91 protein-coding genes, 1 tRNA gene, 1 pseudogene and 1 riboswitch are annotated in these 115343 nt (G+C 46.7%); of the genes and pseudogenes, 78 read left to right on the plus strand and 15 right to left on the minus strand.

Annotated elements, in window-relative coordinates:
• Positions 1-63 precede the first annotated feature (63 nt).
• From NLX73_RS00005 to yajC, 9 genes are all read left to right on the plus strand, one after another.
• Positions 64-137: transfer RNA gene (locus NLX73_RS00005), tRNA-Pro, on the plus strand.
• Positions 138-250: 113 nt separating this feature from the next.
• Positions 251-955: a BofC C-terminal domain-containing protein gene (locus tag NLX73_RS00010; RefSeq protein ID WP_254325029.1), complete on the plus strand. Its 705-nt coding sequence runs from the start codon at positions 251-253 to the stop codon at positions 953-955.
• A 228-nt stretch (positions 956-1183) separates the two neighbouring features.
• A complete protein-coding gene (gene ruvC, locus NLX73_RS00015; protein ID WP_013311580.1) occupies positions 1184-1687 on the plus strand; it encodes a crossover junction endodeoxyribonuclease RuvC in 504 nt (167 codons plus the stop codon).
• On the plus strand, positions 1684-2298 hold the full coding sequence (gene ruvA / locus NLX73_RS00020) for a Holliday junction branch migration protein RuvA (protein ID WP_061829382.1): 615 nt from the start codon (positions 1684-1686) through the stop codon (positions 2296-2298). The genes ruvC and ruvA overlap by 4 nt, the downstream gene beginning before the upstream one ends.
• Positions 2299-2348: 50 nt before the next feature.
• Positions 2349-3356 (plus strand): Holliday junction branch migration DNA helicase RuvB, encoded by a 1008-nt coding sequence (gene ruvB, locus NLX73_RS00025; protein ID WP_023989937.1) that lies wholly within the window; start codon positions 2349-2351, stop codon positions 3354-3356.
• Positions 3357-3583: 227 nt separating this feature from the next.
• A complete protein-coding gene (locus NLX73_RS00030) occupies positions 3584-5677 on the plus strand; it encodes a SpoIID/LytB domain-containing protein (RefSeq protein WP_254325030.1) in 2094 nt (697 codons plus the stop codon).
• Between the two features lie 7 nt (positions 5678-5684).
• Positions 5685-6713, plus strand: a complete 1029-nt coding sequence (gene queA / locus NLX73_RS00035) for a tRNA preQ1(34) S-adenosylmethionine ribosyltransferase-isomerase QueA (RefSeq protein ID WP_254325031.1) — start codon at positions 5685-5687, stop codon at positions 6711-6713.
• Between the two features lie 20 nt (positions 6714-6733).
• A complete protein-coding gene (gene tgt, locus NLX73_RS00040; protein ID WP_039275028.1) occupies positions 6734-7873 on the plus strand; it encodes a tRNA guanosine(34) transglycosylase Tgt in 1140 nt (379 codons plus the stop codon).
• A 34-nt stretch (positions 7874-7907) separates the two neighbouring features.
• Positions 7908-8243, plus strand: coding sequence for a preprotein translocase subunit YajC (gene yajC, locus NLX73_RS00045; protein ID WP_069290201.1), 336 nt, complete (start codon positions 7908-7910; stop codon positions 8241-8243).
• An 88-nt stretch (positions 8244-8331) separates the two neighbouring features.
• Here the strand turns inward: yajC and NLX73_RS00050 are convergent, their stop codons facing one another.
• A complete protein-coding gene (locus NLX73_RS00050; RefSeq protein WP_061829378.1) occupies positions 8332-8721 on the minus strand; it encodes a TIGR04086 family membrane protein in 390 nt (129 codons plus the stop codon).
• Between the two features lie 206 nt (positions 8722-8927).
• Here NLX73_RS00050 and NLX73_RS00055 point away from each other — a divergent pair, with 206 nt between their 5' ends.
• The gene (locus tag NLX73_RS00055; RefSeq protein ID WP_254325032.1) at positions 8928-9704 is read left to right on the plus strand and encodes a YetF domain-containing protein; all 777 of its coding nucleotides are present in this window, start codon (positions 8928-8930) and stop codon (positions 9702-9704) included.
• Positions 9705-9709: 5 nt separating this feature from the next.
• On the opposite strand, the gene spoVB is transcribed toward NLX73_RS00055, so the two are convergent.
• Positions 9710-11284 carry a stage V sporulation protein B gene (gene spoVB / locus NLX73_RS00060; RefSeq protein ID WP_254325033.1) on the minus strand — a complete coding sequence of 525 codons (1575 nt, stop codon included), beginning with the start codon at positions 11282-11284 and terminating at the stop codon, positions 9710-9712.
• Between the two features lie 306 nt (positions 11285-11590).
• Between spoVB and NLX73_RS00065 the strand changes: the two genes are divergently transcribed.
• The 6 genes from NLX73_RS00065 to NLX73_RS00090 all read left to right on the plus strand — a co-directional run bounded on the left by NLX73_RS00065 (position 11591) and on the right by NLX73_RS00090 (position 18271).
• The gene (locus NLX73_RS00065; protein ID WP_013311570.1) at positions 11591-11848 is read left to right on the plus strand and encodes a post-transcriptional regulator; all 258 of its coding nucleotides are present in this window, start codon (positions 11591-11593) and stop codon (positions 11846-11848) included.
• A 90-nt stretch (positions 11849-11938) separates the two neighbouring features.
• Positions 11939-13195, plus strand: a complete 1257-nt coding sequence (gene secD / locus NLX73_RS00070; RefSeq protein ID WP_069290197.1) for a protein translocase subunit SecD — start codon at positions 11939-11941, stop codon at positions 13193-13195.
• Positions 13185-14102, plus strand: coding sequence for a protein translocase subunit SecF (gene secF, locus NLX73_RS00075; protein WP_254325034.1), 918 nt, complete (start codon positions 13185-13187; stop codon positions 14100-14102). Before secD ends, secF begins: the two co-directional genes overlap by 11 nt.
• A gap of 201 nt (positions 14103-14303) precedes the next feature.
• Entirely contained in the window at positions 14304-15260 is a 957-nt protein-coding gene (locus NLX73_RS00080) for a cation diffusion facilitator family transporter (RefSeq protein ID WP_023989928.1), read from the plus strand.
• A gap of 33 nt (positions 15261-15293) precedes the next feature.
• Positions 15294-17690 (plus strand): single-stranded-DNA-specific exonuclease RecJ, encoded by a 2397-nt coding sequence (recJ, locus tag NLX73_RS00085; RefSeq protein ID WP_254325035.1) that lies wholly within the window; start codon positions 15294-15296, stop codon positions 17688-17690.
• A 68-nt stretch (positions 17691-17758) separates the two neighbouring features.
• The gene (locus NLX73_RS00090) at positions 17759-18271 is read left to right on the plus strand and encodes an adenine phosphoribosyltransferase (protein ID WP_029514814.1); all 513 of its coding nucleotides are present in this window, start codon (positions 17759-17761) and stop codon (positions 18269-18271) included.
• Between the two features lie 522 nt (positions 18272-18793).
• Here NLX73_RS00090 and uraA read toward each other — a convergent pair.
• On the minus strand, positions 18794-20104 hold the full coding sequence (gene uraA / locus NLX73_RS00095) for a uracil permease (protein WP_061829372.1): 1311 nt from the start codon (positions 20102-20104) through the stop codon (positions 18794-18796).
• A gap of 268 nt (positions 20105-20372) precedes the next feature.
• Here uraA and NLX73_RS00100 point away from each other — a divergent pair, with 268 nt between their 5' ends.
• From NLX73_RS00100 to crcB (NLX73_RS00165), 14 genes are all read left to right on the plus strand, one after another.
• The gene (locus NLX73_RS00100) at positions 20373-22550 is read left to right on the plus strand and encodes a RelA/SpoT family protein (protein ID WP_025720225.1); all 2178 of its coding nucleotides are present in this window, start codon (positions 20373-20375) and stop codon (positions 22548-22550) included.
• A 138-nt stretch (positions 22551-22688) separates the two neighbouring features.
• Positions 22689-23135: a D-aminoacyl-tRNA deacylase gene (dtd, locus tag NLX73_RS00105; RefSeq protein ID WP_023989923.1), complete on the plus strand. Its 447-nt coding sequence runs from the start codon at positions 22689-22691 to the stop codon at positions 23133-23135.
• A 118-nt stretch (positions 23136-23253) separates the two neighbouring features.
• A complete protein-coding gene (locus NLX73_RS00110) occupies positions 23254-23415 on the plus strand; it encodes a hypothetical protein (RefSeq protein WP_250260595.1) in 162 nt (53 codons plus the stop codon).
• Positions 23416-23647: 232 nt separating this feature from the next.
• Complete coding sequence (locus tag NLX73_RS00115) at positions 23648-24154, plus strand: type 1 glutamine amidotransferase domain-containing protein (protein ID WP_254325036.1); 507 nt, start codon at positions 23648-23650, stop codon at positions 24152-24154.
• A gap of 62 nt (positions 24155-24216) precedes the next feature.
• A complete protein-coding gene (locus NLX73_RS00120) occupies positions 24217-24687 on the plus strand; it encodes a hypothetical protein (protein ID WP_250260596.1) in 471 nt (156 codons plus the stop codon).
• 689 nt (positions 24688-25376) lie between these two features.
• Positions 25377-26621, plus strand: coding sequence for a histidine--tRNA ligase (gene hisS, locus NLX73_RS00125; protein WP_254325037.1), 1245 nt, complete (start codon positions 25377-25379; stop codon positions 26619-26621).
• 86 nt (positions 26622-26707) lie between these two features.
• Positions 26708-28486 carry an aspartate--tRNA ligase gene (gene aspS / locus NLX73_RS00130; protein ID WP_061829369.1) on the plus strand — a complete coding sequence of 593 codons (1779 nt, stop codon included), beginning with the start codon at positions 26708-26710 and terminating at the stop codon, positions 28484-28486.
• A gap of 152 nt (positions 28487-28638) precedes the next feature.
• A complete protein-coding gene (locus NLX73_RS00135; RefSeq protein ID WP_013311554.1) occupies positions 28639-29388 on the plus strand; it encodes a tRNA threonylcarbamoyladenosine dehydratase in 750 nt (249 codons plus the stop codon).
• A gap of 176 nt (positions 29389-29564) precedes the next feature.
• The gene (locus NLX73_RS00140) at positions 29565-30863 is read left to right on the plus strand and encodes an NCS2 family permease (protein ID WP_254325038.1); all 1299 of its coding nucleotides are present in this window, start codon (positions 29565-29567) and stop codon (positions 30861-30863) included.
• Between the two features lie 97 nt (positions 30864-30960).
• Entirely contained in the window at positions 30961-32778 is a 1818-nt protein-coding gene (locus NLX73_RS00145; RefSeq protein WP_254325039.1) for an ABC transporter ATP-binding protein, read from the plus strand.
• A gap of 219 nt (positions 32779-32997) precedes the next feature.
• The gene (locus NLX73_RS00150; RefSeq protein WP_254325040.1) at positions 32998-35139 is read left to right on the plus strand and encodes a HelD family protein; all 2142 of its coding nucleotides are present in this window, start codon (positions 32998-33000) and stop codon (positions 35137-35139) included.
• 362 nt (positions 35140-35501) lie between these two features.
• Complete coding sequence (locus NLX73_RS00155; protein WP_254325041.1) at positions 35502-36812, plus strand: replication-associated recombination protein A; 1311 nt, start codon at positions 35502-35504, stop codon at positions 36810-36812.
• A gap of 85 nt (positions 36813-36897) precedes the next feature.
• Positions 36898-37299, plus strand: coding sequence for a fluoride efflux transporter CrcB (gene crcB / locus NLX73_RS00160; protein WP_023989914.1), 402 nt, complete (start codon positions 36898-36900; stop codon positions 37297-37299).
• Positions 37296-37652, plus strand: a complete 357-nt coding sequence (crcB, locus tag NLX73_RS00165) for a fluoride efflux transporter CrcB (protein ID WP_254325042.1) — start codon at positions 37296-37298, stop codon at positions 37650-37652. The genes crcB (NLX73_RS00160) and crcB (NLX73_RS00165) overlap by 4 nt, the downstream gene beginning before the upstream one ends.
• 114 nt (positions 37653-37766) lie before the next feature.
• Here crcB (NLX73_RS00165) and NLX73_RS00170 read toward each other — a convergent pair whose 3' ends face one another.
• On the minus strand, positions 37767-38597 hold the full coding sequence (locus NLX73_RS00170; protein ID WP_254325043.1) for a PPK2 family polyphosphate kinase: 831 nt from the start codon (positions 38595-38597) through the stop codon (positions 37767-37769).
• A gap of 416 nt (positions 38598-39013) precedes the next feature.
• The gene (gene mnmA, locus NLX73_RS00175) at positions 39014-40135 is read right to left on the minus strand and encodes a tRNA 2-thiouridine(34) synthase MnmA (RefSeq protein WP_165178721.1); all 1122 of its coding nucleotides are present in this window, start codon (positions 40133-40135) and stop codon (positions 39014-39016) included.
• A 304-nt stretch (positions 40136-40439) separates the two neighbouring features.
• On the opposite strand from mnmA, the gene cymR reads away from it, so the two are divergent.
• The 4 genes from cymR to NLX73_RS00195 all read left to right on the plus strand — a co-directional run bounded on the left by cymR (position 40440) and on the right by NLX73_RS00195 (position 42903).
• Entirely contained in the window at positions 40440-40859 is a 420-nt protein-coding gene (cymR, locus tag NLX73_RS00180) for a cysteine metabolism transcriptional regulator CymR (protein WP_013311532.1), read from the plus strand.
• An 11-nt stretch (positions 40860-40870) separates the two neighbouring features.
• Entirely contained in the window at positions 40871-42022 is a 1152-nt protein-coding gene (locus tag NLX73_RS00185; RefSeq protein ID WP_250260667.1) for a cysteine desulfurase family protein, read from the plus strand.
• Positions 42023-42158: 136 nt separating this feature from the next.
• Positions 42159-42680, plus strand: coding sequence for a PRC-barrel domain-containing protein (locus NLX73_RS00190; protein WP_013311530.1), 522 nt, complete (start codon positions 42159-42161; stop codon positions 42678-42680).
• Positions 42681-42690: 10 nt separating this feature from the next.
• Positions 42691-42903, plus strand: a complete 213-nt coding sequence (locus NLX73_RS00195) for a hypothetical protein (RefSeq protein ID WP_013311529.1) — start codon at positions 42691-42693, stop codon at positions 42901-42903.
• 168 nt (positions 42904-43071) lie between these two features.
• Here NLX73_RS00195 and NLX73_RS00200 read toward each other — a convergent pair whose 3' ends face one another.
• A complete protein-coding gene (locus NLX73_RS00200) occupies positions 43072-45045 on the minus strand; it encodes a methyl-accepting chemotaxis protein (RefSeq protein ID WP_250260668.1) in 1974 nt (657 codons plus the stop codon).
• 211 nt (positions 45046-45256) lie between these two features.
• On the opposite strand from NLX73_RS00200, the gene NLX73_RS00205 reads away from it, so the two are divergent.
• The 11 genes from NLX73_RS00205 to NLX73_RS00255 all read left to right on the plus strand — a co-directional run bounded on the left by NLX73_RS00205 (position 45257) and on the right by NLX73_RS00255 (position 58743).
• Positions 45257-46324 (plus strand): AI-2E family transporter, encoded by a 1068-nt coding sequence (locus NLX73_RS00205; protein WP_250260669.1) that lies wholly within the window; start codon positions 45257-45259, stop codon positions 46322-46324.
• A 351-nt stretch (positions 46325-46675) separates the two neighbouring features.
• Complete coding sequence (alaS, locus tag NLX73_RS00210; RefSeq protein ID WP_250260670.1) at positions 46676-49309, plus strand: alanine--tRNA ligase; 2634 nt, start codon at positions 46676-46678, stop codon at positions 49307-49309.
• Between the two features lie 136 nt (positions 49310-49445).
• A complete protein-coding gene (locus tag NLX73_RS00215; RefSeq protein ID WP_007431624.1) occupies positions 49446-49706 on the plus strand; it encodes an IreB family regulatory phosphoprotein in 261 nt (86 codons plus the stop codon).
• Positions 49707-49715: 9 nt separating this feature from the next.
• Positions 49716-50132 (plus strand): Holliday junction resolvase RuvX, encoded by a 417-nt coding sequence (gene ruvX / locus NLX73_RS00220; protein WP_061829280.1) that lies wholly within the window; start codon positions 49716-49718, stop codon positions 50130-50132.
• A gap of 13 nt (positions 50133-50145) precedes the next feature.
• Entirely contained in the window at positions 50146-50448 is a 303-nt protein-coding gene (locus tag NLX73_RS00225; RefSeq protein ID WP_013311523.1) for a DUF1292 domain-containing protein, read from the plus strand.
• A complete protein-coding gene (locus NLX73_RS00230) occupies positions 50445-50750 on the plus strand; it encodes a DUF1292 domain-containing protein (protein ID WP_013311522.1) in 306 nt (101 codons plus the stop codon). The genes NLX73_RS00225 and NLX73_RS00230 overlap by 4 nt, the downstream gene beginning before the upstream one ends.
• Positions 50751-50844: 94 nt before the next feature.
• A complete protein-coding gene (gene mltG, locus NLX73_RS00235) occupies positions 50845-51873 on the plus strand; it encodes an endolytic transglycosylase MltG (protein ID WP_250262038.1) in 1029 nt (342 codons plus the stop codon).
• A gap of 11 nt (positions 51874-51884) precedes the next feature.
• A complete protein-coding gene (locus tag NLX73_RS00240; RefSeq protein WP_250260671.1) occupies positions 51885-52814 on the plus strand; it encodes a peptidase U32 family protein in 930 nt (309 codons plus the stop codon).
• A gap of 37 nt (positions 52815-52851) precedes the next feature.
• Complete coding sequence (locus NLX73_RS00245) at positions 52852-54183, plus strand: peptidase U32 family protein (RefSeq protein WP_250260672.1); 1332 nt, start codon at positions 52852-52854, stop codon at positions 54181-54183.
• Between the two features lie 224 nt (positions 54184-54407).
• Positions 54408-56657, plus strand: coding sequence for a methyl-accepting chemotaxis protein (locus tag NLX73_RS00250; protein ID WP_254325044.1), 2250 nt, complete (start codon positions 54408-54410; stop codon positions 56655-56657).
• Positions 56658-56967: 310 nt separating this feature from the next.
• Complete coding sequence (locus NLX73_RS00255) at positions 56968-58743, plus strand: peptidoglycan D,D-transpeptidase FtsI family protein (protein WP_254325045.1); 1776 nt, start codon at positions 56968-56970, stop codon at positions 58741-58743.
• On the opposite strand, the gene NLX73_RS00260 is transcribed toward NLX73_RS00255, so the two are convergent.
• A complete protein-coding gene (locus NLX73_RS00260) occupies positions 58731-59885 on the minus strand; it encodes an AI-2E family transporter (protein ID WP_254325046.1) in 1155 nt (384 codons plus the stop codon). The two genes, NLX73_RS00255 and NLX73_RS00260, sit on opposite strands and share 13 nt — an antisense overlap.
• A 179-nt stretch (positions 59886-60064) precedes the next feature.
• On the opposite strand from NLX73_RS00260, the gene NLX73_RS00265 reads away from it, so the two are divergent.
• Positions 60065-61513 carry a polysaccharide deacetylase family protein gene (locus tag NLX73_RS00265; RefSeq protein ID WP_254325047.1) on the plus strand — a complete coding sequence of 483 codons (1449 nt, stop codon included), beginning with the start codon at positions 60065-60067 and terminating at the stop codon, positions 61511-61513.
• Positions 61514-61594: 81 nt separating this feature from the next.
• Here the strand turns inward: NLX73_RS00265 and ilvD are convergent, their stop codons facing one another.
• From ilvD to NLX73_RS00280, 3 genes and pseudogenes are all read right to left on the minus strand, one after another.
• Complete coding sequence (gene ilvD, locus NLX73_RS00270; protein ID WP_023989895.1) at positions 61595-63283, minus strand: dihydroxy-acid dehydratase; 1689 nt, start codon at positions 63281-63283, stop codon at positions 61595-61597.
• A gap of 353 nt (positions 63284-63636) precedes the next feature.
• Positions 63637-63876: pseudogene (locus NLX73_RS00275) on the minus strand (KGG domain-containing protein); the annotation flags it as partial.
• 176 nt (positions 63877-64052) lie between these two features.
• On the minus strand, positions 64053-65087 hold the full coding sequence (locus NLX73_RS00280; RefSeq protein ID WP_165178708.1) for an acyltransferase family protein: 1035 nt from the start codon (positions 65085-65087) through the stop codon (positions 64053-64055).
• A 314-nt stretch (positions 65088-65401) separates the two neighbouring features.
• Between NLX73_RS00280 and NLX73_RS00285 the strand changes: the two genes are divergently transcribed.
• The 4 genes from NLX73_RS00285 to mgrA all read left to right on the plus strand — a co-directional run bounded on the left by NLX73_RS00285 (position 65402) and on the right by mgrA (position 68813).
• The gene (locus NLX73_RS00285) at positions 65402-66208 is read left to right on the plus strand and encodes an alpha/beta fold hydrolase (protein ID WP_254325048.1); all 807 of its coding nucleotides are present in this window, start codon (positions 65402-65404) and stop codon (positions 66206-66208) included.
• 14 nt (positions 66209-66222) lie between these two features.
• Positions 66223-66993, plus strand: coding sequence for an HAD family hydrolase (locus NLX73_RS00290; RefSeq protein WP_254325049.1), 771 nt, complete (start codon positions 66223-66225; stop codon positions 66991-66993).
• Positions 66990-67730, plus strand: a complete 741-nt coding sequence (locus NLX73_RS00295) for an NAD-dependent protein deacylase (RefSeq protein ID WP_103049331.1) — start codon at positions 66990-66992, stop codon at positions 67728-67730. The genes NLX73_RS00290 and NLX73_RS00295 overlap by 4 nt, the downstream gene beginning before the upstream one ends.
• Before the next feature lie 84 nt (positions 67731-67814).
• Positions 67815-68813 (plus strand): L-glyceraldehyde 3-phosphate reductase, encoded by a 999-nt coding sequence (gene mgrA, locus NLX73_RS00300; RefSeq protein ID WP_061829268.1) that lies wholly within the window; start codon positions 67815-67817, stop codon positions 68811-68813.
• A 124-nt stretch (positions 68814-68937) separates the two neighbouring features.
• Here mgrA and NLX73_RS00305 read toward each other — a convergent pair whose 3' ends face one another.
• Positions 68938-69804: an AraC family transcriptional regulator gene (locus tag NLX73_RS00305; protein ID WP_254325050.1), complete on the minus strand. Its 867-nt coding sequence runs from the start codon at positions 69802-69804 to the stop codon at positions 68938-68940.
• 220 nt (positions 69805-70024) lie between these two features.
• Here NLX73_RS00305 and NLX73_RS00310 point away from each other — a divergent pair, with 220 nt between their 5' ends.
• From NLX73_RS00310 to ptsP, 10 genes are all read left to right on the plus strand, one after another.
• Positions 70025-71203: a galactokinase gene (locus NLX73_RS00310; protein WP_254325051.1), complete on the plus strand. Its 1179-nt coding sequence runs from the start codon at positions 70025-70027 to the stop codon at positions 71201-71203.
• Position 71204: 1 nt separating this feature from the next.
• Positions 71205-72194, plus strand: a complete 990-nt coding sequence (gene galE / locus NLX73_RS00315; RefSeq protein WP_023989887.1) for a UDP-glucose 4-epimerase GalE — start codon at positions 71205-71207, stop codon at positions 72192-72194.
• 17 nt (positions 72195-72211) lie between these two features.
• Entirely contained in the window at positions 72212-73855 is a 1644-nt protein-coding gene (locus NLX73_RS00320; RefSeq protein WP_254325052.1) for a UDP-glucose--hexose-1-phosphate uridylyltransferase, read from the plus strand.
• Between the two features lie 184 nt (positions 73856-74039).
• A complete protein-coding gene (locus tag NLX73_RS00325) occupies positions 74040-75203 on the plus strand; it encodes an iron-containing alcohol dehydrogenase (protein ID WP_028542451.1) in 1164 nt (387 codons plus the stop codon).
• A gap of 174 nt (positions 75204-75377) precedes the next feature.
• The gene (locus NLX73_RS00330; protein ID WP_061829262.1) at positions 75378-75896 is read left to right on the plus strand and encodes an NfeD family membrane protein; all 519 of its coding nucleotides are present in this window, start codon (positions 75378-75380) and stop codon (positions 75894-75896) included.
• A gap of 48 nt (positions 75897-75944) precedes the next feature.
• Positions 75945-77480: a flotillin lipid rafts scaffold protein FloT gene (locus NLX73_RS00335; RefSeq protein WP_254325673.1), complete on the plus strand. Its 1536-nt coding sequence runs from the start codon at positions 75945-75947 to the stop codon at positions 77478-77480.
• A 190-nt stretch (positions 77481-77670) separates the two neighbouring features.
• Entirely contained in the window at positions 77671-78531 is an 861-nt protein-coding gene (glcT, locus tag NLX73_RS00340) for a glucose PTS transporter transcription antiterminator GlcT (RefSeq protein ID WP_023989882.1), read from the plus strand.
• A 252-nt stretch (positions 78532-78783) separates the two neighbouring features.
• The gene (gene ptsG / locus NLX73_RS00345) at positions 78784-80829 is read left to right on the plus strand and encodes a glucose-specific PTS transporter subunit IIBC (protein ID WP_061829260.1); all 2046 of its coding nucleotides are present in this window, start codon (positions 78784-78786) and stop codon (positions 80827-80829) included.
• Positions 80830-80939: 110 nt separating this feature from the next.
• Positions 80940-81215 (plus strand): HPr family phosphocarrier protein, encoded by a 276-nt coding sequence (locus NLX73_RS00350; protein ID WP_013372579.1) that lies wholly within the window; start codon positions 80940-80942, stop codon positions 81213-81215.
• Positions 81208-82920, plus strand: coding sequence for a phosphoenolpyruvate--protein phosphotransferase (gene ptsP, locus NLX73_RS00355; protein WP_103049341.1), 1713 nt, complete (start codon positions 81208-81210; stop codon positions 82918-82920). Before NLX73_RS00350 ends, ptsP begins: the two co-directional genes overlap by 8 nt.
• 120 nt (positions 82921-83040) lie before the next feature.
• On the opposite strand, the gene gcvPB is transcribed toward ptsP, so the two are convergent.
• From gcvPB to gcvT, 3 genes are all read right to left on the minus strand, one after another.
• On the minus strand, positions 83041-84537 hold the full coding sequence (gene gcvPB / locus NLX73_RS00360; protein ID WP_076294374.1) for an aminomethyl-transferring glycine dehydrogenase subunit GcvPB: 1497 nt from the start codon (positions 84535-84537) through the stop codon (positions 83041-83043).
• Positions 84534-85889 (minus strand): aminomethyl-transferring glycine dehydrogenase subunit GcvPA, encoded by a 1356-nt coding sequence (gene gcvPA / locus NLX73_RS00365; protein ID WP_254325053.1) that lies wholly within the window; start codon positions 85887-85889, stop codon positions 84534-84536. The genes gcvPB and gcvPA overlap by 4 nt, the downstream gene beginning before the upstream one ends.
• A gap of 124 nt (positions 85890-86013) precedes the next feature.
• Positions 86014-87114 carry a glycine cleavage system aminomethyltransferase GcvT gene (gene gcvT, locus NLX73_RS00370; protein WP_254325054.1) on the minus strand — a complete coding sequence of 367 codons (1101 nt, stop codon included), beginning with the start codon at positions 87112-87114 and terminating at the stop codon, positions 86014-86016.
• Positions 87115-87290: 176 nt separating this feature from the next.
• Positions 87291-87389, minus strand: a riboswitch (glycine riboswitch).
• A 395-nt stretch (positions 87390-87784) separates the two neighbouring features.
• On the opposite strand from gcvT, the gene gcvH reads away from it, so the two are divergent.
• The 14 genes from gcvH to NLX73_RS00440 all read left to right on the plus strand — a co-directional run bounded on the left by gcvH (position 87785) and on the right by NLX73_RS00440 (position 108684).
• Positions 87785-88183 carry a glycine cleavage system protein GcvH gene (gene gcvH / locus NLX73_RS00375; RefSeq protein WP_254325055.1) on the plus strand — a complete coding sequence of 133 codons (399 nt, stop codon included), beginning with the start codon at positions 87785-87787 and terminating at the stop codon, positions 88181-88183.
• 378 nt (positions 88184-88561) lie between these two features.
• Positions 88562-90040 carry a PTS mannitol transporter subunit IIBC gene (locus NLX73_RS00380; RefSeq protein WP_254325056.1) on the plus strand — a complete coding sequence of 493 codons (1479 nt, stop codon included), beginning with the start codon at positions 88562-88564 and terminating at the stop codon, positions 90038-90040.
• A gap of 84 nt (positions 90041-90124) precedes the next feature.
• Positions 90125-92203: a BglG family transcription antiterminator gene (locus NLX73_RS00385; protein ID WP_254325057.1), complete on the plus strand. Its 2079-nt coding sequence runs from the start codon at positions 90125-90127 to the stop codon at positions 92201-92203.
• Entirely contained in the window at positions 92200-92634 is a 435-nt protein-coding gene (locus NLX73_RS00390; RefSeq protein WP_235308869.1) for a PTS mannitol transporter subunit IIA, read from the plus strand. Before NLX73_RS00385 ends, NLX73_RS00390 begins: the two co-directional genes overlap by 4 nt.
• Complete coding sequence (locus NLX73_RS00395) at positions 92631-93776, plus strand: mannitol-1-phosphate 5-dehydrogenase (RefSeq protein WP_254325058.1); 1146 nt, start codon at positions 92631-92633, stop codon at positions 93774-93776. Before NLX73_RS00390 ends, NLX73_RS00395 begins: the two co-directional genes overlap by 4 nt.
• A gap of 214 nt (positions 93777-93990) precedes the next feature.
• Positions 93991-96156 (plus strand): DUF454 family protein, encoded by a 2166-nt coding sequence (locus NLX73_RS25035; RefSeq protein ID WP_254325059.1) that lies wholly within the window; start codon positions 93991-93993, stop codon positions 96154-96156.
• Complete coding sequence (locus NLX73_RS00405; RefSeq protein ID WP_254325060.1) at positions 96149-97804, plus strand: amino acid ABC transporter ATP-binding/permease protein; 1656 nt, start codon at positions 96149-96151, stop codon at positions 97802-97804. The genes NLX73_RS25035 and NLX73_RS00405 overlap by 8 nt, the downstream gene beginning before the upstream one ends.
• Positions 97805-98059: 255 nt before the next feature.
• Positions 98060-100594: a type I pullulanase gene (pulA, locus tag NLX73_RS00410; RefSeq protein WP_254325061.1), complete on the plus strand. Its 2535-nt coding sequence runs from the start codon at positions 98060-98062 to the stop codon at positions 100592-100594.
• Between the two features lie 231 nt (positions 100595-100825).
• On the plus strand, positions 100826-101467 hold the full coding sequence (locus NLX73_RS00415; protein WP_061828704.1) for a 50S ribosomal protein L25: 642 nt from the start codon (positions 100826-100828) through the stop codon (positions 101465-101467).
• Positions 101468-101751: 284 nt separating this feature from the next.
• Positions 101752-103248 (plus strand): methyl-accepting chemotaxis protein, encoded by a 1497-nt coding sequence (locus tag NLX73_RS00420; protein ID WP_254325062.1) that lies wholly within the window; start codon positions 101752-101754, stop codon positions 103246-103248.
• Between the two features lie 480 nt (positions 103249-103728).
• On the plus strand, positions 103729-105390 hold the full coding sequence (locus NLX73_RS00425; RefSeq protein WP_172828267.1) for a sensor histidine kinase: 1662 nt from the start codon (positions 103729-103731) through the stop codon (positions 105388-105390).
• Positions 105387-106151 (plus strand): LytR/AlgR family response regulator transcription factor, encoded by a 765-nt coding sequence (locus NLX73_RS00430; protein WP_013311480.1) that lies wholly within the window; start codon positions 105387-105389, stop codon positions 106149-106151. The genes NLX73_RS00425 and NLX73_RS00430 overlap by 4 nt, the downstream gene beginning before the upstream one ends.
• Before the next feature lie 190 nt (positions 106152-106341).
• Positions 106342-107595, plus strand: a complete 1254-nt coding sequence (locus NLX73_RS00435) for an L-lactate MFS transporter (RefSeq protein WP_254325063.1) — start codon at positions 106342-106344, stop codon at positions 107593-107595.
• A gap of 177 nt (positions 107596-107772) precedes the next feature.
• Positions 107773-108684, plus strand: coding sequence for a serine/threonine protein kinase (locus NLX73_RS00440; RefSeq protein ID WP_254325064.1), 912 nt, complete (start codon positions 107773-107775; stop codon positions 108682-108684).
• A 43-nt stretch (positions 108685-108727) separates the two neighbouring features.
• Here NLX73_RS00440 and NLX73_RS00445 read toward each other — a convergent pair whose 3' ends face one another.
• On the minus strand, positions 108728-110815 hold the full coding sequence (locus tag NLX73_RS00445) for a vWA domain-containing protein (RefSeq protein ID WP_254325065.1): 2088 nt from the start codon (positions 110813-110815) through the stop codon (positions 108728-108730).
• A gap of 638 nt (positions 110816-111453) precedes the next feature.
• On the opposite strand from NLX73_RS00445, the gene NLX73_RS00450 reads away from it, so the two are divergent.
• From NLX73_RS00450 to NLX73_RS00465, 4 genes are all read left to right on the plus strand, one after another.
• Positions 111454-113622: a hypothetical protein gene (locus NLX73_RS00450; RefSeq protein WP_023989860.1), complete on the plus strand. Its 2169-nt coding sequence runs from the start codon at positions 111454-111456 to the stop codon at positions 113620-113622.
• A gap of 119 nt (positions 113623-113741) precedes the next feature.
• The gene (locus tag NLX73_RS00455; RefSeq protein ID WP_025685506.1) at positions 113742-114167 is read left to right on the plus strand and encodes a hypothetical protein; all 426 of its coding nucleotides are present in this window, start codon (positions 113742-113744) and stop codon (positions 114165-114167) included.
• Between the two features lie 130 nt (positions 114168-114297).
• A complete protein-coding gene (locus NLX73_RS00460; protein WP_254325066.1) occupies positions 114298-114747 on the plus strand; it encodes a J domain-containing protein in 450 nt (149 codons plus the stop codon).
• 32 nt (positions 114748-114779) lie between these two features.
• Positions 114780-115328: an FHA domain-containing protein gene (locus NLX73_RS00465; RefSeq protein WP_254325067.1), complete on the plus strand. Its 549-nt coding sequence runs from the start codon at positions 114780-114782 to the stop codon at positions 115326-115328.
• Positions 115329-115343 lie beyond the last annotated feature (15 nt).

Below are 115343 nucleotides of genomic sequence, written 5' to 3' on the forward strand. Positions count from 1 at the left end.
GCGCGCGACTCAAAATCGTGAGGGAAACCGTGGAGGTTCGAGTCCTCTCACCGGCATCTATTTCGGGATGTAGCTCAGCTTGGTAGAGCACCTGGTTTGGGACCAGGGGGTCGCATGTTCAAATCGTGTCATCCCGATTCAAAAGGAAAGTCGCTGGAAGCAGCGGCTTTTTTTTATATTCATATCTTTTTGTATAAATCAGTAATTGTCAGGTCACACTAACACAAAAAGTGGGACGGAAGGGATTACTGTGAAGCGATCAAGTTGGAAAAAACAGATGAAACGGCGCTGGAAACAGTGGAGAAGAACAGTGTGGGCTTGTAGCATTTTTGGTGCGGCTTGTTTGCTGGCAGGGTTGGGTATTCTGTTTTCGAATTATTTGCAGGCTATGTTGTCACAGCCACTCGCTACTACCGTCATGGCAGATGAGAGCTCGGAGGAGGCTTCACATCTGAGTCCAACTGAAGATCATTCCTCACAGATGCAACTATTGCAAAGTATTCGTGCTTCCGGTATAAGCAGGAAGACCCGTCTGTTAACCACCTACGTGTGTGGTACGGAAACACTTTCCTTGGGAACGCTAAGTTCACAGCAGCTAGAGACCTTACTGAAGCAACATCCCGATTGGAAGGGACGACTTAATACCAAAGGAGAGGTGTGGCTGGAGCGCAGGGTGGAAGACTTGTCAGAGTCATGCAAAGAGCATGGATACATGGGGTTGAGCACTGACGGGCAGCTTACATTGTATGAAGGGCTACCTAAAAAGGAAAAAGTTATCCGCACTTTCTTTCAATTGGATGTGGGTTCCATGGAGACGGCCTTGCCAGAAGGGGTATATAAACAACTTCAGCAGGGAATACGTGTACAGGATATAAATGAGTATAACAGTGTAATCTCCACTTTTAGTGACTTTGCCCTGGAGCGAACACAAAGGGTATTAAAGCAGCACTATTGATTACAACTACGAGACGTTAGGCATTGCCCATGTGGTGAGGCTTGAAGCGTCTCTTTTTATGTTTTTACTCATGTTTAAATTTTTTCCTCTATTAGATACAAAGTTTTGTTATAATGAAAAGAACGACACATATGTTCGCTTTATATGGTATTTGACCATGATTATATTCAGGATAACGCTGGCTTTTGGTTGGGTACGCCATGTTTGAGCGATAGGGGAGAGATTTTTTTGCGTTTTTTAGGAATTGATCCGGGTATTGCCATTGTGGGCTTCGGGTTTGTAGACAAGATTGGCAGTAAAGTAGTTCCTGTGCAGTATGGCTGTATCCAGACGGAGGCTCATACACCGGAAGAAGAAAGGCTGCTTCATGTGTATGAAGGCATGTTGCAATTAATAGATAAATATAAGCCTGATGCGGTAGCACTGGAAAAGCTCTTTTTTAATCGCAACGTTACAACCGCTATGTCTGTAAGTCAGGCACGTGGGGTGCTGGTATTAGCTGCAAAACAACGTAATTTGCCTATAGGTGAATACACGCCGATGCAGGTAAAGCAGGCTATTGTAGGGTATGGTAAGGCTGAGAAGAAACAGGTACAAGAAATGGTTAGAATGTTCCTAAAGCTTCAAGTTGTGCCCAAACCGGACGATGTAGCGGATGCTTTGGCGGTGGCTATTTGTCATGCGCATTCCTATGGACTAAATTCAAAATTAAATGAGGTATTGCGAAAATGATAGATTTCTTGCGTGGTTCTGTGGCCCATTTGGAAAATGAATATGTTGTTTTAGATGTGCAGGGTGTAGGGTATAGGGTATTTTGTCCGAATCCTTACGCGTTCGCCAAAACTGAAGGTCCAGTGGTTATTTACATTCACCATCATGTAAGGGAAGATGCTATTTTACTGTTCGGTTTTGCGACCCGTGAGGAGCAGCAGCTTTTCCGTAAACTGATTGATGTATCGGGTATTGGACCGCGTGTTGCGCTTGGTATTTTAGGAGGCGGTACGCCTGCTCATGTGGTAACGGCGATTTATCAGGAGAATATCACATTTCTCACCAAGTTACCGGGGATCGGTAAAAAGACGGCACAACGTATGATTCTGGATTTGAAAGACAAGCTGGACGGTATTGGCTCGTTGGGGATGGCAACCGGATTGTTTGCTGAGCCTGTCGTAGAAGAAGGCGAAGGTTCATATTGGGGCGAGGCCCGTGAGGCGCTCAAGGCGCTCGGTTACACTGATGCTGAGTTGGATAAGGTATGGAGCAGAATGAAGAAAGATGCGAAACCTGATGAATCTGCCGATATTTTGATGAAGCGGGCTTTGCAACTGTTGTTTGCCGGATAGGACGATGATGTCCGCTAACAAATGTCTGGTGAAAAGAGGAGCGATGGAACATGGATGACCGGATTATTTCCGCCAATTTGATGATGGAAGACCAGACGGCGGAGCTAAGCCTTCGCCCCCGTTATCTAAATGAATATATCGGGCAAAATCAGGTTAAGGAAAATCTGAAAGTATATATTGAAGCGGCCAAAATGCGTAAAGAAGCGTTGGACCATGTACTGTTGTACGGACCGCCTGGGTTGGGTAAAACAACTCTTGCTAACATTATCGCCAATGAGTTGGGGGTTAATTTGCGTACGACTTCAGGTCCTGCAATTGAAAGACCGGGAGATTTGGCAGCATTGCTGACCAATCTTCAAGAGGGTGATGTTTTGTTCATTGATGAGATTCATCGCCTTCATCGTACGGTGGAAGAAGTCATGTATCCGGCGATGGAGGATTTTGCGCTGGACATTATGATTGGCAAAGGCCCGAGTGCACGTTCGGTCCGTCTGGATTTGCCACCCTTTACCCTTATAGGGGCCACTACGCGCGCTGGGCTGCTCTCTGCGCCATTGCGTGACCGGTTTGGTGTTATTAGTCGATTAGAGTTTTATACGACAGACGAGCTGGCTTACATCGTGTCCAGGAATGCGGATATTATGGAGATTGAGATTGTTGGGGATGCGGCGGAGGAAATCGCATTGCGTTCACGGGGGACCCCGCGTATTGCTAACCGACTGTTAAAAAGGGTGCGTGATTTTGCCCAGGTTGCCGGAGACGGTATTATTCATTCTGAGTTGGCTGCAGAGGCGCTAAAGAGACTTCAAATAGATCCACTCGGACTGGATGAAATTGATCATAAAATGCTTAAGGCCATGATTCATTCATTCCGGGGCGGGCCTGTAGGATTGGACACCATTGCTGCAACCATTGGTGAGGAGAGCCAGACAATTGAGGATGTGTACGAGCCCTATTTGTTACAAATTGGCCTTTTACAAAGAACACCTCGGGGACGAACAGTGACTCCGGCGGCATATGGCCACCTTGGAATCCCAATGCCAACGGATCCACGGTGAGTAGGAAACATGATGCACTTTTCAAAAAAATCATTGCATGGTTACACGCAAGCATGGTGAATACGATATCGGCTGACGGATGATTGAGGGAAGTGAGAGTGTAGTAAGATTCGAGCGGGTTCATATTTTGGTTTATTCCGCCGATGTATTTAAAGGGATAGACAAGGGTCGAGATCCTGATAATTACGCAATATAAGTGCTAGACAGCTAGATTGGGGGAGCCAGAAATGAGTGGAGAAGCATTTAACCGAAAAAGTATTTTCGGTGCATGGATGGGCCGGGCCAAACGAGCAGCAGCGATTATGGTATTAGCTACAGTGTGCATACCTTGGTCTTCGGGCGTTCACGCTGCTGCCGCCCAAGAGGATATTCGTGTAGTGATTTTTGCGGATCTAGGTAGCAAATATAAAGCGACAGTCCCCGCTGTAACCTTGAAATCATCAGGAGGTCTGAGTGTTGGACAGAACAGTGGGGGCAGTTTTCAAACTTGGATGGGACTGCCAGACAGTACGGCTCGTTTTAGTGTAGACAGCTATCGGGTGAAGGTACTTGAAGGCAATGAAGCAGCGGCAATAAAAGCGGCCAAAGCCCTGCAAAAGACTAATGATAAACCTACGGTTTTTATCGGTTCAAAAAACGGTAGCTCTGTCTATCAAGTGTACGCGGGAATATATGCTAGTGAACAGTCCGCACAGGCTGCTGTACAGCGGATTTCCTCCACAACCGGAGCGCAGGCCGAAGTTAAGGGAAACAAGCATTGGTCCACAGGAAGCTACGGAAGCGAGCAGGAAGCTAATCTCGTTCGAACGACAATTGCTGCGGCAGGCTTTGATGCTTTTACTGTGATTCAATCAAGAGGCCAGTATGCTGTATGGGTTGGAGAAGAAAGTAATGACAGCAAGCTGTCAGCTTTGAAAACAGAGCTGGAGAGCAAGCAGCCGAGACTCACGCTGTCCAAAGTTAATGCTACTCAAACCGGCCTCATTATAAGACAGGAAGCAGGAGTCACGACTGGCTCGCAGGTGATGTCTCATTACATGCTAAGTGGTTCTGATCATAGCAAGGTAATTGTCAACGGCGGTAATGATGGAATACAAGTGATGGAAAGATCACAGCGTACATATCGCGGCGAGATGGAGATTGGCATGACGTCAGGCCAGCTGGCGCTTGTGAATGAAGTTCCTTTGGAGCAGTATTTGTATTCCGTGGTAGGAGCAGAGGTCTATTCCTCATGGCCAGATGAAGCGCTCAAGGCTCAAGCGGTAGCGGCTCGTAGCTATGCGCTTGCCCAAGGCAATCGGTTTCAGATCGGCAATGTAGTAGATGGCACGTTAAGCCAGGCTTACAACGGTAAGAGCTCGGAACATGCCAATGTCAATGAGGCTGTAGATGCAACAGCTGGTGAAGTCATTAAAAGTGGCGGCAAAGTAGTCGAAGCTGTATTTTCATCTAATGCGGGCGGTGTGACAGCAGATGCCTCAGAGGTGTGGAACAGTGGTGGCGAAGCCTTTGCCAGCGTAGACAGCTCGGGAGATACTTCGGCGCAAAAAGGAGCACAGGAGTGGTATCATGTACTTCTCTCCAGTGGCAAGACAGGGTATATTCGTGAGGATAATGCTAAGGAACTGGAGGGTGTCACAGAAGCGGGGTTAGACAAAATCACCGTCACTGCGGAAAATACAAATGTGCGTCCTATTCCCCAAATTCAATCGACGGTTACACCAATAGCCAAGGCGCAGCCGGGCGAAGAGATAATTGTATTAGAAAAGGTGCCTCAGTCCGGAGACTATGCATGGGTGCGGGGGCCCTTTACGTCAGCTCAGCTTGCTAAATCCCTGCAAGGGAAAGTAACGGGCACAGTGCCTTCCTCTATTAATCACCTTGATGTCACCAAACGTGGTCCATCAGGGCGAGTGTTGGAGGTTGAAGCGAACGGAACCCCTTTGAAAGTGAAATATCCGGATATGTTTCGCTCAGCAATGGGCGGACTCCCGAGCACACTGTTTGATATTGCGAGTACCGGAAGTTATACTGTATTAGGCGCTGATGGGGCTACTTCTCATGTAAGTGGTACACAAGGCACTCAAATCCTGTCCGCATCTGGCAGCAGTACTTCAAGTGGTAACGGGGTGATCGTCATGAATGAAGATCGTCATGCACGAGTCATTGACAAAACACAAAGCTTTATTTTTACAGGTAAAGGAAATGGTCATGGTTTGGGCTTATCCCAATGGGGTGCCAACGGTTTGGCCGAGCAGGGGTATGATTACAAGAAAATTTTGCAACACTATTACAAAAATGTGGATATAGTTAAGGACTGACCAATATATGAATGTAAACGACTACGATTTTGAACTGCCTGAAACATTAATTGCACAGACACCTTTGCTTGATCGGAGCGCTTCCAGATTACTGACGTTAAACAAAAATAACGGTGAAGTGGGTCATCATACGTTTTCGGATATTGTGCAGTATCTCCAACCAGGGGATACGCTGGTATTAAACGATACGAGGGTGATTCCTGCACGCTTGTTTGGCATCAAGGAAGACACGGGAGCTAAGGCTGAGGTTTTGTTGCTTAAGCAACTGCAAGGGGACCGATGGGAAGCATTGGTGAAACCCGGTAAAAAGCTAAAAAAGGGTGCTGTTATTGTTTTCGGTGATGAGCTGAAAGCAGTAATTGAGGAAGAAGGAGATATGGGCGGAAGGGTGCTTTCATTTTCATATGACGGTATTTTTCAGGAGATCTTGGACCGTCTGGGGCAGATGCCGCTTCCGCCGTATATCAAGGAACAACTGGATGACCGCGAGCGTTATCAGACCGTTTATGCTCGACATGAAGGTTCGGCTGCGGCTCCAACGGCAGGGCTGCATTTTACAGAAGAATTGCTGGACCAGATTAAAAAGAAGGGCGTTACCGTTGCCTTTATCACACTTCATGTTGGCTTAGGGACGTTCAGACCGATGTCTGTGGATACGATTGAAGAGCATGTCATGCACGAAGAGTATTATTCATTATCACAGGAAACGGCAGATGTACTTAATGCAACCAAGGCGCGCGGTGGGAGAATCGTGGCAGTGGGAACAACCAGTTGTCGAACGCTGGAGACGGTGGGCAATACATTCGCAGATGGAGTGCTGCAGGCCAGCAGTGGCTGGACACAGATTTTTATTTATCCAGGCTACGAATTCCGTGTGGTGGATGCGATGATTACGAATTTCCATTTGCCTAAATCCACCTTGGTTATGCTGGTCAGCGCACTGGCGGGCAGGGAGAATATTATGCATGCTTACCATGAGGCGATTGACCGACAATATCGGTTTTTCAGCTTCGGGGACGCAATGTTCATTTATTAATTAAGGATGGTAGAGAAAATATGGCACCAGCAATAAGATACGAACATATTAAAACCTGCAAGCAATCGGGAGCTCGTCTCGGGCGTGTACACACACCTCACGGAGTTATTGAGACACCAACCTTTATGCCGGTGGGAACTCAAGCGACTGTTAAAACGATGAGTCCTGAGGAACTGAAAGCGATGGATGCTCAAATTATTTTGAGTAACACGTACCATTTGTTTCTTCGTCCCGGCCACGATATTATTCGTGAAGCGGGTGGACTGCACAAGTTTATGAATTGGGATCGCCCTATTTTAACGGACAGCGGCGGATTCCAGGTGTTTTCCTTAAGTGAAATGCGCAAGATTTCAGAGGAGGGTGTTCATTTTCGCTCTCATTTAAATGGAGATAAGAAGTTTCTTTCACCAGAAGTGGCGATGGAAATTCAGAACTCGCTTGGCTCAGATATTATGATGGCCTTCGATGAATGCCCGCCGTTTCCGGCTGAATATGAGTATGTGAAAAAGTCACTGGAACGCACCAGCCGTTGGGCTGAGCGTTGTCTAGAGGCACACGCGCGTCCTCATGATCAAGGTCTGTTTGCCATTGTTCAGGGAGGCATGCATGAAGATCTGCGCAAGCAAAGCGCTGCGGATTTGACTTCCATGGATTTCCCGGGGTATGCTATTGGTGGACTGAGCGTAGGTGAACCGAAACATTTGATGTATGAAGTGCTCGATTATACGGTTCCGCTGCTTCCCACCAACAAGCCACGTTATTTGATGGGCGTGGGTTCGCCTGATGCTTTGATTGAAGGCTCTATCCGTGGTGTGGATATGTTCGATTGTGTACTTCCAACCCGAATTGCTCGCAACGGGACAACAATGACCAGCCAAGGTCGCCTTGTCGTTCGCAATGCCCAATATGCAAGTGATTTTGGCCCGCTCGATCCTGCTTGTGATTGTTATACCTGTCGCAATTATTCACGTGCTTACTTGCGACATTTGATTAAAGCGGATGAAACCTTCGGGCTCCGACTGACAACGTATCATAACTTGCATTTCTTAATACAATTGATGCGTAATGTCAGACAAGCGATTATGGATGACAGGCTGCTTGATTTCCGAGATGAATTTTTTGAGCAGTACGGTCTTCATGATAATGATAAAGGCTTTTAAGTTTTAGGGAGAGTATACGAAAGGGGGATTTAACATGTTTCATTTTGCTACAGCCGCTACTGCACCCGGTGGAACTGGCGGACTTTTCCAAATGATCTGGCCACTGGCTCTGATGTTTGTAATCTTCTATTTCTTGCTGATTCGCCCGAATCAGAAAAAACAAAAGCAGCGTCAAACGATGCTTCAAGCTTTGAAAAAGGGAGATAAAGTAATTACAATCGGAGGTCTTCACGGTACAATTATGGAGATTACGGATGATGTAGTAGTTTTGCGTGTGAATGATGTCACGAAGCTGACCTTTGACCGCAGTGCAATCAGCAATGCGATTGCAAAAGACACGGCATCTGAGGAAGTTGTTTCCAAATCGTAAAATGCTGGTGACCGTTATGCAAAAACCGAGCCTTTGAGGAGGCTCGGTTTTTTTGTGTTGTTTTATTACATGGATACAAACATTTTGATTACTTGTTGAGATTAATGCCAAACATCCCACCACCTGCGCCTATGACAAACGCGAAACCTAAGTGTAACAGGTCCTTGCCGTTCATGCCCGCATCCAATGCCAGAAAACCGACCAGAAGAACGATTAGTCCATACAGGATGCCTGTAATACCGCCTTGATACCAGCCTTTGTTTGTGGATCTTTTACCGGCGACGAAGCCGCCAGATAGCATGGCGAATGCATGGACGATGTACGTATACAATGATAAGTCCTGTTCCTGCATCTGTGTCAGCCACAAGAGTAGTGAAAGAATCAATGCGCCAAGCAGCATCCATGCAAAAGCATAAAATAAGCCGGATAAAATGGGATGGGCCAGACGAAACGAACACCAGCGGCGAATGAGCTCCATTGATAATTCCTCCTGTACCAAGGTTTGAACTATTATCATTCTATGGCCAAGCCTCCCGGCTTAGTACCAAGTCGCAAGCAGTCTTTCTCTTTATTTCAATAATTTAGCCTTTTGTTTTTTGTATGAGCCAAGTGAGGAACGGTCAGAATACGTGTACAATGAACGACTCATGTCTTATTGCAAGTACAGGGGAGGAGGCGAACATATTGAGTCACGATATTTTTGCTCATATTTTTCGGACGCTGCTCATGTATTTTATTGTATATCTGGTGATGCGCTTGATGGGTAAAAGGGAGATCGGCAAATTGTCTGTTTTCGATCTCGTCATATCCATTATGATTGCAGAAATTGCTGTATTCAGCCTGGAGGATATAAAACGTCCACTTTATGAAGGGTTGATTCCTTTAGGAGTGCTGTTAATTTTGCAAATAGGTATTTCATTTTTCAGTCTGAAAAGTCGGCGACTGCGCTTACTATTTGATGGTAGGCCCAGTGTATTGTACTCTAATGGACAATTAAACAAGGATGAAATGGTAAAACAACGTTATAATTTAGATGACTTGCTGTTACAACTTCGCGAACAAAATATAGAAAGTCTGGACGAAGTTGAATATGTTATTTTAGAAACGACAGGTAAGCTAACGGTTATAGGTAAGGATGATAATGATGGAGTAGAACACGAAAAAATGAAGCAGGAATTAAACGGAATAGATTTGACAAACAAAGAGCAACAGGTGAATAAAGTCCATCCTTCTCCACAAATCGGTGGAAAGTTTAGATATGAGGGACTGCCTATTCCATTAATCATGGATGGCAAAGTGCTGGATAGAAATTTGGAACGGATGGATATGAACCGTTTTTGGCTTAAGAATCAAATTCAAGCGAAGGGACACAAAGATTTTAAGGATGTTTTTTTATGCTCGGTTAACCATAGAGGTGATGTGTACATTACACCACCAGCCTATGGAAAATCTTCAGATTAGGTTTCTTATGCTTTAAACCATCTTCTCAGGATTGGAATGCGTGTAAGGTTGTCCCAATCAATCATTTTGATCAAGGTCATTAGGAAAAGGTACAGTATAATTCCCAATCCTGCGGCAAAAATAAACTGAAGCCACATTTGATTGAACATCGTTAGATGTCTGTAGGTATATAATACTGCTGCTGCCATGATGATCATGCCTATCCCGGTCTTCCAGAAATCGAGCAAACGTACGCGGAAGCGAAGCAGTCTGCTGACACTGAAGCCGTGAAGGAGAGTAACAATGGCACTGTTAATACAAATGGCGATGACAGCTCCATAGATACCATACTGAGGTTGGGAAGCAAGCCAGACGATCAGTACAATTTTGATAACGGCTCCGATAAAGGTATTTAATAAGGCACTTCCAGGACGGTCTAATGCCTGAAGTGCTGCCTGAAGCGGGGCCTGAATGTACATAAAAAGAGCAAAAGGTGCCATGAGCTTAAGCATGCCTGAAATATCGCCATTATTGTAGAGTAGCAGACACAGAGGTTCTGCCAATACATACATGATAACGGCAAATGGGGCTCCTGCAACCAAAGCGAGCCGAAGCGATTGATGTAGACGTTTGTGAATGGCTGTAATATGCCCCTTAGCTGCTGCTTCGGATAACGAAGGAACGAGTGAAACTGCTAGCGAACTGGTTAGAACCCCAGGTAGTAATAACACAGGAATGACCATGCCCTGCATGGCTCCATATTGTGCGGTTGCCACGCCAGTTGCGATGCCTGCTACGGCAAGGCTGCGCATGCACAAGATAGATTCGAGCAAATAGGATAAGGAACCGACAAGCCTTCCAGCAGTAACGGGAACGGATATAGACATAAGACGTGACAAAACGGATGATTGCTCGGGATGAACTTCAGAGGAGGGGACAGGCGACTTTGGCTGAAGGATGCGATCTTTTCGCTGGTTACACACGTATTGCCATAGCAGTACAATCATGCCAATGAATTCGCCCGCCAGAGCACCGAGCATGGCACCTGCAGCAGCGTAGTCTACCCCATGGGGAAGTAACAAGTAAGCAAACCAAATGACGCAAAAAATGCGTATAACGGTCTCCGCAATGGAGGAGCTGGCGGAAGGGATCATATTTTGCTTTCCCTGAAAATAGCCCCTATAAGCTGAGGAAACAGCTACAATGACAATCATTGGGCTCATGCTCACGAATGTATAATACACGCGGCTGTCGGTCAGGAGATGGCTTGTGATCCAAGGCGCGAACACAAGACAGAGCACCATGGCGATTAGACTGAGTGTAATGGTGAAGCGCAGGCTGGTGTGCAAAATACGCCGCGACATTTCGGGTTGTCCCGCCGTTTCAGCTTCGGCTACAAGCTTGGCTACCGCAAGAGGGATACCCCCTGTAATAAGCGTCACCAGAACGATAAAAAAGGGATACCCCTGTTGGTACAAGCCAACTCCTTCGGGGCCGATGATACGCGGGAGTGCGATTCGGGGAATAAAACCTAGTATCCGGTTGATAATTCCTGCTGCCAATAAAATAATTGCTCCATGGATGAATGTCTGCTTTTTCAATCGCAACTCCCTCTTCCCAAAATGTAATTCTGCGTCTATACATTACTTTAGAAGATATGCTGGACCTGTCCATGTTCATGACAAGCTTTTTCGTTCAGAAACAAAGTGATTTAGACAACAAGAGGGAGAGTGGTGAATTCTGCTATTGACGAGCGAAATGAATGCATATATTGTTGATTTAAGGCTATTTTCAACGAAAAGAAGGGTTTTCCAGGATCAGGACAGAAATGTTCTACAAAGCAGTCAATAACCCCGCTAATTGCTGATCTGCGGAACCGGTAGTCGCTGGGAGGAGGAACGGCCATCGTGGGTATGGAAGAGCTGGATGAGCAGGATTGGGATGACGCAATTGAGATGCTCTGTCAAAGTAAGGCGGACGAGTTGATTCTCGTAGGCTATGAGCATGTCACAAGTAAGGACGTGTGGAATTGCGTCAGCCATAAATATGAAAAGGAGGGTATCCCTCCGCTGCACAAGCTCGTTAATGATATACTTTCCCTTAAAGCGACGAGCTTTATGAACTATTTGACGATGTCCGCATTACGGGGCTCCACTTTCGAATAGAAGGGGGTCTTTTTTTGCGTTCAAATTGACTGCTTTTTGAGGGGTAGCTATAATAGGAATATTGAGAATGAAAGGGGAACATGGGACGGAATGAAGAGAATTCTAAGTTTCATCGTGGTCGTGCTCATAACTACTGGTGTTATGATCGGGACAAGCCCGGGCCTACTGAACAGTTTAAAATTAGGCCTCGATTTAAAGGGAGGCTTTGAAATTTTATATGAAGCCCAGCCTTTGGAAGCCGGGCAGAGTGTAACCAGCCAGTCTCTTATACAAACAGCTCAAAGTCTGGAGAGACGGATAAACGCGCTTGGTACAACTGAGCCGGAAGTAACAACAGAGGGTACCAACCGTATTCGTGTGCGGCTTGCTGGTGTCTCTAATGAAGCAGAAGTCCGCTCTATGCTGAAAAAGCCTGCCGAGTTGACCTTCCGCAGTGCAACGGCAGCGGATGCTAAAAAGCCAGGCCAATACAGCAAAATTGAGCTCCGCGGTAATGATTTTGTGGAGAATGGCGCTGTTGTTGGCTATGACCAGCTGAACCAACCTGAGATTAGTATCAAAGTGAAGGACAAAGCTAAATTTGCAGAAATCACAAAGCGACTTCTGAATAAAGAATTAGCTATTTTCCTGGATCAGGAATTGCTGTCTGCACCTACAGTACGTGGGGAATTAACGGACGGTAGCGCGTCAATCACAGGTAGCTACACTCGTGATGAAGCGAATAAACTGGCGGATACGATTAATCTAGGTGCCCTTCCGCTCAAACTGACGGAAAAATATTCTCAGAGTGTAGGTGCTACGCTGGGTCAATTGTCACTGGATCAGACGATTCGTGCTGGATTGATTGGCTCGATCATTATTCTGGTATTTATGATTGCGATGTTCCGTGTACCGGGATTAGTCGCCAGTTTCTGTCTTATCGTTCATACCTGGGTGGTGCTTGCCATCTTTTATTTGGGTGGATTCGTGCTTACGCTTCCGGGTATTGCAGCCTTCGTGCTCGGGATCGGGATGGCGGTAGATGCCAATATCATTACGTATGAACGGATTAAAGAAGAAATCAAGTCAGGCAAAACGATTCGTTCTTCTGTCATTGCAGGTAGTAAGGCTTCGTTCCGTACCGTTATGGATGCCAATGTTACGACTATTATAGCGGCAGCGGTTATGTTTGGTCTGGGAACAGGCTCCGTTCGAGGATTCGCTTTGGTGCTCATCGTTGATATTGTCACCAGTATTTTGACGAATATCTTCTTCTCCCGCTTCTTACTCAATCTGCTGGTTAAAGCGGATGTTGTGAAGAAGGCCAAGTATTTTGGTGTGAAGGAGAGTGATATCAGTGCGCTTTAATTGGAACTTGAAATATATCAAGATGAGCAAGTGGTTTTACACGTTCTCGATTATTATCACACTGCTTGGTATTTTGAGCTTATCGATATTTGGCTTAAATTACGGGGTGGACTTTCGTTCCGGTTCGAATGTGGATGTCAATTTGACTAAAGTCGTTACACAGGAACAGATTCAAACTTTGCTGAACAAGCAGGGGATCGGCAAAGAGGTTGATTATACGCCGGGTAAAGAACGCTTCGGTATTCGCTTCTCGCAGGTTTTGACGGACCAGCAAGTGAATAACTTTAAGACTTCTTTTAATAAAGAACTGGATCCGAAGGCATCTTTTGAGGTTAATACAGTGGATACGGAAATGGCGCAAGAACTGGAGCGGAATGCAATATGGGCGATTTTGCTAGCATGTGTAGCTATCGCGGTCTATATTTCGATCCGGTTTGAATGGCGGTTTGCCATTGCAGCCATCGTTTCGTTGTTGCATGATGCCTTCCTCGTTATCAGCATTTTCTCGATTTTCCGGCTTGAGGTGGATTTGACCTTTATTACGGCAATTCTGACGATTGTCGGTTTCTCCATTAATGACACTGTCGTTATTTTTGATCGTATTCGGGAAAATCTACGATTTGCGAAGAAGAAGTCTAGGGACGACTTAGAGCAGGTAGTTGATCACAGTATTGCGCAGACAATGACTCGTTCACTTGCAACCGTGTTTACGGTGTTTATTGCCTCCTTATGTTTGTTCATATTTGGCGGCGAATCGATCCGTATGTTCTCACTTGCGATGGTCATTGGTTTGTTGTTTGGTGCTTATTCCTCCATTTTCATTGCCAGTCCGCTGTGGGTAGCTTTGAAAGGAAAACAAAAATCTCCGACAGCTGGCGGGGGCGCGGTCAAAACTGCAAAGTCTTAAGTTACGCAAATACCAGTAGTATAAATTAAAGAGAAAGCCGCGTCTGCTTGGGCGCGGTTTTCTAAGGTTTTGAGATTTACCTTGAGTAAGGCACAATAGTGGACACTTAAATGTGAATGGTTTTTTGTTTTGAGAAATTCGGTTATTTTAGAATGGAGCTTTATTGGAAAAGGGTTAGTTCAGGATTGAGGGGGAAACGTTGTGAATAGCGAACGCAGCCGATCATTGGAAACTGCGGCGTTGAGCGGGATTGTAGGCAATCTCGCGCTGGCTGTTCTAAAGGGAACCGTCGGTTATGCGGCAAACAGCAAGGCGTTGTTGGGGGATGCACTGCACACGGCTGCGGATAGTGCTTCCCGTTTGCAGGAGCTTCTGTTTTCCAAGGGTGCTACAGGGCACGGAATGCTGGCACGGTTGCGGAACGGTGAAAAAGTTCGGACGGTCATATCTGTGGTGCTGGCTATTTTAGTGCTGATGAGTGGTCTTCAGCTAGCTATCTCGGCGGTTCGTTCATTAAGCAGTTCGGAACCGCAGGCTCCCGGTCTGTATGCATTAATTACCGTATTTATTGCGTTGGTGTTGAGAGAGGCGTTATTTCAGTTTCAATATCGCTACTCGATTAAACATGGTCATAAAGCGGAAGCAGATCGGTACGCTAACCATGAACGTTACTCGCTGTATGCATCGTTGATTGCATTGATCGGCATGATCGGTGCAATGACTGGCGAAGCAATGGAATGGCCTGCATTATTATATCTTGATCCAACCGCAGCTTTGCTGGTAGCCTGTCTGGTGCTGCGCAAAGGATATTTGATGGTAATGAATACCGCTTACCAGGTTCCTGCACAGCCCTTGCAGGAGGAAGACTCCCGACGCTTTATGGAGACGATTCAACGGGTGTATGGTATTGTAACGGTTGAGCACTTACATGCCCAGGAAACAGGGCATTTCATAACAGTGGATGTAACGATAAGTGTGAACCCGCGGATTACGGTACAGGAAGCGCAGGAAATCGCCGATCGAGCCAAAAATCTACTGTTAGCCCGTTTTCCACAGGTGACCCATGTACAAATGCAGTTCATTTCTTATCAAGCCGGGTATCCTTACAAATCCAATCATGAACTGCCAGATAATGATGTGTCGTCGTTGCTTCAATAGAGTAGGACGACTATGAAAGAAAGGTGAACAGGATTGCTTCATTCGCAGTACAGATGGAAGACCCCAGAGGCTAACCTGGAAGCGGCTCAGCTGTTGACAGAAGAACTGGGGATTTCACCATTGTTGTCCCGGCTTTTAGTGAACCGGGGCGTCACTACCGCCGGGGAAGCAAACCGCTTTTTGTACGGAAGTGTGGACGATGTACACGACCCTTTTTTGCTTCTTGGTATGAAAGAGGCCGTACCGAGAATTCGCCAGGCTCTGGAACGTGGCGAGCATATATTAATCTATGGCGATTATGATGCGGACGGCGTGTCCAGTACATCATTGATGATTCAGCTCATGCGTTTTCTCAAGGCTTCTTATGATATTTATATTCCCCATCGTTCTAATGAGGGATATGGTCTGCATAACCATGCCCTTGATTGGGCTCATCAGCAGGGAGTTACGCTGGTCATTACGGTAGATACGGGAATTAGTGCAGTCGAGCAAATTGCTTATGCAACTTCCTTGGGGATAGATGTTATTGTGACGGATCATCATGAGCCGCCTGCTGTACTTCCCGAGGCATATACTTTGATTAATCCAAAGCTACCCGGTTGCCCATACCCATTTAAAGGTCTTGCAGGTGTTGGTGTTGCCCTGAAGCTCGCTCAGGCGCTGTTGGGTGAGGTGCCAGAGGAATGGTTTGAAATCGCTGCTATCGGCACGGTAGCCGATCTGATGCCACTACATGGTGAAAATCGGACGATGGTACGCAGAGGGGTTCAATCCATGAGAAACTCTGCATTTCCGGGTATCCGTGCGTTGCTCCATGTAGCGGGCGTGGATATATCTACAGTGACTTCAGTCAACATCGCATTTGCATTGGCTCCGCGGATTAATGCCAGCGGGCGCCTGGATCATGCGGGACGAGCAGTTTCTCTGCTGACGACAGAAAAAGAGGAAGAAGCAGACCAACTTGCGCATGCGCTGGACCTGCTCAATCGTGAGCGTCAACAGGTGGTCGAACGTATTGTGGAGCAAGCCGAGCAACAATTAGCATCCAAACTGAATGGAGGCAAGTTACCGTCAGTTATTGTGTTGGCTGGTGAAGGCTGGAATGTCGGCGTTGTCGGAATTGTGGCATCCAAGCTATTGGATCGCTATTATCGACCGACCATTATTCTTGGTATAGATGCTGAGACAGGCACGTGCAAAGGTTCTGCCCGGTCTATTCCTGCATTGGATATTTACAGTGCTCTTACGGACGCCCATGAGCTTATGGAGCATTTTGGTGGTCATCCTTCGGCTGCGGGTATGACGCTTTCCCGTGAGAATCTGAAATTGTTTGAAGAGCAGCTGAACAGCTATGCGGGTTCCATTCTGACACCAGAAGATCTCATTCCTGTAGCTGAAGCTGATATGGTCTGTCGTTTGGACGAGGTATCTTTGCAAGTGGTTGAAGAACTGGAATTGCTTCAGCCTTTTGGTATGGGGAATCCTTCTCCACGATTCGTATTACAGGGTCTGCAATTGCGCGAGGCTCGTAAAATGGGACGTGAGAAAAATCATGTGAAGCTCCTTCTGGAGCAGAACGGTATATCGCTGGACGCGATTGCCTTCCGTCGTGGCGATTTGGCTGATTTTTTACAGCAACAAACGGAGATAGATCTGCTGGGTGAATTGTCAATTAACGAATGGAACGGTAAACGGTCTCTTCAGCTAATGATGCAGGACATTCGAGTGCAGGCGCCACAAATTTTTGATTATCGTGGAGTGTCGGACCCTTTTGCCGAATTAGAGCGGGGACTGAAGATTTTTCATCCACGTATTGAGGAAAGAAAGAAAGACGTTGCGGTGTTGATTCATCCGTCATCCAGGCTTCGTCCATCGAGCTCCGTGGACGCTGAATCCTTATGGTTATACGATAAAGATGGCAGCGTTATTCCCAGTGATGGTCAAAGAGATGCACAGCACTCTGTAAAGTCGCTGTTCGTACTGGAGCCGCCGGATACACCGGATCAGTTTCAGGCATTATGGTCTACCTTTGAGAATGTAGAGAACGTATTTCTCCTTCATTCGGTCAGTGAGCGTGGCGGTCGACTCGTAAGCCCCGACAGAGAACTGTTCAAGCGCATTTACGTTGTGCTTTCCCGAATGGGAACACAGCCTATTGATGAAAAGGCAATGCTGCCTGCTCTTAGCCGACAGTGTTCCTGTTCAGTACGCATGTTATCCAAAGTATTGGACATCTTCGAAGAGCTTGAGTTTATGACGCGTACAGATGGTCAATTCCGTTTTGTATCCAATCCGCCTAAGCGGGATTTAACCGCTTCTCCACGCTATCAGGAATTGTATAATATGGCTGAAATGGAGAAGTATTTGCTGGATGCGGACACTACCCAGATGACGAGCTGGATTATGTCGCTTATGAAGGGTGCGTCTTGAGATACTATTTCGCAATTTATGTTGTAAAATGTATATACTAATTTGAAGTTACAGTAGGAGGAACTAAGTTGGACTACAAAGAATATATTCGGGTGATTTCCGATTTTCCACAACCAGGGATTAGTTTTAAGGACATTACGACCCTGATGAAAAATGGTGAACTGTACCGCAAGGCTATCAACGATATGAAGGAACTGGTATCGGATTTGAAAATTGATTTGATTGCAGGGCCAGAAGCACGTGGGTTCGTTATTGGTGCTCCTTTGGCTTATGCGCTTGGTGTTGGTTTTATTCCCATCCGTAAAAGTGGCAAGCTCCCTGGGGAAACCATTGAGGAAGCATACGGTTTGGAGTATGGTAAAGATACACTGGCGATGCATAAGGATGCTATTGAGCCGGGTCAAAATGTTCTGATTGCTGATGACCTGCTGGCTACAGGTGGAACTATTGCTACATCCGTGAACTTGGTACGCCAGCTTGGTGGAAATGTGGCAGGGGCTGCTTTTCTTATCGAGCTGTCTGATCTAAACGGTCGGGCGAAACTTCCTGATGTAGATGTATTCACTCTGATTACGTATTAAGTATTTCGAAACCTGGGTTTCCCGGGAAATAATTATGAACGGATCGCCTAAATAGTCCGATGGAACATCTCTTTATCTAAAGAGTTGCTCCATCGGACTATTTTGTTTAGCAGTGTTTTAAGTTTGAGCTTTGTTTGATTGGTACAAACCACCAACCACTTTGTTGGGGATATTTGAATTTTTTTAAGAAATTGTCGATGAAGAAAAAGAGCAGAGGTGGTCATAAGGAGCATAGAGGTCATGCTGATTTCAATCAGTTTTTGTCCTTATTTTTTTGCTAAGCAGAAGCTAGATAAGGAAATAAGTCAAAAATGCTGCTCGTTGCTTATCGAGGGTTAAAGCGGATATTGCAACTAACTTGGATGGGTGCTCTAGAGAAGGATGAAGGATTATCTATTTTAAAAAACGCCGAGCATAAAAAACGCCGAATCCATGGGAGACGGATCAATACGCTTATCTTAACAGCTCAAGCGTATTGATCCGTGACCTCATGGAGCGGCGTTCTAAGTTTAAGAACAGATATCAATCGGGTGTTTTCTCAGTTAAAGGTTCCTGCGATTTATCGTTGGACCAGCCGAGCACGTCAATCAGCTTAAAGAACAAGCTGAGGATGATGCCGATGATTGTAGCCAATGCCATACCTTTCAAGGTTACAGCGCCCCAAGTGAGCGTAGTACCACTGATTCCGACAACAAGCACGATGGTCGCAAGCAGCATGTTGGTTGGCTTGGCGAAATCAACCTTTTGCTCAACGAAGATTCTTAGACCGGAGGCAGCGATGACACCGAATAATAGTAAGGATACGCCACCCATAACTGGAGCTGGAATATTAGAAACAATCGCTGAGAACGTGCCTGAGAAGGACAATAGGATGGCAATGACAGCCGCTCCGCCAATGACCCATACAGAGTACACTTTAGTTAATGCCATGACACCAATATTTTCACCATAAGTCGTATTAGGTGTAGAACCAACAAAACCGGAAATGACGGTGGAAATACCGTTACCTAGCAGAGAGCGATGGAGACCAGGATCTTTGGACAGCTCGCGCCCGACAATGTTGCTAGTCACAAGCAAGTGACCAATATGCTCTACGATGACGACCAGAGCAACAGGAAGAATCGTCAGCATAGCAGAGGTATTAAAAACTGGAGTGGTAATTGCAGGATGTCCGAAAAAAGGAGCGTCTGCAATGGCTTGTGTATTGACCATGCCCATAAAATAAGCAAGTACATAGCCCACTACGATACCAATCAGAATATGAATGATTTTGGCAAACCCGCGAAACAATACCGCACCCAGAACCGTGACCCCGAGTGTAACGAGCGAAAGAGTAATCGTTTTGGGATCTGGAGTCCAGGCTTTAGTAGGATCGGCATTGATAATGCCTGCCATGCCTGCTGCAACCGGAACCAGTTCCAGACCGATTAAGGCTACGATGGAGCCCATAACAGCTGGAGGGAAAACGACGTCCAGCCAACGGGTTCCGGCATATTTGATTACCAGTGCGACGAGGCAGAAAATAATACCTGTAACGATGAAAGCACCGAGGGCCATAGCATAGCCGTTGCCGCCGGGATTGTTTTTAAGCACAAGACTGACGGGAGCGATAAAAGCGAAGCTGGAGCCGAGATAGGCGGGAATTTTGCCGCGGCAGATCCATATGTACAACAATGTGCCAATACCGTTCATTAGCAAAATCATGCCGGGATCGACGCCGAAAATATTCGGCACCAGCACAGTGCTGCCAAACATGGCAAACAAATGCTGTACGCTGAGCAGGAACCCAGGTCCTGCCGGAAGCTTTTCATTAACTTGAATTTCGCGTTGCAACGCAGTTCACTCCTTAGTTCTTTCAATTATTCTTATATACATTAATTACTTTTCGTAATTTTTTCAATATAATTCGTTTCATTTCGTCAACAATCCTGATTTTACTTACCATGTGTGACAGAATAATGCTACAATGCCAAACCTGTAATAGTTGACGTGTGACGTGCTAACCGTCATAATTGTAGGAAATCACTTTTAAAAGGGAACCTTTGCGCGACATTGATCGGCGGGTTCCATTTTGCATAGAAAGGACACGGAATAGAGCAGAATGGGGATAGAGCAATTACTTAAAAAGGCCGGGGCCTATACCAGAGAAGCAGATCTTATCCGCATCAGGGACGCCTATGATTTTGCCGAGCAGGCCCATTCCGGCCAGACTCGTAAGTCCGGTGAACCTTATATTCTGCATCCGCTTGCGGTTGCTGATATCGTCGTTAATATGCAGATGGATACCATCTCCATTATCGCCGCTCTTTTACATGACGTTGTGGAGGATACGACGGTGTCTTTGGCGCAGATTCGCGAGCATTTTGGCGATACATGTGCGATGCTTGTCGATGGTCTGACGAAGCTGGAGCGTATTCAGTTCCGTTCCAAGGAAGAACAACAGAATGAAAATTATCGAAAAATGTTTATTGCTATGGCGCAGGACATTCGTGTCATCGTCATTAAGTTAGCAGATCGTCTGCATAACATGCGTACTTTGAAATATCAGTCAGAGGAAAGCCAGCGTCGGATTGCTTATGAAACGTTAGAGATTTTCTGTCCGGTTGCAAACCGACTGGGTATTTCGGCGATTAAATGGGAAATGGAAGATATTGCTTTACGCTATCTGAATCCTCAGCAGTATTATCGCATCGCTAATTTGATGCATAAAAAGCGGGCAGAGCGGGAGCAGTTTATTGATAATGTCATACAGCGTATCAGAGAAAAGCTGGAAGAGATGGGTATTCAGGCTGACCTGTCCGGACGCCCTAAACATATTTACAGTGTGTTTAAAAAAATGACGACGAAGAACAAGCAATTCAATGAAATATATGATTTGCTGGCGATTCGAATTATTGTGGATAACATTAAAGACTGTTACGCCACACTGGGGATTATCCATACGTTGTGGAAGCCAATGCCTGGGCGGTTTAAAGATTATATCGCTATGCCTAAGGCCAATATGTATCAGTCCCTTCATACGACAGTAGTAGGTCCCAACGGGGAGCCTACCGAGGTACAAATTCGCACAGTGGATATGCACCGTACCGCTGAATTCGGGATTGCGGCCCATTGGGCCTATAAAGAAGGTAACGGAGCAAACAACACTAACTTTGAGGATAAAATCACCTTTTTTCGAGAAATTCTGGAGCTGCAAAATGAAGCGAAGGATGCGTCGGAATTTGTGGAATCGCTCAAAATGGACTTTTTCTCAGACCTTGTGTTTGTGTTTACTCCTAAGGGAGAGGTCATTGAGTTGCCGGCCGGATCCGTTCCGCTGGACTTTGCTTTCCGTATTCATACCGAAGTTGGCAATCGAACGATTGGCTCTAAGGTAAATGGAAGAATCGTACCTTTGGATTATCGGCTTAAAACCGGTGATATTGTCGAAATTATGACGTCCAAGCACTCTTATGGACCTAGTCAGGACTGGCTCAAAATTGCTCAGTCCTCTCACGCGCGCAGTAAAATCAAACAATGGTTCAAGAAAGAAAAGCGTGAGGAGAATGTTGAAAAAGGCCGCGAAAATCTGGAACGCGAACTGAGAAAACGTGATATCGAGCCATCGGTGTGGATGAGCGACGACAAGCTTCAGGAAGTGGCACAGAAGTTCTCTTTTAACGATTCCGAAGATATGCTGTCTGCGATTGGCTTTGGTGGTATAACCGCAGCGCAGGTCTGTACACGTTTGACAGAGAAGCTGCGTAAGGAACAAGAAGAGGCCCGGTTGATCGAATTGACGACCGAGGTCAAGGAGTACAAGCCGCAGGGCGAACGGAAAAAAACACCGACCAACGGTGTCAGCGTCAGAGGCGTCGATAATTTACTCGTTCGTTTTGCACGATGTTGTAATCCCGTACCGGGAGATGACATCATTGGCTATGTAACACGTGGACGCGGCGTATCCGTTCACCGGACGGATTGCCCGAATATTCCTTCGGGTACGGGCGAAGACCAGGCACGAGTGATTGAAGTAGAGTGGGAAGAAGCAGCGGAAGTCAATTACAGTGTCGATATTGAGATTACCGGGCATGACCGCAACGGTTTGCTGAACGAAGTGCTTCAGGCCATTTCTGAGAACAAAACCAGCTTCTCGGCCGTTACAGGTCGTACAGATAAAAATAAAATGGCGATGATTCACATCACGATTCTCATTCGCAATACGGATCACTTGCATTCTGTTGTCGAACGGATTAAACGGGTGAAGGATGTATACACCGTGCATCGGATTATGCAATAACCTTGTTAAGCGTACAGATAGGTTTATAGCCTTTGTAACACATCTTGGGTAGAAAGACCCATAGGCTGCTAAAAGAGCCGTAATACGGCTATGAGCACCTTTAAAAAGGGAAGGTTAAAGGAGACATCGGATAAGGCGATGAAGATCATTATTCAGCGCTGTAAAGACGCTCAGGTAACGGTGAATCAAAAGGTGGTCGGCAAGATTGGAACCGGATTAATGCTGCTGGTTGGTATTGGTCAGGGAGATACAGCAGCTGATGCCGTTTATTTGGCGGATAAAACAGCGGGATTACGTATATTTGAGGATGCTGAAGGTAAAATGAATGACAGCGTTCTGGATGTCGGTGGAGCTATTTTGTCTGTCTCTCAATTTACGTTGTACGGTGACTGCCGTAAAGGAAGAAGGCCTAACTTTATGGGGGCGGCCAAACCTGAGGAAGCGGAGAAGTTGTATGATTTCTTCAACAGCCAGCTTCGAGCCAAGGGCCTGGAGGTAGAAACGGGAATTTTTGGGGCTATGATGGATGTTTCATTGACGAACTGGGGCCCAGTGACACTGATTTTGGATACCGAACGTTCGTAACTATACATTCACGGCGTGGTCTGAGTAGAATAAAATAGCTGTTCAGAGGGATCATAATGTCATCCCGATTGGTGATTAGCCAGGCGGATAGCCTAAGGGTGACAGGAGAGACGAAGCTATGCGTCAAACCCCGAAAATGGACGGGCATCGAAGCACTATGCTGCTTTTTCCCGGTAGTATGCAGGAGGCAATCAGCCTTACACGTAATGCTGATACGTTATTACAGCATGTTGCAACAGCCATCGACAAGCCGGGACGGGATGCTTTGCCACGCAGGTAACATCGGGTTAAATGTAACGTTACGTTATGAGGTGCTACCCGGAAGTAGCATAAAGAGGTCAAAAATAAAATATGTAGCATTGAATTAGTGCAGGAGCCGAAAGGCTCCTTTTTCTTTTCCGCCGCTGCGATTGTTATAAAAACAGATCAAGCGGGTAATAACAAATCGTGGTAGACAAACAAACTTAATTTTAACTTTTTCGAGGATAACCGGAAAGGAGATCTGAACATTAATGAGTAAAATTGCATTTTTATTAGCTGACCAATTTGAAGATTCTGAAATGAAGGTACCTTATGATGAATTAAAAAAGGCTGGACATGAGGCACATATTGTTGGGCTGAAGCAAGGTGAGAAAGTGAGCGGTAAGCAAGGTAAAGCAAGCTACACTATTGAAAAAGCCATTGCAGATGTGAAATCAAGTGACTATGATGCAGTTGTTATTCCCGGCGGATCCTCCCCGGAAAATCTGCGATTGGATGCACATGTTCTGAAATTTGTGACTGAAATTAACGAGGCCAAAAAAACGATTGGCGCTATCTGTCACGGGCCACAAATTTTGGCGAGTGCCGATTTGTTACAAGGCCGGACGATTACTGCTTATCCTCCGTTGAAAGATGACTTAATTAATGCGGGTGCTCATTTTGAGGATCGAGAGGCGGTGGTGGACGGTAACTTTATTACGTCTCGGACCCCTAAGGATGAGCCTGCCTTTGTGCGTGAGTTATTAAAAGCGTTGTAATTTGAACGTGAATATTTCCTTAGATTAATGCCAGTACAATTCCCAAACGAGGAGGATTTGATATGGCAAAACAGATTCAGGCTTATTTTCGCACAGAAGATGAAGCTGAGGGTGCCAGAGCCTCGCTTCAAGCTTATAGAACTGAACATTTGGAAGTAGGTGCTTTGGATGATGCGCTCGGTCGGGAGACGAGAGTTTTAATTCCGCTGGTCCCCTATAACAATACAGGTTCTGTGAGCACAGGAGGCTCTGCAGGTGCGGCAATCCCTGCGGCGGGTGCTTATGGCGAGAATATTCTACCAGATGCGAAGGATGGCCAGATTAACTCTGGCTCAGCCCAAAGGGATCTGAATGAAGATCGGGGTGGAACAACGAATCATGACGGAGGGTTGCTCCGTGCGACAGATGTGTATATTAACGGTGATCAAGATGAATTACGGTATGTATTATCAGCAAAGGTGAATGATGCCGATTATGATGAGGTCATTTATAAGCTACGTTCCAATCGTGGATATGTATCGCAGTTGGATTAAAGCTGAGAGCGCGACACAAGAGATTGTCGATACTTGAGAAATTCAGCTACAAAAGAGTGACTGTAATACAATTGTAATATTCGAAACATCATTCCTTAATATTCGTTGTTTATAATAACAGCATGACCCCCTTTTGATATATCTTTTTGAACCTGCGGACCGTTTCCGCAGGTTTTTTCTTTTTATAAGCCTTATTTGTCCGATTATAGGGAGAATGTCTTGACTTTGTCGAAGCGGTTCATTAAAATCATAAAATAATGAAAAATGATTTGATGACGGGACCAAGTACTCCGAACCCACAAGCGCAGAGAGGAATTTCCAGGCTGTAAAAATTCCCTTGATGAGCGGATGAATGACCTCCCCGAGAACAGGCGGCGAACAATTGAGGAAACCCTACTGAAAGTACATTGCAACTGTGCCGACAGTGGATGGTCCTGCATAATAGCCGTACTGCGCGTTACGGGCGTTATACGTATGAGCGGAGTCAGTATAATGCTGACGGGCAATGAGTGATTCTTATGCTGGTTGTCTGGGTAAACTCCGGAATGTGGGTGGTACCACGGGTGATTTGTAAACGACAATCCCTCGTCCCTGTTAATGTTAACAGGACGAGGGATTTTTTGTTTTATTTGAAAGTGGAGCAATAAGAAAGTGCACAATACGAAATACAACGATGGGGGGATACGTTAATGGCCTTTCAAAAACCGACGGGAACACAGGATTTGCTGCCGGGCAGTGTAGAAAAATGGCAAGTTGTCGAGGAAAAAGCCCGTGAGATGAGCCGCCGCTTTAATTACCGAGAGATTCGTACGCCCATGTTCGAACAAACGAATTTGTTCGTTCGAGGTGTGGGTGAAACGACGGATGTGGTGGAAAAAGAAATGTATACTTTTGAGGATAAAGGGAAGCGCAGCATGACTTTGCGTCCAGAAGGAACAGCAGGGGTTGTCCGCTCCTATGTGGAGAACAAACTATACGGGGAGCCGGATGTAACTAAGCTGTATTATATCGGCCCGATGTTCCGGTATGAGCGTCCACAGGCTGGGCGTCAGCGCCAGTTTCACCAATTTGGAATTGAAGCATTTGGTGCGGTCGATCCTGCGTTGGATGCAGAAGTTATTGCTTTCGGGTATCAATTCTGCCGTGAACTGGGCTTGAAAGGAGTACAGGTGGAGATTAACTCCGTCGGTAATTCAGCCAGCCGGGCAGCTTATCGTCAGCATCTGGTAGACTTCTTAATGCCAATTAAGGATACGTTGACCAAGGAGAGCCAAGCACGCATTGAGCGTAATCCGCTGCGAGTCCTGGATAGCAAAGATGACCAGGACAAATTTGGAGGTGCACCTTCGATTCTGGATAGCTTGGACGAGGAATCTCGCACACACTTTGAGAAAGTGAAGCAAAATTTGGATGCCATGGGCGTGGAATATACAGTTAACCCGCGTTTGGTACGGGGGTTGGATTATTATACGTTGACAGCGTTCGAATTCAAAGCCGAAGGAATTGGTGCCATAGACACGATCGGTGGAGGCGGCCGCTACAACGGATTGGTTGGAGATCTGGGCGGACCGGATCAGCCGGGCATTGGTTTTGGCATTGGACTGGAGCGAATTCAGCTGATCTTGGAGCATCAAGGTGTCAAACTGAACGAAGCCAAGCCGTTAGATATCTATATGGTAGCGTTGGGAGAAGCAGCAGAAACGGAAGTAACTAAACAACTATTCAAGTTGCGTCAAGCCGGATTTTCCGCAGAACGAGATTATCTGGGGCGTAAAATGAAGGCGCAGATGAAATCAGCCGATCGCTTTAAAGCAAGGTATACTGCGATTCTGGGTGAGGATGAGCTGGTTCAGGGTGAAATTGCACTGAAAAACATGGAAACCGGCGAGCAGCGTACCGTTAAGCTGGATCAGCTGGTGGAAGAATTAGGATAAACAAAATAATGTAACATCAGTCAGGGGAAGTTTCCCTCTGGCTGTCATATAGCATTAACTACTAAACATAAACAGGAGTGTGTATTATGAAAAGGAGTCATCAATGCGGCGCATTGACTCATGCGCATATCGGAGAAACAGTTACATTGAACGGTTGGGTACAAACTCGTCGTGATTTGGGGGGCGTACTTTTTATAGACCTTCGTGACCGTAGCGGCATTGTACAAATCGTGTTTAATCCGGCATATTCCGGTGACGCACTGCAAATTGCGGATCGTGTCCGTAGTGAATACGTGCTTGAGGTCACCGGTACTATTGTTAAGCGTGATGCAGAAACGATTAACCCGAACCTGCCTACAGGTGAAATTGAGGTACGCGTCACTGAAATCGAAGTATTGAATGCGTCTAAAACACCTCCGTTCTTCATTGAAAATGGTGTAGAAGTGGACGAGTCTCTGCGTTTAAAATACCGTTATTTGGACCTGCGTCGTCCGGAAATGTACCAGACCTTGAAACTGCGCTCTAAAGCAGCAAAAATATTCCGTGACTTCCTGGACGGAGAAGAGTTCGTCGAGGTGGAAACACCAATTTTGACGAAAAGCTCCCCAGAGGGCGCACGTGATTATCTGGTACCTAGCCGGGTGCATGAGGGTGAGTTTTTCGCCTTGCCGCAATCGCCACAACTGTACAAGCAATTGCTGATGGTGGGTGGCCTGGAGCGCTACTACCAAATTGCACGTTGTTTCCGTGATGAAGATTTGCGTGCTGACCGCCAGCCTGAATTTACGCAGGTCGACATTGAGACTTCCTTCATGCAACAGGATGACTTGCTGCCTATGATGGAGCGTCTTATGGTGAAATTGTTCAAAGAAACCGTTGGAGTAGAACTGGAAACACCGTTCCAACGGATTACACATGCAGAGGCAATGGACAAGTATGGTTCTGACAAGCCTGACCTGCGTTTTGGTCTTGAGCTGATAAATGTTAATGATATCGTGGCAACCAGTGGTGTGAAAGTATTTGCTTCCGTAATTGAAAAGGGTGGCGAAGTTAAAGTCCTTAATGCCAAAGGATGTGGCACGTGGAGCCGTAAGGACATTGATGACCTGGGTCCTTTTGCAGCGCGTTATGGAGCTAAAGGCTTGGCTTGGATTCAAGTGAAGGAAGGCGAATTCAAGGGACCTATCGTTAAATTCTTCACACCGGAAGAAATCGAAGCCTTGAAGGAGCGCACAGGAGCCGAAGAAGGCGATCTGTTGCTGTTCTCTGCGGATAATAAAAAAGTAGTTGCTGATGTATTAGGCGCGCTTCGTCTGAAAATTGGCCGTCATTTGGGGCTCATCGACGATAACAAATTCAAATTTGCCTGGGTCGTAGACTTCCCGCTTCTCGGCTATGACGAAGAACAAAAACGTTATGTAGCGGAGCACCATCCGTTCACTCGTCCGAAGGAAGAAGACCTGGCCCTCTTGGACACAGATCCGGGTCAAGTTCGTGCTCAGGCCTATGATATCGTGCTGAACGGCTACGAAGTGGGTGGTGGCTCGATGCGGATTTTCAAACGTGAAGTTCAGGAAAAAATGTTCAAAGCGCTCAATCTGCCGCCTGAAGAAGTGAAGGATAAATTCGGTTACCTGCTGGATGCATTTGAATATGGTACGCCTCCACATGGTGGTATTGCCTTCGGTTTTGACCGTCTTGTCATGCTGCTTGCAGGTCGTACAAACCTGCGTGAAACTATTGCATTCCCGAAAACAGCCAGCGCGACAGACCTGCTTATGGATGCACCAGCCGAAGTGGATCAAGCTCAATTGGATCAGCTTCATATTCGTCTTGCTCCGAAGCCTGTTGCGCCTAAAGCTTAAGACGAACATTTGGCTTAGTAAGTGCCATCCATTGGCATGAGATAGCTTATAGAATGCCATGAACCCGTTACCCTCATATGGATAATGGGTTCGTGGTTTGTATGCTGGAGTTCAGGCATAGAGTTTAAATCAGTGAGGGAGGATATACCATATTGTTGCATCAATTTTCACGAACGGAACTGGCCATTGGAACTGAAGGTCTAGAGGTTATGAAAAATAGCACGGTGGCCGTGCTGGGTATTGGCGGTGTCGGTTCGATTGCAGTGGAAGCACTGGCGCGCACGGGTGTTGGACGCATCATTTTGATTGATAAAGATGTTGTAGATATCACCAATATTAATCGCCAGATTCATGCGTTGACAACGACGGTAGGTCAAAAAAAGGCTGATCTGATGGTAGAGCGTGTGAAGCTGATTAATCCTGAATGTGAAGCGATTGCACTGAACATGTTTTATACAGAAGAAACATATGAGGAACTGTTCAAGTACGAATTGGATTATGTACTGGATGCTTCGGATACGATTATATACAAAATTCATTTGATTAAGGAATGCCTGAAACGGGGGATTCCGATGATCTCCAGTATGGGCGCTGCGAATAAAATGGATCCAAGTCGTTTTCAAGTAGCGGATATTTCCCAGACGAGAATGGACCCGATTGCCCGTGTCATCCGCACCAAGTTGCGCAAGGAAGGCATTACCAAAGGCGTCAAAGTTGTGTTCTCCGATGAGGAACCGATGAAGCCACGTGAAGAAATTACAAAAAAAATTGTACCTGCAAACGCACCTGAAATCCGGAAGGCGAAGCAGCCACCTGCAAGCAATGCATTTGTACCTCCTGTAGCAGGACTGATCATGGTTAGTGTAGCCGTGAAGGATTTGTTAGAACACGCTGGTGTGTAAGTTGCAGAAAAATAGCATGGCAATGCATTGGTAGATTTACAGCAGTATGTATTCACTTTAAGACCTGTAGTTCTGTGCATCACATTCTTTGTGTCACAGTTGCTACAGCTCTTTTTTATTTTGAAAAAGCGCAGCTTACTGCAAACAGATTGAACAACTTGCTGGAGGGTTTTGGTATGAAGGGTGGACTATGGTCCAGAAGTCTCGGTTTCAAGCCCGAGCATCATTGGAAAAAGGAATTAGCCGCTGGGGCCATTTCTTATTTTTCCGTTGTATACATTGTTATGGTTAATGCAACTATTTTGGCAGATGCCGGGATTCCCCTCCAAGGAGCGATGCTCGGGACGCTGCTGACATCGATGATCGGCTGCCTGCTTATGGCTTTTGGTGGGAAATCTCCAATGGTCGTTGTACCTGGGATGGGAATTAATGCTTTTTTCACATATACGCTCGTACATTCTATGAAGCTGAGCTGGCAGGAAGCGCTGATGGTGGTTGCCGTCACAGGGATTTTATTCGCCATTGTGGCTTTTACATCATTGTACAAGCTGATTAGCCAAGCGATTCCCCATAATTTGCAGCACGGAATTACGGTAGGCATTGGATTGTTTTTAACCTTTATCGGATTGCAAAAAAGCGGCATCGTGATTGCTCATCAGACGACTTTTGTGGCTATTGGCCATTTTAATGATCCCAAGGTAATTACGGCTTGTGTAACGTTGCTGCTCGCTATTGTATTGTTTGTGCGTAACGTTCAGGGAGGTTTACTAATTAGCATTTTGGCGGGAACTGGCCTTGCGTATATACTGGGAGCTGTAGAGCCTACAAGCACGGTACGAACCTCTGAAACGGTGCGACAGTATGGGCAATTGTTTGGAGAGCTTTCCTTTTCAGGCATTGTCTCGGTAGCTTTCTGGATCGCTGTCTTTTTGCTCCTACTCATTGTGCTATTTGAGAATATTGGTATGATTAATGCACAAACCAACATGATTGGAAGACCGGATTTATTTAAAAACAGCTTGCGTGTGTTGGCTGTAACCAATATCTTTGCCGGTATTTTGGGTAGCAGTCCGGCGGTAGCCGCTGCGGAATCGACGGCTGGCATTGCAGCGGGGGGACGCTCGGGAATGACACCGCTGGTAACTGCTATTTTATTCGGAGCGACGTTTTTCTTTATTCCTCTGTTGGCTTATATTCCTGACAGTGCCATTGCGCCCGTGTTGATCATCATTGGGGGGCTAATGGTGCAAAATGTGCGAGAGATGGATTTCAGTGATTTTACTGAAGCGTTTCCTGCATTTCTGATCATGGTGATGATGCCCTTTACCTACAGTATTGTAGACGGGATGGCATTTGGTTTTATTGCATACCCCGTAGCCAAGCTGGCAGCAGGACGGGGCAAGGAAGTGCCTGTTGCATTATATATCATTTCTGTACTGTTTGTGGCTAACTTTGTGCTTCATTCTCTGGTGTAGTAAACTCGAAGATAGATTGTACTGTTCATACCCGCGCAGAGCGCGGGTGTTGTTGTTTGAACAAGAATGGTCAGACAGGAAGCGAGGTTGATGGCATATGGAAAAAGAACATCATACACACCAAGATGAGCAGGAGGACCAGATGAAGGAAAAGCCGGGTAAAAGACCGGATAAGGCTGGCATGGGGCGGTTTATCAAATTGATTGCGAGTGCGCATCCGCCCAAGGCAATTCTGATCATCGCCCTGGTTCTGACGCTGATTCAGACCATTGCTGGTTTAATCGTACCCATGATGACCAAAGGGTTGATTGATGGCTTGACCTTTTCTTCACTAAACCGTATGGTCATTGTTGGTCTGCTTGGTGCTTTTGTACTTCAAGCGGTGGCTTCGGCGGTTTCTATCTATATGTTGAACTATGCCGGGCATAAGATTGTGGCTAATTTGCGCAAACGCTTATGGCATAAAATCTTATCTCTACCTATCCCTTACTTTGATCGGAATCGGTCAGGAGATACGATGAGTCGCGTCACCAATGACACAAGCCTGATTATGAACTTAATTACGGAGTATCTAGTCAATCTGATTTCTAATGTGATCGCAATTATTGGTGGTATTGCATTGTTATTTTATCTGGATTGGGTGATGACGCTCATTATTATGGCCATTGTTCCGCTAACAGCCCTGATTTTATTTCCGGTAGGCAGAAAAATGTACCGCATCTCCAAAAAACAGCAGGATGAGATGGCAGATCTGACCTCAGTGTTGAGTCAGGTTATCGGCGAAATCAGACTGGTGAAGGCCTACGGAACCGAAAGCAGAGAGGCTCAGGCCGGTGAGGATCGTATTTACCGGATGTTCCGCTTCGGTTTGCAAGAGTCACGTATCCTGGCCCTTGTAGGTCCCATTTCTACCTTCTTGCTGACTGCAGTGCTGGTCATTATATTGGGTGTTGGTGGTGTTCGTGTCGCATCGGGTGTGCTGACCGCTGGGGATTTGGTGGCTTTTATTTTGCTGCTGTTTCAGGTGATCACACCGATGGCACAATTCACGACCCTGTATTCACGTCTGCAAAAGGTGGTTGGGGCTACTGAACGGATTCAGACGATTTTAGATCATGAAGAGGAACCGCTCGAGTTGAAGCAGGAAGCGGCAAAAGAGAGCAGAGATATCATACTTCGTGATGTTGCCTTTTCTTATACCGAAGGGGAAGAGGTCCTTCATAATGCGAACTTGGTCATTCCGGCTAACCGGACGACAGCATTCGTGGGGCCTAGCGGAAGTGGGAAGTCCACCTTGTTTTCATTGTTGGAACGCTTTTATGTGCCAGATACAGGTGAAATTCGTTATGGAGACGAACCGATATCGTCATATACACTTTCCTCCTGGCGCTCCAAAATTGGTTATGTATCGCAGGAAAGCTCAATGATGACCGGAACGGTCAGAGATAACATTACATATGGCTTGGGGCGCGAAGCTGACTTGGAAGAAGTGAGACGAGCAGCCACGATGGCGTATGCGGATACATTTATTATGGATCTACCTCAAGGCTACAATACTGAGGTGGGAGAACGAGGAATGAAGCTGTCCGGAGGGCAGCGTCAACGGATCGCTATTGCGCGAGCGCTTCTTCGTAGCCCTGACATTCTCATGCTGGATGAGGCTACATCTAGTTTGGACAGCTCATCTGAGCATGAGGTACAGAAGGCCCTAGCGAACTTGATGGAAGGACGCACGACAATTGTCATTGCTCATCGTTTGTCTACAGTGGTTCACTCCGATCAGATTATCGTGTTGGACAAGGGCAAGGTGACCGGTGCAGGAACTCATACTGAGTTATTAGAGTCCCATCAGGTGTACCGTGAGCTGGCTCAAAAGCAGTTTGTGGAGATGGGGGAGAGAAGTATGGAGTATTAGAGGCCGCTTCGCGTGTGATTTGATCTTCCAATCGCTGTTGCCTCTGAACTCGTCTGATTGTAATGAGAACAGGGGTGGGAGTGCAGGGAAATAGGCGTATTAGGAAATAAGGTTGGATTTTTATGGTTAAATGTGTTACGCTTACTTTCCTTTTTTTGTGTCGGAGCAAGTGAATGCGATGCAGAAATCGAGACTTGATATTCTTAGGAGGTAACTGAAATGGAGAATGAGTTTCAAAGTGCCTATCAAGAAGAACAGCACAGGCTGTCGCTTGCTATGGAGGAAATTGATCGGAGATTGGAACGGCTTCGCAATACGCCGGTGTACACCGGGCATGATTTTACGGAGCAAGTGCTAGAATCGGCACGGGAGGAAAAACGTCAGGCTTTGGCCAAAAGCTCGCAGGAGCCTTATTTTGGTCGTATGGATTTTGACGAACGTGGCAGAGGGCAACGGAAGCCACTTTATATCGGTAAAATTGGAGTGGAGCGTGAAGAAACGTCAGCGTATCCGCTGGTGATTGATTGGCGTGCACCGATTGCCAGCTTGTTTTATTCATTTACAGGTGGTGAAGAAACTGCGTCCTATGAGGCTCCCGAGGGAACCATTGAGGGCTTGGTCTATCTGAAGCGCAACGTTGTCATTCGGAAAAGAATCCTGGAACGGGTAGCCGATACGTATAATCGTGAAAGCGACGAGCCGGCCGTTTCCGATGAGTTTCTCGTTTATCGTTTGGGAGAAAACAAGGATAACCGTTTACGGGATATCGTATCTACTATTCAGGCGGAGCAGGATCAGATCATCCGCGCGGCTAAAAATACAGCCCTCGTTATTCAGGGGGTAGCGGGTAGTGGCAAGACGACGGTAGCGCTGCATCGGCTCGCATTTTTGCTGTATCAATACAAGGATCAGGTATCGGCCGACAAAATGGTAATTTTCGCACCAAACCATATGTTCCTTGACTATATTTCAGATGTACTTCCAGAGCTGGGGGTCGGGAATATTCAGCAAAGTACATTTGCAGACTGGGCGCTGGATTTGTTGGGTTTGGATTTACCTTTGGCTGATCCTGCCGAAACATTATCTTATTGGTTTGAGAGTGGCAGTCTGAGTAAGGAATCCATGGATGAGGCGCCGGGAAGATTCAAGGGTTCGGTTCATTTTATGGAGCTGCTTCAAGCTTTTGTGGAACGACTGGAGCCCATCTCCGTGCCAGAGGGAGATTTTTCACCATGGGATGGAGCGGTGCTGCCACAAGCTGAGATTTTGAATTGGTTCAATGAGGAATATAAGCCTTATCCGCTCGCAAAGCGGAAGGAGCGTGTGCTGGCAAGAGTGCACCGCTGGATTGAAATGGAGCTGAAAAAGTCGCCTTCGGCGGCAGCGCTCAAGGAACGCAAGAAAAAGGCAGGGGCACGGGAAAAGGCATATGCTAAAAAATGGCCACAATATGACGCACTGACGCTCTACAAGCAGCTTTTTCAGGCAGCTAAAGGGTTACCCGCAGATACGGCTGCGGAGATGAAGGCTTCTCTGCCGCCTGCTATTTTTAAGGCCACACAGTCGGATCTGCGAAAACAGATTATCCGTGAAGAAGATCTGACTGCGTTAGTGTATCTTCACGTGCTGATTCATGAGGTAGAATCATCCCAACGTTTTGACCATGTGGTCATTGATGAAGCACAGGATTTTTCACCTTTTCATATCGCATTGCTGGATTTGTTCGTGAAAGGGCATTCCTTTACGATACTGGGCGATTTGTCGCAGGGCATCCATGAATACCGTGGCGTGCATGCGTGGGAGGAAATGAGTTCTCTTTTTGCGCCGGAACATACAGGGTATTTTGCGCTTACGCGGAGCTATAGGTCAACCTTGGAAATTATAGAATTTGCAAATACGATTTTGGAGCAGGGAGTTCGCGGCGGTATTACAGCAGTTCCCGTATTTCGTAGTGGCGATCCAGTGCGCACCGTGTCTTACGACTCATCCGTGCGTGAGCAGAGTTTGCTCACCGCTCTAAAAGAGCTGTCCTCCAAGGAGTATCGTACTGTTTCTGTGCTGACCCGCACCTTAAAAGAGGCTGTGGAACTGCATGAGGTTTTCACAAGCGCGGGGTTGGATGTGAATTTGATTGACGGTGGTAAAAAGCAATATGAAGGCGGTTTGTCGGTACTGCCTGTGTATCTATCCAAAGGTCTGGAGTTCGATGCAGTTATTGTGGCGGATGCCGACCATGAGCATTATGGAGAACGGGCATGGGATGCCAAGCTGCTATATGTAGGATGTACCCGTGCGCTGCATGAGTTGTGGCTATTGCATGATGGCTCACTTCCTAGTTACGTACAGGCACAGACGGAGTAAGCAGAAAAAGCGTTGTAAAGCATCGCCTGAGTTGTTGTATTCCTTTTTGTTTACTGTTTATCTTAGTGATGGAAATTATGAAGTTATGTCAGTCGAAGAACAGCCACGAAATTCATCTTTCGTCTAAGGCTGTTCTTTCTTATTTTTGTAGGCGACTGACTTGTAGATCTACAGCCGTGCCGTGACCATGCTATCTGCAACTTGTTAACGGATATGGTAGAATAAGAGGCGGTTTATACCGTATCAGGATTATAGATGACTTGAATTTTCATGATTTTCAACCGTATGAACGAACATAATATAGTATGTTTTCAAAGAAAAAGAGAAAGTGTTCGTTCATAAACCATAAGGAAGTGAATGAAATGGACTTATTTTCATATTCCCAAGAGTCAACGCCAAGCAATCGGTTGCTTGCGGATCGCTTGCGTCCGACTTCGCTGGATGAATATATTGGACAGGAGCATGTTGTGGGTCCGGGTAAGCTGTTGCGAAGAGCTATAGAGGCAGATCAGGTTTCTTCTATTTTGTTGTACGGACCGCCGGGGTGCGGCAAAACGACGTTGGCACATATTATCTCGCAACACACGCAAGGCGATTTTGTACGTCTGAATGCTGTAGAAGCATCTGTGAAAGACGTAAGAGAAGTCATTGACCGTGCACAGACGAATAAATCGATGTATGGCAAAAAAACCATTTTGTTTCTCGACGAGGTACATCGTTTTAACAGTTCACGTCAGGATGCACTGCTGCCTGCGGTGGAAAAGGGCACGATCGTGTTTATTGGCGCCACCACTGAAAATCCCTTTCACTACGTCAACGGCGCTTTAATGAGCCGTTCTACGTTGTTCCAGCTTGAAGCGCTAACGCAGGAGCATTCGCTAGCTGCTATGCGCCGTGCCTTGAGCGATGCGGACAAAGGGCTCGGCTACATGCAGCTTCAGGTAGATGAAGCTGCACTGGCTCACATCGCGTCCATGGCGAATGGTGATATCCGCCGGGCTTTGAACGCGCTGGAACTGGCGGCGCTCACGACGCCTCCGCTGGCAGACGGCACGATTCACGTGACACTGGAAGTCGCAGAGGAATCCATCCGTCGCCCGATTGTCAAAGCAGATGAATCCACGCAGTATGACGTGCTGTCGGCCTTTCACAAAAGCATTCGCGGCTCCAGCGACGCCGCGCTGTTCTGGTTCCTGTACGCCGTAGAAAAGCTCGGCATGGACCCGATGACCTTTATCCGCCGTCTCATCGCGGCGAGCAGTGAGGACATTGGCCTGGCGAACCCGCAGGCAATGGTGCAAGCGGTGAGTGCGCTTGAAGCCTATCGCAATAACGGCTGGCCCGAGGCCAAACTGAACATTGCACAGGCCATTTTGTTTGCTGTGGAAAGCCCCAAATCGAATGCCGTATATACGGCAATTTCACGGGCCATGTCGGCTATGGACGATATCAAATCGGCCGAGGTGCCACTCCATTTGCGTGACGCACACTACAAAGGCTCGGAAAAGCTCGGTCATGTTGGCTATCAATATCCACATAATTATCCGAATCATTATGTGAAGCAGCAATATTTGCCCGATTCGATAGCAGGTCAAACCTTCTATCAGGCTACTGAGCAGGGGAATGAGTCGAAAATCAGGCAAAACCAGCACTGGCGGGATTCACAGTCTTAATATATGTGCGACTTCATATACAGAGTGTGTACGATATCGTCACGTTACACCATGATCGTGCAAGAGCGAAGAAGGGGATAAGAAGATGAAAGACGTGCTATTCGTTGCCGCGGGCGGAGCGCTTGGAACCTCTACCCGTTATGGCCTGCAATCGCTGCTGCCTGCGGCGGGTGCGGATTTTCCACTTGGTGTGCTGCTAATTAATTGGATCGGCTGCCTGTTTCTTGGTTGGTTCTTTACGGTAACCTTGCGATCATGGCGGATCAAGCCGCGATTGCGACTTGCCATCGGAACAGGCTTTACAGGGGGCTTTACCACCTTTTCCACTTTTGCAGTAGATGCTGTACGCCTCACGGTTCATGATCGTATGCTGACGGCTGTGTTGTACCTGCTGCTTAGCGTAGGCGGAGGACTGTTTTTGACATGGACAGGTATCCGCCTAGGTACAAAAATGACGCAGGCTGCTCCCAAGGAGGAACGCTTATGATCTGGTGGGCGGCGGCAGGCGGGATTATGGGTACACTGGCGAGATACGGGCTTGGCATGTGGGCCGGAAAGAGGTTCGGTACCGTATTCCCGTGGGGGACGTGGATCATTAACGTCAGCGGTTCATTGCTGCTAGGCTGGCTCTATGGTCAGTTTACGCAAAACCATTTGTCTCCTGCACTCTGGATGCTGCTAGGAACAGGTTTTTGTGGCGGCTACACCACCTTTTCCACATTCGGCTATGAATCTCTTCAACTGATGGAGCGTAAAGAGTACCGACGCATGGCTATGTATGTACTGTCCTCCGTAATGGTAGGAGTTGTAGCTGCGGCTATCGGGTACAGAGTAAGTTAAACTCTATACATTTTCGAAATAACACGTAAAAATGCAATAAAAAGCTTCCAATCTCGACTCAAGGCATTCTCAGCCGTGATACGGTTTTGGAAGCTTAGTGCTGTACCTATACAGCTAATTTTTATCTCGTTCTTTATACAATTCAGGTAAAAGGGATTCAAGTTCAGGTCTTGGTTCAGGATCAGACAACTTCATTTCCTCCAGCGTTTGGACGGCAATCCGTAGCACAGTATAATCCCTATACCAACGGTTGTCTGAAGGAACGACATACCAAGGAGCTTGTTTGGTTGCACTTAGCTCTAATACATCCTCATAATACTGGGTATATTGCTTCCAAAATTTTCGTTCCTGCAAATCACTTGGATCGAGCTTCCAGTTTTTGTGAGGCTTTTCAATTCGATCGATCAGCTTTTCTAACTGAAATTGCTTTGAAATATGTAAAAAGATTTTAACCACCTTTACACCATTATCCAGCAACAACTGTTCAAAATGTTTGATATGCTTAATATTCCGTTTGGCCTGCTTATCGGATATCTGTCCGTGAACACGTGTAATCAGCACATCCTCATAATAAGAACGGTTAAATGCTGCAATATACCCACGTCCTGGGGTAACGCTATGAGCACGCCACAAGAAATCATGACTTAATTCCTCAGCCGTAGGTGATTTAAAGCTGTGGACGGTCACCCCCGCAGGGTTAAGGTTGGAAAATACCTGTTTGATGACGCCATCTTTGCCGCTGCAATCCATACCCTGAAATACAAACAAAACGGATTGTTTTTTCTCTGTAAATAATTTGCTTTGTAATTCCGTGAAGCGTTCCTTCAATTGATCTGTTTCCTGTCGGATTTCTTCTTTATTTTTGATATTCTTCGTATCCTTGGGGTCCCATTCTTTCAAAGAAACTTTTTTACCCGGTGTCAGCATTCCTAATGAATCAGACATAAAGGCACGCTCCTTTTCAATTGAAGTATGATCTTGTCTACATCATATACCCAAATGAGGATGTTATCAAAAGTTCCTTATATATTAATGATCTTTCAAGTTAATTCGAAAAGGATTACAGAGGGAATAAGTGAATATTCATACTAGAAGTCCATTGTAGCGCTCTTATTTAAATATGACGATTCCTATTTTAAAATGGGGATCATACCAACTGATTAAAAAAGGGACGTGCAACACCATGGGAAATTTTTTGCAAGAAATGTTTGTCCAGCATGACAGACATCATAAAGAGCAGATTATGAACTTTTTTTCAATCATTAAATAAAAACATCTTTCATAAAAAAAAGTCGCCCCTTCCAAATCTGGAGAGACGACTTTTTTAATTCCTACTATATCAATGAAAAATGGTCATTCATTTAAACTGTTTCAGGCTGAAGTTTTTCAACCTTATCAATGGTTCCTCCACCCAGACAGCGTTCCCCATCATAAAATACAACAGCTTGTCCAGGCGTAATGGCCTTTTGATGTACATCGAATATGACATGCACGGTTCCATCGGCAAGCCATTGTAAAGTTACTTGCTGATCAGGTTGGCGATAACGGAACTTGGCTGTGCAACGGAATTCGCCGGACGGACGAGTATCTGCACCTTCAATCCAGTTCACATCTGTTGCAATCAGGCTGGTAGAATACAGGCTGTGGTGACGATCACCTTGTACCACATACAGAATATTCTTCTCCAGATCCTTATCCGCTACAAACCACGGTTCACCTGAACCTGAGCCGCCAATGCCCAAGCCTTGTCGTTGACCCAGTGTATAGTACATCAGACCATCGTGGCGTCCTTTGACTTCACCAGTAGCGATATCCACCATGTCTCCACCTTTTGCAGGCAGATATCCACTCAGAAACTCCTTGAAATTACGCTCGCCGATAAAGCATACGCCTGTGCTGTCTTTCTTCTTGGCCGTATACAGTCCCGCAGCTTCCGCAATTTTACGCACTTCTGGTTTCGGCAGATGGCCGATGGGAAACATTGCTCGGGATAACTGTGTTTGGCTTAATGCATTTAGGAAATAAGTCTGATCCTTGTTGCTATCCACACCTCGCAGCAAAGTAAAGTGGCCGTCTTCTTCCACAACCCGTGCATAATGTCCAGTAGCAACATAATCTGCTCCCAAATCCAGCGCTTTATTTAGAAACTCGCCGAATTTAATTTCACGGTTACACATGACATCCGGGTTGGGTGTGCGTCCAGCTTTATATTCATCAAGAAAATAGGAGAATACTTTATCGAAGTATTCTTTCTCAAAATTGACGGTATAGTAAGGAATGTCGATCTGTTCACAGACACGGCGCACATCCTCCGCATCCTCCTCAGCCGTACAACGGCCAAATTCATCCGTGTCATCCCAGTTTTTCATGAAGATGCCGATTACGTCATAGCCCTGCTCCTTTAGCAGCAGCGCGGTAACGGATGAGTCGACGCCACCGGACATCCCGACGACGACACGGGTTTCATGATTGGCTTTAGCCATGGTCATCACCCAATTCTTTCAATATTGTTGTAGAACCCACCTATTGTAACATAAACGATAATAAGATACGATGTTTGGACGATCCAACGACACGGCGAACGATGGAAGAAAGCTATATAAAATGGGCTAAAGCTGTTCCAAATCGCCCGAAAGCAACTTTTTTTAAGATTGTTACCGTAATGTTTCCCTTTACCTGCCCTAATATGTTAACATAAGCTGAGGGTTAGGATCGGAATAGAGAGGTTTACAACACCAGTTATTCCGCGTGTTTAACGGAATTGTTACTATAAGTGAGGTGGCACAATTGAAAATATCAACGAAGGGCCGTTACGGTCTGACCATTATGATGGAACTTGCAGCCAGGTTTGGCGAAGGCCCAACTTCTTTGAAAAGTATTGCCGAAAAAAATCAGCTGTCAGAGCATTATCTGGAACAGCTCATCGCGCCTTTGCGTAATGCAGGTTTGGTAAAAAGTATCCGTGGTGCTTACGGCGGTTATATTTTGGCGAATGAACCGGCAGGAGTAACAGCGGGAGACATCATTCGTGTACTGGAAGGTCCGATTTCTCCGGTAGATTTCACGGAAGAAGACGATCCGGCAAAACGTCAGCTCTGGCTGCGAATTCGTGACAGCATCGCTGAAGTGTTAGATTCAACTACACTTAAGGACTTGATCACATACCAAGAACATGATGAATTGGACAATTACATGTTCTATATTTGAGGTGGATTAACATGAACAGAATTTATCTGGATCATGCCGCATCGACTCCTATGCATCCTGAGGTTGCGCAGACTATGATGGACATCATGACCGGCCAATTTGGCAACGCTTCGAGCGTTCATGCTTTTGGTCGCGATGCCAAGCGCACCGTCAGCGCTGCTCGGGATGCCGTTGCGGCCTCTTTGGGCTGCAAGCCTGAAGAAATTATATTTACAAGCGGAGGGACAGAAAGCGATAATCTGGCCCTGTTTGGGACGGCTACGGCAGACGGCCGTACTTCCGGGCATATGATTACAACCGCAGTTGAACATCACGCAGTGCTTCATGCTTGTGATGAGCTGGAAAAAGCGGGGTATGAGGTGACTTATGTCCCGGTCAACGGTTTTGGACGCGTGAACCCTGCGGATATCGAGGCTGCCATTCGACCGGACACTTTTTTGATCAGCATGATGTATGCCAACAATGAGGTGGGCGTTATTCAGCCGATCTCAGAAGTAGGGCAGATTGCGAGAGAACATGGCATTGTATTCCATGTAGACGCGGTTCAGGCTTTCGGTCATATATCCATCGACTGCCAGAATCTCCCGATTGACTTACTGAGTGTGTCGGGTCATAAGATTAACGGACCACAAGGGGTGGGTGCATTATATATCCGTCAGGGTACACGCATTCAGCCGCTAATGCATGGGGGACTTCAGGAGAAGAAACGCCGTGCCGGAACAGAAAACATCGCTGGTATTGCGGGTCTGGCTAAAGCCGCAACTCTTGCTAATGCTTCCATTGAGGAGCGTGAGGCGCACGATACAGTTCTTCGTCAGACATTGCTTAAAGGGTTGGAAGACACTCTGGGTAGCCAAAATTTTGTGATTAACGGTGACCCTGAACATTCTTTACCTAATGTCCTCAATGTTAGCTTTCCGGCCATTGGTACAGAGACCATGCTGATGAACCTTGACATGGAAGGAATCGCAGCAGCAAGCGGATCAGCCTGTACTTCCGGATCTCTAGAGCTATCGCATGTATTGCAGGCGATGGATCTTCCTGAAGATGTTTTACATTCAGCGATTCGGTTTAGCTTCGGATTGGGTAATACTACGGAAGAAATGGAATACACGGCCAAGAAAATTGAAACCATATGGAAGCGGCTACGTACTAGGTACTAGGGATTTCTCCGCATTTTAATAAGAAGGGAGGGGCGGTTTTCCATTTCATTGCATGAACGGAAGCAAGGTCTGACAGGCATGTAGGAAAATGACCGCACCTTCGTTCGGATTGCAGAATGAGGAGGTACCCTATAATATGAAGCTTCAAGATATGATCGGACTTGCCGTTTTCGATGTGGAGGACGGGAAGCAGATTGGCAAAATACATGACTTTATGGTGACAGCTGATTGGCGAATCACAGGGATCGAGTTGGAAGGAAAAGGGCTTTTTTCTTCTCACGTGAAAATGGTTGCTTGGGATGACATCGTTGCTTACGGTGAGGATGCGATCATGATTCGCAATCAGCAGGCTGTCCGTAAAACGGAGGCCCATGATATACAACATACGTACTTGCTTGGACCCGGTAAACTGAAGGATCTATCCGTGCTAACAGAGGAAGGGCTTATGCTCGGGCACATCTCGGATGTTTATTTTGACCAGGAAATGGGCAATAACATAATAGGCTTGGAAATCAGCGATGGTTTTGTATCGGATATTATAGAAGGGCGGAAATGGCTGCCCTGCACCGAAGATATGTCCATCGGGGAAAATGCCGTTATGGTTCCCCCGTTAAGCGAGCAGCGTCTGGAAAAAGCCATATATTCTGTTAATGGATAGGGTGAGTTTATTGAGATGTCCGAATTGTAATTCCAAAGATATCGGCAAAATCGGCTCCCATCAATTTTATTGTTGGGGATGCTTTATCGAACTTCAGGTGAATGGTGAAAAAATGTCTGTCTACCAAGTGGAAGAGGATGGAACGCTCAGTTCGCTGGACGACCTATTCTTTGGAGATGAGATGGCACAACAGGACTTGCCGCAAATTCATGCTTCTTCCTAAGCTTGACACCGAAAGTGGACAGGCTGCTTACTAAGAGGTGTGATCTACATACGGCTTAGTAGGTTGGATAATGCTTGATAAAAAAACAACGAAGAGGGTGCCTCGAACGGCCATATGGCCGTTCGAGGCACCCACTTTTGTATACCATATTTATGAAGATGGTTAGTTTTACAATTTAAAGCGTTTGACCTCTTCCAATAGAAGATCAGCGTGAGAATCGAGTTTGGCAGAAAGGTCGGCAATATTGTTCATGGCATGACCTTGTTCTTGTACAGAAGAAGCCACTTCCTCGGTAGATGCTGCACTTTGTTCAGAAACAGCGACAACGCTGGAAATGACATCGGAAATATGTCCAGCATTCACACGGAGATGATCTGCGGCGGCGGTAACGTCCTCAATTTGGGCAAGCATATGCTGAGAAGCCCCACGAATGGATTCAAACGCCTGTCTCGTCGCAATGGCAGCATGCTCCTGTTCTACTGTTACAGCAAGTGCTTTCTTCATTTCCTCTGCGCTTTGTACTCCTGCAATTTTAATTTCTTCCAGCTTCCTCATGATACTGTCACTGGAACTGCCCGCTTGCTCAGCCAGCTTTCTCACTTCTCCCGCGACGACAGCAAAACCTCGTCCGTGTTCCCCGGCCCGTGCTGCTTCGATAGATGCATTGAGGGCCAGCAGGTTTGTTTGTGCGGCGATATCGTGGATGGCCCCGGCTAGCCGCTCAATATCCTGAGTTTTCAGCGCGAGCGAATCTACGGCTTCTCCTGCCGCAGTCGTCGTTTGTCTGGACTCGGCGGCCAGTTTCGCTTGACGTTCTGCTGTTTCATACCCTGCAAGCACGGCAGAATCTGTTTCGAACACGGCAGTTTGGGTGCGTTTGACACTTTCGCCGATCTGGTCGATGGAGCCTGTCATGTGAGTCAGCTTCTCAGAGCCGGAATATACAGCCTCAGCTTGATCGCTCGCTCCTTGGGCAAGCTCCTGAACTGCACTGGAGATTTGTGACGCGATGGTTCCAGTATCTTTGGCGTGTTGATGCATATCATGGGAAGCTGAGCTGACATCACCAGCAGTATCTGATACCTTGCGCAAAAGGTGAGAGAGATTATCAGACATGATATTAAAATCTGTTCCCAGGCTGGCAATTTCATCTTTACCCTTAACATCTACGCGAGCGGTCATATCACCATCAGCTATACGTTTGACATTCGCTTGGAGTCTGCGAATCGGCTTAATAAAGTTGTTTGCCGCCCAGATTGCCAGCAGCATAGCGACGACCAAGATGATAGCAACCGTAATAATCAACGTATTACGAGTGGAGTAATACTCCTGAAAAGCAATTTCTTTGGAAATAGACAACCCTACAATCCAGCCTGTGCTAGGCATCTTTTTAAAATAAAGCTGACGGTCACTTCCATTGTAGCTATAGTCTGTTCTTCCCGAAGCTGCGCTCAGCAGGTCCGCGGTTGATGAACCCAACTCGGGGGTATCCTTGAGGTTTTTGCCAGCCAGCTTGTTGTCTGGGTGCGCGATCACGGCTCCATTTTGGTCAATCAGAAATGCGTAGCCCAATCCGTTCAGGTTTATGCTTTGAATCATTTTTGTCATATCGTTGAGCATAATGTCTTCGCTGACTACCCCGGTGATAGAATCGTTGGAATCCTTGAGAGGCTTAGCAATGGAAATGGTAAAGTCCTTGCTGCCTGCATCAATGTATGGGGACGAGTAATACATTTCTCCCTTGGTTTTGGCATCCTTGTACCACGGTCGAGCGCGAGGATCATAACCTGCTTCAAACCAGCCAGATCCATCCCAGTAGGATCCATCTTCAAAGCCTGCGTAAATATTGGAAATATTTTGATCTTTATAGTTTTGAAAGGCTGCTTTCAGAGATACGGCTTTGGCAGCTGATGAAATATCGCTGGATTCCAGGCCTGCAGCCAGTGTTTCAATAATTTTGGCGTTGCCACCTATCCATCCGTCGAGCTGATTGACGGTTTCGGAGGCTTTGCTGTTCATAAGCTCTTGGATATCATGGTTGGCCTGATTTTTAACGCTTGTCATGCTAATGATCGACAATGGCCCAGCTGCAACGATAACAATACAAGTAAAAAGGAGAATAAGCTTGATTTTTAAGTTCATGTAACGACCCCCGATGTTTCAGAAATGTGAAAGCTTAAAGTAGTGCTTTGTACTTATATCGTCAGATGGAATGACTTTGTTAATTGTTTTCATCCGTTTTCATCATTTTTTTACAATAGTAATCTATAGGGCAATCCAGACTTGCGGGAAGGATTAAAGTAGAGGTACAGGCATATACTTAAAGGAGGCTAGTCCGGTAAGGGGGCACGAAATGGAGCAATTAACGAAAAGTAGACTGTTCCGGTACGGAATATGGACGCTGCTGGGACTTGTCATTCTATATTTTATCTGGCTGCTGCGACCTTTGTTTTTGCATTTGTATGAATTTCTGAAAACAATCATTGCTCCGTTTGCGGTAGCGATGATCATCTCCTATGTACTTAATCCCGTTGTCAGTATGCTGGGCGGTCGCAAGGTGCCTCGAAGCGTAGCTGTGCTGCTCATCTATGCTGTGTTTTTAGCCAGTCTCGTTGTGATTCTGATGAACCTGATTCCGATGTTCATTGAACAACTGGATGAGCTGAATGAGCATCTGCCTGAGCTGACCATGCATGCACAGGGATTAATGACGAGTATGGATAGCGGCATTTTGCCCCAAGGGGTGCGAACGGGTATGAATCAATGGTTTTTCCAACTAGAGAATCGGATGGCAACAGGGATTTCTACCTTTATGGATAACATTGGCGGGATGATCAACATGCTGTTCAATGTGTTCATTGTACCGTTCCTCATTTTTTATATTTTGAAGGATTTTGATGTGTTCGAGCGGACGATTGTGTCTTACCTCCCGCGTTCTCGTCGTAAGGCGATTGTAACGGTACTTAAGGAAATTGATCAGGCGCTTGGCAACTATGTCAGGGGACAATTACTGGTATGCGTCATTATTGGCGTGCTGGCTTATCTCGGCTATATGCTCATTGGCATGCCTTATGCCCTGTTGCTGGCAGGAGTGGTTGCGGTTTTTAACATCGTTCCGTATTTGGGCCCCTTTTTGGGAGCCGCTCCGGCAGTAGTCATGGCTTCTACGGTCTCCTTAAAAATGGTGCTTTTGGTCGTGGTCGTTAACACCTGTATTCAAGTGTTGGAGAGCAATGTCATCTCTCCCCAGGTGGTGGGACGAACGTTGCATCTGCATCCGATAGCCATTATTTTCGCTCTGCTAGTGGGTGGGGAAATTGCGGGAATTACCGGCTTGATTTTAGCGGTTCCCGTGATGGCGGTTTTAAAGGTAGGACTTCAGCATTTTTTTGCTTATTATGTGAAGCGGAAAACAATCTGATTTTGTCCATACACCGTATGTATCTTGTCTGAAATCGCGTTGACACGGCTAAATGACACGGATATACTGAATTGAGTATGTTTAAATGTGTTTATCCAGTAGGGAAAGCTCATTTCGAAGTGCGGGCTGAACCCGCCGGGATGCTCCCGTTACCAGTGAAAACAAGGCGATCGATCGTCCGTTAAGCAAATGTTGGTGTGCAGCTTGCGCATGGGCATTTCGTACAGAGGGGACGGCGTTAACCAGGGTGGTACCGCGATACAATCGTCCCTGATCCGTTCAGGGGCGTTTTTCTGTTTTTTTATGGCCAGTGCCAGGAACCAGTGACACCATAATTAGGAGGCTACTTATATGAAAGCTAGTGAAATCCGCTCCAAATGGCTGGAGTTTTTTGAAAGCAAGGGACATGTGATTGAACCAAGCGCACCGCTTGTTCCACATAAAGATCCTTCCCTGCTGTGGATTAATGCGGGTATGGCGCCGCTTAAGCCTTATTTTGACGGACGTGTGAAGCCGGAGAATCCACGTATTGCTAATTCGCAAAAATGTATCCGGACGAACGACATTGAGAATGTCGGTAAAACGCGCCGTCATCATACTTTTTTCGAAATGCTCGGCAACTTTTCCATTGGTGACTATTTTAAGGAAGAAGTCATTACATGGGCATGGGAGTTTCTGACGGACCCGAAATGGATTGGTTTTGATCCGGAACGTCTGGCTGTAACTGTATATCCTGAGGATGAGGAAGCGTACAAGTTGTGGAACGAAAAAGTTGGACTTCCTGCCGAACGTATCATCAAACTGGAAGATAACTTCTGGGATATCGGTGAAGGCCCTTGTGGACCTTGTACGGAAATCTTTTATGATCGTGGCGAAGCCTACGGTAGCGACATGACGGACCCTGAAATGTATCCAGGGGGAGAAAATGAGCGTTATCTGGAAGTGTGGAACCTCGTATTCTCACAATTCAACCATAACAAAGACGGCAGCTATACGCCGCTTCCAAACAAAAATATTGATACAGGGGCTGGATTAGAGCGTTTTGCATCCATTTTGCAAAATGTGGATTCCAACTTTGATACGGATATCTTCCAGCCACTAATCCAAAAAACAGCGGCGATGGCAGGAGTCAAATATAACGAAAATGTGGACAGTGACGTGGCTCTTAAGGTTATTGCTGACCATGTCCGCACCGTAGCTTTTGCAATTGGTGACGGTGTGTTGCCTTCTAATGAAGGACGGGGTTACGTGATCCGCCGTTTGCTGCGTCGGGCTGTGCGCTATGGAAAAATGTTAGGCATGAACCGTCCATTTATGTATGAGCTGGTGGAAACCGTTGGGGATGTCATGGGTGTGTATTACCCTGAGGTAGTGGACAAGCGTGATTTCATCATCAAAGTGATCAAAACGGAAGAGGAACGCTTCCATGAAACACTGACAGATGGATTGGCCATTTTGTCCGATATCAGTGCTCAGGCGAAAGCCGAAGGTCGCAATGTCATTAGCGGAGCAGATGCCTTCAAACTGTATGATACGTACGGGTTCCCGTTCGATCTCACAGAGGATTATGCGGACGAGCAAGGCTTGAAAGTAGACCGTGAAGGTTTTGATGAAGCGATGCAGGAGCAACGCAAACGTGCCCGTGATGCTCATCAGGACAGCGCCAGCATGAAGATTCAGGGCGGAGCTTTGTCCGATCTGGCGGTTAAAAGTGAATTTGTTGGATATAATGACCTCATAACTGAGTCTAAAATTGTGGCGATTGTATATGAAGATGCACTGGTGGACAGTGTTAGTGAAGGGCAGTCTTGTCAGGTCGTGCTGGATGTGACTCCTTTCTATGCCGAAAGCGGAGGACAAGTCAGTGACCAAGGCTTGCTGCGTGGAGGTACGGTAACCGCGAAGGTCGAAGGGCTGTTTAAGGCGCCTCAAGGTCAGCATGTGCATCAGGTTGTTGTAGAAGCCGGTGAGCTGAACGTTGGCGATACGGTGAAAGCAGAAGTAGATCAAGCTTCACGTGGAGAAATTGAGAAAAACCATACGGCTACACATTTGCTTCACAAAGCGCTTAAAGAAGTGCTGGGTGACCATGTCAATCAGGCGGGGTCTTTGGTAGAGCCTGGGCGTCTGCGTTTTGACTTCTCCCATTTTGGAAGCATTACACCAGAAGAGCTGGCGGATATTGAACTGCGTGTAAACCGTGCCATCTGGAGCCAACTGGACGTTAATATTGAACTGAAACCGATTGATGAAGCCAAGGCTCTCGGAGCAATGGCGCTGTTCGGTGAAAAGTATGGAGATATCGTACGGGTCGTTAAGGTAGGCGATTACAGCATTGAACTATGCGGTGGCTGTCATGTCAGCAATACTTCGCAAATTGGCTTGTTCAAGCTTGTCAGCGAGAGCGGCATTGGGTCAGGTGTACGTCGTATTGAAGCGGTGACCGGACGTTTTGGCTTTGAATATATGGAAGGTCAATTAGAGCTGTTGAAGGTGTCGGCTGGGCTTGTAAAATCCAAGCTGTCTGAGGTACCTAAGCGTATCGAATCTTTGCAGCAACACATTAAAGACCTCAGTCGTGAAAATGAATCGCTGCAAAGCAAGCTGAGCGTTATTGAGGCAGGCCAGCTGACCGATCAGGTCGTGCAAGCAGGCGGGGTGCAGCTGTTGGCTGCACGCGTGCAGGCTTCCAGCATGGATGCGTTGCGTGCGATTGCTGATGAACTGAAAGGGAAACTTCCGGCTGCTGTGCTGGTGCTCGGCGCTGCAATGGACGACAAAGTTAATTTTGTCGTAGCAGTTCCGGCAGAGCATACCAAGGCTGGACTTCATGCAGGCAAGCTCGTGAAAGAAATTGCTGCCGTATGCGGTGGCGGTGGTGGCGGACGACCTGACATGGCGCAAGCCGGTGGTAAGGATGCCAGCAAGCTGGACGAAGCACTTCAACGTGCGCATGAACTGGTGTCGGCAGCCTCACAAGGATAAAGTTCGATAATTTTTGCGGATTTTTGGGAAAAAACGGGCTTAGATATTTCCTTGTAGGGCTTTGCTTATGGTATGATGTAAAAGAATAAGCTGGCATAAACATGTACACATGTTTTGTGGAAGCGAGGTGTCAACAATGGATTCCATGGACAAAACGGTCAAATTTAATGTCAAGGCAGATGAGAAGGAAGCTTCTGCTCAGGAGATTTTGTTGACCGTATATGATGCGCTGGTGGAAAAAGAATACAATCCGATCAATCAAATCGTCGGCTATTTGCTATCCGGTGATCCGGCTTATGTGCCACGGCATAATAATGCCAGAAGCCTGGTACGTAAAAAAGAGCGCGATGAGTTGATTGAAGAATTGGTTCGTTTCTATCTCGCCAAGCACCGTTAGGAGACAGGCATGAAAGTAATGGGATTGGATTACGGGGATCGCCGAATTGGGGTCGCCGTAAGTGATGCCTTCGGCTGGACCGCCCAAGGATTGGAAGTCATAGAACGACGCGGTGACGACAGCGAGTTCGGTAAAATTGCAAATTTGGTTCGTGACAATGAGGTCGGCGAGGTTGTTGTAGGCTTGCCGAAAAACATGAACGGAACCGTGGGTCCACGCGGTGAGATTTGCATCGAGTTTGCGAACCGACTCAAGGAGTTACTGGGTTTACCCGTTCACCTTTGGGATGAACGGCTGACGACGCGTTCGGCGGAGCGTGCGCTTCTGGAGGCCGACGTCAGCCGAAAAAAACGCAAGCAGGTGGTAGATAAACTGGCCGCAAGCCTGATCTTGCAAAACTATTTGGACGCACACAGTACAAGGTGAGGGGGATTTCGTAATGGCTGAAAATCAAGTGGGTATGGAAGAAGAGCCGGAAATTATTTATATTGCCGATGACGAGGGCAACGAGGAAGAGTTCGAGGTCATTATGAAGTTTGAGGTAGATGGTTCCGAAGCGAAGTACATGATGGTTGCGCCAGTGGACCCTGAAGCTGATGAGTCCGATGTGTACGCCTTCCGTTACGAGGAAGAAGGCGATGATATTAAATTGTTTGTGATCCAAGACGATGCCGAATGGGAAATCGTCGAAGAGACCTTTAATACATTTGTAGAAGAAGAGGAAGAGGAAGACGGGAAATGACGAGCTATTCACGTGAAGACCTGAGTTGGACCTCTGATTTGAAGGAAACGTTCGACGGCGATGTAGAGTTACAGGATGAACAGGGCCATGCAATTCGCATGGAATTGGAAGCAGAGTTCAAGGTAGGTGAACAACGGTACGCTGTATTGCGTAGACCTGGGGCTGCTGTTGGCGAACATGAACTATACCATGTAAGCTCATCCACAGACGGCGAAATCTCCATCACCACCATTGAAGATGATGATGAGTGGGAAGATATTTCCGAACTGTACGATGAATGTACGTTGCCGGAAGAACTGTAAGTCTGGATAGCGATGAGATCAAACCTGAAAGGGCGGACCAGTCCGCCCTTTTTGGCTGTGAAGGAGTTGGGTGGATGTGAAGCGAAGGACGAGGATGTTTACGTTGTTTCTACTGCTTATCATTATAGCAGGAGGGGCAACCCTCTATATTTGGAATGCCATGCAGCCTGTTCAGCCCCAAACACAACCCGTTGCTTTTACGGTGGTGCAGGGAACAGGAACATCGGCAATTGCAGATACGCTGGAGCAGAAGGGACTTATACGTAATGCGTTCGTGTTTAAGGCTTATGTGAAATTCAAACAGCAAGGAAGCGCATTTCAGGCCGGAAAATATGAAGCGCAGCCTGGCGCAACCTTTGATCAGTTGATTACTAAGTTATCGGCCGGAGATGTTGTCAAAGAGGAAATGATTCGGTTTACAATTCCGGAAGGTTTTACGATTAGACAGATGGCTGATAAGCTGCAAAAGGAAGGATTGGCAGATCGGCAGCAATTTTTGCAGCTGGCCAACGATCCGTCCGCTTTTGACGTCGCGCTAGTGCGGGACATTCCAAAGCAGGCGGGGCTTCGCTATGCGCTGGAGGGCTATCTTTTCCCGGAAACCTATGAGCTGAAAAAGGGCAGTACGGCCAAAGATATTATACAGGTGATGCTAGAACAGACACAAAAGCGGTTAGAAACTGTTTCCGATTTGGATGCCAAGTTGAAACAGCGGGATGAAACGCTGCATCAACTGCTGACAGTTGCTTCTCTCGTAGAGCGCGAAGTGGTTGTGGAAGATGAGCGGTCTGTAGTAGCTGGCGTCATTTATAACCGGCTCAAACAAGGTAAGAAGTTGGAAATTGATGCTACGGTTCAATATATGCTGGACAAGCAAAAAGAACGGCTGTATTACAAGGATTTGGCTGTGGAAAGCCCTTATAATACGTATTTGCATCTGGGACTTCCGCCAGGGCCGATTGCAAGTCCCAGTCTAAACTCAGTGATAGCGGCTTTACAGCCAAAAGCTACAGATTATTTATTTTATGTGACCAAAAAAGATGGGACACATGAACATTTGTTTGCTAAAACGTATAAAGAACATTTGCATAACATTCAGGTAAGTAACCGTAAGACAAATTAGGAGGTGAGCCTATGGCTTACAAACCCGAACTACTGGCAACTGCCAGCTCTCCGGAGGATGCACGCCATATGCTGGAGGCTGGAGCTACTGCATTACTTATTGGAGATGACCGCTTTGGAATGCGGCTGCCGGGACATTTTACCCCTGACCAAATCCGTGAAGTGGTGGAAGAGGCACGCAAGCATACGGCACAGGTATATGTATCCATGACGAATTTGATGACGAACGAGCTATTGCCGCTCCTTCCCGAATATGTGCAGACCCTAGCTGGATGCGGCATTGATGCCATTGAGTTTAATGATCCCGCAGTGCTCATGGCCGTAAAGGAGTATGCTCCGCATCTTAAGTTGTTCTGGAACGGTGAGATGATCTCCACCAACTTCGCAACCGCCAACTATTGGGGTGAAAAAGGGGCTTCTCGGGTCATTTTGGCTCGTGAGCTCAGTATGGATGAAATTACCGAAATGATACCAAAGTTGAACATAGAAGCACAGGTTCAGGTACATGGTATGACCAATATTTATCATTCCAAGCGTAAGCTTGTTCAAAGTTATATGCTGCACCAGGGACGTAATGTAGAAGGCGATTTGGGCAGAGGGCGCGGCTTGTTTCTGATTGAAGCAGAGCGGAAGGAAGAAAAGTTCCCCATCTACGAGGATATTAATGGGACACATATTATGAGTTCAGATGATTTTTGCATCATGGAGGACCTGCATATTCTAATGGAGGCAGGCGTGCATAGCTTTAAGATCGAGGGCTTATTGAAACCTACGGCTTACAATGAGGCGGTTGTTCGTGCTTATCGTAAAGCAATAGATAGTTATACAGCTGACCCAGATGCTTATGCTTATGATGAAAGCTGGCTGGATGAAGTTCGCCGTCTTCAAGATCCAGAACGGGAACTTTCCTTCGGATTTTTCTATAAAGAGCAGGTTTATTAATTTTAAAATGAATTGAATTCACAGAGGGGGGAACGTCATGGGGACGATAACCAAAACGAGAAAATATATAGGTAAACGGAATCGTCTGGATAAGCCGGAGCTGTTGGCTCCTGCCGGAAATCTGGAAAAGCTGAAGTTTGCCGTTCACTATGGCGCGGATGCTGTATATATTGGTGGACAAAAATATGGTCTGCGTTCGAACGCCGATAATTTCAGTTTTGAAGAAATGCGAGAAGGTGTAGAATTTGCCAACAAGTACGGTGCTAAGGTGCTTGTGGCTACCAATATCTATGCCCACAATGAAGATATTGCCGGAATCGAGGAATACTTGCGCAATCTGTACGAGGCAGGAATTCATGCCGTTATTGTCGCTGACCCGGCTATTGTATCCGTGGCATTGCGTGCTGTTCCTGGATTGGAAGTGCATTTGAGTACACAGCAGTCCACGCTGAACTGGCAAGCGGTAAAGTTTTGGAAAAACGAGGGACTACCGCGTGTGGTACTGGGTCGTGAGACCAGTCTAGAGGAAATCGAAGAAATTAAAAAGCATGTGGACATCGAAATCGAAGCTTTTGTCCATGGTGCGATGTGCTCTTCATTTTCCGGCCGCTGCGTGTTGTCCAATCACTTTACAGACCGTGATTCCAATCGTGGGGGATGTTGTCAGTCTTGCCGCTGGAAATACGATTTGTTTGAGGATGCGCGCCCAGGTGAAGTTTGGATATCTGAGGAAGAGGCACAGGACAGCAATGTACTGAAACAGTTCCAACTCGGTGTTAACCAGCTTCCACTGTTTGAAGAGAGCGATAATGCTTTTTCTATGGGTTCCAAGGATCTGTGTATGATTGAAAATGTCCCTGATCTGATTGATGTAGGTGTAGACAGTTTTAAAGTAGAGGGACGTATGAAGTCTATCCACTATGTGGCTACGGTCGTGAATGTCTATCGTCAAGCGATTGATTCCTATATGGCTGATCCTGAAAATTATGTGCTCAAACCAGAATGGATTGAAGAAATTAACAAGGCAGCCAATCGCCCGCTGAATACAGGATTTTTCTACGATACACCGGATCATGAGGATCATATTTATGAGCCGGAAGAAAAAGCGGTCCCTTATGATTTTGCTGGACTGGTCATGGACTACGATGCCGAGAGTGGCATCGCAACTATTCAACAACGGAACCATTTTAAACCCGGTCATGAAATTGAATTTTTCGGTCCGAACGGAACATTCTTTAAACAAACGGTCGGAACGATCTGGGATGAAGAAGGCAACGAATTGGATGCTGCTCGTCACCCGCTTCAACGAATTAGAATGAAGGTAGATCAACCCGTATCGTATTTTGATATGATGCGTAAAAAGAAGTAAATAAGCCTTAAGTCACAGGTGAAAAGATTCAAAAGCCTCTCCTATCGGTTGGAGAGGCTTTTTTTTGAATAGTTTTCTAGGAAAAAAGTTTCACTAAATTTAGTTGATACTCAAAGGAAAGCTACATTCCTTGTCGAATAGTTCCGATAGAAGTTATATAGATAATAGATACATAATGGATGACGTGGAATTAGAAACTAATTATATGGTGGTAGGTGAGAGGAATGGGTTTACGGAAAAAAGAGGGGAATACAGTAAAAAGGCAACCCAAGAAAACGGATCAAATGCAGGGTTTGAAAGGCAGTAAAGTGACCATGGAAAAAGGGGAACAAACGGGTGCGGTGTCTTCGAAGGTTGCCCCCTGGGTAGCTAAGGCGACTCGTAAAGGTACACACAATTTAAAGCGTTTACTTAAGCCGGAAAGGTACAGTAAAGATTTCATGCATTTGGTCAAAAACTATAATCCGATACGTTCGGTTGGAATGAAGTTATTTCTGATCTTTTTTGCGGCAATTATGTTATTTGTGGTCAGCCTGGGGATGCTCTCATACTACAAGGCTAAAAGTACGATTGAGCAAAATGCAGCTACGGCTTATCAGCAGACCGTTCAGCAAACTTCAGAAAAGCTTGATATTATTCTAGAGCGCTTTCAAGACACATCGACACAGGTATTTTTCGATACTGAATTAAGTGATCAGTTGCAAAAGGCAGTAAAGCAAGATAAAAATCCCTTTGCATCTTTTGTTGCTATGGGCGAAGTGAATAAGAAGCTAACGAATCTTGCTTTTACGAATAAAGCGATTGATTCAATGTACTTGTACCCGGAAGAAACCAATTTAGCTGCTATGGGCACCGGAACACAAAAGGATGTACGGCAGGAAGCGTGGTTTAAGGATATTTTGAAAAACAAGGGAATGGTTTGGCTACCTACGCAGGTGAATGACAATGGTAGCAAGACCTTTCGTCTGGCACGCTCCATGAACAGCATGTCCGGGTTGGGAGGGACTTATGTTCTGGTTATGGATTTAAAGTCCAGTGCGGTGGAGGACGAGTTAAAAGGTATTAATTTGGGCTCAGGCAGTATGATTAGCCTTGTGACAGACAAGGGTGAGTTTGTAGGCTCTAACAATGAGAGCTTGACAGGAGGGAAGACAAAGCTGGATTACGTTTCCAAGCTTGAAGGAATCGAAGGAAATCAAATTATGGAGCAGGAAGCAGACGGCAAAAAGCAAAGTGTGCTTGCGGTTCATAATACGCTGGGAACTTCCAAGTGGATTCTCGTGGGTGTAGTACCTGTATCTGAGCTGGTGAGAGACGCTAAGGGGATTCTAACCACAACCTGGATATTTGCTGCAGTGGCTGCACTCATTGCATTGTTCATTGGCCTGTGGATCGTGCGCCTCGTGGCTCGTCCATTGACACATCTGAAAGATTTAATGGTCGAAGGCGCTAAAGGCAACTTGCAAATTCGAACAAACTATAAGGCTCAGGATGAAATTGGGCAGTTGTCAGAAAGCTTTGATATGATGATGGAGCAAATTACATTGCTGGTACAACAGACGAATGCCTCAGCTCAGGAAGTTCTGAATACAGCGACAGAACTAGGCGATGCCTCGAAGAAGACAGCCATTTCAGCCAAAGAAATTGCAGCAGCAACGGAAGAGATTGCTCACGGCGCCGCCAGTTTGGCAACAGAGGCTGAACGTGGCAGCGGACTAACCGGGAATATATCTCAGCAAATGGATACGGTGATGGCTTCCAATTATGAAATGAGTCTGGTCGCACAAGAAGTTGAACAATCCAGTGAAAAAGGGACCATTCAGCTGAAAAATCTATTGGGCAAGACTCGGGTTACGGAAGAAACTACACATGCTCTGGTGGGCAAAGTAGATGAACTGAAGCAGACAACTTCGGATGTATTTAAGGTGCTGGACGTACTACAGGATATTGCAAAACAAACGAATATTCTATCACTGAATGCGACGATTGAAGCGGCACGAGCGGGGACGGCGGGGCGTGGTTTTATGGTGGTAGCTAATGAAGTTCGGCAGTTGGCTGAACAATCACGTCAAGCTATTCGTACGGCTACAGGCATTACTAACAACATCGTCAATGAAATGAATGAAACGGTACAGGCATTATCTGAGGTGTACCCGCTGTTCCGGGAACAGATGGGAGCCGTGCAGGAAACAACGGACATTTTCCAATCGGTGCAGCAGCAAATGGGAGAGTTCGCGCTACGATTGGGAACGGTCACCGCCTCCATTCATCATCTGAGTGAATCGCAGACCACTTTGTCCGAGGCAATGACCAATGTAAGTGCGGTGGCCGAGCAATCCTCGGCTACTTCGCAGGAAGTCGCTTCGCTCAGCACTGAGCAGGCCAATATCGGTAATCAACTGGTAGGTTTGTCGGATAAGCTGGAAGGAGTATCGGTGAATTTGAAGGAACAGCTTTCGCGGTTTACGGTGTAGATATAACAAAACCATGGGAATCAGGATTGTCACTGATCTCCGTGGTTTTGTACTTTTTATTAGTGGATGTGCTTAAAAATCCCTCAAGAAGGAAAGCAAAAGATGAATACAAACACAAAGGTAGCTTGGGTTGTGCTGGCCATTACTATTTATATTACGGTTTTTTATTCATTAGACGAGATTTTAGATTGGAGTCCAGAAGCAGACATCACAAGATACAAATAGATTCGGAAACCCATTCACGTTAAAAGTTGAGTGGGTTTTCTTTTTCAACTACAGGACATACTACTGGAAAAATGATGAAAGAAGGATGGGTGTGCCGAGGCGTGGTAGCAGTTTCATACGAAAACGTCGAATTGCATATATGGCCTTGGGGGTGATGGCGCTACTGCTGATTTTATTATTCCGACTGGCTTGGATTCAGGGGACAGCGGGCATTCAAATGTCTGTTTATGGAGGGCATTCGCTTAAGGAAATGTCAGCACGTCAGCGACAGGAGGGCATTTCTATCGACTCTGGACGTGGACAGTTTACGGACCGGTATGGGCAACCCTTGACTGGCGGAGTCGTATGGGCGCCAGTGCTTTTTCCCGATGTAGATGGCAAAGCGGCTATACATGGCGAAGAACTGGCTAAGCTACTGCGTACGAACAAGAATCAACTACTGACACGCTGGAAAGGACTGCAATCCCCGCTCATATGGCGTGATGGGGGTGGAGAGCCCGTACAAATCAATCCGCATGAAGCAGGCAAGTTGCTGAAGCTAGCCCCTTCGCTTATCGAGCTTGTACCTTATGCGAAACGTTACAGCGATTTGCCCAATGGCAGGCAATGGCTTGGCTTTCTGTATAATCGTGCCGACCGAGCGAGTGAACTGCCGATGGGGGCAGCCGGGCTGGAAAGAACGTTGGAGCCGCTGCTGAGCGGCGTCGGTGAAACGTTCGTCTCCCGATTTGTAGATGCGCAGCGTCGTCCATTGACTCATGTACCGCTGCGTGTCAGTGCTCCATCCAATGGTCACTATCCATTACAGGTACAGACTACAATTGATCTACCTATACAGGAACAGATTGAAAAGCTGACGGAATCTAGTCATTTGGCAGAAGGGGCGGTGGTAGTGCTCGATGCAGGCAACGCGGATGTACTGGCGATGGTGTCTCGTCCTTTTTATAATCCCGGGCATGTTGATCCGCAGAAAAAAACAGACTGGTCTAATCGTGCCCTCAAGGCGGTAACGCCCGGTTCCATTTTTAAGTTGGTTACGGCTGCTGCTGCACTTGAATCAGGTGCTGTCCAACCGCAGGAACAATTCCATTGTCATGGAACTTATGGCAAGTACGGTTTGGCTTGCTGGAAAAAAGAAGGACACGGTACCCTGAACCTGGAGGAAGGGCTTGCCGTATCCTGTAATAGTGTGTTCGCTCATCTCGGTGAACGGCTTAATGCTGAGCAAATTCAGGCCACAGCCTCTGCATTGGGATTGGGCCGAACTGTGGGCTGGCAGGAGCGGAATCTTGCAGGGCTACCTCAATTCAGACCGCTGGATCACGAAGAAAAGGGAGCCGTATTCGACTCCCATACGAACGCGTCTGATCCGGGCGTACGTGTACAGACAGCTATCGGTCAGCGCGATGTGCTGGTAACGCCTCTCCAAGCTGCTAATCTCATCGTCACCTTGCTGCACGATGGTCAAGTACGTGCACCACGCATTGTAAAAAGCATTAGCTACGCAGACGGTAGCACCTTACTGGAACTACCTACTCATGCTGTACCTTCATCCGAGGGTAGTCGCTCGATTCAGACATCGACGGCTCGCATGCTTCGTGAAGCAATGGAAAAGGTTGTGACACAGGGGACGGGTGCCTCCTTGCGTAATAAATCATGGAATCTGGCCGGCAAATCGGGTACCGCCCAAGCTTTGAAGAACGGTCACCCTATCAATCACCAGTGGTTTATAGGGTATGGTCCGATAGAGCGGCCTCGTTATGCGGTCGCCGTCCTTGTGCAAAATGCTTCAACACATTCTGCAAATCAAGCTACATCACTGTTTGGTCAAGTAATGGATCTGTTAGCTCAATCCTCCTGAGTTCCACGGGTAGCTTCACGATCTTCCTCCTGGATTTTAACGATAAACGGAGGCTCGTCAAATTCCTCTGTCGGAAACCGAATCCATTGCTGCAGATAACCTTGCTGCCATAATTCCTTGAGCAAAATGATCAGAATGGGGGACAGGATTAATCCGGCCAATCCGAAGATGGATAACGATATAATGGCAAAGGAAAGCATCAGATAGGCAGATGAAACACCGATGGAGTTACCAGTAATTTTAGGCTCTGCCAGCTGGCGGACGATCACCGTGACAGCCATGACAATAAGCAGGCCTACAGCCAGGCCGGTATTGCCTGTGATGAACAGATACACTGCCCACGGAATAAAAATAACAGGCACACCCAACAAGGGCAGGATATCAAACAAAGCTGCCACGAGCGCCAATGAGAGGGCATTATCCACTTGCAAAATGAGTAAACCTATAAATACGAGAACAAAGGTAATCCCTACCAGTAGAGCTTGAGCCTTGAGAAAAGCGGAGATAGCTTTAAGTACGTGATTTTTTAGAAAAAGGTAAGCCGTTTTTAGTGTCTTGGGTGTTTTACTACGAGCAATGCCCTTCCAAAGATTAATTTCCATACTTAAAAAGAACGCTAAAATGATCGCAACCGCAAAGTTGCCCATAAAAACAGTGAAAGAGCTGAGGAATTGTATGAAAAAGGATAACCCTAGCTGTGCCCATTTCGTAGCAATGGTGGTGGCAGTCGCAAAATAATCATTTACACGTTCGGTAACACCCGGAGGTAAAGCAGCAATTTTATCTTGAGAAAGATGAAGATACCGCGTGAATTCCGTTTGGATAATCTGCGTATAATGTGGGAGGTTTTGCGCGACTTTCGTAAATTGCGTAACCAGAATCAGGCCCAATCCGAAAAAAATAGCTAGTAAAAGGATGATAAACAGCAATACGGAGAGCGCAGAGGCGAAGGGCTTCTTCATTCCCTTGCGATGAAAATAACGAGCGGCAGGTTCAATGCACCAGAACACGACGAACGAAAGGAACACAGGTGCCGCCAGCTGGTACAGTTTGCTGGATACGAACATAATTAAATACACGGTTAATACGATCAGTCCGATATCAAAAACGGTACGCCAATATTTTTTGTACAATGGAAGCATATGTATACAACGACTCCTTTAAGATTTTTACTTATTGTACACTAAATTGGACCTCAATGCTGACCATATACAATAGTGAAATCTCGGCATGCTTACGTCATTGTGATAACATATAAGTAAGTGAGTTTTCCTCAGGAAGCCTGCTTGGGGAGTTCAGAATAGAAAAGTGGGGATAAAACGTGCAGACTCTGCTGTTATGGATGTTTTACATTTCAACTTTTTATGCTTTTATTCCGGCACTGGTTAGTCGTATATTTGGTTTCCGGGTGTTCAGGCGCGGCAAAAGTGAGCAAGAATATGCACTCACCTTTGATGATGGTCCTGATCCAGTGTATACATCACAGCTGCTTGATTTACTGAAGCGTTTTGATGCCAAGGCTACTTTTTTTGTTGTAGGGATGAATGCGGAAAAACACCCTGAGCTTCTGAAACGCATGCATGATGAAGGTCATCTGATCGGTATTCATAATTATGTGCACAAATCGAATTGGCTGATGCGGCCTGTTACCGTCAGAAGACAAATTGCCCAGACAGAGTCAGTTATCCGTCGAGTAACTGGCGAAGGAACGACCTTTTATCGTCCGCCTTGGGGGATTGTGAATTTTTTTGATATTTCCAAAACCAATGGTCGTCGAATCGTATTATGGTCTTCCATGTTCGGGGACTGGAAGGCCAGCATCGGAGCGAAACAATTAGCGGAGAGAATGCTCAAAAAGCTGAGGGGTGGCGAGGTGATGCTGCTCCATGATTGTGGTACGACATTGGGGGCAGACGTAGAAGCGCCACAGAATATGCTAATCGCGCTGGAGAAGCTACTGATGGTCGCGCAAGAACGGCAATTACGTAGCGTACGGGTGGATACATTGTTTTGCCGTCAGTCTGTCAATAAACCCACTGCCTCCGAGATGTCCAGTACGGGCTGGTTTAAAAGAACGCTGGTATTCGGATGGCTACAGTACGAGCGGTTATTCCACGCTTTGTTCCGTCTTCGTCCCGTAAGCAAGGAGGATACGATCTTTTATTATCGTCGCCGTATCTATCATGGGCCAAATATAAATTTGGAGAACGGCAGGTGGCTAGAAAAAGGGGACCCGGTAATCGAGCTTCATTTTGATAATAAAATGTTGTTTCAATTGGGTTCGACGGCAAAGTCGATGGTACATCTAGCTATTCAATTGATTCGGATTGTGAAAAGACAGCTTCCTGATCTTGCCCAACGGATTGTACATGATTCTGGAATGAATGGTGTAAAGGCGATCTATGCAGTAAGTATGATTCATCGGGGACCAGAGAAGTTGGGATTTCAAGTTCGGGAGCTTCCCCAAGGACTGTTCAAGCATGTGTCCACCGTATATTTAAAGCTTTTATTTAGTGTCATCCATCCTTTGGGTTCAGAACAGTTGAGTGAAAAAAAAGATGTAATGGTACCGAAACTGATCGTGATGCCAATGGATACCTTGTTTGACCGTTTCCATCAGGGAGGCTCACTCCGCTCAGACCAAGCTCTTGATCAAACTGATCAGAGGGGTGTTGTCCATACACTCAACTGTGAAGTGACCGAAGAGGCTAATCCTGTTCAGACATCAGTCAGGGCTTCACAAGCAGCGGATACAGGATCAAGCAATTGACCTAATAAAAGAAGCCTCTCGATCCTTTGTTAGGGGTCGGGAGGCTTTTTAGCCGTTCATAAAGCATATCTTAGCAAAGCTTTAGATTTTCATAATTCCGCCGTTACTTGCGTTCGTCACCAGCTTGGAATAACGCGCCAGGTAACCCGTTTTCACCTTCGGCTCAAAGCCTTTCCAGTTGGCGCGACGACGTTCGAATTCTTCGTCCGTAATGTGGAGCTCAATCTTACGATTGTTCAAGTCCAGCTCAATGATATCGCCGTCCTCAACAAAAGCGATAGGTCCCCCTTCTGCGGCTTCGGGGGAAATATGACCGATGGAGATACCACGGGAAGCACCTGAGAAGCGTCCGTCTGTAATCAGACCCACCTTGGCACCAAGCCCCATGCCCACGATTTGTGAAGTTGGAGCGAGCATTTCAGGCATACCAGGTCCGCCCTTTGGACCTTCATAACGGATAACAACAACGTGTCCTTCATTAATTTTACCGTTGGCGATACCTGCCAGTGCATCTTCCTGTGAATCAAAGCAGATAGCAGGACCTTTGTGATAACCACCAACCGAAGGATCAACTGCACCGACTTTGATAATGGAGCCTTGCGGTGCCAGATTACCGAATAATACAGCCAGACCGCCACGTTCAGAATAAGGGTTGTCCAGTTTATGGATGACGTTAGTATCCAGAATTTCCTGACCCTCTACGTTTTCACGAATGGTTTTTCCGGTTACAGTAATACAGTCACCATGCAGTGCGCCCGGTTTCTTCAACAATTCATTCAGGACTGCGCTTACGCCGCCTGCATTATGAACATCCTCAATATGATAGTCGGAAGCAGGTGCCAATTTGGACAAATGAGGTACGCGGTTTGCGACTTCATTAATACGTTCGATAGGGTAGTCAACTTCTGCTTCATGGGCAAGTGCCAATGTATGCAATACGGTATTCGTGGAACCGCCCATTGCCATATCCAATGCAAATGCATTATCAATAGCTTCTTTAGTCACGATATCACGTGGTTTAAGATCCAGCTTAATCAATTCCATCAATTGGCGTGCAGATTGTTTAACGAATTCTTTACGTTCTTCTGCTACTGCGAGAATGGTGCCGTTACCCGGCATAGCCAGACCCATCGCTTCTGCGAGACAGTTCATGGAATTCGCTGTGAACATCCCTGAACAGGAGCCACATGTCGGACAGCCATATTGTTCTAATTCAAGTAAGCTTTGATCGTCGATTTTACCAGCCTGATATGCACCTACGCCTTCGAAGACGGAGGTCAGGGAAATAGAGCGTCCGTTCTTGTCTTTACCAGCTTTCATAGGACCGCCGCTGACGAAAATAGTTGGAATGTTAACGCGCAATGCGCCCATCATCATGCCAGGGGTAATTTTATCACAGTTAGGAATACAAACCATGCCGTCAAACCAGTGAGCGGAAACGACAGTTTCCAGAGAGTCAGCTATAATTTCACGGCTCGGTAGAGAATAACGCATACCGATGTGCCCCATGGCAATGCCGTCATCTACACCGATGGTGTTAAACTCAAAAGGTACACCGCCTGCCTCACGAATGGCTTGCTTGACAATTTTGCCAAATTCCTGCAAATGGACGTGGCCCGGTACGATATCAATATACGAGTTGCATACCGCAATAAACGGTTTGTCAAAATCTTCTTCCTTGACACCCGCTGCGCGCAGCAAGCTGCGGTGAGGAGCGCGGTCAAAGCCTTTTTTAATCATATCGGAACGCATTTTCGTCTTAGCTGTCATGATGCTGGTTTCCCCCCAAAGTATAAAAATAGTATGGCGTTCAATGGACGCCGTGATAGCGCAGATGTTTTCTAAAGAGTCTATCATAGATGTGAGCTTTTTTCTACATATATGAAGATTTTGAAAAAGTACAGGAAGTGTTCTGTAATCAACAATATATAGATATGACCAGTTTTATTTGTCTATATATTGCATTTAGAAGAGGTTAGAATGTGATTCTATTAGAAATATGTATACTGATAGGTTTGCGTATCAGGTAAAATATGAAAAGCCCATTTCGCAATAAAGCGGATGGGCTCAGGCTTGTTTTTATGTTAAAGGAGGGCGGAATATGACACTACACCTTAATTTCTGCCGCCTTTACGACCGATGTCTCTGTAGAAATTTTTGTCATGCGACTCAGCTGTAGCATCGCCGCCCTTTTTGCCGATTTCCTGATAAAATTCTTTATCATGAGAGTTTGCGGTTGCTTCCCCGCCTTTTTTACCAATCTCCTGATAAAATTCCTTATTGTGCTTCTTGGAAGTAGCTTCTCCACCCATACGACCTGCTTCTTCGCGACTCATTTTCCCCTGATTTTGATTACGTGCCATTACAAATCACTCCTTAATAAAAAAGTTGTTTTTTGTTGCGCGCATCCTTTACTTACCACATCACGCCTGTATGAAACAGGCTCTAAGTGGAGTAAAGAGAGGGTAGACTCGCTTACATGTTCGTCTGTGAGTGGGTTGTCGCGTGTTCAATGTTAAATAAAAAAGGGATAAAAAGATTATGCGGACCGTCTAAAAGGATAAGGAGCTGGCTTTAGCATCCATTCTACCTGTGGCTCAATCAGAGGTCGTGTTGCAGTTCGAACCCAAGGCATGGTCAACATACAGCACAGACCAGCAGCACACACTACAATCAACATGACTTCCACTGGAGTATCTATATATTCGTAGACTCCCTTTGCAACGACGGTACGGACGATCAAGCCATGGAGTAAAAAGACATATAGTGTCCGTCTTCCCATCTCAGTTATACGTCCTGTCACGGCCGGAACAAAGCTTAGAAACGCCATCGATGCTATCCATTGAACTCCATAAATGCCGATGCGGTAAATTCCTGCGTACCATTCGGTATGGCCCAATTCACCGTAAGTCATATTGCCATACAGCCAGCCTGCCGGGATGCCGAAATACGACGTTCCCGCCAGTACCATAAGCAGAAGAGATACAATGCCAGCGATTATGCGGACTGGTGTTGTGAAGAACCGTCGAACGTCCGCATAATTCAAATGATAACCTGCTACAAAGTAAGGCAAATAAACAAAGGTTCTGCATACGCTCAGCCATATACCATCCACAGGGAGATACCCGACAAGGATACCCAGCAGCACGGATATACCCAATTGGAGGACAGGTGGTATTTTCTGAAAAGTCAGCATCAGCAGTCTCCAACAGATATGGCTGGCAAGGAACCAGAGGAGCAGATAAGGAGCAAAGAACGAATGATGGATATGGGGAACGTGGAAGAGTGCAACATCCAAGATCGAATAAAGAGATTGAAAAATAAGATATTGCATACCGATCTGAAGCAGAACTTTTTGGCCTGCGGGTCCGGTCAAAGATGATTTGGCAAAGTAGCCTGTAACGAGTACAAACAACGGCATATGGAACATGAATATCCAGCTGAACCATTGTTGGGCAATATGAAGTGAACCGACTAGAGGCTCCAGAGCATTTCCTGCAAATACGCATATGATCAACAGAAATCGCAGATTGAGAAAGAAGCTTTCCCCTTGTACATCATGGCTTGTCGTCATGTGTTTCCCTCCGAACGGCTTCTGCCGACTAAACTATTTAAAAAATAATTCTTTACAAGGAACAAGGTACGATACTCTGGACTTTACCATTGTGATTTTTTTCACAACAGTAAGCGCTACCATGTCCTTATTATGTGGCGAAAGCTTGAACACGGGACAAAGATGGGCTAATACCTGGAAAAGTATGCTGATTTGACCCTGTATGTACAACGATGTTACCCTAACAAGGCTATAGTTACGCTGATGAATACAGCGACACATTTTATATTCAAATTACGAATTTCGAGGTACAAAAGGCGAAAGGAACTTTTACAATGAGAAGAAGAACAAGAAGATCATACAATTCATATGGGACACGTGGTCCTCGGAAAATATGGAAAATTCTCTTAGGCATCCTGATTGTCATTGTACTGATCGCAGGGTGGGGGGCATGGAAGGTATTTACGCCTTATCAGCCTGATGAGACGGCTGCTGCTGCATTAGCCGAAGTAGCGGATGCTGTGAAAGTAAATGAACAAGAACATTGGGTTGGTTTTGAGCCTGTAAAAAGAAGCGGAGCCGGAGTCATTTTGTATCCAGGGGCGTTGGTGAAGCCCGAAAGTTATGCGCCCTTGGCACGCCGTCTGGCGGAAAAGGGTCATCATGTGATCATTGCAAAAATGCCACTGAACCTTGCTTTGATCTCCCCGGATTTAGCGAATGAAGTGCTAAAGGCATATCCGAAAGAAGCGTTTGTTATTGGAGGCCATTCGTTAGGCGGTGTGATGGCGGCCCGATATGCAGCTGCACATCCTGATCAGGTCAAAGGTGTATTTTTCCTAGCCTCCTACCCGGATAACAAGGGTAATTTAAAGGATAAAAATCTGCCCGTTATTTCTCTACTGGGAAGTGATGATGGAGTCGTCCAGATGGAAAATGTCCAAAGTGGAAGAACTTATTTACCAGCCAACACGCTGTATTTTACAGTCGAAGGAGGAAATCATGCCCAATTCGGCAGTTATGGTGTCCAAAAAGGGGATAATCCTGCAAAAATTAGCGCTGCCGAGCAATGGAATCAGACGGTAACGGCTTTACAGGACTGGATGAAAGAGAGTGTGGATGTGGCTGCTAAGAATCAGTAAAGGAGGTGTGCTGCATGTCTGAGCTGATCGTGCAGGGGGAGCGGTACCCATGCCGTGGTATTTTATTAGATAAAGATGGAACGTTGCTGGATTTTATTCAGTTGTGGGGCCCCTGGGCTCGTTCTATACTGGATATGATGGAGCAGCATCTTACCGTGGCAGGTGCCGGTTTTACGGTGGAAAAAGGTACCGTTCTAGGTACTGTTCACGATCAGGAGGGACGTGTGATCGGTTACGACCCTTCTGGCCCGCTGGCCATGGGGACGGTGGACGAAAGTACGGGGGTACTGGCTTGGCAACTTTATACTGCTGGTGTACCGTGGAATGAAGCTGTACGGCTTGTCCGCGACTTTAATAAAACGGCGATGGCTGATATTCGGCGACATCGGGCAGCGAAGGTGTTTCCAGGGTTGCGGACATTGCTGGAGCAAAGCCGCCATGCCGGGCTGAAGCTAGCGGTTGTGACCTCTGACAGTACAGAGGCTGCACAGGAGCATTTGGAGTGGATGGGGCTGACATCCTATTTTGATGAGATTATCGGACATGATAGGGTTACATATGGTAAGCCTGACCCGGAAATGGCTGAAAAAGCTTGCGCATTACTAGGATTGTCGCCGGCGGACGTGGTAGTCATTGGAGACAGCAATGGGGATATGCAGATGGGCAAACGTGCCGGAGTGCGGCTCGCTATTGGATTTGCGCCAGAAGCAGAACGTTCTGGTCATTTGCTGGATGCGGATAAGGTTGTTCGTGGATATGAAGAGCTGGAGGTGCGTAGGGTATGAAAGTTAATACGTTAGCGGAATGGATACAGCAATCGCAGAATATTGTTTTTTTCGGCGGTGCAGGCACATCGACGGAAAGTGGTATTCCGGATTTTCGTTCGGCAGCAGGCCTGTATCAAAGTGAGGAGAAATTGCCTTATTCCCCTGAGGTTATGCTGAGCCGTTCATTTTTTGTGAAGCATCCTGAAGTGTTCTTCGACTTCTATCGCAGCAAAATGCTGCATCCCGATGCGGAGCCGAACGGTTGTCATCATTTCCTCGCGTCATTGGAAAAGCAAGGCCGTCTAAAAGCGGTTGTGACCCAAAATATTGACGGCTTACATCAGGCTGCCGGCAGTGTGAATGTACTAGAACTTCATGGCTCGGTGCATCGGAACCACTGTATGGAATGCGGACGTTTTTACAGCCTAGATGAAGTGATGAACAGCTCTGAGGTTGTACCCAAATGTCCAATAGATGGAGGAATTATCAAACCGGATGTCGTTTTATATGAGGAGGAGCTGAATCAGGATACCATTATTCAATCCGTTCAGGCTATTTCGCAGGCTGATCTGCTGTTAATTGGAGGAACGTCGCTGACAGTACATCCCGCTGCGGGCTTGATTACTTATTTTCGTGGTAAACATACAGTGCTGCTGAATACAGATCCCACCTCGTATGATCATAAGGCGGATCTTTTGATCACCGATCCAATCGGTAAAGTTATGGAAAAACTTGCTCATCAATTAGGTCTGTAATCGTTTTCTTGTCAACGCCTGGATAAAAGCGCTATGATGATGTTGTGATGGACATTACAATGTTTCGAGAGAGGCTGGGATAGCATGGTTTATTTAGCTGGCGAAGATCGTTATGAAACTATGAAATATAACCGTACAGGGAGATCAGGTCTAAAACTGCCCGCTATTTCGCTGGGCTTGTGGCACAATTTCGGCGGGATTAACAACGCGGAGAATGGCCGTAGCATGATTACTCGCTCCTTTGATCTTGGAATTACGCATTTTGATTTAGCTAATAACTATGGCCCTCCTGCGGGATCAGCTGAGGAATTTTTTGGACAAGTATTAGCCAGTGATATGAAACCGTACCGGGATGAGTTGGTCATCTCCACCAAAGCGGGCTACAATATGTGGGCAGGGCCTTATGGTGACTGGGGATCTCGCAAGTATATGATATCTAGTCTGGATCAGAGCCTGAAACGGATGGGGCTGGACTATGTGGACATATTCTACTCTCACCGATTTGACCCTGATACGCCGCTGGAGGAAACGATGGGAGCACTGGATCATATCGTACGATCCGGCAAAGCGCTGTATGTGGGTGTGTCCAATTATAGTGCGGAGCAAACAGCAGAAGCAGCTCGCATTCTGAAGGAGCTGGGAACACCGCTTCTGATTCATCAGCCGAAATACTCCTTGCTCGACCGCTGGATTGAAAACGGATTACAAGATGTACTGGACGAAAACGGGGTAGGCAGCATTGCCTTTTGCCCGCTGGCGCAGGGATTGCTGACCAATAAATATTTGAACGGAATTCCCGAGGATTCACGTGCAGCGAGTACTTCGGTTTTCCTGAATGAGAACCATGTGACGCCAGAGACACTTCGCAAGGTACGCGCCCTGAATCAGATGGCTGCTGCACGCGGACAAAGTTTGGCTCAATTTTCGCTGGCCTGGGCTCTGCGCGGCGAACGTCTGACCTCTGTCTTGATTGGGGCAAGCCGTGTAAGCCAAATTGAAGAAAATGTTGCTACCTTATCCAATCTGGACTTTTCTCAGGAGGAATTGGATCGGATTGATTCGATTCTGAATGCCGGGAACTGACAGGACGGCGGCACAGCCTAATGGCGAAATAATTTGTAGTCATCGGCCTAATTTCGTGTTCTCTTATACAATATAAATTAACAGCCCGTATCCGTTTGAAGGATGCGGGCTGTTTAAGTCTGTTTTACGACTGTGGATACTGCTTAACCTTGCTTCGGTACTCGGTTGGAGACTGACCACAGAAGCGTTTGAATTGACGTGAGAAATATAAGGCATCGGTTAGTCCGACCGAAGCGGCCACTTGCTCTACCGATAGTTCCGGACGCTCACGCAGCAGTTGACGTGATTTGTCGATTCTTAGCTTAAGCAGATAGGTGACGGGGGAGATCCCCGTTTCCTTTTTAAATATCCGTGACAAATACGCACGATTATAACCAAGTCCTTCAGACATTTGCTCAATGGAAACGGGGTGTGCGTACTGAGTGGACATATATTGAACCATCTGCTTGACTGTACGTTGAATTTGCGAATCCGCCCCGGACGGATCAGTCCAGTCACTCAGGTAATTGCCTGCTTCCCCCATAATCAGATACAAATAGCCCAAGGCTGATAGATGAGAACTAGATTTTCTGCTATAAAAGGCCAGTTGCATTTGCTCCAAATAACCGGGGATGGGACTTTGATCGGAAGCATGAAAGACAGGCTGGTGAACACGTAACCCGGCCTCTTGCACCACCTGCTCAGTATGGTGCCCGGTAAACGCAGACCAACGATAACGCCACGGTTCCTCATCATCAGAGGTATAGCTCACCAGCTGACCGGGATGAATAAGGAAAAAATCGTTTTCTTCAAGCTGATATGTGTGCTGTTCCGTTCGGAAGATACCTCTGCCCGATTCTACAAAGTGTAGCAGATAGTAATCATAGATTTTCGGCCCCACGGCATGACCGGATTTGGTCTGGCTCTCTCCTGCAAAAAGCACATGCAGCGGGCTATTTTCATAAAACACCGGATTAGAGGAGACGGCATAACTATATGAATACGCTTGCAAAATAGGGTCATCCTTCCTGCATTTGTGAATGGTTTAGCGGATGCGGTATACTTACATTGTACATATCCAAGTCACATTTATCCATAGCTTAAACACATGGATGCATTACATTGTGTGACGCTTTCATTTATACTGAAATCATAAGAGATGTCAACCTGATTAAGATGTTACAGGGAAATCAGGAGGGCCTTTACTAACGGTATATGAGGTGGATGCGGATATGAACTCTACTGAATTAAAGAAACATTTTATTGAAAAATATGGTGAAAGCAGCAATGAACTGCGGATATTTCATGCACCTGGACGTGTCAATCTGATTGGAGAGCATATCGACTATAACGGTGGTTATGTACTCCCGGCTGCGCTGGAATTCGGAACGACGCTGATCCTTCGTGCGCGCAATGATGATGAAATTCATTTTGCTTCAACAAACCTGTCGTATGAAGTGTCTATCCCCCGTGGAGAAATAGGTAAAAACAAAACGGATGAGTGGGTGGACTATCCGGTGGGTGTGCTGTTGGAGTTGGCTGAAAAGGGAGTTTATCCGTCTAACGGATATGACCTGCTCTATCATGGAGAAATACCGAATGGTGCTGGATTATCCTCCTCAGCCTCCATTGAGGTTGTTACAGGATATGCGTTTCTCACGATCGAAAAACAGGAAACAGATACGGTCGAGATCGCTTTGTTGTCCCAGCGGGCAGAAAACAATTACGTTGGTGTCAATTGCGGCATTATGGACCAGTTCGCTGTAGCGAACGGAGCAGCTGATCATGCAATTCTGCTGATGTGCGATACGTTGGAGTACCGTAAAGTGCCATTCCGCACGGGGGCTTATAAGCTCGTGATCGGCAATACAAACAAGCGTCGCGGTTTGGTGGACTCAGCCTACAACGAGCGTCGTAGCCAGTGTGCCGAAGCACTGTCCATTTTACAGCAGCAGGAGCCGTCACTGGAATACCTCGCTCAGCTGGATGAGGCACGTTTCGGAGAGCTTCAGCATCACATCGCGGACCAAACAGTGCGTCGGCGGGCACAGCATGTGGTGGAGGAAAACGCTCGTGTGTTGGCCTCTGTCGATGCTCTCGCAGCGAATGAACTTGCAGCTTTTGGTCAGTTAATGAATGCTTCTCATGATTCATTGCGCGATTTGTATGAGGTCAGCTGCACGGAGCTGGACGTCATGGTTGAAGAAGCACGACGCATTCCTGGCACGCTGGGTGCTCGTATGACAGGAGCCGGATTTGGAGGTTGTACGGTTTCATTGGTTCATGAGGACGATGTGGAACGTTTTGTGAAGGAAGTCGGCGAAGCTTATCAGACCCGCACAGGGCTGGAAGCCAGCTTTTATGTATGCAAGGCAGGAGACGGAGTAAAAGAACTGAAGGAGGACGAATAACATGGCTATTTTAGTCACAGGTGGAGCTGGATATATCGGTTCACATACCGTAGCAGAACTGTTGGATCTGGGAGAAGAAGTTGTGGTGCTGGACAATTTGCAAACCGGGCATAAAGCAGCATTGCTTGGAGGCAAGTTGTATGAAGGGGATTTGAGGGATAAAGAACTACTGTCCAAACTGTTCTCTGAAAATAGTATCGATGCAGTTATCCATTTTGCAGCCAATTCGCTGGTTGGAGAAAGCATGCAAAATCCTGGTAAATATTACGACAACAATGTATTTGGCACGCTGAGCTTGCTGGAGGCGATGAAGGATGCTGGAGTGCGCCGAATCGTGTTTTCCTCTACTGCGGCTACCTACGGCGAACCGGAAAAGGTGCCGATTGAAGAGGGAGACCGTACAGAGCCAACCAACGTGTATGGTGAAACAAAGCTGATGATGGAGCGCATGATGTCGTGGTTTGATAAAGTTTTAGGCATCAAATATGTGTCTTTACGGTATTTTAATGCGGCTGGTGCGCATGAGAGCGGCAAGATCGGTGAAGATCACCGACCAGAAAGCCATCTGATCCCATTAGTGCTCCAGACAGCCTTGAAGCAACGTCCACACATCGCTGTGTTTGGTGAGGATTATGCGACACCTGACGGCACGTGTGTTCGGGATTACATTCACGTGAGTGACCTGGCGGATGCTCATGTGCGTGCAGTAAATTACTTGCGCGAAGGCAATGACAGCAACGTATTCAACTTGGGCAATGGACAGGGCTTCTCTGTGAAAGAAGTTATTGAGACGGCACGCAAGGTCACTGGACTCGACATTCCAGTTGTTACAGAGCCACGCCGCGCAGGCGATCCAGCGATATTGGTTGCATCTTCTGACAAGGCTCGTTCGGTGTTGGGCTGGAGTCCAGCACGTACCCAATTGGAGGATATTATTAGCGGAGCATGGGGATGGCATCAGTCGCACCCTCACGGCTACGGCGACGAATAGACGGGAGACGATGACATATGAGCGAGCGCCAAACCGCAGATAAAGGCCAAGGCCGGGAACTTTCCCGGCATCTGGCCCATGACATCGACGAAACTGTGCAGCAATCGGCTCTATATGCGGTGGAGCAACTGGTTGCATTCGCACAAAACAAGGGCTTGATCGGTCCGCAAGATACAGATTACAGCCGTAATCTGCTGTTGGAGCAGTTTGGGTTTTCGCAGCCTTATTCAGGTGGGGAGGCAGGGGGCGTTATAGCCCCCGAAGCTCTCCAGCCTGTGCTTAATGTATTGATAGATTATGGTTTCGCCATAGGACTTATCCCTGAAAACACAGATACGTATCGCGATTTGCTGGATTCCAAAATCATGGGACTGCTGATGGCGAGACCGTCTGAAGTCATCCGTGACTTTCATCAAACGGAGGCTGAACGCGGCATAGAGGCGGCGACAGATGCTTTTTATCAATTATCCATCGATTCGAACTACATCCGAATGGATCGGGTTGCCAGCAATGTGTACTGGAATCAGTCGACATCTTACGGAGATATGGAAATCACGATTAATTTGTCCAAGCCAGAAAAAAGTCCTAAAGAAATTGCGATGGCGAAGCTTTTGCCGCCGCCTGTTTATCCCAAGTGTCAATTATGCCGTGAAAACGTCGGATATGCAGGAAGAGTAAATCATCCGTCCCGTCAAAATCTGCGTATCATTCCGATGGAATTGAATGGGGAGCCGTGGTTTTTTCAATACTCACCCTATGTGTATTACAACGAGCATTGCATCGTGTTCCATCATGATCATGTACCGATGAAGCTTACGAAGGATACACTGCGGCGATTGCTGGCCTTTACGAAAGCGTTTCCGCATTATTTTATTGGCTCCAATGCGGATCTGCCGATTGTCGGCGGATCGATCCTGACCCATGATCATTTTCAGGGTGGTCGTCATACATTCCCAATTGAAAAAGCGGGTGTGGACGGTGTATACCATAATGAAGCGTTCCCGCAGGTTACAGCAGGGATTGTAAACTGGCCGATGTCGGTCATCCGTTTTACGTCAACAGATGCCGAGGCGCTGTTGGAGGCGGGAAATGCTGCTTTTGAAACCTGGAAAGTTTATAGTGATCCTGTAGCTGATGTCCTCTCTCATACAGAGCAGGAGGGGGAAACGATTCCACATAATACTGTGACGCCGATTGTGCGCCGAGATTCCGAAGGCAGGTATCAGATGGATCTCGTACTGCGTAACAACCGAACGAGTGAAGAGTATCCGGAAGGTATTTTCCATCCTCATCGCGAGATGCATCACATCAAGAAGGAAAATATCGGTCTGATCGAAGTTATGGGACTTGCCATATTACCGGGGCGGCTCAAGGATGAACTGGATGGGATTGCAGATATTTTGTGTGGGGATGACAAACTGGCTGTGGCTATGCAGCAGGAAGGACATCCACTGTTTAAACATGCAGACTGGATTTATCAGTTAAACACTCGCTTCGGTCGTTTGCCTGACAAGGAAACGGCTGTTCGTACCGTACAAAATGAAGTTGGACTGAAATTCAGTGAAATTTTAGAGCATGCAGGAGTGTATAAACGGAATGAGTCCGGGCAGCAGGCGTTTGGTCGTTTTATGAAACAATTGGGATATACTTTGGGAGAATAAAATCGCTGGCGCAGCACATAATACACTACGAGAACCCTCCCAAGATATGACATGAAACCATGCTCCTCAAGGAGTGTGGTTTTTTTCTGAAAATAAAGCATATTTGTTTCCTGTAACCGAAAAGGTTATAATAGAGTAGATTCTTAACATTAAACTTTAGAACTATTGGAGGCGAGCGTTTGCGATGAAAGCATTCGAATTTTATAATCCTACACAATTGATCTTCGGTAAAGGACAATTGGAGGCTCTCAAGCGTGAAGTTCCTAAATATGGTAAACGTGTACTGCTTGTATATGGCGGCGGCAGCATTAAGCGCAGCGGTTTGTACGATAATGTAATAAGTTTGCTTGGTGAAATTGGTGCAGAGGTAACGGAACTGGCTGGTGTAGAACCGAATCCTCGCTTATCTACAGTACATAAAGGCGTGGAATTGTGTAAAACACATCAAATCGACCTCGTTCTGGCTGTAGGCGGTGGTAGTGTACTGGATTGTTCCAAAGCCATTGCTGTTGGTGCAAAATATGATGGCGACATGTGGGATTTTGCAGAGCGTAAAGCGGCACCACAGGCAGCATTGCCATTAGGTACAGTTTTGACCATGGCAGCTACCGGTTCTGAAATGAATGCGGGTTCTGTTATTACAAATGAAAAAACACAGGAAAAATTGGGATGGGGTAGCGTATTTGCGTTCCCTGCGTTTTCTATTCTTGACCCTGTAAACACATACTCACTGCCACAAAATCAAACCGTTTACGGAATCGTAGATATGATGTCACATACGCTGGAGCATTATTTCCATTTGGAATCCAATACTCCGGTCCAACTTGGCTGGTGCGAAACGATTTTGCGTACGGTCATGGATGCGGCTCCAGGTCTGGTCAACGATCTGGAAAACTACGAGCTGCGTGAAACGATTATGTATTGTGGTACGATGGCGCTGAACGGCTTCCTGAACATGGGGCTGACAGGTGACTGGGCTACTCACAATATCGAACATGCGGTGTCTGCTGTTTATGATATTCCACATGGTGGAGGACTGGCTATTCTATTCCCGAACTGGATGAAACACAATCTGCATGTGAAGCCTGAACGCTTCAAACAACTGGCCGTCAATGTGTTCCATGTAAACCCAGAAGGCAAGAGTGATGAAGAAGTGGCGCTGGAAGGTATTCAGGCGTTGCGTGATTTCTGGAACTCGATTGGTGCACCAAGCCGTCTGGCTGATTACGATATTGATGCGTCCCAGATCGATGTTATGGCTGATAAAGCTGTGAAATTCGGATCTTTTGGTGGTTTTAATAAGCTCAATCGCGAAGATGTAGTCGAAATTTACAAAGCATCTCTGTAAACTGATACTTGTATCATTTTAAGCACGTTTGTGCGTCATTAGACGTACAAACGTGCTTTTTTGGGTTCAACGTGGGATTTTGGAGGAAAATTTTGAAACTTTTTAAGGTTGAATACGTAAACATAGTTATAGACTGGAAACCAGACTGAAAAGGTACATGGAAGGAGGAGTCGCATGGAAACCATATTTTGGTGGTTATTGGCAGGGGGCGCTATCTTTACCGTAGTCAGTGTGCTGATTGGAGATGTACTCGGTGGTTGGCTGGATGGTGCATTGGAGCTACCGAGCCTCGATTGGTTCAGACCTGTCGTTTTACTTGGAGCCATGACCGCTTTTGGCGGAGCTGGAGTTCTGCTGACAAAGTATACTGGGCTGAGCATGGGGTGGGTCGTCGTGCTTGCTTTAGGGATTGCGTTTGTCATCGGAATACTCGTGTTCTTTGCGTTTATCAAGCCCATGGCGAATTCGGAGGTATCCAGCGGCTTCTCCATGCGTGAGCTGACTGGCCGGATCGGTGAGGTCACCATTCCTGTACCTGAGGTTGGTTACGGGGAGGTTATGATCCGCTTGGGTGCAGGCAACACCATACATACAGCATCGAGCTTCGATCACAAACCGCTTGCTGCGGGAACCCGTATCGTCGTGGTTGAGGTCGCAGAGGGCGTCGTCCGCGTAGCGTACCTGGACACATAGACGGCGCATTCGCTTAACTTGAAGGGAGCGTGATCGGGAGTGTCAAATTTGCAAGATATTGTGTTGGTCCCTGGGATTGTTGTCATCGTTATCGTTATATTAGGGATCGCTTTTTGGGCCCGTTACAAAACGGTAGGACCGGATGAAGGGATGATCGTGACGGGCTCTTTTCTGGGAAATAAAAATATTTCCGAGGATGACTCTGGACGCAAAATTAAAATTGTACGCGGCGGGGGGGCCTTCATTTGGCCAATTTTCCAGCAGTCCGAATTCATCTCTCTGTTGTCCCATAAACTGGACGTAACCACACCGGAAGTGTATACGGAGCAAGGAGTTCCCGTGATTGCGGATGGTGTGGCGATTATCAAGGTCGGCAGTTCTATTGAGGATGTGGCTACAGCAGCCGAGCAGTTCATCGGGAAGCCACTGGAGGCTCTTAGAGGAGAGGCTCAGGAAGTGCTGGAGGGACATTTGCGCGCAATCCTCGGTTCGATGACAGTGGAAGAAGTTTATCGTAATCGGGATCGGTTTGCGCAGGAAGTACAGGGCGTGGCTGCACGTGATCTGAAAAAGATGGGCTTGCAAATCGTTTCATTCACCATCAAAGACGTGCGTGATAAGCACGGATATCTGGATGCGCTTGGTAAGCCGAGAATTGCCGCTGTGAAACGGGATGCTGAGATTGCAGAAGCCGAGGCTGTGCGGGATGCCCGGATTCAGAAGGCGCGTGCAGAACAGGAAGGCCAGAAGGCCGAACTGCTGCGAGACACCAACATTGCCGAGGCCGCCAAGGAGAAGGAACTGAAAGTGGCATCGTTTAAGAAAGAACAGGATACAGCGAAGGCAGAAGCCGATCAGGCTTATCACATTCAGGAGGCCCGTGCCAAGCAGACTGCTGTCGAAGAGCAGATGAAGGTCGAGCTGGTGCGCAAAGAACGGGAAATTGATCTTCAATCCAAGGAAATACAGGTACGTGAAAAGCAATATGATGCAGAAGTGAAAAAGAAGGCAGAAGCCGATCGGTATGCGGTCGAGCAAGCGGCGGAAGCAGATAAATCGCGTAAAATGCGTGAGGCTGAATCGCTGCAATACTCGATTGAGACACAGGCTAAAGCGTCAGCTGAACAAAAACGTCTCAACGGGCAAGCAGAAGCGGATGCCGAACGCGCCAAAGGTACGGCAGACGCAGATGTCATCCGTTTGCGTGGACTTGCAGAAGCGGAGGCCAAGGAAAAACTGGCGGAGGCGTTCCAGAAGTTTGGAGAGGCCGCCGTGCTCGATATTATCGTGAAAATGCTGCCTGATCTGGCTGGACGTATTGCCGAACCGATTGCGTCCATTGATAAACTCACCGTAGTTGATACGGGAAAAGGAAAAGGAGCAGCGCGTGTCAGCAATTATGTCACCGAACTGATGGCTACGGCACCTGAGATGCTGAAGAGTGTATCCGGTATTGATGTGGAGCAGTTAATCAAGGGGTTGACCACGGGGAAAAAAGGCATTCATTCCGTGCCGCCTTCCGGTGAAGCGAATAAGCAGCCTCTTCCAGCCTCGGTGGAGGTAGCGCTAACAGATAAAGAATAACGATAAGTCTTTGGGGAGCATCTTTCTCTAACCAAAAGACCGCTTTTCATCACAGCATTTCCCGGCAATGTGATGAAAAGCGTTTTCTTTTTATTGACCTTTAGCCGAATATTTGGTACTTTAACGTGGATTCCTCTGAGCTTCATGCTATAATTCTTAGGATCAAGGTTCTGATAAAAGAGGTGCGGATGTGAGCAGCCTAAAAGTGGCCAAAGCGCTGAATAACAATGTGATTATAGGGATGCATCCCGAGCATGATGAGGTTGTCGTGATTGGAAAAGGAATCGGTTTCAATCGCAGACCCGGCGATCTTATGCCGTTGGATTCAGTTGAAAAATTATTTATATTAAAAAGCCATGAAGAACAGGAGCAATACAAACGGTTGCTTCCTGAGCTGGATGAAAAGCTCATTGAGGTCATCGGTGAGGTGCTTCATCTTGTTCAGCTTCAAGCTAAGAAGCCTCTAAATGAGCACATACTGATTGCTTTAACTGACCATATCGCTTTTTCCATCAACCGTCATAAACAGGGAATTACGATTCATAATCCGTTTTTGTATGAGACTAGGGAAATATATCCTCAGGAATACAAGATGGCTGAGCAGGCTGTTGCTTTAATCAGGGATAAGATGGATGTAGATCTGGGAGAAGATGAAATCGGATTCGTGGCCCTGCATATTTATAGCGCCATGACAAACCAGCATATCTCCGAGGTTAGGAAGGATTCTCGTCTGATTGCTGATATGGTTCAGGTTGTCGAGACGACACTGGATTATCGTATTCCTCTTCAATCCCTTGATTATTCTCGACTGCTGACTCATCTGAGGTTTGCGATTGAACGTGTGCGCCGGGGGGAAATTGTGCAGGAGATTTATCGATTGGACAAGCTTTTGAATGAGGAGTATCCGGAAATGTATATGCTGGCCTGGAAGCTCACGAAAATTATGGAGAAAAGACTCCGTAAATCTGTGTACCCGGCTGAGGTTAGTTATTTGACAATGCATCTGCAACGGTTGTCCCAACGCAAAGAGCAGGGGGAGCAACAAAAGTGATAAAACCGGAATAAAAAAGTATTGCCTCGCATTTAGCGGGGTGCTATAATCAATTCTGCAATGAGGAAGACAACAACTGAACATTTAACGTGTTACTGATTCGATCAGGCATGAGTTGTTTTAAGTTATGATTGTTTACAGCCTACTGGGGCAAGCTATATCCCAAGGTTGTTTTCAAACATACTTAAATCGGCTCATGCCTTTTTTGTTGTTTTGCCTCTGTTCTAAATTTCAGAGAAGGATGTGGAAGGTATGTTTAAAAAGCTTTTCGGCGTTTTACAGCGTGTCGGTAAAGCATTAATGCTTCCTGTAGCGATTTTGCCAGCTGCGGGGCTTTTATTGGGTATCGGTAACATGCTGGTCAATCCTGATTTTCTCCAGTACATTCCGGCATTAAATGCGGGCTGGGTTCAATCGGTAGCGACGATCATGATGAATGCCGGACAAATCGTTTTTGATAATCTGGCCCTGTTGTTCGCAGTCGGCGTAGCCGTCGGTCTGGCGGGCGGTGAAGGTGTAGCAGGTTTGGCTGCCATCATCGGTTACCTCGTTATGAACATTACTTTGGGTACAGCCGTGGGTGTCACACCTGGTTTGATTGCTCAAAAAATACCGGGTTATGCGAACGTGTTGGGTATTCCAACGCTTCAAACCGGGGTGTTCGGCGGGATAATCATCGGTATACTGGCCGCGGCCATGTACAACCGCTTTTTCAAAATTGAGCTTCCTTCGTATCTGGGCTTTTTCGCGGGTAAGCGTTTCGTTCCAATTGCAACGGCGGTGTCCTCACTGATTGTCGGGCTTGCGCTAGTTCTGATCTGGCCTCCAGTTCAACAAGGACTTAACGCAGTATCTCACTTTATGGTGTATTCCAACCCGACTTTGTCGGCGTTCCTGTTTGGGGTTATCGAACGCGCGCTTATTCCATTTGGTTTGCATCACATCTGGTATTCACCGTTCTGGTTTGAATTTGGTGAATATGTTAACAAAGCAGGTCAAACCGTTCACGGTGACCAGCAGATCTTCTTCAGCCAGCTTCGTGATGGAGTGGCGTTGACAGCAAGTACGTTCCAAGTGGGTAAATTCCCATTCATGATGTTCGGTTTGCCAGCAGCAGCGCTTGCAATGTACCATGAAGCAAGACCAGAACACAAAAAATATGTAGCAGGTATCATGGGTTCAGCAGCATTGACTTCGTTCTTGACAGGTATTACGGAGCCACTGGAATTTTCCTTCCTGTTCGTAGCTCCACTGCTGTTTGCAGTACACTGTATATTCGCAGGTCTGTCATTTATGACCATGCAAATTTTACATGTCAAAATCGGTATGACCTTCTCAGGCGGATTCATTGACTTCCTGATTTTCGGGATTATTCCAACCCGTACGCCTTGGTGGTATGTAATCATCGTCGGTCTGATTTTGGCAGTGATTTACTACTTCGGATTCCGGTTCATCATACGGAAGTTCAACTTGAAAACACCAGGACGTGAAGAAGCTACAGAAAATGTGGATGGTGCAGCAGCCGGTAGTAGTGATGAGCTCCCGCACAACATTTTGGCAGCTTTCGGTGGTTCATCAAATATCAAGCACCTGGATGCTTGTATCACACGTCTTCGGATCGAGGTTAATGAGAAATCGAACGTTGACAAAGCTCGTCTGAAACAACTTGGCGCATCGGGTGTCCTTGAAGTCGGCAACAACGTACAGGCAATTTTCGGTACACGTTCAGACACCATTAAAACTCAAATGGCTGATATCATGGCTGGACGTACACCTGCACCAGCTCCGGCGCAACCTGCTCCACAAGAGGAGAAGGAAGCTGGGGAAGAACAACAAACCATTATTGTAGAAGATATTGTAATGCCTGTTAACGGCGAATTGGTTGATATCTCGACGGTTCCCGATCCGGTATTTGCAGAACGTATGACAGGTGACGGCTTTGCGGTCGTGCCAAATGATGGAACGATTGTGTCCCCTGTTTATGGTAAAGTATTCAATGTATTCCCGAGCAAGCATGCGATTGGTATTCAATCCGATGGCGGTAAAGAAGTGCTTGTTCATATCGGGGTGAATACAGTGAAGCTTAAAGGGCAAGGATTTGACGTTTTGGTGAACGAAGGCGATCTTGTGTCAGCTGGCCAGCCTATTATGAAAGTAGACCTGGAATACGTGAAGGCAAACGCCAAATCCATCATTTCACCTGTCATTTTTACCAACCTTCCAGAAGGTTCTTCGGTAACTTTAAACAAAACTGGAGTATTGAAGGCTGGCGAAGATGGTATAATTACGATAAAATAAACTCTATGTGTTTCGGATTAGTTGATTAGGCGGCTTAGGCCGTCTGATCAATGATCTGGTATACTGCGTGTAAACAAATATTATCTTTAGGAAAGTGGGAGGAACAAATTATGCAAACAACTTTTAGAATTACGGATGAAGACGGTATTCATGCACGTCCTGCAACTGCACTGGTAAATACAGCTAACAAATTCAGCGGTGCTGAATCTTTTGCCGAAGCTAACGGTAAAAAAGTAACTTTGAAATCCATTCTGGGTGTATTGTCTCTGGGTCTGGAACAAGGTGATACTATTAACATTATCTGCGAAGGCGCTGAAGCTGCCGAAGCACTGAAAGCTCTTGAAAATGTAATCGTTAACGAAGGGCTGGGCGAAGTTCATGCTTAAAATTTCCGGGATTGCCGCTTCGGCAGGCATAGCCATTGCCCGGGCGTTTATCTTGGAGCATCCGAATTACGCTGTAGAGAGACGCGCGGTTGGTGATGTTGAGGCTGAAATCGCGAGATTGGATGCGGCTTTGGTACAATCTCAAACCGAATTGGAATCGATTAAGGAGAAAACGCTTCAGGAGCTGGGAGAGAAAAAAGCAGAAATTTTTGCATCTCACCTGCTCATCCTGAATGATCCTGAATTGATCGATCCGGTTAAAGCTAAAATCAGAGACGAGCAGCTTAATGCTGACTATGCTTTGAATGAAGTAGCTACACAGTTCATTTCCATGTTTGAAAACATGAAAAGTGCCTATTTGCAAGAACGCGCATCGGACATGCGTGATGTAACCAAGCGGATCCTGAATCACCTGCTTGGTGTTCATTTTGTTAGTCCTGCAGAAATTGCCGAAGAAACGATTGTGCTTGCAGAAGATTTGACACCTTCCGACACAGCTCAGCTGAACCGTGAATTTGTTAAAGGTTTTGCAACGAACATCGGCGGACGTACTTCGCATTCGGCTATTATGGCTCGCTCACTTGAAATTCCTGCAGTTGTGGGAACGAAAAATATATTGTCTCAAGCTAAAAGCGGCGATTTGATTATCGTTGATGGTTTGGATGGTCACGTATTCGTGAACCCTACCGAAGAGATTGTTGCGGAATACCGTGCTAAACAGGTGGCATACGACAAGCAACGCGAAGAGTGGCGCAAGCTGCGCGGCGAAGCTACAGTTTCTGTCGATGGTGTCCATGTCGAACTGGCAGCCAATATTGGTACGCCTAATGATGTAGCTGGTGTTCTGGACAACGGTGGTGAAGGCGTTGGCTTGTACCGTACGGAGTTCTTGTACATGGGACGCGATAAGCTTCCATCCGAAGAAGTACAGTATACGGCATACAAAACCGTTCTGGAAAGAATGGAAGGTAAGCCGGTTGTAGTCCGTACTTTGGATATCGGTGGCGACAAAGAACTTCCTTATCTGGACTTGCCGAAAGAAATGAACCCGTTCCTCGGATTCCGTGCTATTCGTCTGTGTCTGGATCGCCAGGATATTTTCCGCACTCAATTGCGTGCTTTGTTGCGTGCGAGTGTGCATGGTAACCTGCGCATCATGTTCCCGATGATTGCTACGCTGAACGAATTCCGTGAAGCTAAAGCTGTTTTGTTGGAAGAAAAGGAAAAGTTGGTAGCCGAGGGTGTATCCGTATCTGAAGAAATTCAGTTGGGCATCATGGTAGAAATTCCTTCTACAGCGGTATTGGCTGACCAATTCGCAAAAGAAGTGGATTTCTTCAGTATCGGTACAAACGATCTGATTCAATACACAATGGCAGCGGATCGCATGAATGAGCGAGTTTCTTACCTGTATCAACCATACAATCCATCCATTCTGCGTCTGGTGAAAATGGTTATTGATGCCGCTCATCGTGAAGGACGTTGGGTTGGTATGTGTGGTGAAATGGCAGGAGATACAACAGCAATTCCGTTGCTGTTGGGTCTTGGACTTGATGAGTTCAGTATGAGCGCAACTTCCATTCTGCCAGCACGTAGCCAAATCTCCAAGTTGTCCCGTGCGGACATGGAAAAACTGGCTACAAAAGCTCTGGACATGCAAACAGCAGAACAGGTTGTTGAATTGGTTCAAAGCATCGAAGGCTAAGGAAGGGTATTACATTTCAAAGGTTATATCTTTTTCCAACAAAAAAATTGCTGTGTACATACAGCAGCCGGTATCTATTTAGATACCGGCTTTTTTGCATCCTTTAAGTAGAATATGTTTTTAACTGCATGAGCAATTCAGTACAGGTTTGCGGGCTGCGGTAGTTTCGTCCAATCGTGTGACTGGAGTAGTATATGGTGCATTGAGCACCAGCTCAGGGTTCTCTTCTGCTTCCCGCGCAATATGAATCATAGTGTCGACAAAAGCATCAAGGGTTTCCTTACTTTCCGTCTCCGTGGGCTCGATCATGATGCACTCCTCTACATTCAGCGGGAAGTAAATTGTAGGGGGATGGTAGCCGAAATCAAGCAGCCGTTTGGCTACATCAAGCGTGCGCACTCCAAATTTTTTCAAGCCTCGCCCCGACATTACGAATTCGTGTTTGCAATGTCCAGGGTAGGGCAGGTCAAAATGTGGAGCGAGCCGATGCATCATGTAATTGGCATTGAGCACAGCGCATTCCGATACACGCTTTAAGCCATCAGGACCGTAGCTACGGATATAGGTGTAGGCACGAACGAGAATACCGAAGTTGCCGTAAAAGGCTTTAACCCGTCCAATAGAATCTCCCTGTTCCCGGTCCCAGTGGTACACCCCCTGCGGATCACGTACGACAAGCGGCTTGGGCAAATAAGGGATGAGCCGTTGCTTTACGCCGACAGGCCCAGCGCCGGGTCCGCCGCCGCCGTGCGGGGTACTCATCGTTTTGTGTAAATTGAGATGCACTACATCGAAGCCCATATCCCCGGGGCGGGTAATTCCCATGATGGCGTTGGAGTTCGCCCCGTCATAGTAGAGCAGACCACCCGCGTCATGCACGATGGCAGCAATGTCAGTGATTTGCTTCTCGAACAGTCCAAGCGTGTTCGGGTTGGTCAGCATGAGCGCAGCGGTGTCGTTGCCTACGGCTTGACGTAACGCATCCAGATCCACCAGTCCCTCAGGGGTGGAGGGAAGGGTGACTGTTTCGAAGCCCGCGACGGTTGCGCTGGCGGGGTTCGTTCCGTGCGAGGAATCCGGCACGAGCACCTTGGTACGTCGCTCACCACGTGCTTCGTGGTATGAGCGAATCATCATCAGCCCGGTCCATTCGCCATGGGCGCCCGCGGCGGGCTGAAGCGTGACGGCATCCATACCAGTTAATGCAGCCAAATCATTTTGGAGCGTATGCAGCAGCTCCATAGCACCCTGGATGCTCTCCTCGGGCTGATATGGATGGATTTTGGCGAAGCCTGTATATCGGGCGACATCCTCATTCACTTTCGGATTGTATTTCATCGTACAGGAGCCGAGCGGATAAAATCCGTTATCCACGCCGAAATTGCGCCGGGACAAGGCGGTATAATGTCGAATAACGTCTACTTCGTATACCTCGGGTAATGCCGCAGGTTCACTGCGCAGCGCATAATCTGGCAAAAGCTCTGCCACCGGGCGACGGGGAACGTCGCACTCGGGAAGGGAATAGGCGATGCGACCCGGACGGCTCAATTCAAAAATGAGCGCTTGATCGTGTTCCTTCAACAGCCCTTGTTTTTGATCCTGTCCGGTGTGTGTCATAGCAATCCCCCCAAGGTGTGTACAAATTGGTCAATCTCTTCTTTGGTTCTTTGCTCCGTCACGGCAATCAACATGTGACCAGCAAGTTCCTCATAGTCCCGGCCCAAATCGTAGCCAGCGATAAATCCAGCAGCTAGCAGTTCGGCCTGGAGTTTGCTCATATCCGTACCCTCAGGCAGTCTAAGGGCAAACTCGTTAAAGGTTGGTGCGTTAAATGAGGCAGTTACGCCCTTCAAGCTCAGCAATTGCTCTAAAGCATAACGGCTTTTATGCAAATTTAGCTCGGCTACTTCCTTGATCCCCTGTCTACCCATGACAGACAAGTATACAGATGCAGATAAAGCTAGCAACGCTTGATTGGAGCAAATGTTAGACGTGGCCTTTTCGCGGCGGATATGCTGTTCCCGCGCTTGCAAGGTCAGCACGAAGCCGCGTTTACCGTTACGGTCAGTGGTCTGACCCACAATACGGCCGGGGATACGGCGCATATGTGCCTGAGAAACGGCAAAGTATCCACAGGTCGGACCGCCGAGAGAAGAGGAGATGCCAAGTGGCTGCGCATCTCCTACCACAATATCCGCGCCCTGTTTGCCGGGTGTCTCCAGCAAGCCAAGTGCCAGTGGGTTGGCACTGACGACCAAAAGACCTTTGTGCGCATGGATGAGATCAGCCATCGGCTTCAGGTTTTCCACGGCTCCGAAAAAGTTGGGGCTTTGGACCAAAACAGCTGCGGTCTGTTCCGATACGGCCGCCGCTAACGCATTAGCATCCGTTACGCCGTCCGAACAGCCGATCTCCACGATGTCCAAATCCAATCCGCGTGCATAGGCTGCCAATACCTGACGTGCCTCCGGATGGACGGACCTTGATACGATAAGCTGTTTACGGCGGGTAGCTGCGGCGGACAGTGAGCCCGCTTCCGCCAGTGCAGTCGCTCCGTCGTACATGCTGGCATTAGCTACAGCCATGCCCGTCAATTCGCAAATATACGACTGAAATTCGAAAATGGCTTGTAGCTCGCCTTGGCTTACTTCCGGCTGATAGGGGGTGTAGGCTGTATAGAATTCCGAGCGTGAAGTGATGTGCTGGATGACGGACGGAATATGATGGTCATAAATTCCTGCGCCAAGAAAGCTGGCATGTGTGTCTGTATTGGCGTTGTGTCCAGCCAGCTCGGCCAAGTGGCGGGTTAAGGCTCTCTCGTCGAGTCGAGAAGAAAGAGGGAGTTCCCCTTGATATCGAATGGCCTCTGGAATGTCACTGAATAAATCATCGATGGATGAAACGCCGACCACACGCAGCATTTCGGTTTGATCCTGTTCAGTCATAGGGAGATAACGATGCTGCTTCATAGGTTCTGGCTCCTTTCGAAAAGCAAAATTTAAATCGTAAATTAGCTAATAAAAAAGTGTGAGATGAAAACCCGGAAGTTCATATCTGACATGTTTGCTTTATTGAAATGAAGAGAGTTTAAGATCAGCGCGGACGTTTATAAAAGGGTGCTGCCACCACCTCGGCACGCAGGCGTTTGCCACGAATCTCAACCTCCAGCGGTGTGGAGAGGGCGCTAAAACGACTGTCTACCAAGGCGAGGCCGAGATTACGCTTCAAGGTGGGCGACTGAGTCCCCGTTGTGACCTCACCGATGCGTTGTCCTTCTGCGAATACCGGATAATGGGCGCGAGGGATACCGCGATCCGTCATTTCCAGCCCGATCAATTTGCGAGGAATCCCTTGATCTTTCTGACGTTGCAGTGCTTCTCTACCGATAAAATTTCCTTTATTCAGCTTGACGAAGAAACCTAGACCGGCTTCGAGCGGTGAAATCGTGGCAGATAACTCCTGTCCGTACAGCGGCAACCGTGCCTCAAAGCGTAGGGTATCCCGAGCACCAAGTCCAGCGGGAATCAGCCCATACGACTCACCGGAACGAAGCAAACCCTCCCATACGGCTGGTGCTTCCGCAGCAGGTACATAAAATTCAAAACCGTCTTCGCCCGTATATCCGGTTCGTGAGACGAGTGCTTTTGCTCCGAACAATGGCACATTCTCATGGAAGCGGAAAGATGCCAGATTCGTAATGTCCGTATCTGCCACGGCTGCGGCAATACGTGCTGCTTCCGGTCCTTGCAACGCCAGCAATGCTATCGCATCAGACACATTCTCCATGTGAACGGATGCAGGCATATGGCTAATTAGCCAATCCCAATCCTTATCGATGTTAGAGGCGTTCACAACGAGCATGTAGCGCTCCGACCCTTTGCAGTAAACAAGCAGGTCGTCTACTACCCCTCCATCGGGGTAACACAGGAGTGAATATTGTGCCTGACCTGGTTCCAACTGGCTGACATCATTCGTGGTCACCCTTTGCAGAAAAGCTTCGGCCTCTTTGCCTTCAACCAAAAATTCGCCCATATGCGATACATCGAATAAACCCGCACGTTGCCGGACGGCCTCATGCTCCTTTTGAATGCCGCTAAACTGAACGGGGAGCTCCCAGCCGCCAAAGTCAATACAACGAACCCCAGACTGCGTCCCGTAGGACGAATATAGCGGTGTTTTTCGCAAATTAGTCATTTTTCCACTCCTATCGGGTGTGATCGGCTAAACAAAAAAGACAGGCCGAAAAAAACGTATAGACGGCAGTCTACACTCTTTTTTCAGCTCTGTCCTTGATACCAGAAAGTTACCCCGGTATGTACCGGGTTTCCCCTTGGGTGATCCGCTCCAATAGCGAATGCTCTCCAGAGATGCGTCCGGCAGAGGTCCTTTTGCCTGAGAGATTCACCTGCAATGCAGGCTTACTCCTTCGGCGCTACCTTCGGGATCAACAGTATATTACCTGGCTTTGCAGATAACAACTTGATCCGATTCGCGTGCAACTTATGTCTCATAAGCGGCAACAGCTATGCGAATCTTTTTGGCAGTCTCTCCCTCCGCGTTCATCCGCGTTTGCAGTTGTCGGGGTGTTTCCCAAAGCATTTGCTATAACCCATTAATACGCAAATTCATTCGAAATGTCAATAAAAATGTCATCAAAAACAATAGAAAAAACATTTAATATATAAATAAGGATATGTAAGCGTTTGTTATAAGTTATCATATTTTTATATAGTACGCCATATGAGGTCATATGAAGTATTTTTGTTAGTATTATTGACATGAGTGTTCCTGTTGTCATAATCTTAACCTGTCTAATACAGGTGAGCAAAAGCGATTTTATTCATATGGAAGTGAGGGGAACAGGATGGGTGAAGTAAAGCAGCAACTTTGGTATACAGACGAACATGAGTGGGTTCAGTGCACAGAGAATGGAACGTTGCGGATTGGTATTACAGACTTTGCACAGCATCAACTGGGTGATATTGTTTTTGTAGAATTACCTGAGGCGGGAGTAACGATTGAGCAGGGAGCGGAGATCGGTACGATTGAATCGGTGAAGACGGTATCCGACCTTTTTGCTCCGGTGACGGGAACCGTATTAAAAGTGAATGAAGCGCTGGAAAGTACGCCTGAGCTAGTGAATGAATCTCCCTATGAAAAAGGTTGGATGATCGAAGTAGAGATGGGTAAAGATGTGGAGGAAGCATTGGGCAAGCTACTGTCTGCGGATCAATACGAGCAGTTGATTTCCGATGAGCAGTAATGGAGCAATGTAGTATGGAATAAGAGTGTTATTTGTCTGCTCGATTTTTGTATACAACAGTCGCTATGATTTGACATAGCGGCTATTTTTTTGTCTTTTTGCAGACGTAATTACGTGTTTTATTCCGATTTAGAGGGTTGTCCCTATAGTAAGAATCATACATAATCCAGCACGGTTTTTCGACTAATTTCTATAGCAACAGGTCATATTAAGAAGAATTATGCAGGTATAATACCTTCTCGGATAATTTAAATTTAAATGTTGTCATCAACGTTCATGACGAAAGTACGTTTTCATTTCGTTGATGAAGATAGCGCTGTCATTTAGTATGAATTTTAAGAAAAGGTAGTGATGCTTACCTACAAGGAGGATTTGAATATGAGTACATTGGACGCAAAGCCAAGTTCAAAAGGAGGCACTCGTGTCGCCGTACAGCGTTTTGGCCGTTTTCTCAGCGGTATGGTTATGCCCAATATGGGAGCCTTTATCGCGTGGGGATTGATTACGGCACTCTTTATTCCGACCGGGTGGTTCCCGAACGAAGGTTTTGCACAACTGGTTGATCCGATGAAAAATTATTTGCTGCCGCTGCTGATTGGTTACACGGGAGGCACGATGATTCATGGACAACGTGGAGGTGTGATTGGTGCCATTATGACGATGGGTGTCATAGTGGGAGCCGATATCCCGATGTTCCTGGGCGCGATGGTCGCTGGTCCGCTGGCTGCGTGGATATTGAAGAAGTTCGACAAGGCCATTGAAGGCAAAGTCAGATCAGGCTTTGAAATGCTGGTCAATAACTTTTCGGCCGGGATTATCGGTGCCATTCTAGCACTGCTTGCCCATGTGGCGATCGGCCCGATTGTACAAATGATCAGTCAAGTGTTGTCGGCAGGGGTACAGTTCCTCGTGAACGCAGGGCTACTGCCGCTTGTCAACCTCATTATTGAGCCCGGAAAAGTATTATTTTTAAACAACGCGCTGAATCACGGAGTATTAAGTCCGATTGCGTTGGAGGAAGCTGCAAGAACAGGGAAATCCGTACTGTTCATGCTGGAATCCAACCCTGGACCGGGGCTCGGTATTTTGCTGGCCTACTGCCTGTTCGGTAAAGGCTCTGCGAAGTCGTCGGCTCCTGGGGCAGTCATCATTCATTTTTTCGGCGGGATTCATGAAATTTATTTCCCTTATATTTTAATGAAGCCGATTTTGATTCTTGCTGCTATAGCTGGGGGCGTTGTGGGAACCTTCTGTTTCATGTTGACAGGTGCCGGACTGGTTGCTGCTCCTTCACCGGGCAGCATCATCGCCTATTTTCTAATGACGCCAAAAGGCGGATATTTGCCAATGCTAAGCGGGGTGATCGCTGCTGCGGTCGTATCTTTTGCTGTTGCCGCAGTGTTACTCAAGACTGGTAAGCAACAAGAAGAGGGGCTGGAGAAAGCTGCATCCCGCCTGAAAGATATGAAAAATCAAAGCAAGAGTGCAAGTGCTAACGCCACTGTAATGGAAGATAACCACGAATCTGATCGTGCTGCAGAAATTGCTGCAGATCGAACGCTCAAGGATAAATCCGAAGTGAACAAAATCGTCTTTTCCTGTGATGCAGGTATGGGTTCAAGCGCTATGGGTGCCTCGATTTTACGCAAAAAAATGAAGCAGGCGGGTGTGGGCGTAACAGTTACGAATACGGCAATCAGTGAAATTCCACAGGATGCGGATATTGTCATTACACAAAAAACGTTGACAGACCGGGCTAAAACGGTAGCCCCGAATGCTGAGCACATTTCCATTGACAATTTTCTGAAGAGCCCTGAATACGAAGCGCTGGTTGAACGGCTGAAATCCGATTCTTAATCCCCATAAAGTCAGGCCGGCTGTATACAGTTTGTTATTTCCTGCTGGAAGGGATGAGAGCTTGGGAAGGAACGGTATGCGCTTATGAATATTACGAAACGACAATCTGACATTGTGGAGTATCTTTTGGAGCAGCCACAAGAGGTTACAGCCGGGGAAATTGCTGAGAAGATCAATGTCAGCACAAGGACAGTTCATCGGGAACTTGGTGCAGTCGAGTGCTGGTTGGCGGCTCACGAGATAAAGCTGGAGAAAAAATCAGGGATCGGTATCTATGTGGAGGCCGACCCGACTCAGCTTGCAAGTCTGCGAGAGCAATTGCTGCATACGAAGTCAGACGAATATTCGGCTGAGGAGAGAAAGATCGTGGTTCTCTGCATGCTGCTGGATACACGGGAGCCGATCAAGCTGTTAGCGCTGGCTTCAGATCTGAAAGTCACGGTAACTACGGTCAGTCATGATCTAGACGAATTGCAAGACTGGATTGAGGAACGTGGACTCATGCTTGTGCGCAGACGGGGGTACGGGGTCGAGATTACAGGGCGGGAGACAGACAAAAGACGGGCGATTTCCGAGCTGGCTCTCGAATATTTGGATGAATCCGATCTGTTTTCAGCCCGGGAAGAACTTCGTCCTGTAACCCGTGTTGCCGACAAGTTGCTGGAGATGATTGGCAGAGATAACCTGCTAATCGTGGAAAAGGCCCTCTGGCAGCCCCATGAAAAATGGTTGGAAAACATGGTGGAAAGCAAATACATGGAGCTGCTGATTCAAATTTGCGTTTCGCTGGTACGTCTGCGACTCGGGTATGTTATAGATCCTCTTCTCTCGTATTTAAAAACAGATTCGGATGAAAATATCATGCTTCGCACAGCTATGGTGGAACGCATATGCACGGAGTTGTCAGAGGCGCTGGATATTGAATTTCCAGAGCCGGAACGATCTTATCTCAGGCTGCTATTTCGTGATGCCGAAGATCACTCTACCCGACTACTGCCGTTGGATGATCTCGTACTGTTGGAGTCGGTTCATGAGTTGATTCGTCGTGTGGAGGAAGAGACAGGCACGCCATTGAAAGAGGACCGTGTTCTGCGTGAAGGATTGATTGCCCATATGGCTCCGGTATTCAAACGTTTGAAGGAAGGCAGGTCGATTCGTAACCCTCTCCTTCAGCAAATCCGCAAGGATTACAGCAGCTTATTCGAATCAGTGAAAAAGGCTGCGGCGAGCATGACAGAAATGAAAGTGCCTGATGAAGAGATCGGATTTCTCGTCATGCATTTCGGCGCTTCGCTGGAGCGGCTGCGACAATTGCGTCGGGAGGTGCGGGCCATTGTAGTCTGCACGAGCGGCATTGGATCATCCAGACTTCTGGCAACAAGGCTCGCCAAAGAGCTCCCACAGATCAAAATTGTGGATAGGGCTTCATGGTACGAGGCGGCGCGGATTCCCAAGGAGGATTATGATCTGATCATTTCGACAGTAGAGCTACCGCTTGAACCAGATCGGTATCTTAAGATCAGTCCGCTGCTAACGCAGGAGGAGAGTGACCGTCTGCGTCATTTCATCCAGCATATTACACTCCATCATCTCAATGATCATCAGCAGGAACAGGCCGTTCAGCCTGGTCAGGATATGGAGTGGCTTACCGGTCTGCGGAAAAGTCTCGAGGAAATTGTACACATTGTACAGCAATTTCAAGTATATCCGCTGGAAAATCAAGGGATGGATATGGCGGCGACCGTAGAGGCGATATGCATGCTGGAGGCGGGGCGGGGGAATGTTACAGAGCCTTCTGTGGTTGCTGCACAACTCATGGAAAGAGAGCGCCAAGGTAGTCAGGTGATCTCTGATACCTCCATTGCTTTAGTTCATACGCGCAGCCACTATATTCGCAAGCCTTCGCTTACCTTGTATAAGCTGGCAGAGCCGCTGTTGGCGGATACAGGTGAACAGGTAGAATGCGTGCTGCTCATGTTGGGGCCTCGTGAGCTGCCGAGAGAAAGCTTGGAGGTATTGAGCGAGATTAGTGCATTACTTTTGCAGGAAGACATGGTTACGCTACTGGAACACGGTAGCAGGGATCATATTGTCAATTATATATCGAGTGAGCTGGCTGAATTTTTCCACAGTAAATTAGGGACAGGGAGGAACCTACCGTGAGTATTATGACGATAGACAAAGTAAAAATGAACGCAACCGCCAAAGACAAATATGAGGCGATTCGTATGGCTGGACAAATCCTGCTGGATGCGGGACATATTTCAAGTGAGTACATTGACAAGATGCTGGAACGCGAGGAGATCGTGTCTACCTACATCGGGAATGGGCTGGCTATTCCACATGGCACCAAGGAATCCAAGACGCTTATTCAATCCACAGGCATCTCCATCGTTCAGTTCCCGCAAGGCGTAGATTTTGGGGAAGAGAAAGCATATATGGTGATCGGCATTGCAGCACAAGGCGGCGATCATATGGAGATTTTGACGAGTATCGCTGTGGTGTGTGCGGAGGAAGAAAATATGGATAAACTTCGCAACGCGGTGACCCCACAGGAAATTATAGATCTGTTCGAAAGTGAGCTGGAGCTATGAGAGCCGTCCACTTTGGAGCAGGAAATATCGGTCGCGGCTTTATCGGATTAATTCTGTCGCGTGCAGGCTATGAGGTTGTCTTTTCAGATGTCAACGACACCCTTGTATCCGAGTTACGCCGTCGTAAACAATATACCGTAGAGTTAGCCAATGATACAAAGGATACGGAGCTGGTCACGAATGTAACGGCGATTGACGGCAGAGATGCATCCGCTGTAGCGGATGCGGTAGACCATGCTGATCTGGTAACGACCGCGGTAGGGGTTAGCATCCTCAGGCATATTGCAGCAGGTATTGCCGAGGGAATAGTGCGGCGGGTGGAGCGAGGGGCAGGCCCGCTGCATGTGATTGCTTGCGAAAATGCAATCGGAGGCAGCGCCCAACTGAAAGAGCATGTTTTTGCGCTACTGGATGAGGCGACTCGTGCCAAGGCTGAGGCTTCGGTATATTTCCCCAATGCTGCTGTAGACCGGATTGTGCCGATCCAACACCACGAGGACCCGTTACATGTGCAGGTAGAGCCTTTTTACGAGTGGGTGGTGGATCGTTCACAAATGGCACCTGAGCATGAAGAAATCGAAGGCATCCTGTACGTGCAGGATCTAGAGCCTTACATTGAACGAAAGCTGTTCACGGTGAATACGGGGCATTGCGTGGCAGCCTATCTTGGTTATACCGCAGGTTATGCTACCATCCAGGAGGCCATGAAGGATAGCAAGGTGGTGGATTCGATACAAGGGTCACTGGAGGAGACAGGAGCAGTGCTTGTGAAGCGCTTCGGTTTGGATCAAGGGGAGCATAAGAAGTACATCTCTAAAATTTTGGATCGCTTCCGCAATCCTAATCTGACAGACGATGTTACTCGGGTCGGACGTTCACCGTTGCGCAAGCTGTCTCCCAATGATCGTCTTGTACGTCCCGCGCTTCAAGCGCAGGAGTATGGCATCCCTACGGATCATCTGGCGTTAGGAATGGCTGCTGCCTGTAAATTTGATATTACGGAAGACCCAGAGGCAGTCGAGCTTCAGCAGGTGATCCGCAGTGAAGGACTGGGTGCGGCGCTGACGCGTTATACTTCCATAACCGCAGACCACCCGTTACATCGGCAGGTATTGGAGCAATACGATATTATAAATTCATAAAACAACGAATTACCAACATCTACTTTCAATAATCCTCTTGAAGACAAAGCATCCACATCAACACTAACGTGTTCTGTAGAGATGTGCTTCAAGAGGATTTTTATATACGTGATTTACATCACATAACAACCTGCTTAAATTGTTTATATTGATAATGATTATCATTATCTATAAAATGAAATCATTACTATTATAACTATTAGGGAGGATTATAGTGAAACCGATCTATATTACCTTAGGGTTTTTATTTTTGGCGCTTGGAGTTATTGGTGTAGTGCTACCGTTGCTACCGACTACACCGTTTCTGCTGCTAGCGACCTTTTTCTTTATGCGGGGGTCCGAAAGGATTCACCAGTGGTTTTCGAATACCTCTCTGTACCAAAAGCATCTAGAGAGTTTTGTCCAAACAAGGTCGTTGAAGCTGTCTACGAAAATCACGACATTGGGCTTAGCGTCAGCGATGCTGATTATAGGCTTTATTTTCACACCTAATATGTGGGGGAAAGCGTTCATCGTCTTGGTCATCCTTTTTAAATATTATTACTTTATATTCCGCATCGGAACAATAAGAAATGCTGCAGCAAAAATAACGCCTCCATCTTCATCTGAACCTATACCTACACCTACTCCAAAAAAAAGGTCTAAAATGGTCGACAGCCGTCTGCTCGGTCTAGTGGAACATTCTCGGAAATATATCGTATTGGGTGTGCTTGTGCAGTGGATCGGTCTTTTGGGGAGTATAGCCGCTGTGTTGTCTATGGCCTTTGTTATGCAGCAGGCATGGGAAGGACAAGTGACTCGCAAGCTGATTCTATCTATGACGGTCATTGTTATTGCTGCTATTGCAGTTCGCTGCCTGAGCAATTATGCAGCCAGTATGTTATCTTATCGTGCTTCGGTAAATGCTAAAAAAACGCTGCGCTCGCAAATTTACGGCAAGTTGCTGAAGATGGGACCCGCATATACAGATCATATCTCCACCTCGGGGGTTATTCAGGTTGCTGTAGAAGGGGTAGAGCAGCTTGAAACCTATTTCGGCAGATATATGCCTCAGCTATTTTACAGTCTGCTTGCCCCCGTAACGTTATTCATCACCCTCTCTTTTGTCAGCTTCAAAGCAGCCATTATACTATTGATCTGCGTTCCCTTAATTCCAGTGTCGATCATTGTCATTATGAGGATGGCTAAAAAGCTGTTTCGGAAATATTGGGGCAGTTACGTCAATCTGGGCCACAGCTTTTTAGAGAATGTACAAGGTCTGACTACGCTCAAAATGTACGGAACAGACCAGGATAAACATCAGGAAATGAACACAGCAGCTGAGGACTTTCGCAAAATGACGATGAAAGTGCTGACTATGCAGCTTAACTCCGTGGCCATTATGGATCTTATCGCATTTGGTGGTGCTGCTGCGGGTGTACTGGTCGCGATAAGTGAATATTCTTCAGGCCATATTGGCTTGGCAGGAGCGATCATCATTGTTTTGCTGTCAGCAGAGTTTTTCATTCCGCTGCGTTTGCTGGGTTCTTACTTCCATATCGCCATGAACGGAATGGCAGCGAGTTACAAAATATTCCAAATGTTGAGTACAGAGGATCTTATACAAGGACAAGAAAGCATAGAAAACACAGATATTCGACTGAAACAGGTGAGTTTCGCCTACGACGAAAGAGATAATTTACGAAATATTTCCATGGATATTCCCCAAGGCAGCTTGGTTTCAATTGTTGGGGAATCAGGCTCTGGTAAAAGTACGATAGCCGGATTAATCGTTGGGCATCACGAGGGGTATCGAGGAAGTCTGACGATTGGAGGAACCGAGCTTACTGATATTTCGGAAGAAAGCCGCATGCGTCACATGACCTGGATCGGTTTTAACAGCTATATTTTTAAAGGCACAGTGGAAGCGAATTTAAAAATGGGCAATGAGCACGCGGATGAGCAACAAATGCTGGAAGCTTTGCGACAAGTGAAGCTGTATGATTTTATTCTTTCAGAAGGAGGACTGGAAGCAGAACTGGAGGAGCAGGGGGCAAATCTGTCAGGAGGACAGCGCCAACGGCTAGCACTGGCCAGAGCATTGCTGCATGGTAGTCGTGTGTACATTTTTGACGAAGCCACCTCTAACATTGACAGTGAGAGTGAGGAAGGCATTATGGAGGTAATACATGCGCTGGCAGGTCAAAAAACAGTGATTCTTATCTCTCATAGACTGGAAAATGTAGTTCAATCCGACTGTATCTATGTGCTGCAAAACGGATTGGTGGCAGAATCCGGAACGCATCATGAACTGTTGAGCCAGCAAGGGCACTATGCGGATATGTATCTCAGTCAACACCAGGTAGAGCAGTTTGTAAAAGGAGGGGCTGTATATGCGTAGACACGGATTACGGATCATGGGCCAATTATTGGTATTGGCGGGACCTCTTTTACCTGTACTGCTCATCACGATTGTGACAGGAGTGCTTGGTTTTATTTGTGCTATTGGCATTATAGTGTATGGAGCCCTTGCTCTGCTTACAGCAACGGGCATCACGACAGGCTACACCATGTCGTTTTTGCTGACGGCGATCGTGGTTTGTGCCGTACTGCGCGGCGTATTCCGTTATGGTGAGCAAATGAGTGGTCATTATCTCGCTTTCAAGCTACTGGCTGTACTGCGTGACAAGGTGCTTCAAGCCCTGCGCAGACTCGCTCCAGCCAAATTGGAAGGCAAGGACAAGGGGAATCTGATATCACTCATTACGAGTGATATTGAGCTGCTGGAAGTATTTTATGCGCATACGATAGCGCCTGTAATGATCGGCATCATCACTTCACTGCTCATGGTATTTTTTATCGGTTCTTATGAGCCTCTATTAGGCTGGCTCGCTGCGCTTGCTTACCTAACTGTCGGTTTATTTATTCCCTTACTCACGTCACGTATGGGCAAACGTCAGGGGATGGAATACCGAAGCAGCTTTGGCAAGCTGAGCAGTTACTTTTTGGACAGCTTACGGGGTATGAAGGAAATTGTGCAATATGGACAAGGAGAACAACGTTTGAATGAGATTAACCGTCGTACGGATCAATTGGATGCCAAGCAGAAGGACTTGAAGCATCATGAAGGCATCACAAGAGCGATCACAGATGCGGCTGTAGTTGGATTCTCATTCTTGATGCTGCTGGCTGGCTTGTACGGTATGTCTAATGGTCAGGTTGACTTTACAGGTATGCTAATTTCTGTCATTGCACTGTTTAGTTCATTTGGTCCGGTCGTCGCACTGAGCAACTTGTCCAACAATTTGCTTCAAACGCTGGCGAGCGGGGAACGAGTGTTGAGTCTATTGGAGGAAACCCCGGAGGTTGAGGAAAATATCGAAGGGATGAGTGTTGCCTTTACTGGGGTACGAGTAGACAAGGTGACTTTTGCATACGATGGTCAAACGGTGCTGAATGATGTAAGTCTCACGATACCGCATAAGCGGATTTTAGGCATTCAGGGTAAAAGCGGCTCTGGCAAGTCTACACTGCTAAAGTTGCTGATTCGATTTAGGGACCCGCAGCAAGGTGAAATTTTGCTATCCGGACACGATTTGAAGGAAATTGGGACCCGACATTTGAGAGGCTTACAGAGCTATGTAGACCAGCATACGTTCCTGTTTGATGATTCAATTGCAGCTAATATCAAAATCGGAAAGCCTGATGCTACACATGAGCAGGTGGTGGAAGCAGCACGTAAGGCATCCGTGCACGATTTTATTATGACCTTGCCTCAAGGGTATGACAGCCGAGTTGGAGAATTGGGGGACAGGCTGTCCGGTGGAGAACGTCAACGCTTGGGACTGGCCAGAGCCTTTGTCCATAATGCGCCTCTCTTACTGCTCGACGAGCCTACCAGCAATTTGGACAGCCTGAACGAGGCAATTATTTTAAAATCGTTAAAGGAACAGCAGCAAGATAAAACGATTGTCCTTGTTTCGCACCGAAGTTCTACCATGCGGATTGCAGACGATATTTTTGAAATGGATAACCGTAGATTGTCCTGACTTTTCTAACTATTGTTATACCTTAAGGGCAAAAGCTGTAGCCTGTTCATAGTTTTGTCATAAAATGGAGTGTGCGTTGAAATGGAAGCGTCATCCTTATTTAAATCATCCAGCTTTTCAAGCTTGTCTTATTTTGATAGCCTATTAGGTGAAGATTTTACAAAATCCTGAGGTATATTGACAAGTCATAAACATCATAAATGATGGATGAACAGAGGCTGTAAGCCGATGTACAGAAATGGGTGGTGAACAGGAATGTCAGATTTCAATCAGCTCAATGAGCTTGAGCACACAACATATCCCATATATGAAGGCTATGATTTGGGTCTTACTTATACGCCTGCGGGCAGCAAGTTTAAGGTATGGGCACCGACTGCGCAGCAGGTCCATATAGCGTTGTATAACGATGCGGGGGTGTACGATCAGGAGGGGAACGTTCAGGAGCACAGCGGTGGTCAGGAATTTCTCATGAGCCGTGGTGATCAAGGTGTATGGTCTATAGAGCTGGAAGGGGACTGGAACAAATATTATTACATGTACAGGCTGGAGTGGGCGGACAACACCATTCATTATGTTGCCGATCCATATGCCACAGGGGTATCAGCCAACGGGCAGCGTACGGCGATCATTGATTTGGCTCAAACCAACCCGGACGGATGGGAATTGGATACGGGGCCTACCCTTAAGCGGCCGACGGATGCCATTCTCTATGAGCTTCATGTACGTGATTTTTCGATGGATACCCATTTTAATACGGGGGAAAAAGACTTATCTGCTGCTCAGGGACGGTTTGAGGCCTTTACGTATACGGGATTGAAGGATACTGAGGGGAACAGCATCGGGCTGGATCATCTGCTGGAGCTGGGCATTACACATGTTCATTTGCTTCCAGTGGCTGATTTTCATACGGTGAATGACTTTGCAGAATTAGAAACTGAATATAACTGGGGCTATGATCCGCAGCATTATAATGTGCCGGAGGGGTCTTATTCTTCCAATCCGGCTGATCCGGAGACACGCATACGAGAGCTGAAACTGCTGGTACAGTCTTTGCATACTGTCGGCATCGGTGTCATTATGGACGTCGTGTACAACCATACTTATTCGGTGGAACAGGGGCCGTTTGAGCCTATTGTACCTGGATATTATTACCGCACGGATGAGCAAGGGCAGCTCACCAATGGATCAGGTGTAGGTAATGAGGTGGCAACCGAACGTCTGATGGTGCGCAAGTATATCAAGGATTCACTACGCTATTGGGCAGAGGAATATCATATAGACGGCTTTCGATTTGATCTGATGGGGCTGATTGATACACCGACCGTAGAACAGCTTACCCAGGAGCTTCGCTCTGAAGTGCGTCCCGATCTGTTGATCTATGGTGAGCCTTGGACGGGAGGAGAATCTCCGCAACCCTTGCTTACGCTAAAAGGAACGCAACGCGACAAAGGCTTTGCCGTTTTTAACGACAACTACCGTTCTGCTATTAAGGGAGATAGCGACGGTACTGGGAGCGGGTTTGCCACGGGGGCAGAACATCAGGAGGAACAGGTGCTCAAAGGTGCTTTTGGGGCTATTTATGATTTCACAGCTCAGCCATCGGAGACCGTCAATTATGTCACTGCCCACGATAATCTCAATCTGTGGGATAAAATTTTGACAGTAAGACATTTGCGGGAGCACTGTCGTTTTCCACAATGGGAGCAGGGGAAGCCACAGGATGGGAGGACACCTGAACAAGCTGTTGCCGAAGCAGACCCGTATTGGGACCTGGATGAAGATAACTTGCTAGAGAACGAAACCGTACGCAAGTCCCTGTTGGCTAACGGTATGGTACTCACATCGCAAGGCATTCCTTTTATTCATGCAGGGGATGAACTGCTGCGCTCCAAATATGGAGACCATAATAGCTACCGAAGCCCAGATGTGGTGAATGCCATCCATTGGGATAACAAGGCGAGGTTTCGCCCAGTGTTTGATTACTACCAAGGTTTAATTGCTTTGCGGCGCAACCACCCGGCATTCCGAATGGACCATCGTGAGCTAGTGGAGCAGCATATGGAAGTGCTGCAAAGCAGTGGGCATGTGGTGGCTTTTGCTTTGAGGCACTATGCTAACGGCGATGCCTGGAATCATATTGTGGTGATTTATAACGGCTCGGATACAGAGCAAACGATATTATTGCCTGCGGAATCGGATCGTTGGCGTGTGGTCGTGGACGCACACGGGGCTGGTAATGAGACCCGGTATGAAGTGGTAGGCCATCGTGTGACTGTATCGCGCTGGTCGATGATGGTGTTATATGATCAGGAAGAACCTGCACGAGTCTCCTTTTTGACTGAACAAGATCAGGTTAATCGTCAGGCGGAGAACGAATTGGAAGACTCGGATGAGGGAACAGATCAAGAAATTGCAGGTACAGCCATGGCGTTGACAGATGTGCAGCTTGGAAACGATAGGGAAGTCGCGCCATTTCGCACGATTGAACTGATATACGAGCGTGCAGATCGGCAATACACTGGCTGGAACGTATGGGTATGGGGAACTGGGCACCGCGACGGACATGTTGAATTTCGTGATTTGGATGACGGTCGTGCAATAGCGCGTATTCAGGTGTCTCCTGATATACAGCGAATTGGCTACATTGTCCGGCTTAATCACTGGGATGCCAAGGATGTTGAGGCAGATCGCTATATTGATATAGACCTGAACCAGTCTGTGATGCAGGTATTGATTCATAGTGGCAGAGAAGAATATTTGCTACTGGTAAATGATAATCGGGCCGGATAGACTTGTATGCTTGGTCGCTATATATACGAAAGTAGCATTTTTCGATTATTTCGAGAAATGCTATTTTTTTATGTAAACGTGTGTCAGTTTCAGAAAAAAGGGGTAAAATAGAATTATGGACTTGTTTAGTTTTGCCAGCTTGCTGGCTTATATCCTGTAGTACGACTGGTAAACAGGCAAGATTCTTGGAGGAAAATCATTTGTAAGGTAACCTGAAGGAGGTTGTATATCATGAGTTCTAATGGAGGAAGTATTCAACTGACCGCCCAGCCGAGAACAGAGAAGAAGGGTTCGGCTATTCGTGAATTGAGGTTAAAAGGACGGATTCCAGCTGTGGTTTACGGCTCTGAGCTTGAAGGAACCCCTGTACATGTCGATGCCAAGGAATTTAATAAAGTAGTCAAAACCGGACGTTCAGAGGTGTTCAACCTCACTGTAGAGGGTGGAGAAACCATTCCGGTTATTATTAAAGATTATCAACAGCGTGACAACCAATGGTTGCATGCCGATTTTTTGAAAATTGCCAAAAACAAACCGCTTCGCGTGCGTGTTTCTATTGATTATCAGGGTACACCTGTAGGTACAAAAACAGGCGGTATTCTGCAAGTTCAGGAAACGGAAGTTGAAGTCGAAGGTCTTCCTGCTGATTTACCATCTACCATTGAGGTGGATGTATCCGCACTGGATGTTGGCGACAAGCTGAGCGCTAGCGACTTGAAGCTCCCTAAAGGAGTAACACTGCACGTCCCTGAAGAAGAACTGCTTGCTTCTATTATCGTTCCGCGTGCAGTTGAAGTAGAAAATGCTGCTGTGGAAGGTGATGCAGCGGCAACTGAGGGCACTGAAGAGGCTTCCGAAAACAAGGAATCCTAATGTTTTCAGTTGGTTTATGAATCTTTTTCAATTGCAGAAGATCATCAAAAAGGTATTCAAAATCGCTCCCTGCTAGGGGGCGATTTTTTGCATTCATTTATTTACACTTACATACTCTTTCTCTTTAAAAAGTTGTCCTGTTGTGATTTGGTGTTTAAAAGGGAATGTGGTGTTTGTACGATTTTCATTCAATACGCGTTCTGATATGACGATATATATAGTATGGTATCTACATTTTTATTTTATAAATACCTAATATATATCTAAGGAGCGCGTACACAATCATGGACAGAACGAATGAATTGTTGTGGCAAAGAAACAAATTGGTGATCATTATTTTTTGGATTATGACCTTGAGCAGCACCATCCCGGCATTATCTAATCCATCGGTGTGGGTGTCTAGTGGTGTAGGATTTGTAGTCGCCGCAGTTTTGACGATTCTGAATATGAAAAAGAAAGGAATCCGCCTTATTCCTTGGATTATTACGTTGTATAGCGTATTAATATGTATATTTGTAAACTTATCTAGCGTGGAGGCAGTGACTACGATCTTTATTTGCTCATTGTTGTTGCTCTACCCATCTTATCGATACTTTTTGATAGCAATGGTCTTAAATCTGTGTAATATTTTTATACAAATTACCATCGGTACGCCAGCAACTCCCACGGCTACCGGTCCTTTGCGTTATGTGCACGAGTTTATTATTGTTTTACTGATTGGTTTGCTATTGTTAGTGGTATCGGTGTTAAATCAAAAGCAGTTTGAGAAAACGGAAGAGCAAAATAAAGATATGGATGCCACAAGGCAACGTATTGAATTTTTGTTTGAACAAGTGAGACAGGCTGTAGCTGGATTGCATAGCTTCACAGAACGATTCAGGAATCAAGTGGATGCTACGGGCAGCGTGACGAATGAAGTCGCCATCGGGTTTCAGGAGGTTGCCAAAGGGGTAGAAATGCAAGCTTCGAATATCACTGAGGTAACGGATAACTTGGCTCAGTCTGACCAGCACGTGCGCGAGGTTGCCGATCATTCCCGAGAATTGAAGCAGCTCTCCGAAGATACGAAAAGTGCCGGGAGCAGAGGGAGCGATCAACTGCTTGCATTAACGTCTCAAATTAAGGATTTGGGTCTGGTTATGAGTCGTACCAAAGAAGAGTTGGACGAGTTTAAAACACAAAGTGATAATATGTCTGCCATGCTCAAAGATATTACTCAAATCTCGAAACAAACTAATTTGCTGTCCTTGAATGCATCCATTGAGGCCGCCAGAGCGGGAGAGCATGGAAAAGGATTTGCCATCGTGGCTGGCGAAGTGCGTAATTTGGCTGAAATGGTAGGGAATACCTCGGTGGCAATGGAAGGTATTTTGACCCAACTGAGAACTCAGATGGATTCTGTCGTAAGCCAATTTGACATGGGACAGCAAAGACTACAGCAGAGTATGGAATCGGCCCATTCGACCGAAATTGTACTGGAGGATATCCTGCAAAATGCCAATAAAGTGCTGCTGCAGGCCGTGGAGGTGGAAGCCAGTACGAATAGTATGCAGCAATTCTCATCTCAGGTCGTTCAAGAGATGGAGGAGTTTTCAAGCGTTACAGAACAAGCGAGTGCAGCGTCAGAGCAAATTTTGGCTGGAGTAGAGGAGCAACGAAATATAACCTCCAATATGGTGACCGGATTTAATGAGCTGGAGACGTTGATTATCCAGTTAAAAGAACTGGTACATGATCAGAAGGAGGACAACATTCCTACCGAAATCAGCAAAAGCAAATAACTGAAATGCTCCATTTTCGGACTAGAGATCCGGGGAATATCGCTATCAAGCGGTACTCTCCGGTTTTTTACTGCGTTTGAAGAAGGGAAATGAAGAGGGGATTTCTAGAAGCTATAATTAGATGGAAGTTGATGGTATAATTTGTGGCAGTTTAAATGCTTTGTAATTAAGGAGGAATAAATTCTTATGGAGCTTAAATATTTGTTGATCAGCGTGTTGAGCCTATTGGGTAGCGGAGTGATTTATACGATGGAGCGCTTTATATCGGTCATTCAATGAGCTGCGAATTCCGTACCTGTTAAATTAAATAGTTCGGGCATCTCTATGTCAGAACCTGATATGCCGAGTTTTGTTGACAATATATTTGTTATTATTTTATTCGTATGTGGCTTGATGATACTTGGGTATGGTGTGTATGAACGACGTACACGATAACACAACCTATGTAGGCATATCCGTTTTTATTTGGGAGGAACGCAGGTGAACGCCTTGTTGGAAATGCTGATGCAGCTATTTGAGCGCGCAGCGTTGTTACTGATTTGTTTGTTTTTTATTACACGTATCCCACGATTTAAGGAAACCTTGCAAAAGAACAGTCATTCCCCGGCAGAGCTAACCTTACTAACGTTGATTTTTTGCATGTTTGCACTGTTCGGTACGTACACCGGGATTGAAGTCGAAGGTTCGCTGGTTAACGTTCGAATCATTGCAATTATGGCGGGCGGTATTTTGTTTGGACCCTGGGTTGGGATCGTTACAGGTATTGTATCAGGTATCCATCGTTATCTAATTGATATCGGGGGAGTGACCTCGATTCCGTGTCTGATTACAAGTATTCTGGCAGGTGTGGTATCAGGATATATCGGTCGCCGGGTTAATCGTTCTAAGAGATGGCTGGTCGGTATCGCCGCAGGTATGGTCTGTGAAGCGTTGACGATGCTGCTCATTCTGGTGATGGCACAACCCCATGGCCTTGGTGTGGACATCGTTTCCAAGATTGGTTTACCGATGATTATCGGAGAAGTCAGTATCGGTTTAATCGTTCTGTTGATCCAGAGTGTGGAGGGGGAAAAGGAGAATATCGCGGCCAGACAGGCCAAGCTGGCACTGGATATTGCCAATAAGACGTTGCCTTATTTTCGCTCCATTAATGCGGAATCCTTGCATACCATTTGTTCGATCATAAAAGAAGATATCAAGGCAGACGCGGTAGCGATTACCGATACCAGAGATGTGCTGGCCTATGTCGGTTTTGGCGAAGAGCGTTATCACATCGGAGATGAGATTATTAGCGATGTGACTAAATCGACGATCCGCAGCGGTAAAATCACGATTCGCAACCATATTGCAGACGATAAAACACCGCAAATCCAGTCTCTGCTCATTATCCCGTTAGAGGAGCGGGGAGAAGTAACTGGAACCTTGAAGATTTATTATCGCAAAGCTTATAAAATCACGTATCCGTTGCAGACGATGGCGATTGGCTTGTCTCAAATCATTTCCACGTTAATGGAAGTGTCGCGTGTGGAGCAAATTAAGGAAGCGGCGAATAAAGCCGAGCTAAAGGCGCTCCAAACGAAAATTAATCCCCATTTTCTGTTTAACGCGCTGAACGCCATTGCCTCTACGACACGCACCAAGCCGGATAAGGCACGAGAGCTGATCATTAATTTATCGGGCTACCTGCGCTATAATTTGGAGCTGAATGATGATTTAATCGAAATTCATAAAGAGCTTCAGCAGGTGTCTGATTACGTGGAAATTGAGAAAGCACGCTTCGGCAACCGGCTTCAGGTAGAATATGTAATGGATGAGGTGTCTGTGCGTATTCCAAGTCTTATTATCCAGCCCCTGGTTGAGAATGCGATTAATCACGGAATCCTCAAGAAAAAGGGGTCAGGTACAGTAACTATTTCTGTAAAGGATCGTGGAGAAAAGGTGCGTATTTCTGTGGCGGATACCGGGGTAGGTATACGGGATGATGTTGTGGATAACCTGTATCATGATCGGGTTCCGGCTAAACAGATCGGCTTGTACAATGTGCACAGACGACTCAAGCTTATGTACGGCGAGGGAGTTATTATTCTAAAGCATGAGCCGGGCACCGAAGTTTATTTTGACATACCAAAGGAGAAGTCATGAAGGCCATAATTGTAGAAGACGAGCTTCCGGCACGTGAAGAGCTGGAGTATCTTATTCAGACTCATAGCAACATTGAGGTGACTGATAGTTTCGAGGATGGGCTAGATGTGTTTCGGTTTCTGCAAGATCAGGAGACGGACGCGATCTTTCTGGACATTAACATTCCTTCATTGGACGGGATGCTACTGGCACAGAACATTAGCAAATTTGCTAAAAAGCCCTATATTATTTTTACGACCGCCTATAAAGAACATGCGGCGCAGGCTTTTGAACTGGAGGCGTTCGACTACATCCTCAAACCATATGATGAAAAACGGATCGCATCTATGCTGCGTAAGCTGGAAAATGCTTATGAGCAGCAGAACGTTCCAATACAGGAGCCTGTCCAGACGGCGCAACCCCGAGCTGCTGAAGCCAGCACCGTTGCTGCGCCAGGTCGTATTAACTTACTGAAAAATGACAAAATCATTGTGACGGATGCAAACGATATTTACTATGCGTGTGCGCAGGAAAAGGTGACCCGAGTCTTTACAAGGCACGAAGAATATACGATGCCGATGAGCATTTCGGAATTTCATGCCCGGCTGCCGCAGCAGGACTTTTTCCGCTGTCACCGATCGTACACGGTGAATCTGTCGCAGATCCGTGAAATTGTACCTTGGTTTAATCATACGTATCTCTTGCGTTTGCGTGGACTAGAAGCTGAAATTCCGGTAAGCCGTAGCAAGGCCAAGGAATTTCGGCAAATTATGCGACTTTAAAGGCATTTCATTCCGCTATATGTGCATTTCATTCCTCAAACGATTTCTGGCTAACATGCAGGGTTATAATAATCCATGTAGAGAGAATCCTTACAGACTTGCTCCTCCACAGGCGCAAAGCGTACTGGATTCCCGGTTATGATGATCACAAATTGACGCTGTAGAGCCGGAATGAAAAGAGGAGATTGAAATGAAAACAAACAGCGGGAATCGTTGGCTTGTCGTACTTGGAACAATAATTGTCCAGATGGGATTAGGAACCATTTACACATGGAGTTTATTTAATCAACCGTTGGTGGACCGCTTTGGCTGGAACCTCAGTTCGGTTGCCATTACATTTTCAATTACCAGTTTTGCACTGGCGTTTGCAACATTATTCGCAGGCAAACTACAGGATAAATGGGGATTACGTCGTCTGATTTTGTGTTCAGGTGTCGTGTTAGGAGCCGGTCTCATGCTCAGTTCGCAGGTAACATCGCTGTCCCTGCTATATATTTTGGCGGGTATTGTCGTAGGTTTTGCGGATGGAACGGCATATATTACATCACTGTCGAATCTGATTAAATGGTTTCCTGAGAAAAAAGGACTTATTTCCGGTATTTCGGTCGGGGCATATGGAACAGGCAGTCTTATATTCAAGTATATTAATGGTTCATTGATTCAGTCCGTTGGCGTATCGCAAGCGTTTTTATATTGGGGAATGATCGTGCTGATCATGATTGTGGGTGGTTCTTTCCTGGTAAGAGAAGCTGTAGTCGTGAACAAGCCTTCGGTACAAAATGGGGTTGTACAGCGAGATTACACCGTCAAAGAAATGCTGCGCACCAAGCAGGCATATCTGTTGTTCGTAATGTTCTTTACCGCTTGTATGAGTGGTCTCTACCTGATTGGGGTAGTCAAAGATATCGGCGTACGGATGGCCGGCCTAGATGTAGCAACAGCTGCTAATGCGGTCGCTATGGTCGCAATTTTCAACACGGCGGGCCGGATCATACTGGGTGCGCTATCGGATAAAGTAGGTCGTCTGAAAGTAGTAGCGGGTGCGTTGCTGACAACGGCGGTCGCAGTCACAGTGCTGAGTCTGGTACCGCTGAATTTTGGTTTATTCTTTGCCTGTGTAGCAGGAATTGCTTTTTGCTTCGGCGGCAACATTACAGTCTTTCCTGCCATTGTAGCTGATTTCTTCGGTCTGAAAAATCAAAGCAAAAACTATGGTGTTGTGTATCAAGGCTTTGGCCTCGGTGCGCTGGCGGGGTCATTTATCGCAGCCTTGCTTGGTGGATTCATCCCGACCTTTACCACGATTGCTGTGCTGTGTGTCGTATCGTTCCTAATTGCCCTCACCATTCGCACTCCAGAACAAGGCAAAGGCAAACTGCGCAGTGAACGGAAGAAAAATACCAACAGTGTGCGCAGCATGAAGCCTGGAACGAAACTGGGTTAAACGATTTAAGAAAAAAGAACCAGATAAATGCCAAAAGACCTGTCATCATTTCTCTAAGGGAGATTATGGCAGGTTATTTGTTTTTCCAATAATCTATTTTACGGTATAATAAAAAGATGTGTAATAAGCCGATATATACAAAAGACATAAGCTAAGAACCTGACAGGAGGACGAGTCATGATCGTGGATACAAGCGGGAATCTGCTTGCCCGCAATACGAAGCTGCGAAATACATATCAAATTCGAAGCGCCTTGTCCCGCAGTGAGCTGGCCATCGTGTATACGGCAAGGCTGTTGGATAACCGAGAAAAGGTCATTGTGAAGGAATTTTTTCCGAATGCCCTGGCTTTGCGAGGGATGGATCGAAAAACGGTCACTTGCGGTGCTTCTATGCAATCCAAATACGTGGAGTTTATGCATTATTTTTTGCGTGAAGGGCAAATGTTGAAGGAGTTAAGTCATCCGGGAATTGTCGGTTATATAGATCACTTTGAGGAAAATGGAACTGCCTATCTGGTCATGGAATACTGTGCAGGCAAGACATTGGATCGAATGATGAAAGAAGAAGCTGTGCCAACATCTGATCCCACTTTTTTGTACCACACGGTGCTACCTTTAATTGATGCCATGGAGTACATTCACGACAAAGGAATTATTCACCGGGATATTAAGCCGGGCAACATTATGATTGGGGAAAATGGCAACATCAAGCTGATTGATTTTGGTTCGGCTGTGCATTTTGAAGGCAAAGAGCATCCGATCTTTACCACGGCGGGCTATTCTCCGCTGGAATTTTACTCTAATCGTTCGCAGCAGGGGCCTGTGTCGGATATCTATAGTTTGGCCGCCACGCTGTATTATTGCCGAAAAGGAACACCTCCGCCAGATGTGCCGGGCCGATTGTTTGCAGATCATTCCGAGCGGATTCAGATTGAAAATGCGGGACTTTCTCTGCTGCCGTATGTCATTCGGCGTGGTCTGGAGGTACAGGCTAACAAGCGTTGCCGTTCACTTCGATGGTTTAAAGCCGCACTACGTGCGGAATATTGGATAAAAAAAGGGAAGCGCCCTACTCTTACGGTTCATTAATCGTAAGAGACGGCGCTTCTCTTTTTTTAGGTTGTGACGGACATTATCCTGTCGGAGCTTGGATATGGTCGGTGTACACTGAAGTATTCGGTTTAATCGCTTTGTATCGCAGCTCGATTTCAGTGACACCATCCTCGAATGTAATGTACAGCTTGTCGCTGTACTCCATGACCGCTTTTTTGTTACGGGCTAATCTGATCTTTCCATGCTGTAAGGCGCAGCGTGTATCATGTTTTACGATTAGGCTCCCTTTTTTACCTGCGGAAAATACGATCCGTTCCGCTTCTGGCAACGGTTCGTGAACGTCAAGCGTACGGAACAATTCCTGCAAGCTGACCTTACGACCCGGAAAGGAGGTGAGCGGCCAAGATTTTACCGGAATCTCCTGTCCACTTGCTGTAGCGAGAAAATATCCTTCAATTCTTCCGGCAAACTGCGGCTTCGGCCGCAAGAACCAATACAGAAGAGCGGCTACTACGACACTGATGGCTACCGTCCATTTAATGGCTGTATACCGGGATTGTACAGAAACGGTTAGTGTAGCGCTGCTGGATGCTCCTTCCGGATCGGTAGCGGTAATCTTCAGCTGAGAGTCACCTGTGTGGAGCTCGGATAGCAGCAGATCATTACCGTTAATCTCAGCATGGATCGTATCCCCAGAGGCTTCTGAATCCAGCTTATAGTTCAGCTTGTCATGATTGGGGTCAACAATAAAATCTGATAAACTTCGACGGGAATCGCCATCTTCTTTTACCAGGTGAATCGTCAGGTCTTTTAAGACCTGTGGTGCTGCATTGGCCGCGTGAACCTTATGTACAATTCCCTTACGGTACCATTGCGGACTATCCAGAGATAGCTGCCATGTATAATCCCCGGTTTGAGGGAACGCATATTCGGTATGAAAGGCTCCTGACTTATAGGTCATAGGCACCTTTTTGGCTGTGCCCCCCTTGGGAGTAACTACAATATGGGCTTGGAGAGACGTATATACGGCTTCATCTGTAAGCTTTTGATTGTCCGGCAACAGAAGCTGAGCTTGAAACGGTGTCGCTTGACCTTTCAGCAACTGCACAGGCTTGTCGCCATGAGTTGCCGTTGCTTGCTTTCCTCCCATGGTAGCTTCGGCTTCCAGTCGATAGCTGCCAAGTAAATTGATTTTCACCAAATCTCCGCGTATGCCCCGTAGCTTCAACTTCACTTTACCTGCCTGTGGATGCTCGATTTTTAAAATCGCATAGCGGCTCGACTTGTACCTGCGGACATTTTCTGAATTGGAATATAGCTGTGTTTCCAGAAGGGGATGCTCCGACAAAAGCACCAGATTGGCTTCCTCCATACTAGAGTCCGGTAGAGTTACAGTTAATTCTTGCATCTCGCCAGTAGTCGTAATTGCAGCAATTGGGACGAGCTTGGAACGAATTTGACTGGCGAAAATACGGTTCAGAATTTCCGGCAGATCCTCAGCACTACTCGTAATAAAAGAAGCTCCACCCGTTTGAGAAGCGATCCGTTCGAGTTCTTGTCGATTCACTGTGCCATCATGGTTCAGACCAATCGTATACACCGGATATCCCTTGGTCTGTGCAGATTTGATGACAGAGGACACATCGTTATTGGAGTCACCTTTGGATCGGGAACCAGAGGAGGCACCAAAATCAGTCTCTCCATCAGACAACAGAATCATAAAAGGCTGACGCCCTTGGGATGCTCCTGCCGCTAGCAGCTCCGAGCCTTTGCGCAGCCCAAGTCCCAAATCCGTATAACCGGAACGGTTTAGCGTTCTGATTTCCTGTTGGATCTGGGATTTTTGCGCCGCCACGGCAATCGAAGTCAGTGGTTTCGAGGCGACCACATGGTGATTGTAGGCAACGAATCCGACGCGCGTACGGTCTGCATCACTCAAATCCATAAACATATTGATGACTTCGGCCGCAATGCCTTCAGGATCAGTATCCCTCATGGAATAACTGGTATCCAGTACAAAAACGGCATCATAACCCTCGATCGGGACAGCACCTAAAGATGCTGCATTAGCCTGATTTACAGTGCAAATGACCCCGTTTAGGCTCATTTGTAAAAATAGTACAAAAGTCATGAAAACGATAATCCCTAGTTTCCTTATTCTGAACATAAGCTCCTCCATCGTCGAGGCCAACGTGGGGGGATCAGCTCTCCTAATCCTTGGGATATAAGGGATAAAGGATCAAAACAGCTGATAACCTTCACATTAGCCATGAATTTGATTCTTTTACGCTTATCAGAAATATCCAATGGACTTCTATCGGTAATTGAGTTCTATTTGTGAATATTTCCCTGAAAAAACAGGTCTAACATATCATAAAAATTACGTATTTACGCATAAAATGAGCCAAAATACCCTATTTCAATCTGAGACTACAGAAATTGACAAAACTGAAGAGTGCTTTGTATGATAGCTCTCGTATCAACGGCAAAAATTGGGATTGAAGTTAGGAATACGAAATCATAAATTTAAAATTTCTGTGTTATCTGACTTTTCATTTTGGAAATACATCTCATTTGCATGCTTTGCCGTTAAAAGCCGAATAACGCTTCGGACCGATTTTCAAGGTTACATGCCTGTACCTTAAATGTGGTATAAGCTCAATCCTTTGACGAATTTAAATGTTAAGTAGGGGGGAGGAGGCAAAAGAACTAAAAATGAGTTTCGTCCGTTTCAAATTGGACATCCCATGTCCGTATATGGAGCAATGGACCTATAACTCATACTTTGTTCATTTGCCGACAGCGATGGAAATCATTTATCAAACCAACCGGACAATGCTTTTTGAAGAGATTAACCCGGAAAAGCTGGACCTGATCACCATTGTAGGTGATGTGAAGGGTATTGACAGCTTGAGCGATGAGAAGATCAAGGAAATTAATCAGCACCTTCTGGTGCGCAGCTTTGACGAATTTTTGGATAAGTTTTCGCCGACCGTGTATTCGTTTTTTAACGCGGCCAATCAAAAAGTCGTCTACACCCTTAAAAAGCCAGAGGGAATTGATGAGGATAGCATTTCTGAAATTCGTGTAAATCAAAGTAATGATTTTCTGAAAATGTTGTTTACGCTCATTGATACCAAGCGCAGTCAAGGAATCACCAATGTAGATTTCAAATTTGAAAATCTGCTGGATATGATTTCACCGAAAAAGGTTATGGATGATATTCGTCAAGTCCGCAAAGAGATTCACTATATGTACGGTGAATACGACAAGCTGGATGATGGCGATCCGAAGAAACTCGACATGGGTGACAAGCTGAATGGAATGTTCGAGGAAGCGAGTCAGAACTATAACAACGTTATGGCTATGCTCCCACTGGCAATTGAGGACATCAAAACCCGCCTTCTGCTCGGTGGCGCCCAAGAGGAAAACTCCGGTGAGCTGATCCAGGTGGGTATGCTCTCCATTGGGGAAAGCGGAGAACTGAAAATTATTGAAGCGCCGAAGAGCGACAGTACTGAGCTGATGCTGTTGGATGAGAACAGCACTGGCGATCTCTCCCAAGTATTCGAAGAGGATTATAACTCCATCACAGATACGCCTTCTGACTATGTGAAGGATTTGGTGGTTCGCACATTTGTGCCACTGCCAGCTGTTCAGACGAAGGTGGATACAGCGGTTGAAGTTCAAAACTACAACACGTATCTGGAGTTCTATAAAAATGCCAAGGACGATTTCGTAAAGGCGGTTAAGCCGCTTGTGGAGAAAATCCTCGGTGTCAAAATGTTCTTCGATCAATATGCAACGAAGAGCAAAGGCATGCTGCCGACAATGCTGGTGGCGAACAACAAGCTGGATATGCTGGTGAAAAGCAGCAATATCCCGCGCTTGGAAACGTACCTGAACACTGTGAATGCTAAGAATGAATTCAGCGACACGATCTGGTTCGGTATCGTTCCATCCGTTGAGCTGGAAGCAGCCGGTAAGGTAAAGGTTTCACGTGAACGCTTCAAGGGCAACGAGAAGGTCGTTAAGCAGGGCGGAAATTCTATGGAATCGCTCTCGATGCTGCTGCAAGTCGTGAAGGATTACAAAATTCAAATGTTCTTTAACTTTGAATCCGGTGAAGAAACGACTTTCAACAGTATGGCGACAGCAGGCATCGACAAATATGTCGATAAATGCGCCAGTCTCGTTCGCAGAGAATATAGCGAATTTGCTATTCCTTGTGTACCGAACTTTACGATTATTCCGAAGGACAAATCGGGTGTCATTATCGACAGCAAAATGCTACAGACCGAAGACGGTGTACAGCTCTCTAAGGAGAAAGAGGATATTCTCAAGCTGTGGATCGAGGGCGTTTATGTGGGTGCAGCCTACGTTGCCGCCGGCTTGGTCGCTTCCTATCAGTGTCCTGAGTACCTGCGTGAGACGTTCAAAACGGTCAATAAAAACTTCCCTGGCGTACGCTTCGACATCGAAGCAGGAGACAACAGCCTGCGCACGGTAACGACGATGGCCAAGGAAATCACTGGATTCACCAACACGATCAAGGATGCCATCAACCGTAAAAACTTCGGCTTTGTATTCTCGTCGGAGAATGCTCAGATCCAGGATAAGGATATCCGCCGGATTACCGTCTACAAGGCGAGAAGCATGGCGATGTCCGAGGACGGCTTTGACTCCATCTACAAGACGCTGGTCAGCACGTACATTGAACGTATTTTGCGCTACCAGACAGGGGACTTCAAACACGAAAATATCGTCCGCTTCTTCAGTAACAATCCGAGCAGTCAGAAGAGCAAGTGGCTGAGCAGCAGAGGATCTGTTAACTCGATCATTCAGGACGGAGACGATATGAGCTTCATTATTGATGAGAAAAGCAATATGTGCCATATCGATCTGGTCTTCAACGGTAATGTGAAGAACCTGGAAGTCATGATCACTAAGGGAACCAGCTCGGTCAAATCATGATCCGAGCACTACGAAAGATGTTAGAGGCGTTTCTATCCAGAACCGCCTTTATACATAAATCGCGGAGAAGCTCTGCATCTCCCACCATCATATTACCTAATTTCAAGGAGGCAACACACATGGGATTCAGATTGAAAGTAGAAGGACAAGAAACAATCGAGCTGGGCTTGGATAACATCCAAACGGTTATTTATGACACCGATACACCGGACGATTCCAATGCACGTTCCACTGACGTAGGCTCCACGCTGCGCATCAGCGGCAAAATCATCACAGCAGTAGACGGTGACAGCGCGGATGACACGCTGAAACTGGCTTTGTGGTCTCTGGTTCCTGCTGAAAAAGCAGACAGCTACCGTAAAGTAACACTGGAAGTTATCGCAGCTGATCAAGTTGTGCGTAAAATCCACTTCCCGAATGCTTTCGTTGTAGACTACACCGAGCACTTCGGCGACACAGAAGGTGTAGGTGCATTTACACTCTACATCAAACAAAAGAAAGACAAAACCGAGTTGGCTACAATCGACGGCGGATATCCGGTTTAAGCTTAACGTCTTCACGTTAAGTGCAGCTTAAACACACACTCATCCGGCACACAAGTGCAGGGTGGATAAATATTAAGAGGCCTACGGGTCTCTTAATATTTATTTTTTTCGGAGAGGGGAACATCACACAATGACCAACTACTATGAGCTGCTCGGTGTCAGCCGGGATGCTTCGGAGGCAGAGATTAAGCAGGCTTACCGTAAACTGGCCAAAAAGTATCATCCTGATACCAACCAGGGAAGCGAGGAAGCAACGCGCAAGTTCAAGCTGATTCACGAGGCTTACAATACCTTGCGTGACGAAGCATTGCGGCAGGCATACGATGCCGAGCTCATCCGAAAAACTGAGGGAGCTGGCGGGGAACAGCAAGAGAGAGGGAGAGGGGCTGCATCCTCCAGCGGTGCGCGTACGGCAGCCAAAGGATTCAATCCGGCTGATATAGGAACTGACTTTGAGCAATTTTTTGGTTTTCATCCGAAAACGAAGGAGGGCTCACCAGGGAAAAAAACGAAAAAACCCGGTGATCCGACGGATACCTCCGCGATGTTTAACCAATTTTTCGGTATTCGTAAAAAGTGATGATTTCAGGATAGAAATGGGGGAAGCAAGCAGTGAAAACGGCGCAGAACAGATGGGTTTTCATCATAGATGTTGCCATGTTCGGGCTGATGCTGGCGATCGCCTTTTATGTGTTTAATCGTACAGGCTACAGCGGTTTGAAAACCGTGGTCGCGATAGGTATTGGAATCGGCGTGCTTGTATACATATTGCGCAATCTGGTGTCCGTTGTACCCATGGGCAAGCCAAAGGCGCAACGTCAGCGGATTGCCAAGCTGGTGTTGATTGATGAAGAGGGCGAGTCCATTAAAGAATGGTATATCGAAGGCGAAACGTCGCTCTTAATTGGTAAAACAACGTCGCGTTCGGAGGCGGATATTGATTTGGTAGGTACAGATTATGCCTCCCTGGTAAGTGTGGAGCATGCGGTACTCAACCGGGTGAACAGCGACTGGTTTGTGGAGGATGTGGATTCCGGTAATGGTACAGGCTTGCGGTCTGCCAACGAAAGTGTAACCAAGAAGTTGGAAAGCGGTGAGCCATACCGGATTTACTCAGGTGATTTATTATATATTGCCAATACGAGACTGCTCGTTAAATAGATGAGGATGCTGCAA

It is taken from the genome of Paenibacillus sp. CH40 (assembly GCF_024213605.1).
In the GTDB taxonomy this organism is placed as follows: Bacteria; Bacillota; Bacilli; order Paenibacillales; family Paenibacillaceae; genus Paenibacillus; species Paenibacillus polymyxa_B.

Excerpts from the sequence above, each read along its gene's own strand:
- ruvA (WP_061829382.1), top strand. The coding sequence starts at position 1,684 with ATGATAGATTTCTTGCGTGGTTCTGTGGCCCATTTGGAAAATGAATAT.
- ruvB (WP_023989937.1), top strand. The coding sequence starts at position 2,349 with ATGGATGACCGGATTATTTCCGCCAATTTGATGATGGAAGACCAGACG.
- NLX73_RS00030 (WP_254325030.1), top strand. The coding sequence starts at position 3,584 with ATGAGTGGAGAAGCATTTAACCGAAAAAGTATTTTCGGTGCATGGATG.
- queA (WP_254325031.1), top strand. The coding sequence starts at position 5,685 with ATGAATGTAAACGACTACGATTTTGAACTGCCTGAAACATTAATTGCA.
- tgt (WP_039275028.1), top strand. The coding sequence starts at position 6,734 with ATGGCACCAGCAATAAGATACGAACATATTAAAACCTGCAAGCAATCG.
- yajC (WP_069290201.1), top strand. The coding sequence starts at position 7,908 with ATGTTTCATTTTGCTACAGCCGCTACTGCACCCGGTGGAACTGGCGGA.
- NLX73_RS00050 (WP_061829378.1), bottom strand. The coding sequence starts at position 8,721 with ATGGAGCTCATTCGCCGCTGGTGTTCGTTTCGTCTGGCCCATCCCATT.
- secD (WP_069290197.1), top strand. The coding sequence starts at position 11,939 with ATGAAGAGAATTCTAAGTTTCATCGTGGTCGTGCTCATAACTACTGGT.
- NLX73_RS00100 (WP_025720225.1), top strand. The coding sequence starts at position 20,373 with ATGGGGATAGAGCAATTACTTAAAAAGGCCGGGGCCTATACCAGAGAA.
- dtd (WP_023989923.1), top strand. The coding sequence starts at position 22,689 with ATGAAGATCATTATTCAGCGCTGTAAAGACGCTCAGGTAACGGTGAAT.
- NLX73_RS00110 (WP_250260595.1), top strand. The coding sequence starts at position 23,254 with ATGCGTCAAACCCCGAAAATGGACGGGCATCGAAGCACTATGCTGCTT.
- NLX73_RS00115 (WP_254325036.1), top strand. The coding sequence starts at position 23,648 with ATGAGTAAAATTGCATTTTTATTAGCTGACCAATTTGAAGATTCTGAA.
- NLX73_RS00120 (WP_250260596.1), top strand. The coding sequence starts at position 24,217 with ATGGCAAAACAGATTCAGGCTTATTTTCGCACAGAAGATGAAGCTGAG.
- hisS (WP_254325037.1), top strand. The coding sequence starts at position 25,377 with ATGGCCTTTCAAAAACCGACGGGAACACAGGATTTGCTGCCGGGCAGT.
- aspS (WP_061829369.1), top strand. The coding sequence starts at position 26,708 with ATGAAAAGGAGTCATCAATGCGGCGCATTGACTCATGCGCATATCGGA.
- NLX73_RS00140 (WP_254325038.1), top strand. The coding sequence starts at position 29,565 with ATGAAGGGTGGACTATGGTCCAGAAGTCTCGGTTTCAAGCCCGAGCAT.
- NLX73_RS00145 (WP_254325039.1), top strand. The coding sequence starts at position 30,961 with ATGGAAAAAGAACATCATACACACCAAGATGAGCAGGAGGACCAGATG.
- NLX73_RS00150 (WP_254325040.1), top strand. The coding sequence starts at position 32,998 with ATGGAGAATGAGTTTCAAAGTGCCTATCAAGAAGAACAGCACAGGCTG.
- NLX73_RS00155 (WP_254325041.1), top strand. The coding sequence starts at position 35,502 with ATGGACTTATTTTCATATTCCCAAGAGTCAACGCCAAGCAATCGGTTG.
- crcB (WP_023989914.1), top strand. The coding sequence starts at position 36,898 with ATGAAAGACGTGCTATTCGTTGCCGCGGGCGGAGCGCTTGGAACCTCT.
- crcB (WP_254325042.1), top strand. The coding sequence starts at position 37,296 with ATGATCTGGTGGGCGGCGGCAGGCGGGATTATGGGTACACTGGCGAGA.
- NLX73_RS00170 (WP_254325043.1), bottom strand. The coding sequence starts at position 38,597 with ATGTCTGATTCATTAGGAATGCTGACACCGGGTAAAAAAGTTTCTTTG.
- mnmA (WP_165178721.1), bottom strand. The coding sequence starts at position 40,135 with ATGGCTAAAGCCAATCATGAAACCCGTGTCGTCGTCGGGATGTCCGGT.
- NLX73_RS00185 (WP_250260667.1), top strand. The coding sequence starts at position 40,871 with ATGAACAGAATTTATCTGGATCATGCCGCATCGACTCCTATGCATCCT.
- NLX73_RS00190 (WP_013311530.1), top strand. The coding sequence starts at position 42,159 with ATGAAGCTTCAAGATATGATCGGACTTGCCGTTTTCGATGTGGAGGAC.
- NLX73_RS00200 (WP_250260668.1), bottom strand. The coding sequence starts at position 45,045 with ATGAACTTAAAAATCAAGCTTATTCTCCTTTTTACTTGTATTGTTATC.
- NLX73_RS00205 (WP_250260669.1), top strand. The coding sequence starts at position 45,257 with ATGGAGCAATTAACGAAAAGTAGACTGTTCCGGTACGGAATATGGACG.
- alaS (WP_250260670.1), top strand. The coding sequence starts at position 46,676 with ATGAAAGCTAGTGAAATCCGCTCCAAATGGCTGGAGTTTTTTGAAAGC.
- NLX73_RS00215 (WP_007431624.1), top strand. The coding sequence starts at position 49,446 with ATGGATTCCATGGACAAAACGGTCAAATTTAATGTCAAGGCAGATGAG.
- ruvX (WP_061829280.1), top strand. The coding sequence starts at position 49,716 with ATGAAAGTAATGGGATTGGATTACGGGGATCGCCGAATTGGGGTCGCC.
- NLX73_RS00225 (WP_013311523.1), top strand. The coding sequence starts at position 50,146 with ATGGCTGAAAATCAAGTGGGTATGGAAGAAGAGCCGGAAATTATTTAT.
- NLX73_RS00230 (WP_013311522.1), top strand. The coding sequence starts at position 50,445 with ATGACGAGCTATTCACGTGAAGACCTGAGTTGGACCTCTGATTTGAAG.
- mltG (WP_250262038.1), top strand. The coding sequence starts at position 50,845 with ATGTTTACGTTGTTTCTACTGCTTATCATTATAGCAGGAGGGGCAACC.
- NLX73_RS00240 (WP_250260671.1), top strand. The coding sequence starts at position 51,885 with ATGGCTTACAAACCCGAACTACTGGCAACTGCCAGCTCTCCGGAGGAT.
- NLX73_RS00245 (WP_250260672.1), top strand. The coding sequence starts at position 52,852 with ATGGGGACGATAACCAAAACGAGAAAATATATAGGTAAACGGAATCGT.
- NLX73_RS00250 (WP_254325044.1), top strand. The coding sequence starts at position 54,408 with ATGGGTTTACGGAAAAAAGAGGGGAATACAGTAAAAAGGCAACCCAAG.
- NLX73_RS00255 (WP_254325045.1), top strand. The coding sequence starts at position 56,968 with ATGGGTGTGCCGAGGCGTGGTAGCAGTTTCATACGAAAACGTCGAATT.
- NLX73_RS00260 (WP_254325046.1), bottom strand. The coding sequence starts at position 59,885 with ATGCTTCCATTGTACAAAAAATATTGGCGTACCGTTTTTGATATCGGA.
- ilvD (WP_023989895.1), bottom strand. The coding sequence starts at position 63,283 with ATGACAGCTAAGACGAAAATGCGTTCCGATATGATTAAAAAAGGCTTT.
- NLX73_RS00280 (WP_165178708.1), bottom strand. The coding sequence starts at position 65,087 with ATGACGACAAGCCATGATGTACAAGGGGAAAGCTTCTTTCTCAATCTG.
- NLX73_RS00285 (WP_254325048.1), top strand. The coding sequence starts at position 65,402 with ATGAGAAGAAGAACAAGAAGATCATACAATTCATATGGGACACGTGGT.
- NLX73_RS00290 (WP_254325049.1), top strand. The coding sequence starts at position 66,223 with ATGTCTGAGCTGATCGTGCAGGGGGAGCGGTACCCATGCCGTGGTATT.
- NLX73_RS00295 (WP_103049331.1), top strand. The coding sequence starts at position 66,990 with ATGAAAGTTAATACGTTAGCGGAATGGATACAGCAATCGCAGAATATT.
- mgrA (WP_061829268.1), top strand. The coding sequence starts at position 67,815 with ATGGTTTATTTAGCTGGCGAAGATCGTTATGAAACTATGAAATATAAC.
- NLX73_RS00310 (WP_254325051.1), top strand. The coding sequence starts at position 70,025 with ATGAACTCTACTGAATTAAAGAAACATTTTATTGAAAAATATGGTGAA.
- galE (WP_023989887.1), top strand. The coding sequence starts at position 71,205 with ATGGCTATTTTAGTCACAGGTGGAGCTGGATATATCGGTTCACATACC.
- NLX73_RS00320 (WP_254325052.1), top strand. The coding sequence starts at position 72,212 with ATGAGCGAGCGCCAAACCGCAGATAAAGGCCAAGGCCGGGAACTTTCC.
- NLX73_RS00325 (WP_028542451.1), top strand. The coding sequence starts at position 74,040 with ATGAAAGCATTCGAATTTTATAATCCTACACAATTGATCTTCGGTAAA.
- NLX73_RS00330 (WP_061829262.1), top strand. The coding sequence starts at position 75,378 with ATGGAAACCATATTTTGGTGGTTATTGGCAGGGGGCGCTATCTTTACC.
- ptsG (WP_061829260.1), top strand. The coding sequence starts at position 78,784 with ATGTTTAAAAAGCTTTTCGGCGTTTTACAGCGTGTCGGTAAAGCATTA.
- NLX73_RS00350 (WP_013372579.1), top strand. The coding sequence starts at position 80,940 with ATGCAAACAACTTTTAGAATTACGGATGAAGACGGTATTCATGCACGT.
- ptsP (WP_103049341.1), top strand. The coding sequence starts at position 81,208 with ATGCTTAAAATTTCCGGGATTGCCGCTTCGGCAGGCATAGCCATTGCC.
- gcvPB (WP_076294374.1), bottom strand. The coding sequence starts at position 84,537 with ATGACACACACCGGACAGGATCAAAAACAAGGGCTGTTGAAGGAACAC.
- gcvPA (WP_254325053.1), bottom strand. The coding sequence starts at position 85,889 with ATGAAGCAGCATCGTTATCTCCCTATGACTGAACAGGATCAAACCGAA.
- gcvT (WP_254325054.1), bottom strand. The coding sequence starts at position 87,114 with ATGACTAATTTGCGAAAAACACCGCTATATTCGTCCTACGGGACGCAG.
- gcvH (WP_254325055.1), top strand. The coding sequence starts at position 87,785 with ATGGGTGAAGTAAAGCAGCAACTTTGGTATACAGACGAACATGAGTGG.
- NLX73_RS00380 (WP_254325056.1), top strand. The coding sequence starts at position 88,562 with ATGAGTACATTGGACGCAAAGCCAAGTTCAAAAGGAGGCACTCGTGTC.
- NLX73_RS00385 (WP_254325057.1), top strand. The coding sequence starts at position 90,125 with ATGAATATTACGAAACGACAATCTGACATTGTGGAGTATCTTTTGGAG.
- NLX73_RS00395 (WP_254325058.1), top strand. The coding sequence starts at position 92,631 with ATGAGAGCCGTCCACTTTGGAGCAGGAAATATCGGTCGCGGCTTTATC.
- NLX73_RS00405 (WP_254325060.1), top strand. The coding sequence starts at position 96,149 with ATGCGTAGACACGGATTACGGATCATGGGCCAATTATTGGTATTGGCG.
- pulA (WP_254325061.1), top strand. The coding sequence starts at position 98,060 with ATGTCAGATTTCAATCAGCTCAATGAGCTTGAGCACACAACATATCCC.
- NLX73_RS00415 (WP_061828704.1), top strand. The coding sequence starts at position 100,826 with ATGAGTTCTAATGGAGGAAGTATTCAACTGACCGCCCAGCCGAGAACA.
- NLX73_RS00420 (WP_254325062.1), top strand. The coding sequence starts at position 101,752 with ATGGACAGAACGAATGAATTGTTGTGGCAAAGAAACAAATTGGTGATC.
- NLX73_RS00430 (WP_013311480.1), top strand. The coding sequence starts at position 105,387 with ATGAAGGCCATAATTGTAGAAGACGAGCTTCCGGCACGTGAAGAGCTG.
- NLX73_RS00435 (WP_254325063.1), top strand. The coding sequence starts at position 106,342 with ATGAAAACAAACAGCGGGAATCGTTGGCTTGTCGTACTTGGAACAATA.
- NLX73_RS00440 (WP_254325064.1), top strand. The coding sequence starts at position 107,773 with ATGATCGTGGATACAAGCGGGAATCTGCTTGCCCGCAATACGAAGCTG.
- NLX73_RS00445 (WP_254325065.1), bottom strand. The coding sequence starts at position 110,815 with ATGTTCAGAATAAGGAAACTAGGGATTATCGTTTTCATGACTTTTGTA.
- NLX73_RS00450 (WP_023989860.1), top strand. The coding sequence starts at position 111,454 with ATGGAAATCATTTATCAAACCAACCGGACAATGCTTTTTGAAGAGATT.
- NLX73_RS00455 (WP_025685506.1), top strand. The coding sequence starts at position 113,742 with ATGGGATTCAGATTGAAAGTAGAAGGACAAGAAACAATCGAGCTGGGC.
- NLX73_RS00460 (WP_254325066.1), top strand. The coding sequence starts at position 114,298 with ATGACCAACTACTATGAGCTGCTCGGTGTCAGCCGGGATGCTTCGGAG.